We start from the raw sequence: 111431 nt of genomic DNA on the forward strand, positions 1-111431 counted from the left end.
CAGCGTACCGAACTTCGTGCTCGAGAGGCCCATGAACGCCTGGCGGCCGAACTCGCGGCTGTTCTGCCCCAACTGACCCGTGCCGACGTTAAAGCCGTTCTCGAGCTGGAAGATCGCGGCCAGGCCGTCGCCCAGATCTTCCTTGCCCTTCAGGCCCCAGCGGCTGCCCGACCAGGTGCCGCTCGTGAAGGTGTAGTTCGACCGGCCGACCAGCACCGCGGGCGTGCCCGCCTTGCCCGCCGTCTGCACGACGGCCTGATTGCTGGTGTAACCCAGACCGGCGTCGACGATACCGTACAGCGTCACGCTCCCCTGAGCGTGGGCTGCTGCACAAAACCCGTTAAGGGCTACCAGAGCGAAAAGTGATTTTTTCATCGTTGTTCTCGTGCTTCCAACCATTAAGAAATCGGTGCATGCCGACGCTGCTCACCCAGCGATGCACACGTGTGCAAAGGCGAGGAAAAAAAGGAGGCTTCGCGCTGCCAAGCCTCCATGTTCACCCCTGTACGCCCGGCACAGTGAGCGATTCGTTCTTTTGAATCTGCGCGCAGTATCAGGCGCTTCCGTGAATCGCCGATGACAGACACAAGGAAGTTGCAAGCCACTGCAACTGTGCCGGTGACCAATCTGGTGCACACGTGTGCGTTGCCACGCCCTTAACGGTCCTTGTCGTGCTCTTGCTGCAGCTTTTTCTGCGTGTTTGACCTGCGCGAGTCCCGCGTTTTGAGCAAGAATTGACAATTGAAAAATGAGGCGGCTATCCCGTACCGCAGCGAAAGCGAATCTGCGCTGGATGGCCCGGACGGCTGCGCGGCAGCGCCACCGGATCGGTTTTATCGCATGTTTATGCGCGCTGAGGGCATCGCTGTCACAGCACGGAAAAACAGTTCTGCGAATAATGTAGCTGCGGTACAGCGTCGCGCGCGTCCAATACCCAGGAGACCTCGTCGGACTGCCGACCGTCCAGGCCAACGAGCGAGCCGTCCGCGCGCCTCCTTTTCAACCTTCAGGCCGAAAACACCGATATGTCAAACAAGAACCCGCCCACATCCGATACCGCTTCCGATAGCAACCCCAACGCAGCCTCCCGCCCCGCCGATCCGCTCGCGGCCGTCTCGCGCCGCGGCTTCCTCAAGCTTGCCGGCGTGTCCGGACTGGCGACCGCAGCCGGTGGCCTCGCGGCCGTGAGCAAGGCGGCCACGAACAGCCCGGACGGTACACCCGAGCAGATTCACCTGACCTGGGGCAACGATCCGGCGAGCGAAGTGGTGGTGTCGTGGGCCTCGCTGGCGTCCGCCTCCAATCCGCGCGTGCAGTTCGGCAGCGCGGGCGAAGCGCAGCAGACCGTGCACGGCGTGCAACGCATCTATACGGACGGACTCAACGGCGCTACGGTGTTCACGTATCACGCGCGCCTGCGCGGCCTGACGCCCGGAAATACCTACCAGTACATCGTCACGGCCGACAACGACAGCAATGCCGCGCAGCCCTTTACCGCGAGTTTCCAGACCGCGCCGCGCGGCCGGGCGCCGTTTCGCTGGACCACCTACGGCGATCTCGCCACGCCCAATACCGAGTGGGTGCTCTCCTACCCGCAGAGCCGCTTTGCCGTGCAGGCCGTCGAGCGCTTCCAGCCGCTGTTCCATTTGCTGAACGGCGACCTCTGCTATGCGAACCTGAACCCGACGCACCAGCCGGACGTGTGGCGCGACTTCGGCAACAATAACCAGACCTCGGCGGCCAATCGTCCGTGGATGCCGTGTCCGGGCAACCACGAAATCGAGTTCAACAACGGCCCGCAAGGTCTTGCCTCGTACCTGACGCGCTACACGCTGCCGGAAAACGGCACGCATTTCTCCGGCCACTGGTACAGCTTCCGCGTGAGCTCGGTGCTGTTCATCTCGCTCGATGCCGACGATGTGGTCTATCAGGATGCCGCGGCGTTCGTGGCCGGCCCGAATCCGCTGGTGCCGGCAGCGAGCACCGGCCATGCGCCGATCGAACCCGGCACCTCGTTCTATGTGCGCGGCTATAGCCAGGGCATTCAAACCCGCTGGCTCGAGCAGACACTGCGCCGCGCCGCCGAAGATCACGAGATCGACTGGATCGTCGTGCAGATGCACCAGGATGCGCTGACCTCGTCGAAGACCGGTAACGGTTCGGACAAGGGGATTCGCGAGGCATGGCTGCCGCTGTTCGACCGCTACGGCGTCGACCTGGTGGTGTGCGGGCACGACCACGACTACGAGCGCAGCCATCCGGTGCGTGGCTGCAATCACAACGCCGGGGTGGACGCCACCACCGGCGCCGTCGTGGATACGCTGCAACCGCGTCCGGTGCCGCAGGCGGACCCGAACAGCACCACCTTCGACACCAGCCACGGCACCATCCATCTGATCCTCGGCGGCGGCGGCACCAGCGCGCCGCTCGATGTCTACGGCGAAGACACGGCGACCGGGTTGCCGCAGGCGAAGGTGTTCACCAAGCCCAACCGTCCGATTCCCGGTACGGCTGCGAACACGTTCGTGCGCAACCCGGCGGACGCACTCGAAGATGCAATCTGGTCAGCGCAGCGCGATACCGGCACGGGCTATGGCATTGCCGTGTTCGATCACGATCCGGGCGAGCATGGCGGTACGACGACGATCACGATGAACTACTATCACGCGCCGGGCGCGGATCAGACGCCTACGGCCAACTATGAGCTGTTCGAAACCATCACGCTGAGCAAGAAGCGGCGCGGCTAGGTGGTTTGCTGCGCACCGCACACTGTTGCGCGGTGCGCCTGCTTCAGACCGGTGTAATCAAAAGAAATAGGCGATTAGCAGTCCTTCTGTAATGACGCCGAGAAACGTACTGATCAGGATCGTTGCGGTCGCATTGGTCGTGTACGTATTGGTTTTGAGTGCAAACATCGCGGCTGCGGTGGCCGTCGGCACGGCGCCAGTAATCACGGCCTGATGCGCGGGCGCCCCCACTACACCGAACAGCACCGCGCCGAGCGCCATAAGCCCTGGCTGCAGGAAGTTCTTGATGCCCAGATTGACCAGCACGTTGGCGTTGATCACGAAGCGTTCGCCGTACAGCATGAGGCCGAGTGCGAACAGCGACGTGCCGCCGGCGGACTTCGCGATCAGATCGACCGAGGTGAGCACCGGCCCCGGCAGCGTGACGTGGCAAAAGCTGAGCACCATGCCGGAGACCGGCAGCCAGACAATCGGATTGAGCACGGCGCGCGCGAGACTCTGGCCGAAAATGCGCAAAATTTCCGGCCGGTTATTGCTGTTATTGCCGTTATTGCCCGCCTCGTCTGTGTCGCCGAGATGCGTGAGGATGATGGTCAGCGGCAGCATGAAGATGCTGGTTATCAGATTGCCGACCAGCACCGCCAGAAACCCTTCCGGCCCGAACACCGCAGCGAGGATCGGCGCGCCGAAATAGGCCATATCGGGAAACGCGCACACCAGCGCCTGCATGGTGGCTGTGCGCAGGTCATGCCGGAACACAAAGCGGCCGACCCCGAGCGCAATCAGATAGGTGCCCATCAAGCCCAGCGTCAGGCACAACGCAAAGCCCACGTTGTGCAGCTTTTCCGGCGAGGTTTTGACCGCGCCCTCAAACAGTGCGAACGGCAGCGCAAAGCGGATCACCAGCGTCGCCAGCACGCCGGCATCGTCATGCTTTAACAGGCCAATTCGGGCCGAGAGCCAGCCGAGCACGATAACAAACGCAATCGGCAACAAACCATTGAGAATGGTATCGAGCACAGCGAGCCTCCGTTCTTTTTTTCCGTCCGGCTTGACAGTCCGGCTTGATAGTCCGGTTTTGCGGTCAGTCTGCAGGGCCGCTCCAGAGGCCCACCATGAGCCGCTACACAGTCCGTGATACAGGCTGCGTGGGCCCCCGTTCGACTTATAGGTTGCTGCTCCCGCTACGGGTGTAAGGCACATAGTGCGGCGCCCAGACCTTGCTGCGGATCAGGCCATCGATCTGGTCTGTCTCGACCCCGTGGGTCAGTCCTTCCTTGTGTGCTTGCAGCGCCACGGCGAGCGCTACCGTGACCGATACCTCACGCAGCGAGGTGACCGGCGGCAGCAGATTCTTGCCGGGATCGCTGCGGGCCGGCGACGCTGCAGCAAGCGCCCTGGCGGCCGCCATGAACATCTGGTCGGTCACGCGCGTGGCCTTGACCGCGATAGCGCCGAGACCCACGCCGGGGAAGATATAAGAGTTGTTGGTCTGGTCCACCTTGAACTTGACGCCATTGCGTTCGAGCGGCGCAAACGGACTGCCCGTGCCGATGACCGCCCTGCCCTCGCTCCAGGTTTGCAGATCGATCGGCGTCGCTTCAGCGCGCGAAGTGGGATTGGAGAGCGGGAAGATCACGGGACGCTGATTGTGCGCGGCCATCGCCCGCACCACCGGTTCGGAGAAGGCCCCTGCCTGCCCCGACACGCCGATCAACACCGTGGGCTTCGCGTTGCGCACCACGTCGAGCAGCGCAACCCGGTCCGGATGATCGAGCGTCCAGCCGGCGAGCGCCGCTTTGTCCTGCAGAAACGGTTGCTGGAACGACGCAATGCCGTCCATCCCTTCGACCAGCAAGCCATCGCGATCGACCATGAAAAAGCGTTTGGCGGCTTCGCCATCGGGCAGGCCGGCATCGGTCATCGCCTTACGGATCAAACTCGCAATGCCGCAGCCTGCGGAACCCGCGCCCATCACGGCAATGCGCTGCTCGGTAAGCGGCACGCCGGTGACATTGATCGCCGACAGGAGCGTGCCGGTCGCCACCGCCGCGGTGCCCTGCACATCGTCATTGAAGGTGCACAGCCGGTCGCGATAACGTTCGAGCATGCGCGTCGCGTTGTTCTTGGCGAAGTCTTCCCATTGCAACAGGACGTGCGGCCAGCGCTTTGCGACCGCGCTCACGAAGGCCTCGATAAAGTCGTCGTACTCGTCGCCGCGCACGCGTTCGTGACGCCAGCCAATATAGAGCGGATCGTTCAGGCAATCGGGATTGTCCGTGCCGACATCGAGCATGATCGGCAAGGTTGTCGCAGGGTGAAGGCCGCCGCAACCTGTGTAGAGCGCAAGCTTGCCGATCGGAATGCCCATGCCGCCCGCCCCCTGATCGCCGAGACCGAGAATGCGCTCGCCATCGGTCACCACGATGGCCTCGACCTGATCGAAACGCGGGTGCGCCAAAATTGCCTCGATGCGCTTCTTGTGCGGCAGGCTCAGAAACAGGCCGCGCGGTTTGCGGAACAAGCGGCTGAATTGCTGACAACCGGCACCAACCGTCGGCGTGTAGACGATGGGCAGCAACTCCTCGAGGTTCTGCACCAGCAAAGCGAAAAACAGCGTCTCGTTGGTGTCCTGCAAATCGCGCAGAAAGGCGTAGCGCTCAAGGTCTGTCGCAAAGCTGCGCAACGCCTGAAGGCGGCGCGACACCTGCTCCTCGAGCGTGCCGATAGTCGGCGGCAGGAGTCCGTGCAGATCGAACGCGTCGCGCTCCGATTCGCTGAACGCGGTACCCTTGTTCAGCAGCGGGTCGGCCAGCAATTCATAACCGGAACGCGAAGTTTCGAGGGACGCGGAGGCCGCCTCGTTCGTCGATACCGTGGGCATGGCAAATCTCCTCAAAAGCGTTGGGGATCATCGACGACGCTCTATCGACGGGGCATGCACGGTTGCATCGTCAGATTGCTTCTAGTCACGAGGTCGCGATGGGACGCACTCGCAGTGCAAGCTGAATGACCGTAATCAGTCTAGGTGGCAAAATCGCTGGCGTCTGCCTATTTCATTCAAAAAGCACGATGCCATACGAGCGGTGCCGCGCTCGGCGTCGCACCGGTCCGCGCGCAGCCGCACAGCCGCTACTGCCTGGATCAAGACGTCCGTGAGCGCTCCAGCGGCATCGCGAAAGCGTAGCCGTTCTTGCCGCTACGTTTAACCTGATACATCGTCTCGTCCGCTGCGGCGAGCAAATGCCGGTAGTCCTCGATAGGTCGCGGAAAGCTTGCGATGCCAATGCTGGCACTGACAAAGCCAATCCCCATCTGCTCGCCTGTCCCGGTAACACAGGCGATCAGACGCTCCGCAATCGTCCCTAGTTCAGCCTCCATGGAAAAGCCGCGCACCAGCACGGCAAACTCGTCACCGCCGATTCGTGCCACGATATCAGCCGGGCGAATCGACTCGCGAAAGCGCCGCGCTGCGGCAATCAGGAATTCATCGCCGATGCGGTGACCGAGCGAGTCATTGACCTGTTTGAAGCCATCCAGATCGATATAAAGAACGGCGAGCGTGTGCGCAAGTGGATCATCCGGCGCTGCAGCCGAGGTTTGCGCAAGCATGGCAAACAATTGCCGCCGGTTCGGCAGCCCCGTCAGCGCGTCGTGCGTTGCGGCGAACTCGAAGCGCTGCGACTCGCGCGCCAGTTGGCGCGTGCGCTTCGCGTACATGCCGAGCGCAGTGACCAAGGCGCTGAAGATCAGCGCAGACAAAACCATCAGCGTTCTTGCGACGTGCGAGATCCGGGTATGAAGATCGGCGCCAACGAGGTCGCGCTGCGCGCGCCAATACGCCGCCTCCGAGCGCAGCAACGCATCCGTATCGTCGAAATTGGCGTCGGGCGACAGTGCGCGCTGCGGGATGCGAGGCGCCGCTGCGGGATCCGCGTTCACCAGCGCCGCGACGGACGCGAGCCGGGAGGCGAGAGCGATACGGGCGTGTCGATAGTCCTGCGGCTCCGCGGCGCTATCGCCGGTAAGCGGCTGCCGTGCGCCGGCCAGATCGCGGGCGCTTTCCGCACGACCGATCGCGTCGAGAACCAGCCCCGTATATTCCTGCTTCAACTGATCCGAGAAGATCGCCTTGATCTGCAACGCGAGAACAAGGAGTCCGGCTAGCAGACACAGCAGTGCAACCCCGGCCAGCGCAGCCGGCCCCCAACCGAAGCGCACCGTAAAGGCAGGCTTGCGCGCGCCATGCACTGAGCGATGCTGCTCAGGAGTGGGCGTAGATATCCCGCTGGCTTCCATTGCCACGCTGCCGGTAGCTCACGCGATGAAAAAACGATCCCATGCGTGCGAACAGGCCGCTATTCGGCTTGACGCGCGGCGCCGCACGGTGGCGCGTCTGCTTCTCGCTACAACTCACCGTAGCGGGTTGTGCGGTGCTCGATGGGGGCGCGACTGAAGCTCGCGGAGCAACACCGGTTGACTCGGGCTGGGGCGGCGAAGCCGATGGGCCCGGATCTGCATCGGCAGCCTCGGCAAGCGTGGCTGGGGGTTCCGCAGGCGGCGCGGCCAGAGCCACATGACCCGACCACGCGCTTTGTGGCGCCGGCGCGGTGGCTGGGCCGGCCGACAGCGTCGGTTGCTCCGGCACGACGGCTACGCCAGCCGAGACCGTCTGCTGCGCCACGGCCATGGCCTTCGCGTAGGTTCGCTGATCCTGATCGAACCAGACACCATACGCGACCGTCGCCGCGACCCCGAGGGTCAGCGCGCTCGTCGACGCAGCCCAAAGCGCCAGGCGTCCAAACCGCGCAGGCGGTGCGGCGGACCCGGGCTCAATTGCTGGATCGAAGTCTTGACTGAAGTCTTGCGCCGAATCCCTCTGCGGGGTGTCCGCGGGATGGTCCGCGTCGTTACCCGCGCCCGATTCCGGCGGTTCGGTATGCTTGGCCATGGCGATATACTCCGAACCCGATCGTTGGCATCGCGACAGATGGTGTTCTGACGAGCGCGCAACATTCGTACTGTAGCCCCTCAGCGGATGAAATTCATCCACTCAGCGGTGATCAGTCAGAGAGCAGTTAGCGTGCCCACGAGTGCAAGCAGCCAGATCGATGAGGGGCCAGAAAAACAAAAAGCCGTTGAATCCAGGTAGATTCAACGGCTATTCGAGCAATCTGGCGGAGCGGACGGGACTCGAACCCGCGACCCCCGGCGTGACAGGCCGGTATTCTAACCAACTGAACTACCGCTCCAGATTTTTGCACCGTTAGCTTGCGAGCGTTGGTTACTCTCACAAGTTGCATCGTCTCATACTGCTTACCGAGCGATACCGATGTCTTTGGCGTCCCCTAGGGGATTCGAACCCCTGTACTCACCGTGAAAGGGTGATGTCCTAGGCCTCTAGACGAAGGGGACAACGTACGCTTACACCTTTAATTAAAAAGCCCGTTCAAGTTCCGATGAACGGGCTTTGTCTGGCGGAGTGGACGGGACTCGAACCCGCGACCCCCGGCGTGACAGGCCGGTATTCTAACCGACTGAACTACCACTCCAGTCTTTACATCCCAGCTTGCGAGCGTCGGTTATTTCTCTGCAAGCCGCACCACTTTACTGCTTCTTTCGAACACTAAAGCGACGCTGATGTTTGGCGTCCCCTAGGGGATTCGAACCCCTGTACTCACCGTGAAAGGGTGATGTCCTAGGCCTCTAGACGAAGGGGACATAATCTTTTCAGATCTGTCTTTATCTTGCTGCTAACTGGCGTTAAGTTGCTCACTTAGTCCGTTTCGTTATCAGCGAAGACCAATATTCTAACTACTTTGTTACTGCTTGTGAAGTCTTTTTTGCTACAAGATCCAAACTTCGGAAAAGACTTCATCTACTTCGTTCTGCTCTGATGGTGGAGGTAAGCGGGATCGAACCGCTGACCTCTTGCATGCCATGCAAGCGCTCTCCCAGCTGAGCTATACCCCCCTTGCAGAACAGAAACGAGATTCTAGAGTGCAAATCGCGCCTTGTAAATACCCTTTGAGTGATTACATGCGACTTTTTTTAAGAGCCGCATGAATCCCCCTCAAGGCGCCTCTCGCGGCGCTCAGCCAAGCGCCTTTTCGAGACGGCTCACCACCACGTCACGACCGAACAACATCAACACCGCGTCGATAGACGGCGTGTGCGTCGTGCCCGCCACCAGCAGGCGCACAGGCATCGCCAGTTGCGGCATCTTCAGCTTGTGCGCGGCAAGCGTGGCCTTCAACGCGGCCGAGATGCTTTCCTTGGTCCACTCCGCGCTCTTCAGCGCAGCCGCGAGTTCGGCAATGGCCGGGCGTACCGTATCGGTCACGTGCTGCGCGAGCGACTCGGCATCCGGCGCGGGCGTGCGGTAGAACATCGCGGCATTCTCGGCGATCTCCTTGACCGTCGACGCACGATCCTTCAACAAGCCCACTACCGCGACCAGATCCGCACCCTGCTCGAGCGCTGCGGCGTCGATCTCAAGCTCGGCGAAGAACGGCCGCGCCAGTTCGGCGAGGCGTGCGTTGTCCGCTTCCTTGATGTAGTGCGCGTTCAGCCACGTGAGCTTGTCGTGGTCGTACTGAGCCGGCGACTTGCCGAGATGCTCGAGGTCGAACCATTCCACAAACTGTTCGCGCGAGAAAATTTCCGCGTCGCCATGCGACCAGCCCAGACGCGCGAGGTAGTTGAGCACCGCTTCCGGCAGAAAGCCAGCATCGCGATAGCCCATCACACTCATCGCGCCATGACGCTTGCTCATCTTTTCGCCCTGCTCGTTGAGCACGGTCGGCAAGTGCGCGTACACCGGCGGCTCGACGCCGAGCGCGCGCAGGATGTTGATCTGGCGCGGCGTGTTGTTCACGTGGTCGTCGCCGCGAATCACGTGGGTGATGCGCATGTCGATATCGTCGACGACCACGCAGAAGTTGTAGGTCGGCGTGCCGTCCGGACGCGCGATCACCAGATCGTCGAGCTCTTCGTTCGAGATCTCGATACGGCCCTTCACGGCGTCGTCCCATGCCACCACGCCGGTCAGCGGGTTGCGAAAGCGCATGACCGGTTGCACGCCGGCCGGCGGCGTCGGCAGCACCTTGCCCGGTTCCGGACGCCACGTGCCGTCATAACGCGGCTTTTCGCCAGCGAGGCGTTGACGTTCGCGCAGCGCGTCGAGTTCTTCGCTCGACATGTAGCACGGATACACGAGCCCCTGCCCTTCCATCTGCTTGAGCACTTCGCGATAACGGTCCATGCGCTGCATCTGGTAGAACGGACCTTCGTCGTAATCGAGGCCGAGCCACGCCATGCCTTCGAGGATCGCGTCGACGGACTGGGACGTGGAACGTTCGACGTCGGTATCCTCGATCCGCAGCACGAAAGTGCCCTTCATCTTGCGCGCGAAAGCCCACGGGTACAGCGCAGAACGGATGTTGCCGAGATGGATGAAGCCAGTGGGACTCGGTGCGAAACGGGTGCGAACGGAGGTGGTCATAAACGGTTACTCGGAAGACGGGCGCCGGCGCGTGGCAGTGAAACGCCAGCAAGCGCGGCAGCGGAACGCGTCCATGCGGCAACAGGCGTTGCGCATGAAAGCGAATGAAAAATGCAAGAGCCGAATTATACCTGCCGACGGCCCTTTCCCGAGCCCTGCCAGCCTTGCCGGCCTGGGCGCGTGCGGTGCGGCGCGCCCAGGCACACCTTGGGGTACTTTAAGCGCTTTAGGTGCCTTGAAGCACCTACGCGAGCCATCTGTAACGTTTCCTCACTTGCGCCGCGCGCGAACCAGGCTTTGATTTATGATGTGCGCGCGCCGTGTTTCAGGTATATCCACGGCGCATTGCGATCGCCGTCGGCGATCCTGTTCGCTTGAAACGCGGCCATCCGGTGAGCCTCACGGGAACCGGCGCCGTTGCTGGAGAAATCGTTGACACAGTCCACCCCACGCCTGTCCCGCCGCAGCTTTTCGCTTGCCGCGGCCTCCGCTGTCCTGACCGCCTGCACGACCACCGGCAGCCAGCCGGACAACGCGTCGCGGCCGGCCAATAGCGCGGCGACCACACCGCCCGTCACGTCCGCCACGCCGCCGCTCGACAAGCCGCAGCGGCCGATTCGCGTCGGCCTCGCGCTCGGCGGCGGCGCCGCGCGCGGCTTCGCGCATATCGGCGTCATCAAGGCGCTCGAGGCACGCAATATCCAGGTCGACCTGATCGCCGGCACCAGTGCCGGCTCGGTGGTCGGCGCGCTCTACGCCTCCGGCATGAACGGCTTTGCGCTCAACAAGCTCGCCCTGAACATGGACGAAGCGTCGATCAGCGACTGGGCCATGCCGTTTCGCACACGCGGCTTCCTGCAGGGTGTGGCGCTGCAGAACTACCTGAATACGACGCTGAACAATCGCCCGATCGAAAAGATGGCCAAGCCGCTCGGCGTGGTCGCCACGGATCTGAATAGCGGCCAGCCGATCCTGTTCCAGCGCGGCAACACGGGCGTCGCGGTGCGCGCCTCGTGCAGCGTGCCGTCGATCTTCGAACCGGTGAAGATTGGCGGTCACGAATATGTCGACGGCGGTCTGGTGAGCCCGGTGCCGGCGTCGTTCGCCCGCAAGATGGGCGCGGACTTCGTGATCGCCGTGGATATCTCGCAGCGCCCCGAAGCGGGCACCACCTCGAGCTCGTTCGATGTGCTGCTGCAGACCTTCACGATCATGGGTCAGACCATCAAGTCGTACGAGCTCGACAAGTACGCGGACGTCGTGATCCGGCCGAATCTGGTGGCCATGAGCGGTAGCGACTTCTCGCAGCGCAATGCGGCAATCCTCGCCGGTGAAGAAGCTGCGGCGAAGATCATGCCGGAGTTGCAACGCAAGCTGGCGGCAAGCCGCGTCGCGGTGTAACCGGGTTTCACCGGGCTACGCCCGAACTGCGCCAGGTGGCGCTGCGGGCGCCACTTCCGGCACCCCGGACGAAAAAAAGCCTGCTTCGCAAGAAGCAGGCTTTTTTGTCTACCGAGTCTTTGTGTGGCTGAGCGGACGCTTAATTGGTGGGCGCACCAATCGCAGCGTTGACACGCTGCTTCAGATCCTGCGAGCCCTGGTACGAGGTCTCGATACGGCGTGCGCCGGTGAAACGCTTTTCCCAGTAGCCATCGTCCAGATCGTCGACACGGATCGTGCTGCCGGTGGACGGCGAATGCACGAACTTGTTGTCGCCGATATAGATGCCAACGTGCGAGAACGTGCGGCGCATGGTATTGAAGAACACCAGATCGCCCGGCTTCAGGTTGCTCATGCTGACCTTCTCGCCAACCCGGCTCATTTCTTCCGCGCGGCGCGGCAGGGCCATGCCGAGGGTGTCCTGGAACACGTAGCGCACAAAGCCGCTGCAATCGAGGCCCGAGTCAGGCGTGTTGCCGCCCCAACGGTAACGCACGCCAATCATATTGAGCGCGCCGACCACGACATCGCCCGCTTTGCCAGCCATGCCGGACAAAAACGAACGCGCGCTGCCGCCATTATCGGCTGCTGCGTCAGGCGTTTGCGAAGTGGGAGCGGACAACGGAGTCGACCCGTCCTGGGTCGAAAATGAAGCATTCTGATTCAAACTGCTTACTTCGTCGGCAAACGCGCCGGGAGCTGCTGCCATCAGTACGCCAATGAACATCCCGGCGACGACGCGCGTGCAAGCCTGGGTTAAGTTTCGGTGCTGCATTGGTCGGTAGTTTTTGCCTAAAAATCAGTGGGATACGGAAAAAAGTTTGGTCGATACTAGCTAGTAAGTATTCGTGTGTCAAAACAAATAGAAAAATACAATCGAGACACGCACCCAATTGGTGAAAATCAGTCCACGAGCGAGGCTTTCAGCAGCTTTCGAGTGTAAGGATGGGCGGGTGTCGCAAAAATCTGCTCAACCTCGCCGCTTTCCACGATCGAACCGTCCTGCATGACCGCCACCCGGTGCGCCATGGCCCCGATCACTGCGAGGTCATGGCTGATAAACACGTAGCCGAGGTTGTACTTGCGTTGCAACCCGGCCAGCAACTTGAGCACTTGCTGCTGGATCGAGACGTCGAGCGCACTGGTCGGCTCGTCAAGGATCAGGACCCGCGGCTCGAGCACCAGCGCCCGCGCAATTGCAATGCGCTGCCGCTGTCCGCCGGAGAATTCGTGCGGATAACGGTACAGCACCGTGCGGTCGAGCCCGACCTCGCGCAACACCGCGATCACCTTGTCGTGCCGGGCTGCGGCATCCAGTTCCGGGCGATGCAGCGCGAGCCCCTCGCCCACGATCCGCTCGATCGTCTGACGCGGTGAAAGCGAACTGAACGGATCCTGAAAGACGACCTGCATGTTCGAGCGCAATACCGTCTGTTCATGCCCCCGATAACTCGCGAGCGCCCTGCCCTGAAATTCGATCTCGCCGTGTGCCGTGCGCTGCAGGCCGAGCAGCGCCATGGCCAGCGTCGATTTACCCGAACCCGATTCGCCGACGATGCCGAGCGTCTCACCTTGCCGCACCGAGACGCTCGCATCCGCGACCGCGCGGAAGCGTCCCGAGCGGAACCAGCCGCGCAAGCTCGGCAGTTTCGTCTTGAATTCGACCGAGACATCGCGCGCTTCGAGCAGCACCGGCGAGATCGGCAGCACTGGCACGACGGTGCGCTCAGGACGGCTTTGCAGCAGACGTTGCGTGTAGGGATGCTGCGGCGATGAGAAGATCTTCTCGACCGGCCCGCTCTCGACCAGCACGCCGCGCTCCATCACTGCGATACGTTGCGCGAAGCGACGCACGAGGTTCAGATCGTGCGTGATCAAGAGCACCGCCATGCCGCGCCTGGCCGCTTCGTCGCGTTGCAGTTCGAGCAGCAGTTCGACGATCTGCGCGCGAATGGTCACGTCGAGCGCGGTGGTCGGCTCGTCGGCCAGCAAGAGACGCGGACGGCAAGCGAGCGCCATGGCGATCATCGCGCGCTGCCGCTGGCCGCCCGAGAGTTGATGCGGATAGCTATTGACGCGTTTGCCGGGCTCCGTGATGCCGGTGCGCGCGAGCAAGGCCACTGCACGCTTCTTCGCTTCCTTGGCGGGCACGCCGTCGTGGATGACGATGGTCTCCGCGATCTGCTCGCCCACTGTGTAGAGCGGATTGAGCGCCGTCATCGGCTCCTGGAAGATCATCGCGATAGCGGAGCCGCGCAGGCCGCGCATCTCGCGCTCGCTCTTCACGAGCAGATCTTCGCCGTCGAAACGGATCGCCCCGCTCACCTCGGCGTCGCTCAACAGGCGCAGGATCGACAGCGCGGTGACGCTCTTGCCCGATCCCGATTCGCCGACCAGCGCGACCCGCTCGCCACGTTCGATCGCAAGCGTGACGTCCTTCACCGCGACGGTGTCGCCGAACGTCACATGCAGACGATCGAGTTCCAGCAACGGCCCTGCCGCCATTTGCATTGCCTGCTCGCTCACTGGTTGCCTCCGGCGCGCATTGCATCGGAGATGCGGGTGTCGAGCGCATTGCGCAGCGCATCGCCCATGAACGTCAACAGCAGCAGCATCGCCACCAGCACGCCGAAGGTGAACAACGAAATCCACCAGGCGTCGAGATTGTCCTTGCCCTGCGCGAGCAGTTCGCCAAGGCTCGGCGTAGGCGACGGCACACCGAGGCCGAGAAAGTCGAGGCTCGTCAGCGACAGGATCGCACCGCTCATGCGGAACGGCAGGAACGTGATGACCGGCGTGAGACTGTTGGGCAGCACGTGGCGCCACATGATCTGCCAGTTAGACAGGCCCATTGCTCGCGCCGCCCGCACGTAGTCCTGGGTGCGATTGCGCAGGAACTCGGCGCGCACGTAGTCGGACAAGCCGATCCAGCCGAACAGCGAGAGCAGCACGATCAGCAGGATGAAGCCGGGTTCGAAGATCGAGGCGAAGATGATCAGCAGGTAGAGCTCCGGCAACGCGCTCCAGATTTCGATCAAGCGCTGGCCGATAATGTCGGTCTTACCGCCGAAGAAGCCCTGCACCGCACCGGCAAAAATACCGAACACCGTGCCGATCAGCGTCAGCACCAGCGCGAACTCGACCGAGACACGAAAGCCGTAGACGAGCCGCGCCAGCAGATCGCGGCCGCGGTCGTCGGTACCGAGCAGATTGTCGCGCGAAGGCGGCGCCGGATTGGGCGCTTTCGAGAAGTAGTTGAGCGTGTCGTAGTAGTACGGATTCGGCGGATAGAGTGCGAAGTTGCCCGGCTTGCTGAAACGGTCGCGAACGTAGGGATCGAGGTAATCGGCCTGGGTCGGGAAATCGCCGCCGAAGGTGATCTCCGAATAGGTCTTGAACAACGGGAAATACAGATGCCCGTCGTAGCGCACGACGACCGGCTTGTCGTTCGACCACAGCGGCGCGGCGAGACTCGCCGCGAACGCGACGACGAACACGATCAGACTCCAGTAGCCGAGGCGCTGCTTGCGAAAACGCTGCCAGACGCGGCGCGCGGGCGACGGCGAGATAAACGCGCGGACGGGCTCGGTGCGCGGCGCCAGATCGGCTCGGGTACGGGCTCGACTCAAGTCAGCGCTCCAGTTGTTCGAATTGAATGCGGGGATCGACCCAGACGTAGCACAGGTCGGAGATCAGCTTGGTGGCGAGGCCGATCAGCGTGAACAGATACAGCGTGCCGAGCACCACTGGATAGTCGCGCTGCATCACCGACTGATACGACAGCAGGCCAAGCCCGTCGAGCGAGAACAGCGTCTCGATCAGCAGGCTACCGGTAAAGAAAGCGCCGATAAACGCCCCCGGAAAACCAACGATCAACGGCAGCGAGGCGTTGCGGAACACATGCTTCCACAACACGCGGCGTTCGGAGAGCCCTTTGGCGCGCGCGGTCAGTACGTACTGCTTGCGGATCTCGTCGAGGAAGGCGTTCTTGGTGAGCATGGTGATCACCGCGAAGCTGCCCACCACGGAGGCGAGAATCGGCAGGGTGATGTGCCACAGATAGTCGAGGATCTTCGCGCCAAGACTCAATTGAGCCCAGTTGTCGGAAGTGAGGCCACGCAGCGGGAACAACTGCAGGAACGAGCCGCCGCCGAACAGTACGAGCAGCAGCACGCCGAGCACGAAACCCGGAATCGCATAACCGATCAGCACGATCAGGCTGGTGACGACATCGAAATGCGAGCCGTTGCGGATCGCCTTGGCGATGCCGAGCGGCACCGAGATCAGGTAAGTGAGCAGGAAGGTCCACACGCCGATGCTGATCGACACCGGCAGCTTGGAGACCACCAGCGACCACACGCTTTGATGGCGAAAATAGCTTTGTCCAAGATCGAAGGTCGCGAAGCGCTTAAGCATCAGCCCATAGCGTTCGAGCGGCGGCTTGTCGAAGCCGTACAGCGCCTTGAGTTGCGCAATCTGCTGGGCGTCGACGCCGGTATGCGCGCGCAGTCCGAAGGGCGCGCCGTTCTCGGAGCCCTTGCGCAACTCATGCACCATCTGCTCGACCGGGCCACCGGGTACGAACTGGATCACGGCGAAGGTCAGCGTCAACACCCCGAGAATGGTCGGGATCATCAACAGCAGGCGTTTGAGGATATAGCTCCACATGGCGGCGTTTCCGGTGCTCGGACGAAAGGCGTTGAAATGGCGGCCGTGAGCCGCAGCGAAACGTCAGGGCTTGACAGCAGCCTCGGGCGTGAACCACCAGGACGACGGGATCCAGTCATTCGGTGAATAGTACAGCGGCAACGTCCTGGGCCACGCCATGCCGCGCCTGAACGCCACCCGCCATACCGAGCTGTACCACTGCGGGATCACATAATAGCCATGCATCAGCACCCGGTCGAGCGCCCGGGATGCGTCGGTGAGCTGCTCAAGCGTTTGCGCCTGCACCAGTGCGCGCAGGATCGCATCGATGGCCGGCGACTTGATACCGCCCATATTGCTGGAACCCGGCACGTCGGCCGACTTGCTGCCGAACTGTTCCAACTGGTCGGTGCCGGGTACCTGCTCGTCGGGAAACTTGATGATCGTTGCGTCGAACTCGAACGCGTCGAGACGCTTCTGATACACCGCAAAATCCGTCGTACGGTAGTTCAACGTGATCCCGAGCTTGGCCAGATTGCGTTGGTACGTCGCCATGATCGGCGGCCACAGGGCGGCGCCAGAGGAGTCGTCGAGCATTTCGAACTCGAACTTCTCGCCCTTCGCATTGCGCAGCGCGCCGTCGCGATACACCCAGCCAGCTTCGGCGAGCAGCGCCCGCGCCTGCAAAAGGTTGGCGCGCAGCGAACCGGGCGGATCGGAGTCGGGCTGCTTCGGTATCGGGCCGAACACCGCCGGATCGAGTTCCTTGCGCCAGGGGTTCAACAACGCCAGTTCGCCCGCGTCAGGCGTACCGGTTGCCTGCCACTGGGTATTCACGAAATAGCTGTCGATCCTCTGGTACTGGTTGTAGAACAGTTGCCGGTTGAGCCACTGGAAGTCCAGCGCCAGGTCGAGGGCCTTGCGCACGCGCACATCCTGGAACAGCGGCCGGCGCAGGTTCAGAACGAAGCCTTGCATGCCGTTGCCGTTGTGCTGCGGAAACTCGCGCTTGATCAATTCGCCGTTGTCGTACGGCTTGCCGACATCGCGCCGTACCCAGTTGCGCGCCACCATTTCCACCATCGCGTCGTACTCGCCCGCCTTGAACGCCTCGCGGCGCGCGGTATCGTCGGCATATAGCTTGTAGGTGATGCGGTCGAAGTTGTTGGTGCCCACCCGCACCGGCAAGGCCGCGCCCCAGTAGTTCGGATCGCGCCGGAACGTAATGGTGCGGCCGTTGCTATAGCTCTCGATCAGATACGGGCCGCTGCCGATCGGCTTTTCGAAGGTAAGCTGGTCGAACGGAATGCGCGTGCCATCGGGCTTCACGCCCCACTTGTGCGAAAAGATCGGAATGCCCGCCGCCAGCAACGGCAACTCGCGGTTGCGCTGGCGGAATTCAAAACGGATGGTCTGCGGATCGACCACAACCGCACGTGTGATGTCGGCAAAGTACGAGGCATAAGCAGGCGCGGCCCGCGGACTCTTGAGCGTGTCGAGCGAGAACTTGACGTCCGCGGCGGTCACCGGATCGCCGTTCGAAAAGCGCGCGTGCGGGTTGATGTGGAACGTGGTCGACAGTCCATCCGACGCGACACGGATGTCGTCGGCCAACAGGCCGTATACGGTGGCGACCTCGTCGGAACTACCCGTGGCAAGCGTCTCGAACAAAAAGCCCATGCCCGGGGCCGCGTTGCCGCGCAGGGTAAACGGGTTGAATTTGTCGAAGCTGGTTTGCCGGTCCGGATTAGCCAGCACCAGCGTGCCGCCCTTGGGCGCGTCCGGGTTGACGTAGTCGAAGTGCTTGAAATCCGCCGGATACTTCGGCTCGCCGTACTGCGCGATCGCATAGGACGCGCGCGCCGGCTGCGCCGTCAGCAAAGCCGCCGTGGCCCCGGACAGGATCAGTGCCAACGCCGCTATGCCACTTGTTGCACCCTGCAGACAGACGCGCGAGACTGCTTTTGTCATGGAGCGCCAGCTTGCGCCATGCTGTTGAACCCGTCGCGTGCCAGTTGTCATAAGGGCCTAATAGGTCAGTGGGCGGTTGCAATGTGAGAGAATTCTACCTAAATATCCCGCGCGATCCCGCACATCTGAGTTCGCGGCGCGTTGACTTCATTAGGAGAATTCATGGGCTTCCTCGCTGGTAAACGAATCTTGCTGACCGGTTTGCTGTCGAACCGTTCGATCGCATACGGCATTGCGCAGGCTTGCAAGCGCGAAGGCGCAGAACTGGCGTTCACGTATGTCGGCGACCGTTTCAAGGACCGCATCACCGAGTTCGCAACCGAATTCGGCAGCGATCTGGTCTTCCCGTGCGACGTGGCAGACGACGCGCAGATCGAAGCGCTCTTCACCTCGCTGAAGGAACGCTGGGACAGCCTCGACGGCCTCGTCCACTCCATCGGCTTTGCACCGCGTGAAGCGATTGCCGGCGATTTCCTCGACGGCATGACGCGCGAAAACTTCCGCATCGCGCACGATATTTCGGCCTACAGCTTCCCGGCGCTCGCCAAGGCGGCCCTGCCGATGCTGTCGCCGGACGCAGCGCTGCTGACCTTGAGCTACCTCGGCGCCGAACGCGCGATTCCGAACTACAACACCATGGGTCTCGCCAAGGCCTCGCTCGAAGCGAGCGTGCGTTACCTGGCGGTGTCGCTCGGCGCCAAGGGCGTGCGCGTCAACGGCATCTCCGCCGGACCGATCAAGACGCTGGCGGCAAGCGGCATCAAGGGTTTCGGCAAGATTCTCGATTTCGTCGAAGGCAATGCGCCGCTCAAGCGCAATGTGACGATCGAACAGGTCGGCAATTCGGCGGCGTTCCTGCTGTCGGATCTGGCGGCCGGCGTGACGGCGGAAATTCTGCACGTCGATAGCGGCTTCAACTCGGTGGTCGGCGGCATGGCTGCGGTCGCGGAGTAAGCGGGCGCGTCGGACGCAGCCCCCTCCTCTGCGGCGGGTGTTTTGCGCATGCAACAAAAAACCGCCTCGAGGGGCGGTTTTTAGCTTCTAGCGCCTGGAAACAGGCGCTATCGAGCTTTAATTCCAGTGGCCGTGGTCGTGATAGCCGCCACCATGGTAGCCATAGCCACCCGGCGGGTGATGGCGATACCATTCGTCACGCCCCCAGTAGCGACGGCCGTCCCAGTAGCGGTCACCGTGCCAGCCGATCACGATCGTCGGACCGCCGTAATACACCGGCGCCGGTGCGTAGACGACAGGCGGCGGAGGCGGAGGCGGTGCGTAGACAGGTGCCGGAGCGACGTAAACCGGCGCAGGGATACCGATATTGACGCCCACGCTCACGCCGGCCATTGCTGCACCTGACGCACCCAGCGCGAGAACCCCGATCAGAAGCGGAACAAGACGAGCGGACTTCATGGAATTCACCTTTTTAACAAGTGTGTGTTGTTGGCTGGAATATAGCGCAAGGCGATGATCCGCGTATTTCAAGTTTGTAAGAAGTGATGCGCAACGTCGCACTCTGAAGCGCTACGTTACGTCTGGTTACAAGGGACGAGGTTTCGGTGAAAAGCGGGTGTGGGGGTAACACATGCGGTGGGGATTTTGGGGGTGAGATCCCGCGTGAGTTGAGTCAAGTTCAGTACTGGTTCTGCAAACGCAAGGGACTCGCTTGGGACGCGCGGCGCATTGATTCGGCATCCAAAGCATATTCTGAATTTTCCAGAACATGGTCTCTTTGAGCAGTGACGTGCGAGCGACCCGCCTTCCCCGCTCAGCCCTTCTGCCCTGCCGATATAGCCCAGTCCACCCTGCTTGCTGCAACCGGCACGGGCCGATCTGGCCCGCTGCCAATGCCGATACGCTTGCCTTAGCGTATTACCTTGCCGGAATTCGTCGCGCGCGGGGTCGCCGGGCAGAGAAACGGCGTTAAGCAAGAAATTGGAACCAGAAAAAACAAAACCCCAAGAGACCGCGATCTCTTGGGGTTCCGCCGCCATTGCTGGCGGAGACGGAGGGATTCGAACCCTCGATCCAGGTTTTGGCCCAGATGCTCCCTTAGCAGGGGAGTGCCTTCGACCTCTCGGCCACGTCTCCCAAACTTTCTGTCGCACAGGGAGTCAGTGCGACGAAGCCAAGATGATAGCGGCCCGAACTGCGAAGGTCAATGTCTTCGGCACATTTTTTGTGCCAGATTTGTCATCAACGACGCAATTTTTTCATATTGGCCGCCATGAATGCACGAAGCAACGCGTAAAGCACGAACGGGACGCTCTTGTACGCCCCGCTTTTCAAAGCAAATTACGCTTGATCGAGTTCGAACGCCTTATGCAGCGCGCGCACGGCGAGCTCCATATACTTCTCGTCGATCAGCACCGAGATCTTGATTTCCGAAGTGGAGATCATCTGGATGTTGATGCCCTCTTCCGACAGCGTGCGGAACATCGTGCTCGCGATACCGACGTGCGAACGCATGCCGACGCCGACCACCGAGACCTTCGACACCTTCGGGTCTCCCAGCACCTGCTCGGCCTTCACATGGTCCTTCACCTGGCCGGTGAGAATGTCCATGGCGCGCTGATAGTCGCCGCGACCCACCGTGAACGTGAAGGCCGTCTTGCCCTCGACGCTCTGGTTCTGGATGATCATGTCGACGTCGATATTCGCATCCGCCACCGGTCCGAGGATCTGGTAGGCGATGCCCGGCTTGTCGGGTACACCCATCACGGCGATACGTGCTTCGTCGCGCTGAAACGCGATGCCCGAGATGACTGCTTTTTCCATGGTCTCGTCTTCTTCAAAAGTAATCAGGGTGCCCGAGGTCATTTCGGCTTCGAGCGGGATCAGCGGATCGGTCAGGCTCGACAACACGCGCGTCTTCACCTGATATTTGCCGGCGAATTCCACCGAGCGGATCTGCAACACCTTCGAACCCAGGCTTGCCATCTCCAGCATTTCTTCGAACGTCACGCAATCGAGCCGGCGTGCTTCTTCGACCACGCGCGGGTCGGTGGTATAGACCCCGTCCACGTCCGTATAGATCAGGCACTCATCCGCCTTCAGCGCGGCAGCCACGGCGACCGCCGAGGTGTCCGAACCGCCGCGGCCGAGCGTGGTGATATGGCCTTCCGGGTCGACGCCCTGGAAGCCGGTAATTACCACTACCTTGCCTGCTTCGAGATCGCGCATCACGCGCTCGCCGTCGATCTCGTTAATACGTGCTTTGGTGAACGCGCTGTCGGTTTTGATCGGCACTTGCCAACCGGCGTAACTGACCGCGTCCACGCCCGCTTCCTGCAGCGCAATGGCGAGCAGGCCCGAGCTGACCTGCTCGCCGGTGGCGGCAATCATGTCGAGTTCGCGTGGGCTCGGCTGGGCCGAAATGTCTTTTGCGAGGCCGAGCAAGCGATTCGTTTCGCCGGACATCGCCGAGGGCACCACGACCATCTTGTGACCGGCCTTGTGCCATTTCGCGACGCGCTTCGCGACGTTCTTGATGCGCTCGACCGAGCCCATCGAAGTACCGCCGTATTTATGTACGATGAGTGCCATTGTCGTTCTGAACTGGAGAAGTAACCGCGCTGCCGCGCTGGAGACGACCGCACCAAAGCACAAGAGCTCAACGTTTCAGGAACGACGGCGAAGTGTAAAGGGTGGCGGCGTAGATGCAGCGCACGTGCAGCACGCGCGGATTTGCCCGCGAGGAATCGCCAAAGGCCGCTGGCTGGCGGCTCCCCGGTGGCTTTTGGTCGCCGGGAAACACAGAAAACGGCCGGAAAACAGCAAAAGCACATCAAAATGACGGCAATAGCGGCTTCGGGCAAACAAGTTAACGTACCCGATCAGGCGCAAAAAGACAAGCCAAAATCCCGGCCAAAATCCCAACATCAGGTGTTGCAAAGGCTTGTGCGCAAAGGAGTTGCGCCCTCGTTCGAGGTGTCGCAGGCCGGCCTGCCGCGGCGGGCTGGGATTGCGCGGCGAGTGCCCGACCGGTCGGTCAGGCGATCAGGAGATCCTCGCGCCAGTCAATCCGCACATATCCCCTGCCCGCCTCTGAAGCGCCGGCGTCGCCCTGCGCAAGCCACGCCGCCCGGTTCACGCCGACGAGCGGCACGAACAGGAGCGTGTCGCCGGCGAACAGCAGCGGCACGTCGCGTTTCCACGCCGGCACGCCCTGCTCCTGGAAAAGATTCTTGAGCGTTCGGCTCGCGCCCTGTGCGCTCGTGCGCATGCGCTCGCCGCCGCTGCGCGAGCGGGCCGTGAGCGGCGCCGCCGTGAGGAGCGCGGCCGGCACGGCCGCCGGGTCGTCCGCGGACGTTTCGGCAAACACAAAGGTGCCGCGCCATTGCGGCAGACGCCAGATCGATTCGCCCTGCCAGGCAAGTTGCGCGACTGCGCGCGCCACCAGCGCAGTTTCGTCGCCAGGCTCGGCGCTGTCGCCGGCCTCCCAGTAGATTTGCCCGCGATAACTGCGCAGCGCCTGACCGGCGTGATCGGCGCGCAGGCTGTGCGCCGCGCCGACTGCGCGCAGTTGCCGCAGCGCGTCGCTCAAACGCGCCGTCGATGCCGCCGGCAAGCTAAGCGAGCGCATCCAGAAACGCAGCAGGTTCAGCGCGCGTTCGTCGTCGAGTGCGAGCAACGCGTCGTGTGCAAGCGCGCGGCCTTCATCGCGAGCGGCAGACGCCATGTCGAGGCGCGCCAGTTCATCGAGCAGGCGCTGCGCCGACGCGGCATGGCCCGCAGTGCGCGCAAGAGCATCGCGATAGCCCGGAAAATGCACGGCCAGCGCCGGCAGCACGTCATGGCGCAACGCATTGCGCGCGTAACGGGTGTCGGCATTCGATTCGTCGTCGACCCACGCGAGCGAGTGCGCCGCCGCGTATTGCTCAAGTTGCGCGCGCAACAAATGCAGAAGCGGCCGCACGCGCGTCACACTGGCGCCCGCCGGCATGGACTCGAAGGCCATCGCGGCAAGCCCCGCTACCCCTGCTCCACGCAGCAATTGCAACAGAACCGTTTCGGCCTGATCGTCGGCATGCTGCGCGAGCCACAACGTTGCCGCGCCGTGCTGCGCGCAGAGCGCGTCGAGCGCGCAGTAGCGGGCCTCACGCGCAGCCGCTTCGACGCTCACGCCGGGGTCGCGCGCCACTTCGACGCGCTCAGCCGCAAATGCCACGCCGCGCTCGTGCGCAAACGCCTCGCAATGCGCGAGCCACTGGTCTGCGTGAGGACTGAGGCCATGGTGGACATGCAGCGCCACGCACCGCGACGCTCCGGCCACACGAACCACGGCGTCGAGCAATACGCTGGAGTCGATGCCGCCGCTGAACGCCACCGCAATCCGTGCGCCGCCAGGCTGCGCGGGCAGCCCGGAAAACGCCACGCCGACCGCCTCGAGAACGAGGCGGTCGGCGGGAGAGTCAGCGGTGTGAGTCACAGTGACGAGGCGCGCTGCGCCCTGCAGTAGGTAGACGAGCCGGCTTATGCGCCCGGCGTCGTTTCCTTGAACTTGCCGTACGCCATCAGCCGTTCGAAGCGGCGTTGGCGCAGGTCCGGGATGCTCATGCCATGGAACTGACGCAGCGAATCGGCCAGCGCACGGCGCAACATGGCGGCCATGCCCTTCGGATCGCGATGTGCGCCGCCGAGCGGCTCGTTGACGATCTTGTCGATCAGGCCGAGCGCCTTCAGGCGGTGCGCGGTCAAACCCAGCGCTTCAGCCGCTTCCGGCGCCTTCGCGGCGCTCTTCCACAGAATCGAGGCGCAGCCTTCCGGCGAGATCACCGAATAGGTCGAGAATTGCAACATCAGCACGCTGTCGCCCACGGCGATAGCAAGCGCGCCGCCCGAACCGCCTTCGCCTATGATCGTCGAGATGATCGGCGTTTTCAGTTCAGCCATCACATACAGATTGCGGCCGATGGCTTCCGACTGGCCCCGCTCTTCCGCGCCAATGCCCGGGTAGGCACCCGGCGTGTCGATGAACGTGAACAGCGGCAGGCCGAATTTCTCGGCGAGGCGCATCAGGCGCTCCGCCTTGCGATAGCCCTCCGGACGCGGCATGCCGAAGTTACGCAGCGAGCGCTCCTTGGTGTCGCGCCCCTTCTGATGGCCGATCACCATGCAAGCCTGACCGTTGAAACGCGCGAAGCCGCCGACAATCGCCAGATCGTCCGCGAACGCACGGTCGCCGTGCAGTTCGTGGAAATCGGTGAACAGTTCGCTCACGTAGTCGAACGTGTACGGACGCTGCGGATGACGGGCAATTTGCGAAACCTGCCACGGAGACAGGTTGGCGTACAGATCTTTGGTGAGCTGCTGACTCTTCTTGGACAGCCGCTCGATTTCTTCCGAAATATCGACGGCCGAATCGTCCTGCACGAAGCGCAATTCTTCGATCTTCGCTTCGAGTTCCGCGATCGGCTGCTCGAAATCCAGAAAAGTGGTCTTCATTGGTTTTAATCCTTGGACTTACCAGGCAGCGCGTATTCTAACCGCGACCGCCGCTGTCAAAACCACCTCAAAACTATCGACTCGGTGAAATTGATAGCCTTGAGGCGGCATCGCATCAAATCAATAGTCGACCGGCAACGGATCAAGACTACGCCACATATACCAGGTGGCAACCGTACGCCACGGCTCCCAGTTCGCGGCAACCTCGCGCGCTTCGCTGCGCGTAACCGGTTCGCCGCTGAAATAATTAAGGCTGATCGCGCGGATCAGACCAAGATCGTCCAGCGGCAGGACATCCGGACGGGACAGATTGAAGATCAGGAACATCTCCGCGGTCCAACGGCCAATGCCGCGGATCTGCGTGAGTTCTTCGATCACCGCCTCGTCTTCCATCGAGGTCCACTTGCCCACGTGCAAGGCGCCCGAGACGAAGTGCTCGGCCAGATCCAGAATGTATTCCGCCTTGCGCTTGGACAGGCCACAGGCCATCAGCTTGTCTTGCCCCAGCTTGATGAACTGTTGCGGCACGAGCTTCGGGCACGCGCTTTCGACGCGCTGCCACGCGGCCTGCGCCGAGGCCACCGAAATCTGCTGCCCCACCACGGAACGCGCAAGCGTCACGAACGGGTCGCCCCGGCTCAGCAGGTGCACCGGGCCGAATTTCGGAATCAGCTTCTTAAGAATGCGGTCGCGCTTGACGAGGTCGGCGCACGCCTTGTCCCAGTAGTCAGGGCGCGTGACTTCCGGCGTGAGGCCGCCGACCTGCACCGGCACGGCCACTTCCGCGTCGTCCAATGCACGCGTTTTGCGCACGACTTCGCCCTCATGCAGCGTATCGCGAGCAAGTTGCTGCGCATCGCCGGCGAGTTCGGCCGGCACGGCGCCGTTGCCGCTGTGCGGTTTCGCGCGCGGCGCACGCGTGGCCTTGGCCGGCCGGGCCGGCTTGGCAAGTTTTGGCGCATGCGCCGAGCCGCCGTTGAGCGCGCGCTTCACCGGTGTCTTCTTCGCGGTACTGCCTGCCTTGCCGGCGACCTTCGTCGCTGCGGGCACCGCTTTCCCTGTTACGGGCGCCGCTTTCGCCGCGCTGCCGTTACGCGCGCGGGTCGATTTCACTGCGGCTGCCGCGCTTGTTTGAGACGCAGCCCGTTTAGCCGGCGTCTTCGTGGCCGTTGCCATCCTGCCTCCTGCCTGGCGAGTCGATCAAAGGGAAGTACGAGGTGCGCTCACACGCGCCGCCACTCGGTCAACCCGCCCGGTTTGTCTTCAAGTGCAACGCCGGCCTCGAGCAATTCGGCCCGAATCCGGTCTGCTGCCGCATAGTCCTTCGCCTGCTTGGCGGCCACGCGCGCGGCGATCTTCGCTTCGATCGCGGCGGCATCGAGCGCGCCTTCACTCGCACTGCCCGCAGCCTGCTGCAGATACACACGCGGCTCACGGCCCAGCAGTCCGATCACGCGCGCCAACGCACGCAGTTGTCGAGCCAGCGCAGGGTCGCGCGTGCGGTTCACTTCACTTGCCAACTCGAACAACACCGCGACTGCCACCGGCGTGTTGAAGTCGTCATTCATGGCCGCCTGGAAACGCTGCGCATACGCTTCGTTCCAGTCGAGCTCGGCGCCGTCCGGGCTCACGTCTTTCAACGACGTGTACAAACGCGTGAGGGCGTTGCGTGCGTCGTCGATATGCGTGTCGCTGTAGTTCAGCGGCGAGCGGTAGTGCGCCCGCGCGATGAAGAAGCGCACTACTTCAGCATCGTACTGCGCCAGCACTTCACGGATCGTAAAGAAGTTGCCAAGCGACTTCGACATCTTCTCATTGTCGATCTGAACGTAGCCGTTGTGCATCCAGTAGTTGACAAACGTTTGCCCTGTCGCAGCTTCGCTTTGCGCAATTTCGTTTTCGTGGTGCGGAAACTGCAGGTCCTGGCCGCCGCCATGAATGTCGAAATGATCGCCGAGCAGCGTGCAGCCCATGGCAGAGCATTCAATGTGCCAACCGGGACGGCCGCGCCCGTACTTCGAGTCCCAGCCCGTGTCGGCAGGCTCGTCCGGCTTGGCTTGTTTCCACAGGACAAAATCAAGCGGATCCTGCTTCGCGTCGTTGGCCGCCACGCGCTCGCCGGCCCGCAGGTCTTCGAGCGACTTGCCCGACAGCTTGCCGTAACCCGAAAACTTGCGCACCGCGTAATTGACGTCGCCGTCGCTCGCCTGATAGGCATAGCCGTTCGCTTCCAGCGTTTCGATCATGCCGAGCATCTGCGGAATGTACTCGGTCGCACGCGGTTCGAGATCGGGGCGCTCGATGCCGAGCGCGTCCGCATCTTCATGCAGCGCGGCAATGAAGCGATCGGTCAGCGACTTGATCGTCTCGCCGTTTTCAACCGCACGGCGGATGATCTTGTCGTCGATATCGGTAATGTTGCGCACATAGGTCACCTTGTACCCGAGCGTGCGCAGCCAGCGTTGCGCAATATCGAACACGACCATCACGCGTGCATGACCAATATGACAGTAGTCATACACTGTCATCCCACAGACGTACATCCGTACGACGCCTTCTTGCAGCGGCACGAAAGTTTGCTTCTCACGCGCGAGCGTGTTGTAGATGCGCAGTGATTCCATAGAGACGATGCGTGGGCCGAAAGAAATCCGCAATGTGTTTCGTGCGCGCCCCGGCCGTTCGGTACGAGCTCAGTATCTCAGCACAAAGCGTCAGTACCAGGCGTCAACACAAAACGGCTGTGGCACATACAGCAGCAAACCGGTGCACCTGGTGCGGCGGTCAGGCTGCGATCAAGGCGGAGACGACCACGAGTGGCGAAAAGACAGTCTGTGGTTCAACGGAACGCGCAGACCTTTTGTTAGAATGGGTCGGAGTATAACATCCAGACCTGAGCCTATGAAACCTTCCAGCGGCCGCGCGCGAAGCGCCGCGACCCTCGCCGCGACGGCCCTGTGCGGCCTCGCCGTCATGCTGCTGCCGGGCGCCCCCGCGTATGCGCAGAAGTCCCCTGCGATCTCACAAGGCCCCGCCGTGCGCGACGGCACACCGGAAATCGATGCGTCGATCGAGCAGAAAAACTGGAACGCCGCGCTCACGCAACTGGACGCCCGCATCGCCGCCAATCCGCGCGACGCGCAGGCGCAGTTCAAGCGCGCCACCGTGCTGGCTCATCTGAACCGCGACGACGAGGCGATCAGCGCCTTCGTCGCGCTGACCCAGACCTATCCGGAGTTGCCTGAGCCGTACAACAACCTTGCGGCGCTGTATGCAAAGCACGGCCGGTATGCGGAAGCGCGCGAGGCGCTCGAAACCGCCACCAAGGCGAACCCCAACTACGGCCTCGCCTACGAAAATCTCGGCGACCTGTACCTGCGCCTTGCCGCCTCCGCCTATCAACGGGCGCAAAATCTCGGCCACGCAAGCGGCCCGACGCAGCAGCGCCTCACCGACATCCAGAAGATCATCTCGCCGCCGGCAAGCAGCGCGAAACCGGTCAAGAAGGTTGCCACGCCGGATGAGTACACGAACCGCGCCACCTCGAACCTGACGGAGTCGCCGAGCTTCCAGTTCGGCGGCCCGAACGGCTCGCTCGCCATGCCGCCGTATATGGCGCCGTCGCAGTAAGCATCTCGCAGTACGCACTCTTACGGCACACTCACCGCCAACGTTTTTTTCCACCCTGAGGATCTTCATGAAATGGTTGATGCTGGCGCTCGGTAGCGCCGCCCTGATCGCGAACGCACCCGCTTTTGCCCAGTCCGCCACGCCGGCTGCGCACCCGTCCGTCCTGTTCAAGACCACGGATGGCGACATTCGCGTCGAGCTGTACCCCGAGAAGGCGCCGAAGACCGTCGCGAATTTCCTCGACTATGTGAAGTCCGGCCAGTACAGCGGCACGATTTTCCATCGTGTGATTCCCGGCTTCATGATCCAGGGTGGCGGCTTCACGCAGAGCTATGCGGAAAAGCCGACGCGCGCGCCGATTCAGCTTGAAAGCCGCAACGGTCTGAAGAACGTCGTGGGCACGATCGCCATGGCGCGCACCAGCGACCCGGATTCGGCCACGGCGCAGTTCTTCATCAACACCGCGGATAACGCCGGCCTCGACTATCCGGGCCAGGACGGTAACGGCTACGCCGTGTTCGGCAAGGTCACCTCCGGCATGGATGTCGTGAAGAAGATCGAAGGCACGCCGACCACCACGCGCGGCCCGATGGCCGACGTGCCGCAAACGCCGATCGTGATCCAATCGGCTACCATCGTCAGCAAGTAAGCAGACGAACTCGCAGGCAAACCGGCAAGCAAGGCAAGCAAGCGCACCCGCCGACGAGGCAGTCGCTCGCGGCCCCTGCACCACTCACGCCCCCGGGCGCGGCCCCATCGCTCGATGCGCCGCGCCTTCCACCCACCTGTTCCGCAAAGGACTCCATCATGGTCGAACTGCACACAAATCACGGCGTCATCAAACTCGAACTGGACGCCGAAAAAGCGCCGAAGTCGGTTGAGAATTTCCTCAACTACGTGAAGGCCGGTCATTACGACAACACGGTGTTCCACCGCGTGATCGACGGTTTCATGATCCAGGGCGGCGGTTTCGAACCCGGCATGAAGCAAAAGCCGACCGAAGCGCCGATCACCAACGAAGCGAACAACGGACTGAAGAACGTCAACGGCTCGATCGCGATGGCACGCACCAACGATCCGCATTCGGCGACGGCGCAATTCTTTATCAACGTGAATGACAACGATTTCCTGAACCACTCGTCGCCGACGCCGCAAGGCTGGGGTTACGCCGTGTTCGGTAAGGTGGTCGAAGGTCTCGACATCGTCGAAAAGATCAAGAAGGTGAAGACCGGTTCGAAGGGCTTCCATCAGGACGTGCCGGTCGACGACGTGATCATCGAAAAAGCGGTCATCGTCGAGTAAGCAACTCGCTGTGCGCCGGCGGGTGCGCTCACCCGCTCGCGCACGGCGCGCTATCGAACGATAGCCTTTACTGCAACTGCACTCAGGCACTCTTCAATGCTGCAAGATACGCCGCTGCGAAGCGTCGCTGCGGGCGTGCCTGGCGAGGGCAAACGCCCGAGCGCCGCACGCCCGTTTTTTTTCATCTCGGACCTGCATCTGAGCGAGGGAATCCCGCGCACGGTCGCCGCGTTCGAGCACTTTGTCCGCGTCACGGCTGAAGAGGCCGACTCCGTTTTCATCCTCGGCGATCTGTTCGAATACTGGATCGGCGACGACATGTTGAGCGAGCCGTTCGTCGCCCGTATGGCGGCGCTGATGCACACGTTGTCCGAGCGCGGCATCGCGCTCTACATCATGCACGGCAATCGCGACTTTCTGCTCGGCAAGCGCTTCATGAAAGCGGCCGGCGCGATCTGGCTACCCGATCCGTTCGTGATTACCGCATTCGGCACGCGCATCGCGCTCGCGCATGGCGACGCGCTCTGCACGGCGGACCGCGCCTACATCCGGTTTCGCCGCTTCGCGCGCTGCCGTTTCGCCCAAATGCTGTTTCTTGCCTGGCCGTTCAGATGGCGCCAGGCGCTGGCCGAGCGGATGCGTTCGGCGAGCCAGGAAGGCCGCTCACGGCCGGTCTCGCCCAAGTACGACGTGACGCGCGAAGGCGTGGCGGCGTTGTTCAAGGAGACGGGGACAGCGACGATCCTGCACGGTCATACGCACCGGCCGGCCGTCCATCGCGAACCCGGCGGCACGCGCTGGGTGCTGCCGGACTGGGATCTCGATCACGGCGAACGCCGTGGCGGCTATTTGCGGGTCAATGCCGAAGGGATCCGGGCGTTGCCGCTGGATTGACTGAACTGAGCGGCGTTGACTGGACTGAGCCGCGCGCTCAGTTTTCAGCCGTCACGCCGTCGACCTTCCCGGCGATTGCGGCGGACAAGCGCCGCAGATCGAGCAGCGCCGCATCCGCGCCCTGCAGCGCTTCGAGACTGGTGCCCAGGCGCTCCAACGCGGCGACGATTTCGTCGATGCGTTGCGACTGCGTCGCGGCATGGTCGATCAACCCATGGATGGCGAGCGATACCGGATCGTCCGCGTTCGGCGTAATGCCATAGGCGCAGAAAGCGCCGCGCGCCGGCTCGCCGGATTGCGCATTGCCACCGCCTGCCGCCTCGACCGCGGCTACCGCTGCCGGCATGATCACCCGCGCCGGATTGCCCACCGCCGTGCCGCCTGCAGGCACAGCCTTCACCACCACCGCATTCGAACCGACCTTGGCCCCCGCGCCGATCGTGAATCCGCCCAGCACCTTGGCGCCCGCGCCGACGATCACGCCGCGTTCGAGCGTCGGATGGCGCTTCGCACCGCGCGTCAGCGACGTGCCGCCAAGCGTGACGCCCTGATAGATCGTGCAGTCGTCGCCGATTTCGGCGGTCTCGCCGACCACCACACCCATGCCGTGGTCGATAAACACGCGGCGCCCGACCGTGGCGCCGGGGTGGATCTCGATGCCGGTCAGAAAGCGCGCCAGTTGCGACACGAAGCGCGCCAGCCAGCGGCGTTTGGCCCGCCAGCAGGCATGCGCGAGCCGGTGCAGCACCAGCGCGTGCAGGCCCGGATAACAGGTCAGGACTTCCCAGGCGCTGCGGGCGGCGGGATCGCGCTCGCGGATCGTAGCGATGTCTTCGCGAAGTCTCGTGAACATGGCAGTGACGCTTTCTTGGGGGAGGAGTCGGCGCCTCGCGGCGCACGACGGCGCTGCCGGTTAGCACACCCGCAGCTTTGCTTAGAACGTTTCGAGGAATTGTAGGGCGAATGCGGCAAACCTGCCGGATGCCCCCGCTCCCGGCAAGGTCGTCTGGGACGACAGCGGCGGCGGGTGGTCGCGGCTTACGGGGATGGCGGGCAACCCGCCCACCTGTCCCTGGCCTCAGGACGCGCCGTCGCCCGGCGGTTTTACCTTCAGCAGAATATGCTTGGCGATGCCGCGCACGATGTTCACCTCTTCGCGCTCGAGCCCGGAGCGCGCAAACAGGCGGCGCAGACGCGACATCAGCTTCTTCGGATTGGCCGGATCGAGAAATTCGAGCGCCACGAGTGCGCTTTCGAGGTGCGCGTACATGCCTTCGATATCGTCGCTCGGCGCGAGCGAGCCGTGCGCCGCGCCCTGCCCTTCGGCGCCAGCGCCGCCAGCAACCGCGCCGCCCACGCTGCCGGCGCCGAGGTACGCGGTGCGCAACTCATACGCCAGCACCTGCACAGCCTGCGCCAGATTGAGCGAGCTGTAAGCCGGGTTGGCCGGAATATGCGCAAGCACGCTGCAGCGCTCGACATCCTCGTTGGACAGCCCCGTGCGCTCGTTGCCGAACACCAGCGCGATGTCGCCATGCACCGCGTGCTCGCGCGCGTGCCCTGCCGCGGCGCGCGGCACGAGCTGGGGCGGCCCGTATTCGCGCGCGCGGGCCGTGAGCGCGATCGACCAGGGCACGCCATTGAGCGCATCGGCCAAGGTCGGCACCACATGGGCGCCCGCCAGCACATCGTCCGCACCGCTCGCCATGGCGATGGCCTCGGGATCGGTCTGCACGTGGGGCACACGCGGCGCGACCAGCACGAGGCGCGAGAAACCCATGGTTTTCAGCGCGCGTGCCGCCGCGCCGACATTGCCGGGGTGACTCGGCTCGACCAGCACGAAGCGGGTGGAAGTAAAGCCGCCGCGCACCGGCGCAGCGCTGTCCGGCCCGCAGATCTCGGACGGCGGCAGGGAGGACGAAGACGGATTGTGGGGTTGGGCCACGATGAAAATGGGGAGCTAAAGAGCCCCTATGGTAGCGCCAACCGGCCGGCTAACCTACCCGCATCGCACGGCGCACTGCCCGGAGAAGCCCGGAGTCGGGTAAAATCACGCCTATTGCGCCGTCTTCGCACGAGCGCCTCGTTCTTATTCAATTCGTCTCCGTCGACGGAAGGCCTGTCAAACGGCCGTTCCGTGTTGTTTCAGCTGCGCAGTTCCAGCTGATTTACAGCTCATTTACAGCTCACTCAGCTCATTACCGGTAAGCAGCCGCGCTGCCCCGGCACAAGGATCCAGGCTCATGCATCCCATGCTCAACATCGCCGTCAAGGCCGCCCGCCGCGCCGCGCAGATCATCAACCGGGCGTCGCTCGATCTCGACCTGGTCCAGGTCAGCAAGAAACAGCACAACGATTTCGTCACGGAGGTCGACAAGGCGTCGGAAGCCGCGATCATCGATACGCTGAAGACCGCCTACCCCGATCACGCCATCCTCGCCGAAGAATCCGGCAAGTCGGACAACGAGTCCGAATACCAGTGGATCATCGACCCGCTCGACGGCACCACGAACTTCATCCACGGCTTCCAGTACTACTGCGTGTCCATCGCCCTCGCGCACAAGGGCATCGTGACCCAGGCCGTCGTCTATGACCCGAACCGCAATGACCTGTTTACCGCCTCGCGCGGCCGCGGCGCATTCCTCAACGACCGCCGCATCCGCGTCGGCCGCCGCGACCGCCTCGCCGACGGCCTGATCGGCACGGGCTTCCCGTTCCGCGAAACCGACGGTCTGGACGCTTATACGCGTCTGTTCAAGGAAATGACCGAATCCTGCGCCGGCTTGCGCCGCCCGGGCGCGGCTGCGCTCGATCTGGCGAACGTCGCCGCGGGGCGCCTCGACGGCTTCTTCGAACAGGGCCTGCACGCGTGGGACATGGCTGCCGGCAGCCTGCTGATCACCGAAGCCGGCGGTCTGGTGGGTAACTACACGGGCGATTCGGACTTCCTGCACATCGGCGAAATCGTCGCGGGCAACCCGAAGCTGTATGCGCAAATGGTGCCGATCCTCTCGCGCTACAGCCGCACGAAGCAGCAAGCAGCGTAAGGCTGTCAGACCCAACAAGCGGCTTCGGCCGCTTTTTTGTTGGCGCGGGCGGTCCGGCCAGCCACGCCGGCATCCGTTTTCCTCGTGCCGTCGTACTTTTGGCGCGCGATCCCGCGCAGCACCCAAAACTGCTTCATGAAAAAAGGCTTCTTTACGATCATTGCGGCGCAGTTCGTGTCGTCGCTCGCCGACAACGCGCTGCTGATCGCGGCGATCGCACTGCTCTCGGTGATCCGCTCGGCGGCGTGGGTAACGCCGCTGCTGCAGATCTTCTTCACCGTCTCGTACGTGCTGCTGGCGCCGTTTGTCGGCGCGTTTGCCGATGCGCTGCAAAAACGCCACGTGATGTTCGTCTCGAACGCGCTAAAGGCGAGCGGCTGCATGATGATGATTGCCGGCGTCCATCCGATGATCGCTTATGGCGTGGTCGGTTTCGGCGCGGCGGCCTATTCGCCTGCCAAGTACGGCATCCTCACTGAATTGCTGCCCGCCGAGCGCCTCGTCGCGGCGAACGCGTGGCTGGAGTCGGCCACCGTGCTGTCGACTATCGTCGGGACCATGCTCGGCGGCGCATTGATCAGCACCTATGCAACCAACCTCGTGACGCATGCGCGGCTGCCGCTGATTCACTCCGCGGCGGATCTGGCGATGTTCGCGGTAATGGTGACCTACGCAATCGCAGCGGCGATCAACGTGGGAATCCCCGACACCGGGGCGCGTTATCCGAATCGCCTCAAGGAGCCGAAGAAGCTGGTCGGCGATTTCACGCATTGCTTTAACGTGCTGTGGGCCGACAAGCTCGCACAGATCGCGCTGTGGGTGACGACGCTGATGTGGGGCGGCGCGGTCACGCTGCAGTTGCTGGTGTTGAAGTGGGCGGACGTGAACCTGGGACTGTCGCTGTCGAAGGCAGCCGTGATGCAGGGGATCACGGGGCTCGGTATCGCCGTCGGTGCGGCAGCGGCCGCGACGCTGGTGCCGCTGCGCAGTTCGCTGAAGGTGCTGCCGGTCGGCATCATTACGGGTGCGGTGGCGATCGCCATGGCGTTCTACAGCAAGGGGCTGTTCCCCCCGGGGATGGGGATTCGCGTCGGTCATTTCGTCGCGCCGATTTATATTGTGCTTGCCTATCCGCTGATGATCCTGCTCGGCGCACTGTCGGGGTTCTTTATCGTGCCGATGAATGCGTTGCTGCAGCATCGTGGCGCCACCCTCCTCTCTGCCGGTCATTCGATCGCGGTGCAGAATTTCAACCAGAACCTGGCCGTGCTGCTGATGCTCGGTTTGTACGCGCTGCTGCTGACGGCCAAGCTGCCGGTGCCCTGGATCATTGTGGTGTTCGGCACCTTCATCACCTTCATGATGTGGCTGGCGAAGCGCAAGAGCACGGCCAATGCGCGCAAGGTCGATATGCGGGCGCTGGTCGAAGAATAGTTTCGTACAAGAGCCGAAACATTCAGCGCTCGCAAGGGGACGCGCCAAGCGTCGCAGCGCGCGCCTGGCCGTACGGACACGGTACACGGAACACGTCGTCGTAATTTAGCCAGCTATCCAAATGTAGTGTGCTCGATGCGCCTCGCCATCGCTCCCAGCTCTGTGCCCAGCAGCATCCACCATCCTGACGCGGCCTCAAGCCGCTGAGTCGTCGAACTCGCCGCCACCACGAGATCGACGACTCGACGGCACACATCCTGTCTATTGCCCGTCGCTCATATCGATTCTCTTATACCGGGAATCACAAAAGGCCTGCCTCATCGGACAGGCTTTGGCATGTGCCGTGCTTATAGTCCCCCCGGGTTCCTCTGGTGCACTGCAAAAACCAGGCGTTTGCCTAATCGACTGGCAAACCAACGGCATCTGTGCACGATTATTGGGCACTCAAGCACGAAGCTGGGCCACCCAGCCGAATAACTATCAATCAAAGCACCTCATGTATAAAAAGAAACTGCTTCAGATTCTTGTTTGCGGGGGCCTCGCATGGGGCATTCAAACGGGCGCCTCTGCTCTCCAGCCCACTTCTGCACCGCGGCCCGTCAAGGTACTCATCATTTCGATGTTCGGGCCGGAGGGGAAAACCTGGCTCGATCATCTCGGGCACACTCAGGCAATCAACGTAGCCGGCTTATCGCCGGATTACCCCGCGGTCCACTGCAACCGCGATGAGGTATGCGTCCTCACCACGGGCATGGGCCATGCGAACGCCGCCGCCTCGATGGCCGCGCTGATTTACTCAAGGAAGTTCGACCTGCGCAAGACCTACTTCCTGGTATCGGGCATCGCCGGCATCGATCCGGCCCAAGGCACGCTCGGTTCAGCGGTATGGGCGCGCTATCTGGTGGATTTTGGCATCCAGTGGGAACTCGACGCGCGTGAAGTCCCCGCTAGCTGGAAATCCGGCTATCTCGGGATCAACACCCACGGCGAAACCGAAAAGCCGCCACTGGACTACCACACGGAAGTCTTCCAGCTCAACGAAGCGCTACTGCAAAAAGCCTACTTGCTCTCACGCAACGTGGCGCTCACCGATAGCCCGGCCGCCCAGGCCTACCGGGCCAAATACTCGTACGCGCCGGCCAATCAGCCGCCTACGGTCATCCAGTGCGACACGCTGGCGGGCGATACGTGGTTCTCCGGCGAGACCTTGGGACAACGCGCGCGCGACTGGACCAGGCTGCTGACCGACGGCAAGGGCACGTACTGCACCACCCAACAGGAAGACAACGCGACCTTCGAGGTCATCAAACGAGCCGCCGCCGCGGGTCTGGCCGACACCAACCGGGTCGCGGTCCTACGCGCGGGATCGGACTTCGATCGCCCACCGCAAGGCGTATCGAACGTCGACAATCTTCTGGACTACCAGCAACAGGGCGGCTTCGTCCCTGCGATAGACAACCTGTATCTAGCTGGTTCGCCGCTGGTCAACGCCATCGTCAAGAACTGGGCGCAATGGAAAGACGGGGTTCCCGGTAACTAGATCTTGCGCTGGCGACGCTCTGCGAGCGTCGCGTGTCACCATCTTAGGTACCACGCAATCAATTAGTAATCCTATTTTATGTTGATGTAATCGAATTGCATGTGATTCGTTGTTGTTTCCGTTGTGCCGAAGTACCAGGGCGGGGGAATTGACAGATTCCGCACCGCCTGATGTCGAAAAAAACGCCCGGGCGCAAGCCGTTGAGTCGCGCGATGGGTTTGGCTTACTGACAAGAGTGAAGGGAAACCATGAAACAAAGGACTTTGGCGTCAGCCATCAGAAAGATACTTTGGGCTGAAATAGCGCTGTCGGCAGCATTTGGCACAACGCTCGGCACGTCCGCGTTCGCGCAGAGCCAACCGGCTACGCTCGACAATTCGACGCCTTCGGCAACGGCAGCCCCGGCATCGGCTGCCCCAGCAAGCCCGGCGACAGATGCTGCACCCCCTGCCGCCGCAACGGCACCGAATGGCGCCGCGCCCTCTTCCTCAGCGACGACAACGAATAACGGCGTCACGCAGATGAAGCGCTTCGAGGTGACCGGCTCGCTGATCCGCAGTGCCGACAAGGTCGGCTTCAACCAGGTCCAGACAGTCACAGCGAAGGATATCCAGAATAGCGGCGCCAACAGCGTGTCCGACTTCCTGCGCAGCACCTCCGCCAATTCGGCCGATAGCTGGAGCGAGGCCGAGTCCAACAACTTCGCGGCCGGCGCCTCGGGTATGGCGTTGCGCGGCCTGAGCGAAAAGTACACGCTGGTATTGATCGACGGCCAGCGGGTTGCGCCGTTCGCCTTCTTTTCGAATGGCGTCGATACGTTCTTCGACCTGAACACCCTGCCGCTCAATGCCATCGATCGCATCGAGATCGTGAAGACCGGCGCCGTGTCGCAATACGGCTCGGACGCGATCTCGGGTGTGGTCAACATCATCACGAAGCACGATTTCCAGGGCCTGCAGCTCGACAGCAGCTACGGCGGCTCGACCGACGGCCGTGGCGGCAACGGCACGGCGAAGTTCAGCGCGCTCGGCGGCTTCGGCAATCTCACTTCCGACGGCTACAACGTCACCGCATCCGCGAGCTTCTTCAGGGACAACGGCTCCACGCTGGCCGATCGCGATTCGACCGCGGCCCAGGACTTCACCAATCAGCCAGGCGGCATGTCGATGCTCGCGCCTTCGTACTGGACCAATCCCTTGACGGGAAATGCTCAGGCGCTGAGTTCGTGCCCGTATGGCAGCACAGTCAAACCGGCGAGCACGAATTTCACCTCCGTCTTCTACGGCCAGACGGCCGGTACGGTCTGTGGACTGAACACCGCGAACAGCTTCTCCATTGAACCGTGGAGCGAACGTCTGAGCGCGAAGGTCGATGCGCAGTTCAAGATCAACGACACGACGAGAGCCTTTGTCGATCTCTGGGAGAGCAACAATACGAGCGTCCAGGGCGGCGGCGTCTGGAACAACACCGTCGGCGGCACCAATTCGTCGCTGGTCTACAACCCGACAACCAAGCAGTTTTCCCTGTTCAACAACACCGTGCCGGCGGGCAGCCCGTACAACCCGTACGGCGTCGCGACGCCGCTCATCTATACCTTCCCCAACGCCGTGGCGGAAACGACGGACGCCAACTACTGGCGGGCGGCCACCGGCGTCAAGGGCTCGTTCACGCTGCCGAACGGCGATTGGGACTGGGCGACCACTTACACCCACTCGCAAAGCGACGTTTCCAATACGTACTCGAACCAGTTGAATGTCAGCGTTCTCAACAACATCTACCAGAACGGCACCTTCAACTTCGCGAATCCGTCCGTTACACCGAATGCGCTGAACGGCCTCTATATGGACGCGAACAACCTGGGCGTCTCGAAGCTCGACACGCTCGATGCGACGATCTCCACCCCAACGCTGTTCCATTTGCCGACGGGCGACGTGGGCTTCGGTTTGGGCGCCGAGTTCTTCCACCAGAGCGAGTCCCTGACTCAAGGCGCAGCGTATGCGGAAGGCCTGGTCCTCACCCCGGATGAGGAAGAGGTGCAAGGCCAGCGCAACGTCGCCGCGGTCTACTACCAGTTCGACATTCCAATCGTCAAGACGCTGACGTTCAGCCAGTCGGGCCGCTACGATCATTACAGCGATGTGGGCGGCGCCTTCTCGCCGCGTTTTGCATTGCGCTGGCAGCCGGTCCAGGCGTTGACGGCGTACGCCTCCTACGATCGCGGCTTCCGTGCGCCGACCTTCGTCGAGGACAGCACCTCGCAGAACATGGCGCTCGTGATCAATCAGTCCGGCGCCGTCACGGCGCTGACCTCAGGCAACCCGGACCTGCAACCGGAACGGACCAAGAACTACAACATTGGCTTTGAACTGTCGCCGACCCGCACGACTGACGTCGGTCTCGACTGGTACCGGATCCACGTCGGCAATGTGATCGGCATCAACCAGCCATCGTCGACGGTCTACTATCCGAACTCGACCACTCCCGAATACGAGACCTTCGAGTACCAGAACCTCGGCGACCTCAATACGAGCGGTTTCGAAACCACCTTCCGCCAGGCATTGCCGACGCCAGTCGGCACGTTCACCCTGTCGGGCGACTGGGCCTACGTCAACACCTTCAAGTTCGAACTGGGTGGTCAAACGGTGAACGCGGCCGGCAACAACCTCGCGCTCAATGAACCGTTCGGCGGCAGCTTCCCGCGCTGGAAGGGCAATACCACCCTGGCCTGGGCGTATCACCAGTGGAATGCGGCGCTCACGTGGCAGTACACCGGGCCGTATACGCAAACCTTCACCTATATCCCGACGCCGACTCCGCAAGGCAGCAGTGTGGGGTCGTACAGCCAGTTCAACCTGATGGTGACCTACACCGGCTTCAAGCACTGGACGATCTACGGCGGTATCGACAATATCTTCAACCGCGTGCCGCCGTTCGATGCGGTCTGGGCAGACGGACCGCTGTGGCAACAGGGCTACGACACCTCGATCTACACGTATGTCGGACGTTTCGCCCAGATTGGCGCGACGTACAAGTTCTGATGCGTGAAGCAGTAAGTGGTTCGTTGTCACCGGGTTGAGCAAGGCGGTCTGTCGCTCCTGCCTTTATGCATTAAAGGCAGGAGCGCCCCTTGGCAATACGCTCCCGAAACGGACGGCCGCCGGCAGGCAAGCCAATTACCTCACGAAATCAGAATATATTGATTCTTTCCTTGCCGCTTGGCCTCGTAAAGGCCTTGATCCGCGGTTCTGAAAATTTCCGCAACGCTCATTGCTTCGCTTAATCTGGAAATGCCAATGCTGATGGTAATCGCATGGGTCGAAATACGCAGTTTGGCAACGCTCTCGCACAGTTGCTTCGCCAGGGCGCATGCGGCGCTCTCCTCCCCGGCAAACACGACACCGAATTCCTCGCCTCCGAGACGGCCACGCGCATGAGTCTGCGTGTAACGGTCAATGATCTCCGCCACCGCCACCAGCACTTCGTCTCCCACGTCATGGCCCGAGGTATCGTTGACGCGCTTGAAGTCGTCGATGTCGATGAGTAGAAAATAAAAATCGTTGCTTGCCGCGCGAGCATGATAGTTCTGCATGGCCTCCATCAAGCTGCGCCGGTTATCGATTCCAGTCAGCGTATCTTTAAAGGCTAGCTTGATCAACTCGCGCTGAACGAGGAATATTTTTTGCCTTTCGCGAACAAATAGCCAGTTGAGCAACACGCCCAGCAGAACTCCGGAGACAATAAATAGAACGATCCAGCTGGCCTCAGGCGATTTTATTATCGAATCGATATGGCCGTATGAAATAATAAACCAGACAGCAAGCGCACTCGCAAGATAGCTATAGTAATCAGAAAATACCGGGGCCATGCCTACGGTGATTAAAATCCCCATTGGCATGATCCACAATTCAGGGTTCAAGGTTCCGCTAGCATTGCTGTAAAAGCCGAATGCGACGGCCGCGGCACACAGGAAGCATCCAATCGCATTGATCAGCACACTGCGAGCAAGGTAGGTCGTCACGGTTCCGATCAGCATGCCAATCAAGGCGGCAACCGTTTCAGTTCGATCAAACCTCGCCCCGGGGTTCGCAAACACTCTGGATAGCATCCAGCCGACGATTCCAAACACCTGCACGCACACGGCAAGATGACGCAAGCCGATAGCGGAACTGTGCCAAAAGAGCTTCTTTTCGGACGGGTCCCGAAAGACCATTTCCCGTTGGAGAGATCTGATTTTCTGCACAAACCGCATGGTCTTATCCTTGTATCCGTGCGGAGCCTGCGAGGTCCGGAATGCTATAGCCAACGAACAGGTGATCATGGCGCTCGTCTCGCTACAGCCATGTCCGCCGGTCGGTCGGGGCTCTGCATCGAATGCCGGATATGTTCCGTGCATATGATCGAAAAGCGACGCCGCTCCGATACACGATATCCTTATATCGGCCATTCGCCAAAGAGTCTGAAGCGACACACCGCAGTCCGGGTCGCGCCGGTGGTCGCGCGGACGTGGGAGGACTCAGCTGACGGAATGGATGCCCGATTGCTGATAATTCTGGATGCCAACCTTGTCGATCAATTCCAGGTTCGTCTCAAGCCAGTCGATATGCTCTTCTGTATCGTCGAGAATATGGGTGAGGATCTCACGTGAGACAAAGTCCCGCACCGTCTCGCAGTAAGCAATGGCTTCCTTACAGGTTGCCTGCGAAACCTGCTCAAGCTTGAGATCGCACTCAAGTACCTCTTTCGTGTCCTCGCCAATCAGCAACTTACCCAGGTCCTGCAGGTTGGGTAGGCTGTCCAGCACGAGGATGCGCTCGATCAACAGGTCTGCGTGCTTCATCTCGCCAATCGATTCGTCATACTCATGCTTCTCAAGGCTTTTTAGGCCCCAGTTGCCATACATTCGCGAGTGCAGAAAGTACTGATTGATTGCGGTGAGTTCGTTCTTCAACTGCGCGTTCAGATATTCGACAACCTTGGGGTCCCCTTGCATATAGCCTCCGTGACGGGTTGCACCCCGGGCTAACAGCGAGGGGCGTTGCGCAAGCATCCTGAATTGTCTTTAGCATATGCCACTATTTGTTGCATCGCCATTCGACGGAGTGCTGCGCGAGTTGCTGGGCAAGCGCAAGCCGTTCTGTTTCTACCGGTCCATAAGCTGGCCCCAAAGCCACGGCACTCCACGCACGATTAGCGCTTGAAGATGACCTTCGTCGTTTCGAAGTCGATCGGCGCCGAGGTGTGCTCGTGAACGACCTTCCACCCGTCGCCCTTCCTGGCGAGCGTAACCGTCAGCCGATTGTCCAGTGAGCGCAACTCCACGCCGTCGGCGCTTACCGCTTTGTACGTCACAAACGCGTGAAGCACGGCGAGGTCCTGCGTGACGATCGTTTGCACGTTGCTGAAATCCACCACGACGCGCCCGGTACCCAGCGAGCCGAACCAACGCGCCGCCATCTCCCGCCAGGACGCAATGCCGTTATACGACCACACACCCCACATGTCGAAGATCTGCACTTCCTGGTCGTATAGCGCGACGAACGCGTCCACGTCTTTTGCGAACACTGCGGCTTTGTAGTCCTCCAGAACCTGCAGGATCGGATTGTCGAGTTTGCTCACTTTGTGTTTTCTCCTGATCTGGATGGCGATGGCGGCTGGAGCGCGGGGGGACGGCTAATCCAATGCGCCTGGCCGGGTGATTTCAAAGCTACGACGATCGACAGGTTGCAAGATCGACGTCTGATAATGAAAGTTTGCGAGATCGCGATTGGCGCATTGTCAAATCTCGCTGCGCTCTCAGGCAACTCACCCACCGCAGATTGGCCATCCGGCCAGGGTTCAATCCGCCCGGCGGCGGGTTAAACTCACGCCCTGAACAGCTAACGCAAGAAGACACTCAGGATGGGCATTCAAACCGCAGCGGCCAACGACGTCGCACAACACACGCCGATGATGCAGCATTATCAGGGTGTAGAACGAACACCTCTTTGTTTATAAGGCTTCCAGCCTGTATGCCCAGGTCAGGTCTACAGGCCTGATACGCCGGGCATACTTCTCGATGCGGGCTATTGATGGCAAAACGCCCGGCCTGGTTTGCGGTCACCGCCCTCGTTTCCCCCTCCTTTCGAACCGGTATGCACCGCACCGTTGGGCATACTTCAGTACCCTCGGAACCTCGGCCGCGTGCACTGGCGGGTTGCTGATCAGCGCGCGGTGGCGCTCTACCGCCGAATGCTCGGGTACTATCAGCGGCTCCCTGAACCAACGATGCCGCCATGCCCATCGACAACTGCACCCACACGTTCGCCGAACTGTCCGCCACCGTCCTGCCCGGTCACCTGGAACGGCTGAAGACCGCCCTGCAATCGCCCCTGCCCGCCACCACGTTCGTGAACTTCAAGAGCGCCTCGCGTGAGGCCCTGAAGAAGGTCGAACGCACCACCGACTTCCCAGGCTGCTACGTGTTTCTGGACAAGGATCGCCCGGTCTACGTCGGGATCTCCCGCAGCGTGGTCAAACGGCTGGTGCAGCACCTGAACTACGAATCGCACTTCACCGCCAGCCTGGTTTACAAGATGGCCAGCGAGGACTTCCCGCATGAAATGAAGCGGGACCAGGCGATGAAAGACGAGCAGTTCCGCGAGGTGTTCCTGACCGCCCAGGGGCGCCTGCGCGAAATGTCCGTGGCCTTCGTCCAGATCGACAACGATCTGGAGCTGTACCTGTTCGAAGTGATGGCGTCGATGCACCTTGACACCGACGTGTGGAACACCTTCCGCACGCATTGACCTCCGTGGGTGCGACGCACACACGCTGATGACACATCGGTATGTGCGCATCAAGGCATTCCCCTGGGCGCCACGCCCTCCGCGGCGGCCTGCAGCCTGGCTATACTGTCTAACCATAAGAACAGACCGCCCGGGGGCAGGATGAGAGACCCATCAAAACGCCAGCGCGTATGCCTGGCTGTATGCCTGCCGGTGATCGCCGGCACCGCCCTGCTTCTCGCGGGGTGCGGGGATCGCTCCGTGTCGGGCACGTACGTGTCGCACACCGCGAACGACGCCACGCTGCTGCAGATCACGGAAACGCCCGACCATCGGTTCACCGGGACCACCCGGAACGTGTCGTTGAACAACGATGGGACGCTCGCATCGAGCGCGGCCAACGTCGTCGGCTCGGTGGACGGGACAAGCCTCACCCTGACCGTGCAGGCCACGCCGTTTCCAGTTGGGCAGAACTTTGGCGGGACGGTGACCAGCACCGGCATCGATCTGACGATCGCCCGGGGTGCCCAAACCGGGGTCGAGCATTTCGTCAAAGGCGAGACCGCCGATTTCGACGCCGTGGTGTACCAGCTCAACCAAGCCGGGATCCCCGTGATCGCAGCCCGACAACGTGGCCAGCAGGTGGATCAGCTCAACCGTCAGGTCAACGCCCTCACGCAGGACCTGAACGCGTTCGTCGTCCGTGCGCACGACAAGATCGACAAGTGGCCCCGGGCCACGGTGTACTACACCCACGCCGTCGAGGTCGAGCAGGCCAAGCTCGAGCGCGCGCAGCACCTGGCCGCGACGGGCAACAACGTCGCCCAAGGGCAAGCCGGCGTGATGGTGAGCCAGATGGGCGTGGACAAGGCGCAGATCTCGATCACCGACGACAACATCGCCCAGGCGGAGAAGGACGAAGCGTCCCGCGAGGTCGCGCTCAACGCCGCCATCGCACGATGGAACGCCACCTGCCTGGACGGGCACGACGTCAAACCGGGCGATCTGATCCCCGATCAGGGACCGTGCAAGGGGCTGGTGAGCGCGGTGGCTGCGTACCACGCGGTGCTGCCTCCGCTGCACAACGCCCTCGTGACCCTGGCCCAGGCCAAAACCCACGGCAACGAGCAGCTCGCGACCATCTGGCGTGCTGCGGACAACGTGCACTGAACACCGTTCCCCCTCCGGAGGTCGATGTGGAAGGTTACGTGTACGTCATGTCGAACCAGGCCATGCCCGGCCTGGTGAAGGTCGGCTTCACCACCGGGACGCCCGACGAGCGCGCCGCGCAGCTCAAGAGCACCGGCGTCCCCCACCGTCCCACGGTGGAGTTTTACGTGCAGGTGCCGGACGCCCGTGCCGTTGAACGGGAGGCGCACCTGCGCCTGCGCCAGCACAAGGAAGCCAAGGAGTGGTTCCGCTGCTCCCGGGAGGTCGCGATCGCCGCGGTCAAGCGCTCCGCCGGGGTGGTCCAGAAAAACGAGTTCTCCAGGCCCGCCCAGGAAAAGCTCCGCGAGGCCGAGCTGTCGGCGTACCGCGACAAGGCCGAAGCCCAGCGCCAGGCGAAGGTTGAAGAGGAACGCAAGGCCGCGCTGCGCGTGGAGGTGGAAAACAAGCACTACCGGACCATCCAGCAGCTTGGCGACGCCCCCGGTTACCTGGCCTTTTGGGCCGGCACGTCGGCGGTGGCCTGCGTCGGCCTGGCCATCGGCACCCACCTGTCCGATGCGGGCATCGTGCTGGGTGGCATCGTTCTCGCCGCCCTTCCCGCGGTGATCCTCAAGGAGTGGGCCGACGGCCGCAAGCGAAAGGCGAAGCCCTACCTCGATGCTGTCGCACGACGGCAGGCCGATCTCGATGCGATCGACCGTACGCCACCACCCCGGTCGACTCCGAAACCGTCGGCCTCCGCCCCATCATCGCCCGGCGGGGTCAGCGCTGCCGTGGCCCCGAAGGCCGGGGCGTCGGTCCGTGCCACGGCACCGGCTGCGCCCCCTGCCCGGTTGATCCACGGCGATTACACCGTGGATCAACCCACCATGCCGATCGCCCAGGACAAGTCCCCCGAGCAACGCGCACGGGAACGCGCGGCACGCAAGGCCAACGATCCTTCCGGCTGAGGTCAGGCCGTGCGGTGGCACGGGTTGTGGGCCACGCTTCTGCCGTTCCGGACCACCCACCTGGCCGCGTCCGCGCCCGGCCGACCCGCCTTCGGCCTTTGCGCCGTCGGCACCACCGCTGGTCTTGACCCGCGAGCGCGCAGCGGGGTTTCAACCGGGGCCACAGGCCCAGGGGTTGCGACGCATCCGAGCCGATCCACCCATGAAAAAGGCCCACCGTTTCCGATGGGCCTGGTCTCTTCCGCAGCACTTCCGTGATCGTGATGGTCAGCGCCCCATCGCTACGTTCTGCTCCGCAGCGCCTTGTTGCGCTGTCGAGTTCAGCGGCCGTGGCCGGAACGTCGCGATCGTCCGTATGCCGTTGAGCGCCCCGAGATCGAACCAGCCAAAAAGGATCAACCCGACCCATCCCAGGCTCGCTCCGTTGAGGATTCCTCCGATGGAGATGGCCACGGCGATCGTGGACACGAGGGCGGCGAGGATGAACCCGAACAGGCTGTTCGTGTGGACCCTGCCGTCGTCTGCAGCGACAGCGACCAGAATCTTCATGAACGCGAACGAGCATATCCCCAGGGCCACTTCATCCCCCACCGCCAGGTAACTGCCAATCCGTGGGTGAATCCTCAGGTTGAAGACCTGCTGCTTCCCCACCTCCACCACGCTTCGTTTGACGTAACGTCCGGCCAGGTAACCGTCCCCGATAAGCTCTAACCTTCCTTCAACACGCATTTCAACCCCCTTCTTCTTGTTCAATAGGCCCGATGAAAACGGCCGGGCAGCGCCGCGGTACGGGTTACAGCGAGTATTTTTCGCGGAAACCCGGCCTAAAATACAGGTTGGATCATGGAACGCAGTTTGCGTCATCTACAAAAATAAAGCTAGACGCCACACTTCACGTCATGGAATGACGTGCATTAGGAGTGGTCGTGGTGAAAGCGGTGGACGAGCAGAACGCCAGGGAAATGGTCCGGGGGATCGGACCTCGCCTGGCCGGCGTTCGAAAGGAGCGCGGCTGGACCCAGGCGGTCCTCGCCGGCATGTTGGGGCTGGAAAAGGAGAGCGTCAGCCGGCTGGAAACGGGCCAGGTCGCGATGAGCATCGAACGGCTCGTTTTGTTTTGCGAGGCGTTGGACGTCAGCGTCGAGGAAATCCTGACCTCCGCCTCGGTTCATCCCACCGACTCCGCCCGCTCCCTGATCGCGTCGTTGAAAGGGCTCCCTCCAGCCCAGCGGGCGATCGTTTTGAAGACGGCCCAGCATTTGGCCGCGCTGCTCAAAAAAGAGCAGCACGACGAGTAGCCTGCCCGGCTCGCCACCAACCGCGGTACCCTGAACGCTGGACGACGTTTTCCGGGAGGCGCGCATGTGTGGACGGTACAGCCGCGGTCAGAAGGACCTCTTCTACGTCGAGCCGCTCATGAGCGATTCGAACGACCCCCGGTTCAAAGGGCACCCGGATCTGTTCCACCCGAGCTGGAACGTGTCGCCCGGGAGCAAGCAACCGATCATCACCCCGGACGGTCCGCGCCTGGAAACGTGGGGCTACCGGCCAGCCTGGGCCGTTGAGCGCAAGCAGAAAATGCTGATCAACGCGCGCCTGGACAAGTCCTCGTCCAGCGCCTGGAAATGGATGTGGAAATCGCACCGGGTCCTGGTGCCCTGCGATGGGTATTACGAGTGGACCGGGGAGCCCGGGCACAAGCAGCCATGGTTCATCCAGACCGCCGACGGTCCGCCCACGTATTTCGCAGGGCTGTCGAGCGTACGACCTGGCGCCACGCCCTCGGACGTGCCCGGCGTGGTGGACGGCTTCGTGATCGTCACGGACGCCGCCACGGGTCTTCTGGGCGACGTGCACGACCGGCGCCCCCTCGTCCTCACGCTTGAGGAAGCGAAGGTCTGGCTCGATCCTGCGACGACGTACGACGAGGCGGTGCATCTGGCGAACAACGCCACCAAACCTTCCGAAGCCTTCAAGTGGCACAAGGTCACGCCGGGCGTGAATCGCAGCGGTGGTGGCAACGACAGCCCCACGTTCAACGAACCGATCGAGTGACGATCAACCCATCCTGAATGGAAAAAGGCCGGCGCCCAGGCCGGCCTTCCTCACGCTGCAGCGACCCTCACGGGCCTGTTCGCGCTGCTCACAAGACCATCGCATGCGCCGCGCCACCCTGTCAACGTTGGCAGGGTGGTCCGTCGCGTACCCATCGTGCTACATTCCTACGACAACAGTTGCAAGGAATATGCCAGATGGGTTTTGCGTTCATCCGGGAGGGGGACACGACCTCCCACGGGGGCCGCGTTCTCGCGTGCACGCCCACCAACACGGTCGATGGCAAAGCGCTCGCGCTGCTCAACGACATGGTGTCCTGCCCGAAATGCGGCGGCGTCTACCCGATCGTCTCGGTCAAGCCCCTGGGCATGACCTTCGGTGGCCGTCCCGTCGCGTCCGAGGGTGACAAGACCGCGTGTGGGGCCACCCTGATCCCCTCCCAAGGCACGGCCACCGCCGAGCCGACCAGCGGTCCGGGTGGTGCGGGTGGTGCGGTGGGCGGCGGCAAGAGCGTTCTGCCCAGCTCGAGCCCCGACACGCCGCAACGAGGACGCTTTCAGGTGCTGGACGACACCACCCGCCAGCCGGTGCCCGGGCACCCCTACACGGTCACGTCCTCCGACGGGCAGACCGTTCAAGGCAAGACCGATTCCAACGGCTTCACGGACTGGCTCCAAGGGCACGAGGCCTCCTCGCTGACCTTCACCCATCCCGGGAGCGAGGGCGCAGCATGAGCGGTTACACCGGTAGCTCGGCCACGGGTGGCACGGCCGGTGGGGACGGGCAAACGACGCAAGTCGGGCTGAACAGGCGGCTCTCGCCGCAGGACCAACAGGTGCTCTGCGATGCGATGTGCAAGTGCAACCGGATGGGCGTGGCGACGGCCGACGGCAAGATCCGCAAGCAATCCTGCGTCGCCCAGCGGCTGAATGCCGCCAACGCGGTCTCGACCGCGACCACGGGGAGCCCGACGAAGTACCGGCCCGAGGTCGCGTACGACATGCGTCCTGCTCCCCCGGATCCTCCTGTGCCGATCATGAGTTCGACGAGCCCGCTCGAGCCGCATTCCTTCATCGGCGCATGGATCCAGAAATACTGGCCCGGGGGCAACGACGCCTACCAGGACGTCAAGGGCCAAGGCTACATCCGCCGGCCGGACGTGGTGATCGTGAACGATCCCTCGCAGCCGCCGGTGCAGTCGAACATCGCCACCGTGGTCGAAATGAAGTACCCGCCCGACACGCTCAGCCGTGGCCAGCAGGCGGACTACATCCGCATCGCCGGCGGGTCGAAAAAGTTTGTGACGATGACCCCGGCCGATTGCGGGTGCGGCGACGACGAGACGTCGGAGCAACCGTCCACGGCCACGCAGTCCCAGTCCGCGAAGGACATTTTTGGGGATAATCTGTCCAGCGGATCCGGCAACGGGCTCCCCCCGATGTTGCCGCCGGTGCCCCCGGTTCCTGCCTTCCCCTGAGCACCACCATGACGAACGACGAACTCAAAGCCTGGGCCAACGATCCCCGCCGGGCCGATACCCTGCCCTACGGGCTGCTTGAACCTCGCTACCAGAAAGGCATCGTGGGCGCGGCCCTGGTCGTGCGTGGCGTGCTGTACGTCCGGAATGGGCACACGCCCGCGGTACGCCAGGCGCTGTCGAACTGCTTCACGCAGTACCGGGCCGCGATCGAGGCGTATCAGGTGCTGGCCGACCAGGTGGACGGTCGGGTGGCGTCGAAGACCGGACCGTTACGCTGGCTGTATGAGGAAGGCCAGCAACCGGTGGCGTTCGACAAAGCCCCAGGCTTCGAACGCCTGGCCCGAAGCGTCCCGGACGACACGGTGTTTTCGGTGTCGATCACCAGCGCGGAGCACAAGCTGTCCGCTGGCTTCTTCGAGTTCTCGGTGTTCTGCACCTCCGCGTGGCAGGCCAAAGCCGGCGGATGGGGGCTCGATGCCCTGGTGTTCACCGTGCCCCGCCGCTTCCTGGAGCTGTGCCCGGGCACGTTCCCGACGCTGTTCGCCGATGCCGCGAACGCGCTGCCCACGGTCCATGGGCACGCCGGCTTTGCCGTCAACGTCCCGCCGATGGGTCGCGAACCGAACGAGGCGAGCGAGGTTTTCCTGGCCCAGCGGTACGGCCCCGGCCTGGACGTGGGCGACCCCTTGCGGACCGACGTGCGGGACATGACCGACCGGATCAAAACCGTCGATTGGCTCACCGCGCTCGACGCTGAGCTGCTGCGCAAGCTCGGCGGGGCCACGTCGCTGTCGCTCCCGCCGGACTGGTTCGGGCGTCGATCGTTCGGCGATGGCGGCCTGATCATCCAGGCCGGTGTCGCCCCGCAAACCGGCGTGTCCGCCGGTCCGGGCAAGCCTCCTGTGGCGCCGCCCGCGTACGTCCTTCTGAACGATGCCCTGCGGCCCATCGTGGCCACGACGGCCGACGCCCTGCAGGACGGCACGTTGAGCAGCAACGAGCCCCTGCTGAGCACGACCCTGGCGAGCGAAGCCTGGTTGCGTCGCCTGAACGTGGCCCCGGAGCAGATCCCCGCGCAGTGGGTCGCGCTGCACGCGACGCCCAAGCTGGGCGGATCGGACTGACCTGAAGCGAGGAAGGGCCAGCGCAAAGCTGGCCCTTCCGTCAGCAGGAGCGGGAGGCGGGAGGAGTGACCGGTCGCCCCTGCTGAACACCTAGGCTCCCACGCCCGGTGGTGGTCGTCAAGCTCCAACGTTGCGATTCTTCCAAGCCCCACGCGCCGGAGCGTGTCCGTGCCAGGGCACCGGTGCGCCCGACCCTCATAGGCCAGGCGCTTCGCGCTCAAAACCTGCTGCGCCGGATCCTGTCGATGGCCTGGGCCGGGCTTTCGATCAGGAAGTCTTTCGACAGGCCCCGGAACACGCAACGTGGTTCCGTGTCGGAAGCGCCCACGCCGTTCAGGCTGTCGGCGACCTGCTCCCATTGCGCGATCGCAAACTTGTGCGCGTCCAGGATCGAGGCCGGGTGGGTGCCGGCCATCATTTCCCAGGCCTGCGTGAGGATGGTGCTGGCCGCCTGGTTCAGGGTGCGTGCTGCGTCGTCGCGGCCGGGGATGCTGTACAGCTCCCACTGGTCGGCGGTGAGGTCCACGGTGATGCGGGGGAGGAACGTGATGGTCATGGTCTGCTCCTGGTGGTTCGATGGGGAACGGCGGCGCTGGGCCACCGTCCAGGGTGTTAGTGGGTCTTGCGCTTGCTGATGAAAACGTAAAACGCCAGGCGGTTCGGGGCGTCGCTGTCGAATCCGAACAGGGCGTTGAAGCCGTACCCGATGTCCCGGGTCTCGCCCGTGGTGACGCTCTCGTAGGAGCCGTTGAACCATTCGAGCCCGTCCGTGAAGTGCGCGTCCTGCAGGGCCTCGGTCGTCACGAACACCGGGCCGCAGAAGCCGTACTTGGTGCAAGTGAGCTGGTCGAGCTTTTGAACGGATGCTCTTTGGTGAAGTCCCGTGGGGAGCGCGAGGGGAACGTTCGCGACGTTGCCGTTCGGGGTGGTTGCGGTGGTGGGTTGGTTGCTGGCGTTCATAGCTTTCCTCGTCTGCTGGTTGATCTGTGCTCTCTGGAGCCTGCCCGTGACGCAGATTTAGGTCGGGCCATCGCTGGGGCCAGGGCCTGACGGGAAGCCGCAGCCTGAACGACCAACGGGAGCGATGGACCGGGTGAGCGCAGGACGACGTGGACCCTTGCCCCAACGGGCGATGGACGGGCCTATGCGTCGGTCAAACGGGCAGCTCAGGAGCGCGAGGCTTTCAACGCGAGAGGAGGAACGCCAGCCACCGGGGGGAACCCACCACCGTCGATCCGTGCCCATGCATGGAGCGATGCCGTGCTGCGCCCGCGGGCGTCAGGTTGGGCCGGCTGGGTGGGCTGGGTGGGCCGTGCGTCGGTGCTTCAGAGCGCGGAACCGGACCCGGAGGAACACCTTCCCGGGGCCGGTGGCCCGGGCCGATCGCTATCGCGCCTTGGGCCCCAGGCTGAACGTCCTGCCCGCGGTGGAGGCCGAAGGCCGGTGCCCGGATCATCCGGGCGGGTGTTGAGTTGGGGGCTGGTCGCACAACGGTCCAGCCCTTCCCCGCTTCCAGGGACCACCCGCATCGGGACCTGGAAGCGGCCGGCCACCGGCCGGCGCCTGCCTCAGGCGAGGTTGAGCAGTTCGATGGCGGCGTTCATGCGTTCGATGCCGGCGTCCTGAACGGCCAGAGGGTCGGCTCGCCCCAGTTCCTGGGGTGTGAACAGCACGACGACGTAGCCGCGATCGCGCAGCGCTCGCAGCAAACGGGTCTCCTCGGGGGTCATGCCTTTGATGCCTTCTCGGGTGGTGCCCATGGTTCGTCGATCTCCTGTCTGTAGCGGTTGGTCCCCGTCAAACCGTAGCGTGCGGGGATGGGGCCGTGCCCACGCACGGGCCCCGGGGTTCTGCCGATCAGGCCGGCCAGTCGGCGTCCACGTACAAGCTCGGATCGAGCAAGGGGCCGCCGGCCATTTGCTGGTGCCGCGCCAGCACCGCCAGTTGCGCAGCGGCCGGCTCGTTCTGGTCGAACACCGTGAACGTGCCGGTGAGCCCGGCCTTGTGGGCGCTCTCCACCGCCGCCAGGTGGTGCTTCTCGTCGAGCAGGTCCGCCTCAGGAACGCCCCGCAGGCAGGTCAGGTGGAACTGCATCTTGCCATCCGCGTTGGTCGCGAGCACGTACACTTGAATCGCGTACGTCCCGTCGGGCAGGCGCTGGGCGCTGTTGGTGGTCATCGGGTCACTCCTGGAGCATGGGGATGATGGTCCCCGTCAAACCGTAGCGTGCGGGGACCGGAAGCCGTGCCAACGCACGGCCGGGGGTTGAGGGGTCTAGCTGTTGAGCCACTCGTCGTAGGTCTTGACGGTCCAGCCCAACGATTCAGCGTTGGCGCGGTAGATCTCGTATTCCGCGTCGTTGGTGCCGCGCTGCTGGGTCTGCCAGTCGGCACGCGGGAGGAGTTTCGGGTCGTCGGTCATGGTCTTGAGCTTCTTGTCGTGGTTCAGGTGGATCAGCGCGTCGAACATGTCGCCTTCCTCGGCGACCAGCTCCGCGATGGCGTCCTGCTCGGTGCATCCGGCGCGTTGCATCACGAACGCGATGCTGGATGCGGGTGCGTATCGCTTTTCAATGGGGGTCATGGTCATGGTGATCAGCCGTGCAAGGGGTAGAGGCGGCAGGGGTGCGGCGCGGTCGTGCCCGGATGGTAGGGCTGGCAAAACCCGCCCAGCCGCGCGCGCAGCGGGTCGTTGATGTAGGTGAACATCAGGCGGTCCATCACCTGCGCCGCGTCGTCGGGAAGCCAGCGAAGCGCGTACCGCCCGTTGGCCCGAAGTAAGCGTCGTGCGACGCGGTAGCCCTGCTTGGTCATCGTGGTCCCCTGGATCGAAACATGGGTGGATCCAGCGGGGGACGCTGCCCCCGCCGGGTTCGGGCTTAGGCCCGGCTCATCGCATCGGCCTGACGGCCTGCCAGCACGTCGAGCTGTCGGGCGGCGGCGCTGTTCTGGTCGAAGCTCTTCATGGGCCACCTGTATCCTTCAACGCTCGCCTTGCGCTGGGCCTTTTCCAGGTGCTTCTTCTCCGCGATTTCCTCGGCGGTGGCGCCGACGATGGCGGTGAAGAACTCCGGGTTACCGGCTGCGGTCATCGCCAGCACGAACACGCGCAGGTAGGTGACCTTGGCCTTGTCGGCCGTGTCGGTCGGCTTGCCCTGGGGGGATGCTGCTGCCGTGGTGGTTTCGCCGACGTCGGCGAAGGTGGCATCGCCCGCGGTGGGTGCGGCTGCGGGGGTGGTGAGGGCTTGGACTTTCTTGCTCATGACGTTCTCCGTGGAGTCGGTGGGTGCTACGGTGGGTGCTACGTCCCCGGTGGTCGGGGCTTGGGGTACTGCCAGTTGCTCTTTGGAAGCCTTGGGGCGCGAGGAACGGCGCGGCTTGGCTTGTGCGTTGTTCGGGGAGGTTTGGGTGCCGTTGTTCATGGTTCGTCCTTTCAGTGGGTTGTGTTTCGTTGCTCTTCGGAGCCGCCTTGGCGCATAACCAGGCTGGGATGGGCACGGGGCAAGCACCTGCTCGGAGGCCGCACGCCCGTAGGGATCGGGTGAGAACAGGACGGCGTGAATGCTTGCCCCAACGGTGGACAGACTTGCCTATGCGTCGGTCAAAGGCGGACCGCAGGGCACGAAACGCCCACAACCCGGAAACGGGAACCCAGGCACCCACGGTTCAAACCTTCCCGGCGAACCGTGCCAAGGCACGGGGCGAGCCTCTACGCCCGGAGGTTCGGGCGAGCCGTTGTCCTGGCCTTGGGGGTGCCCGCTGGGTGGCGATGGGATCCCTGGATCGGCAGGACGGTGACGGTCACGCCTGACCCGCCCGGACGCCTGTGCCCACCCTGCCCGCCGCTCGAACGGCCCACCTCGCCGGCTGGTCGAGCGGCCCCGCCGGGAAGCGGTCTGGCGGTTGCAGGTGCAGGTCATGCCGTGCGGGTTGTGCCGTTGCACGGATGCCTATTCATCCGTGGCGGGCCCGGCGGTGAGAAACCGTAGCGTCGAGCCGTGGCCGATGAAGGCCCGCGCCGTGGCTGTACAGGAAAAGCCCACCTCGCACCAACGTGGCGAGGCGGGCGGCAAGCGATCAGGCGGTGCGTTGCATCGCCTCCAGCTCGGCCTTCGCCCGGTCCCGGGCTTCGTTGTTGATCGCGTCCATCCGCTGCGCGACCATCACGATGTCGATCGTCCGGTAGAAGCGGGTGCGGTCCGCCTCCGGCCATTGGTGGGCCATGCACAGCACGCCTTTCAGCATCTGGAACTCGTGCGGTGCGCCCCGAAAGTCGTCGATCATGGTCTGCGTGCGCTTCGCGCGGGCTCGCATGGATGGGGTGGTGGTCATGGGATGGTGCCTCCGGTGGTTGAACGGGTTGATCAGTGGGTGGTGACGTCGCGCGCGGCCCAGTGCTGCGATTCCAGCGTCTCGGCGTGCGCCTCGCGGGCGGCCTCCTCCATCAGCTCGAAGGCCACGGTTTCCAGGTAGGCGTCGCTGTCGCTGTCGATGCCCCAAAGTGCGTGGGTGTAGTCGATCGGCGTGCGGTCGTCGTCCTCCTCGTCGTCGCCCAACGGGGTGACGATCACGCCCACCCAGCGCCACTGGTCTGCAGCCCAGCGCCGGAGGTACTCGAAGTCGCGGCGAACCGCCTCGGCACGGACCTCGCCGTCCGTGAGCGGCTTGGCGGGGTCGCGGCCCGGGATGGTCACGGTCTCCACCGCCCGACGGTGCTCCTGCATCAGCCCGCCGAACCGATGCGCCACGGTCGCCTTGCCCACCGGGCGACGCACGGTGCGGGGCCGTGCCAGACGTTCGAGCAGGACCTGCTTGTGCTCTTCGGTCAAGCCCCAGCCGTCACGCTTGGCGATCGCGTTGGCCTCGGCCGCGTCGTAGAAACGCTTGCTGCCGTGGTCGGAGGAAAGCTGCCACTCCCCGGGGTGCTTGTCCCGGGTGGTCCAGTCGCTGACCGGACCGTGGCCGTCGTGCTCCTCCCACGGGGCGCCCATGTCCACGTCGTCGTGGACGTTCAGGCGGAACCGGTAGGTCGTGCCGTCGATGGTCACCTCGCGGACGTCGCCGTCGTGAACCCAGCCCCGTGCGGGGGAGATGGTCGAGATGGTGGGGGTCGTTGTGCTCATGGTCGTGTCCTCTCAGTGGGCGATGCAGTAGTCGTTGATGGTCCAGTCGTAGCGGCCGGCGAGCAGCTCGGCGTAGGCCACGGCCAGCTCGTGCGATTCAAGGTCGGCGACGCACGCCACCCCGCCTTCGCGGTGGTGCAGGTAGACCGAAAAGAACGCCGGGTTCTGGTTGTCCAGCTCGCAGCAGCTCCGGTCCGGGTCGATCGGGTCGATGAACTCCCGCACGCCCTGGATCTCGATGCCGTCGAACTGCTCGGGCATGCCGTCGATCACGGCGCTGGCGTAGCGCGCGTTGTGGAAGGGCTCCGGGGTTGCACATGTGCCGGTCGGGTGAGCCTGGGAGGTGCGGAAGGAACCGTCCGCGGTGGTGCTGGTCGTGATGGGCTGTGGGTTCGATGCGTGCATTGCTGTTCCCCTCGTTGAGGTTTGGATGTGCCGTTCTGGAGCCGCCTGGCGCCTGAAGAGCAAAGCGCTGCTCGGGGCAAGGGGACGTCCGGAGGCCGCACGCCTGAACCGCAGGGGAAGGACCGGGTGAGGCAACGGAAGCGCCAGCGATCCCTTGACCATAACGAGCAGAGCCTTTGCTAGGCGTCGAGGTAAGGCGGCCCCCACGGCACGGCCAGCAACGCAGGGGTGGCACGCTCACCCACGCGGGAGCCCATCACGTCGATCCGTGCCACCGCACGGAGCCAGGTCTTTGAGCGCCCTGGGGCGCCGGCTGGTGGGGGTTGATGTGGGGTTGGCCCTGGCCTTGCCGGGGTTCGTGCCGGTGGAGAGGTGCCACGGCACGGCGGAAACGCTTGCTCCCAAGCGCAAATCTTGAGATGCTGTGGTTTTGCTCCGCATTGAGGTTCTACGAATGGCAACGACGACAGCAGCAACGACCCCGGACGATCTGGCGGCGGTGAAGCGTCCCCGGGCTCCTCGGGGTCACGCGATCCTGGTGAAGCGCGTCCACGGCTACCTGTGGAAAAAGGACAAGGATTTGTTCGCGCACCTGGTGGAGCGGCACAAGTTGCGCATGACCGAGACCTTCACGTTCGAGGTCGAGCGGTGGCTGTCCGGTGCGTTCGAGCTGACGGTGAACGAGCTGCCGGACTTCAAGACGCCCCGCGACGATTGGCCGGGCCGTCAGCCTAAACCGAACAACGCGAAGGTGGGCGTGCGCTTCGTAGCGGACCTGCCCGACAAGCTGTACAAGCGATTCAAGTTGCAATGCGTGAAGCTCGATTGCTCGATGATCGAGGTCACGTCCGCCCTGATCCAGCGCTGGAACGCCGAGCACGGTGGGCGCTGAAGGTGCAGCGCCCGAATCGCCGGACGTAAAAAAAGCGGGCCGTGGCCCGCTTTGGTTCGTCCTCCTCCCCCTGCGCTGTCATGCGACCATCGCATCGCGCACGGTTGGGAGCTGTTCCTCCGGTTTCGCCAGGGCGTGCACCAGCAGCCAGCCCTCGTCGAGCAGCCGCGGGGCCACGTCCGTGCGGTACGACGCGTCTTCCTCCCGGAACGCCGCGATCAGATCCTCCGCGGCCTCACGGGCGTCCGGCGCCACCGGGTGCCGGTCGAAGTACGTGTCCCGATCGCTGATGAGCCGCTCGGCCATCCCCGGCTTGAACGCGAACCAGCCCTGGTCCACGCCGGCCTGATCGACGTTGAACACGATCCGCAGGATCTGTTGCAGGACGAAGGGCGAGCCGATCTCCGCTGCGCGATCGCCGAACGCCCAGGCCGGACCGTCCAGCCGCGACGGCAGGAGGTTCATGAAGAACGATGCGCAGCCGTCGTCCCAGCCGGCGAAACCGTAGCGGTCCCAGTGGTCCAGGGTCCAACCGTTACGATCCACCAGGTCCGCTTTCGGCGGGAGTTCAAACAGCCTTGAAACGTTGAAACGTGACATGAGGGCACCTCTTTGGAGTGGTTGAAGCGTGATCTCTACTCACCGGAAGGGACCTCGCGTTACTCCAGGATTGCAAAGAATCTGGGTTTTGTAAACGTAACGATGACGTTCGTTCTGTTGCGTCGTGAAAAAACCTCGGCACCACCCCCACTCCCCTGCCTTCGGCCATCATCGCAAGCGCCCAGGCCTTCCCGCGTACGCACGGGGCGACGGGCTGATTTTCCCCGGAGGCCTTCCCCTTAAGCCTTCCAACTATTTTCAACCCGTGCCACAGCACATGTTGACGTCATATCCGTACCCGTGGTTACATGCTAACCATCCGTGCCAACGCACGGTCCCATTTCGGTGAATCCGTGCCACGGCACCCCCTACCAAGGAACCAACATGAAGCCCACGACCATCGTTGCGTGCAGCACCAAAGGCGGTACGAGCAAGACCACGACCTGCGTCAACCTGCCGGACGCCCTCGCCCAGGAGTTGGGCGTGGAGCTTGGCGCCGGGTACGACGCGCAGCTTTACGACCTGGACCCGCAGATGTCCGCCAGCGAATGGCACGAGGCCGCCGGCGACGGTGCCCGTCCGTTCCCGGTGCTGGCCTGCCCCCGCCCGACCCTGGAGCAGTTCCTGGCGTCGGTGCGCGAGCCGCGCGACCTGCGGGTGTTCGATTGCCCGGGGATCGAAGCGTCCAACCCGGCGACCATCGCCGCGGTGCGGGCGGCGGACTTCGTGCTGCTGCCGATCCAGCCGTCGGCCTTCGACATGTGGGCCAACGCCAAGCTGGTGGACATGGTGCGCACCCGCATGGACATCACCGACGGGCGCACGAAAGCGGCGTTCCTGATCACCCAGGCCTCGCCCCGCTCGCGCCTCGCCCGTCTGACCCGCGAGGCGTTGATCGAGACCGGCATCCCGGTGCTGGACACGGTGATGCACGCCCGTAAGAGCTACGTCGAGGCGGCGGCCAACGGTTTAACGGTGTTCCAGCACAGCGACGTGCAGGCCCAGGCGGAAATGCGGGGCGTGGCGCGTGAGATCCTGGCGATGCTGGGGATCGAGCGTGCGGTGGAACGACGGGACGACCGTGCGACCCTGGCCAGCGTGCCGAACCTGAGCGCGGCCGTCCGCGCTGCGGCGTAAGGGGGTCGCCTTGAAAACCACGCTCTCGTTTCAACGCCCCAGCGCCCGCAAGGTTCAGGACACCGCCCCCGTGGTGGTGGTTCCGCCGCCGGCGCTGCGCCTGGTGCCCACCCCGGATGCGCAACGCAAAGGGAACAACGCAGCGGGCAGCACCCGGTTCCACGTGCGCCTGCCGATCGCGCACAAGCGGTTCGTGGAATCCCGGGCGGAGGCGTCGGGCTCGACCCTCACCACGCTGCTGCGCGGTCTGCTTGAGGACTGGCTGAGCGGTGCGGTGTCCGCCGTCGTCGCCCCCGTGGCCCCGGCCGCGGAGCGCGAACGGCTGAGCCTGGACCTGCCGACGGCGCTGTACCGCCAGGTCAAAGCCAAGGCGAGCGCTGACGGTCACCGCATCACCGACGTGACCGTGGTGCTGATCGAACGCTTGATGGCCAGCGCGCGCCGCCGCTGACCGGTCGGACCCATGCTGTACTGTACGAGAAAGGCCCGGATCGCTCCGGGCCTTTTGCATGGGGAAGCGGCTTACCGGGACCGCCCCACCGATCGCTGGTTCTCCCGTTCCCACGCGAGCTGGGCCTGGCGTTGCGCTTCGAGCTTGCGCTCCTGCACGGTTTTCTGAGCAGCGGCCTGCTCCGCTGCACGACGTGCTGCAACCTGAGCCTCCGCTTTCTGCCGTGCCTCGTAGGCCGTCCGTGCCGCTGCACGGCGGGCCGCCAGGGCCGCGAGGTCGGGCGCCGCCTGCACGAACCCGCTCTGCCGCTGGGTCGCTTGGGCGTCGCGCTCGTTCGCCGCCTCACGGGTGCGCAGCTCCTCGTTCACGTGCGCGGTGCCCGCCGCCAGGCGCTTGCGCGCGGCGTCCTCGGCCTGCGCCGCCTGGGCGATGCCCTTGGCCTTGGCGTCGGCGCGCTGCTCCTCGCGGGTGACCGGTTCCGTGGAGATCGGGATGCCCCGCGGCCGGGTGCTGCGTTGGCCACGTTGTTGCGGCACCACCTGCTCGGCCTTCTCGCGGGTGATCTGCTGCACGTCCATGGTGGTGACGTTCAACGCCTGCTCGACGAGCTGGTTCATGATCCCGCCGTGGCGGGCTCCATCTTCCTGGATGTTCCCCAGGAGGTCGTCCGTGCGTCCGTACATGCCGTACTCCCGTTTCTCACGCGTGAAGGCGACCAGCGCGGACTGGTTGTTGACCATGTGCAACCCGGCCTCGCCAACGAAATGGAGCGTCTTGTTGATCGATTGGCCCTGGGATTTGTGAACGCTTCCACTGTATGCAAGCGTCATGTCGGGCATGTCCTTGGTGTCGAAGGAGACGTACCGACCGTTCTGCTCGGGAATCTCCGACACCAGGCGAATGGTCATCAGGTGGCTCTTGCCGTCCGACGACGGCTTCAGGGCGGTGATGATGCCGCCCTCCCCGTTCACCACCCCCAGCCAGTCGTGCTTTTCGCTGAACATCACCTTGTCACCGGTGGCCATCTTCACCTGACGCCATTCCCTGTTCACGATCAGGCGCACCCGATGGTCCTGGTCGCCCAGGATCCCGCGCTCCTTGAAGCCCGCCCGGATCTCGTCGTTCATCTCCTGGACTTCCTTGTTGGTCCCGCAGATCACCAGGGTCTGAGCGTAGTCCCGGTTGAAGTCCTGGAAGGTGGCGGTGTCGATGGTGACCGTGTGCTTCGTCTTCGTGAGGTCGCTGGGAACGACCTCCACCTCCATCAGCAGGCCCTTGCCGTCCTCGCGCCACGTCATCGCCTTAACCTCGGCCGTGTCGTTCGCAGCGATGCCCAGGGTCTTGTTCCCGGCGGAGAACACCAACTGGTCGTTCGGAGCGACCTCGACCTCCCGCATCTGACCGTTCACGCGCAGCATGACGGTCTCGGGCTCCACCACGCCTTCGGTCTTGAAGTAGTCCCGCACCAGCATCGCCCGTGCTTCCTGCTCCGTCTCGGCGGTGCGGATGTGGCCGTTTTTCAGGTAGCGCTCGAAAATCTTGGCCCCGTTCTTCTCGTCGTACAGCATGTTCGCGGTCAGGCGATCGTCCGACGACCGCTGACGACGAATGTCCGTCAGGGCGTGGTCCGAGATCGTCCTCTGCATGATCCGGAAACCCGACCCGGCGCCCACCGGCTGCAACTGCAGGTGATCGCCCATCAGCACCAGTTTGGCCCCCGCTGCGTCGCACAGGTCTTGCAGCTTCGCGATGCTCTGGGAGGTCTGCATTCCTGCCTCGTCCACGCACAGCATCGTTCTGCTGTCGAGGATCAGCTTGCCGGTCTTGATGCGGTGCAAGGTCGTCTGGGTGGAGTAACTTTCCACGCCGCTCTCGCTTTGCAGTTTTTTCGCAGCCTTCCAGCCATCCGACACACCAATGATCGTGCCGCCAGCCGCTTCCCAGGTGATCTTGGTGGCGATGAAGGACGTGGTTTTGCCCGTTCCAGCCCTGCCCGAGATAATGGCGCACCCACCTGTATTACTACAGATATACCGCACGCTGCCTTCCTGCTCTTCGCTGAGGATCAGGTGCGGCTTGGCCTTCTTGAACTTGGCCAGGCCCTCGTCCACCTGGTCCTTCGACAACCGGATGTTCGCCTCGTCTGCGCGCGCCGCGGCCTTCTTGAGAATGTTCGCCTCGAGGTCCACCATCGCCTTGGACGCGTAGCGCGCCAGGCCAGTCTTCGGGTCATGCTCGAACGCCAGGACTTGCTTGAGGTCGTTCAGGATTTCGTCGGTTTTTGCGATCACGCCCCGCATGTCGAGGCGACCGACGTACTCGAACGCGACCTGCTTCATCAGCTCGTAACGGTTGAACAGGGACGACGGCTCGTGGATCTTGGCGAGGACCTCGGCGTCGCTTTTCGGGTTCATGTCCTGCATGGCCTTCACGCCCTTCACGGGCGTCAGGTCCTTGTGGGACAGGTTCGACGTCACGACCTCGCCTTTCAGCTCGGCGACGGACTGGTACACGTTCGGGAAGTTGGCCCGGCGCTCCTGGAACTCCTTGGCCCACAGCTTGCGCAGCTCCTGGATGGTGGGCTCGTCCTTGTCCTTGCGCGTGGCCGCTGCCGCCACGTCCTCGGTGGCATCGGGGTGCGCTTCCATGTACGCCAGGATCGCCATGCGGCGCTTGCTGTGCGCGTTGCGGCTGAAGTCGTCGATGCCGGCGACGCGGTAGAACACGTCCCCGGTTTCGCGGCCCTTGGCGTCGAGCTGGATGTGCTTGTTGACCTTGTAGCCCATGCCTTGCATCTCACGGGCCATCTCGTTGCGGTGGACCGCCCCGGCCGCGTGCTTGATCGCCATGAGGGTGCTGTTCTCGAACGTGGTGACGTGCAGCTTCCCTTCGGCGTCGCGCCAGGTCACCATGTTCATCAGCATGAAGTGGGTGTGAAGATTTGGGTCCAGATCACGGTTCGAGAAGTGGGTCACCGCGGCAGCGATCATGCCGACGTCGCTCACGATCTGGCAACCGGCCTTGCCGATTCGGGCGTACAGCTCCTGCTCCACGAACGCCATCATCTTGGCCGCTGCTCGCTGGTGCGCGGCGATGATCGCCTCGCGCTCTTCCGGGGTGGCGGTCGGATCGGCCATCAGCATCGAGACCGACTTGTCTTCGGTCACGCACAGGTCGAACGCCGCGCGCCGACCGGCCTTTCCGACGTTCTGCACGCCCTTGGTGCCGTCGGGAAGTTTGCCGTTCAGGAGGTTCAGGAGGGTCCGCTCGTCCACGTGCCCGGACAGGCCCAAGGCCTCCGTGCCCTTGCCGAACCACCTGGTCTGGTTCTCGACCAGGCCCGTGATTTCGTTGACGTAATAACGGGCTTCCTTCGCGAGAAAATAGTTGATGATGTTGTTGCCGTTCTTATCGTGGCCGCGTGGGCTGAGCGGTACGGACGTTAGCATGGGGATCTCCTCCTGTACATTAGAGCTGTGCCTGGGCACGGGCACCAACGCCCGGAGAACCCGGACGGAACCAACCTACACCCGCCAGCGGGGACGTCAAGCGTCCCCGCGTCGAACGGGCGTGGTGGGGCCTACTCGCCCTTCGGCTTCGGGGCCCGGCGGGCTTCGATGCGGGCGAGGTTCGCGCGGAACCGTTCGCCCAGGGACTGCCCCAGCAGGCCGTTCATCGGCACAAGCCAGGCGACGAGCGCGATGATGGCCAGGAACAGGACGACGATCAGAAACGTGTGCAGCATGTGATGTTCTCCCTTGGAATGCTGGAATGGCCCCGGGATGGGGTGGGTCTCGTTGCAGGCGGTCAATCCTTTCCTTGCGCGATGTTGGCGATGGCCATCCCGTAGGGAAGCAGCATCTGGATGGTTGCGCTCGCCGGGTAGGCGAACAGCAGGCCGATTAAAAAGCCGTGCCAGCCGATGACGTGGAACAGTACCAACCCGATCTCCACCACAAGCCATGCCAAGAAGAATGGCACTTGCACCCTGTCCAGGTCCTTCGTGTTGGATTCCACCTCGGCATGCCATGCTTCGGAGGCTTGCACCGGCTCGATGACGTAGCCGAACTTGATCATGCTGTTGCTCACGAGCACCGCCAGAAGCAGGACGAAGTAGGTCAACGCCGTCATGCACGTAAGGCCCATGGTAAATCCGGCCCAGGACACCATGGCCACCACACCGGGCAAAGTCACCCACGCGGTGTCGGGGTCGGGGACCTTCGCGTAGGCGAAAACGCCTGCAGCGAAGGGAACGATCAGCGTCAAGATCACCAGGAGCGCGAGCCAGCCGCCCAGTTCGATCGTGTTCAACATGATGGAGCCCTCCTCAGTTCAGTTCGTGGGTGTTGGCCGCCGCGATCAGCGGGTCGGCGAACGCGGCATCGACGACACGCCAAGCTTTGTCGTTTTCGATCCGATGTCGTGCAACCTCGATGTCCCAGCGCGCGGATTCTGCGTCGAACGCCGCGCGCTTGTCGGCCTCGGCCTGTGCCTGGGCAGCGCGTTGAACGGCGATGTCCTGGCGGGCGCGCAGGCGGGTCGTGATGAACTTGAGCATGGGTCTCCTCCCTGTTGTGGTTCGCCGGGCAACCGGCACAAGATCAATCTAGCGAGCCCTGGGCTGCAGTCAACACCTTGGGTCAGGTTTCGTCGCCCAACATGAACAGCTCTTCGAGCACGCACTCGCCGCCGGCGATGCCCAGCCCGAAAAGGCTGAAGGCCGCGCCGATCCGGCCGTACATAACAGCGCACACGGCCACCACGGCGATGACGATCAGCGTCATGGGGAACCGACGCACGAGTTGTCGGGTGCGTTGCCCAAGGGACCGCAGGACTGGGGTTGTGGTGCGCATGGGATCCTCCATCAACGACGGCGGGCTGGGCGACGGTTTCGCCCGCCCTGCGAACGCGGGTAGGTCCGTGCCTGGGCACGTGCCTGCTTCGGATGTTTGAGGCGGTGCTCCACCCAACCGACGATCCCCGAACCCAGCAGCACGAGCACCCACCACCAGCCCATGTCCAGGGCGTAGAGCGCAGCGGCCAGGGCCAGGCCCGTGAACGCGAACGGGGCCCGCTGGAACACGTCGAGCGCGAAAAACATGGGGTGCTTCCACCACGGTTGCCCCAAGCGGGGCAGTACCCGGATCGCCTGGGCGTGGCTTTCGGGCTTCGCGAACGCGATGAGCGCGTCCCGGTGTTTGAGCAGCGCTGCGTTGCGCCAGGCTTTGCGATGGGCCGCGCACCACTCGACCTGCTCGAGCAGCAGGGTCATCACGTCGTTGGTGAGCGTGTCGAGCGCTGCGGCCCGTTCGACGAACGTGGCCCAGGCCTCGTTGCCCGCCTTGTACTGCTTGTTGGTCCAGAACAGCTTCGCGGCCCATCCGGCCGCCGGCACCCGGGACGAGTCCGACGAGTGTGCCATGGCGGTCTGGTAATGCCGTTGCGCTTTTTGCAACAGGGCCGGGCGGAGCTTGGGCGCTGCGTTGCGCAGCAGGTCCTGCGACGCACGACCGGCGTAGTACGCCCCACGTGGGGACCCGAGCGATGCCGCCTGTTCCAGGTAATGGCTGGCTTGCGGGACGTCGCGCATCGTGCCGTCCAGGCCGAACAGCAGCTTCACGCCCTGGTCCACGAGGTCCTTGGCTGCGTCACGAGCGCCGCGTGACGGACCGGTTGTGCCGAGCGCCTCCACGGTGTCGCCACGTTCCAGCGCGGCCAGACGCTTCAGTACCCCAACGGCTTGCACCACGGTAGCGCGGAAAAACTCCCGCACGTCGTTCGCGCGCTGTCCCAGCCGTTGCAGGTCGTTGTGTACGGCTTTCTCCGCGAGGTGGCAGTCCTCGAAGAACTGGGAATACTCCAGCCGGAACGGAGTGGGCACGCCGGTCGCTTTCGACAGCTCCACCCGACGCGTTTCCGGATCGCGCTCCGTCCGGCCGATCTTCACCAGCCCCGGCATGCTCGGGTTGCTCAGGACGTAGACGTAGCCTGGGCGCGAGGCTTTCTCGCTGGACGACGCGCGTGGGAACACCTGAGCGCCGGGCGATGCGGTCGTGAATGGCATGCGGTCGATCTCCCGGCGTTAGACGTTGGCGGCGTTGAGGCGGCTCATGGTCGCGATGTTGACCGTGCCCACGGTGCCGTCACCGTCATCGTCCGTGTCGAACGTGAAGTTGATCGGGTCGAAGCTCTTCCGACGGGCCAACTCCGGATCGGTGCCCCGGGCCCGCAACTGCTTCAACTCCACCCGCGCGATGGCGCAACGCACGACCTCGGTGAACAGCTCATCGGACACGCCCAGCTTCTCCGCTTCACCCCGCAGGAAAATCGGGGCGAAGGCGATGTGGGCCGGCTTGTCGCTGGTCATCAGCGTCAACGCGGTCAGCGTCACGCCGGTGCCCGGCACCAGCTCGTCGATGGTCATGGTCGCCGGAACCGTCGCAACCGCCCGGCTCGTCGAGGCCTTCCCCAGCAATCGGCTGAACAGGGGCGCTGCGATCCGCGCAGCCACAGGGGCCGCCACGGTCTTGCTCCGGGTGAGCGCGGGGATCGTCACGCGGAACCCGCGGGACACCAGGCCAGACCAGTGCAGTTTGGCGCGGTTGACGTCGGCGGTGTTGAACGCAACGGTGGTGATCAGGGCGGTGCTCATGGTCATGCTCCTCGGGGGGTGACAACGTTGGGGAAGGGTTGGGTTGATGATCCAGGTTCTTCAACCGGTGCCAGGGCACGGATGCGGCTTTGAACGTTGAGCTGGGCTGCGTGGGTCATGGTGCTCGTCGTGCCGTTGTGTTTCAGAACCTTCTACTACCACCATGGCAGGTCTGACCGGCCTGTCAACCCCGTGGAGGGCCGCCCAGCGCGTATTTCTGCAGGATCCACCCCGGCCTCACATCGGCCGCTCCTGCTCGTTCTCCGGCCGTCGCACGGGCACCTGCCGCTGGGTGGTGACCAGCTTCTTCGGGGCTTCGACCGTCACGGTCCTGATCTCCCCCGTCTGGCTGTCGATGACGTTCTCCACGTTCTTCGCCGGGGCCTGTGCGCCTTCCGCAAGTTTCAGCATTTCCATCAGGGCATGCCCTCCAGGGATGAGCGCTTCCAGTACAGGACCGGCCGCGGCTTCGGCGAGCAGCGACGTCGACTCGTCGATCTCCCCCGGGTCGTGCCAGTCGCCCCGGCGTTCCTGCTCCCGTTGCAGATTCGCCGCGTCCAGCGTCGCATGGTGGTACTCCACGCTGTCGCGCTCCACGTCCACCTCCACGGTTTCCTGGATCGTGACCATGGGCCGCCGCAGCGCCGCGACACGCTCACGGGCCGTGATCGGACGGTCGGGTTCCACCGCCACCGGGAGCGGAGTCTCGCGGGAATGCTCATGCTCACCGTCCGGCGTCTCCACGCCCGCGGGATCGCTGTCGTCCAGCAGGTTCATCAGCCCTTCCGGATCGCCGGCCGGGACCGGCACGTCCGCCGGCACGTCGGGCGCCGCTTGCGTTTCGGTGATCTCGGGCCAGCCCGCCTTGGGCGTGTAGTCGCTCAACGGGGGCACCTTCCCACCGGTGAGCCATGACGCCACCTTCATGTCCAGGTCCTTCGGCGCACGCGGCACCAGCTCAGCCGGCGCATACGGCCACGTCAGGTGGAACAGGTCATCGCCCAACCGGATGATCGCGCGCACGCCTTTGCGCCCCTGCGGGCCCATCTTGCGCGAGGACGAGAGGACGTCCCCGGTCAGCACCACGGCCTCGCCTTCGTCGTAGCGGTCCTCCACCGCGGGCTGGCCTTTCTTCGCCGCCGTGCCCCGGATCAACCGCTGTACCCGACGCTTCGGAAAGCTGTTGGCGATCGCCGCCGCCTGCACCGGGTCGGACGCGAGCCCGTAGATTTTCAGCGAGGTGTTGCCCTGGATGCGCTTCAGGCCGTGCTCACCGTACAGCTCGATCAGCGCGCTCTCGGTCTGCGCGGCGATGATGTGCTTCAATCCGTAGGACCGGCCCATCTCCAACGCCTTGTAAATGCTCTCGACCTTGCCCAGCGCCGGGAACTCGTCCAGAAAGACGATCATGTTGCGAGCGGCCTGACCCGCCTGGCCGCTGCCCAGGGACAGCACCGCGTCGGTGACGAACGCGTGCATCGCCCGGATGTAGCCCTGGGCCATGTCGCTGTACCGCTGGTGGTTGCGCAGGACGATGGTGCGAACGCCGTTGTAGTCCGGCTGGTCCATCCCCTTCACGTAGCGCAGCAGGGAGACCCGGCGGCGCTTGGGCTTGCCCGGCAGCTCGTCGCCCCACGCCTGGCCCTGCGCCACGATCGGCTGCGCGAAGTTGCGCATCGTGATCTCGAACGACTTGATCGTGGCCGAGCGCGCGTGGTCCTCGATGATCGCCGCCACCATGGGGTCGTACTTCAGAGCCCAGGCGTAGATCTGCGTCATCGGCGCCTGCACCCGCTGGGCCAGGTGCCCCCAGTGCCACGCCGCCGGACGGGGCAAACCCCGGGCGCGTGCTTCACGCCGGGCCTGACGGTATTCGTGGATCAGGGAGAGCACGACGACGCGCAGCACGCCGCGCGCGCCGTTCGACCACATCGGGTCCTTGGACTCCGGGATCTGCGCGACGGCGAACGCCACCGCGTCCTGGTCCGACATGAGATCGTTCCCGATGTCCCAGGCCGCGTCCTCGTCGTTGAACATGCCGATGACCGCGATCTCGCGGCTGCGCCGGCCGAGCATCTTGTTCATCTTCTGGAACACCCAGGACAGGTCGCCCTTGATGTCCACCACCAGCAGAAAGTGCCGCCCCTCCATCGCCGAGCGGAACATCCAGTTCAACATGGCGGTCTTCCCTGCCCCGGCGGAGCCTGTCACCATCACCGACTTGGAGATCACCTGCTCCGACGCTCCGGGCAGGTCCGGGTGGACCGTGAGCTGGCCTTCCACGCCCTCGCCGTTCATCGCCTCGACCGCGAGCTTCGCTTTTTCCAGGGCGTCCTTCCCCGCGTGGTATTGCATGCCCGACAGGTGGCGGGTGTCGCAATGCAGGATCGCCATTTTCTTGAACATCGCCGCAGCGGCGGCCACGCCGGGGAGCAACGCCAGGAGCATCTTCCCTTTGATGAGCATGTAGTTCATCTGGTCCAGCGCTGCCTGGTACGCGGCCACGTCGCTGGCGAACGGGTGCCGGTGCATGAGGCGGTGCGCCAGCGTTTCGAGCATGTAGCGCGCGTGGCCACCCAGGCCCATGTGCGACACACCGCCCAGCAGACCAGTGTGGCTGGCGATCAGCCATTCGGCCGCGAGCGTCCCCGCCCACACCGCGCTCCCGGTGAGTCCGCCCATCACCAGCGCAGGACCCAGCAAGCGGTACGGCTGGTCCGACGGCAGGGACCGGGGCACGTGGTTCATCGCGTAATGGACGGGCATCGACATGAGGCCTCCTGCTGAATCTGGATCACCCAGGGTAGCGAGACCGTCGCGTTACGCAAGTGACGCCCCGAGGCTGCGAACCCCAACCGGAAAACCCCCAGGCGATCCCGCTTGCGCGCCATGGCCGCTGGCAGGACGGATCGCCCGGCAGGGTTGGATCAGGTCGTGCCCTGGCACGCTCATCCGGCCGGCGTTGCACCGGCTGGATGGGTCACACGAACATCGCGACGATGGCCCCGAGCATGAACCCTCCGATCACTGCGAAGGGGACGCCGTAGCACCGCATCAACAGGTGCGGCCAACTCTCCCCCGGCTCCGCCTGGTCCTCGGGCTCCGCGAGCACCACCGGTCGGTCGTGCTCTCCCACCAGGTCGGCAGGCAGGTTCAGGTAGCGTCGCCGCGCCAACGCCAGGCGTCGGTGATCGGTCCGCCCCAGCGTGTGCTGCCGCCCCAGCGCCACGGCGACGCGCAACCGGGTGATGGTCGAGCCGGTGCGCATCGCGGCGAGCAGCAGGGTCAGGTGCCTTGGGTGTTGCGCCGCCGGCATCCGGTCGAGCTGTGCTTCGATCCGGTTCTGCAGATCGATCACGGAGGGGGTCTCGCCTTCCGTGGGGTTTTCCGACGGGCGATCCCAGGTTTCACGTTTCCAGAAGGTCATGGCGGGTCCTCAGGCGTGAGTCGTGCCGTGGCGATCGTGGCGCTTCGCCAGCTTGCCATGCCCGGCGATGGCGGTTGGGGTGTCGTGGTGCATGACGGTCTCCTCTATAGGTACGCTCCCGGTTGAAAACCAGCAGGACGCCGGGAGCGGTCGTCCTGCTGGTGGATGGATCAGTCGTTCGCGCCCGTCGTGTCGTCCAGCTCGTCCACGATCCGCAGGATGTCCGCTTCGTCCCGGGATCCGGCACCGCCGCCCCACCGCGGCTTCGCCGGTTTCACCGGTGCCAGGGCACGGGGCTGGTCCAACGGATGGGCTTCGCTCGTCGCCTTGATCCGCGACCCAGCCGATTGCTCACCGGGCTCGTCGAACGGATCGGCCATGGCGTCCGCACGGGCGATGGTCAGCGCCACGCGCGGCAGCGGGTCCCAGGGCGGATCGATGGGTTCCGCCACGTCGTCGGCCACCCCTGCCTGGTCGTCCGGCTTCACCATGGGCTTGGGCTGGGCTTCCGGGATGTCGTTGTTCACCGTGTCGCTCAGGTCCTGGGTGCGCACCCGGTCGATGACCTGGGTCGTGGCCACGGCGGCGGAACTGAAGTTGTCGAGCAAATGCGCTACCACTTCACCAGCGTGATAGGGCACGTCGCACACGTGGTCGCACGAGCGGTGGATCGCCCAGTGGTTGTCGGCGCTGTGCCCCACACCGACGACCACGAACACACCGCGCTGCCGCAGGGCTTCCAGGGCCGCGACGCTTTCCGGGGCGTTGTAGGTGTCGAACTGCCCGTTCTTCGTATCGCCCCCGCCCCGCACGATCGCCACGATGTCGCCTTTGTTCGGGTAGAGAACGGACAGGTGGTCCAGCGCTTCCGGCAGGTGGCCCCGGGTGTCGGTACCCTCTTTCGCCGGTTTCATGCGGATCGTGTCGGTGATGGAATAGCCACCCCGGCTCAGGCGCTTCCGGAAGTCCAGGAAGCCGTCCGAGGTGATCGCCGCCGTCGTCACGCAGAACACCCGCCCGGTGATCTCGTCCGTCGATTGGGGGACCCGCGTTTCCTCGACCGTCGGCCCCGGCTCCGCGCCAGGTGCCGTGATAACGACCGGCTTGGCCAGGATTTCGTCCATCAGGGTGTGGCGCATGTGCGGGAAGCGCGACGCGCCCATCCGCACCAGCCCTGCGGAGGTGTCACCCCCGTTGAGCGACGCGCTCGCGAAGTAGACGAACGCCTCGCGGCCCCGGCGGATCACCAGGTGATCCTTCACCGTGACAGCGTTCCCGCCCGCCAGGGTGTCCACGTAGTCCAGGGTGCGCGGGTCGATGGTCGGCAGGCAGACCACGTTGCAGCAGTTCTGGATCAGGGTATCGACCGCGAACGCGTTCTTGCCCCTGGCGTAGAGCGAGGTGATGCTTTGGGTCAGGAAGACGTTGATGTGGCCGTAGCCCCGGGAGATGTCGATCCAGCTCGAATCGTCCATGCTGGAGCCGTCGGCGGTGAGGATCTTCTGCGCTTCGTCGTGCAGCTCGCCGGTGAAGCGATGGACGCCGTAGACCACGCGCTGGCCGTTCTCCACCAGGGTGTCGCGGAGGTGCTGCGCCCCACGGATGATGTCGTGGTATTGCATGCGCAGGATCTCTGTGATGAACAGCGCAGCTTCCCCGTAGGCGTGGGTCGGCATGTCCAGGACGATGAAGCGCTGCTGTACGTACACCAGGTCATGCCAGTCGAGGCCGAATGCGGTGTCCGCGCAGAACGACCGACGCAGTTTCGGGTTTTCGTAGAACGGTCGGGTGATGGTGAGCAGGCTGGCCACGTGCCAGGCGTATTGCTCGAAAATCTTGGTGTCGTCGGTGGTGGTCAGCGTCACCATGGTCGGAGGTCCGTTGGCCACCCGGGTCAGAATGTCCGTCGTCTTCCCCTTTTTCGCGGACGGGTCTTTCGCGAAATGCAGGACGGAGAACACGTAAGCCCCCTTCTCCCGGGCGCGCAACGCTTCCATGGTCTCGTCCGCGGCGTCGTGCTCCTCGGGCGTCGTGTAGAGCGCGCGGAACCGGTGGGCCTGCTTGTAGCGCGCGTAGAACTTGAGCGGCTCGTTCAGGTAGAGGAACAGGTCCGCAAAGGTCGGCTCCCGACGTTCCACGTCCCGGATGAACCGTGCGATCAGCACCGCATCGGTCACGCCCTCGCTGCCCCAGTAGGCCTCACCGCCCTTGATCTTGGCGCTGTACAACGTGAGGAAGTCGCGCAGCTTCTGGAAGGACCAGCCCGCCAGGAGGTTGCAGGGCGTGGAGTCGTCCGCCGGTCCGAGGATCACGGACCCGGCCAGACGCCGACAGACGTTCGCGTAGTCGCCCTTGGCGACGTCGGTCACCAGCATGGCCACGCGTGCGTCGTGCAGGCGCTTCAGGATGGTGATGCCGGTGCTGGTGGTCTTGCCCGTCCCGGTGCCGCCCAGGATCATCAACGACGTGCAGGCGTCGCGGAACGTCAGCGACCGTTCCACCGCCAGGGTCCGACCGTCCGGGGATGCGGGCGTGGTGTACGACGCCAGGACCTGACCGGCCAGCGGCATGGTCGGGTCGAGGTCCGTGGGAACCTGAACAGGTGCCAGGGCACGTTCGACCGCCAAAGGTTCGACCACGGGGGCGGGTGCTGCTTCGGGGGTCGGGGTGGAACTGCGACGGAACAGGCTGAGTACAGCGGCGGCGATCTTCTTCATGGTCCTCTCCTCGGGGTGCAGCGGTTCAGGCGGCTTTGGCGGTCTTGATGTCCTGAACGATTCTGAGCACCTCGTCCAGGGTGCCCACCACGACCTCGAACTTCTTGTCGGACTCGATCATCATGGTCGAGCGAACCTGCCGTTCGACCTGCGCGGCCCGCTTTTCCAGAGCGGCCATGGCGTCGGTCACGGCCTGCTTGATGACGGCGGCCTGCGATTGGATCGTTTCCGCCTGGAACTGCTCCTGCATCTGCAGCATGGCCTGCTGCTCTTCGTGAACGCGACGGAACCCCTGGATCCGGTCCATCGTCGCTTCATGGATGTATTCGCTGACGGTCATGCCCGCCATTTCGGCAGCGGCTTCGAGGTCTTTGGCCTCGGTTGCGGTGAAGCGACTGTGCTTGGGAATGTTGCGCGGGGCGCGTGCCATGGTCTTCTCCTGGTTGCTTGTGGTTGGGCTGCTCCAGACCAACCTACCAGGGCTTTCAGGCTTGTCCAGCGTTTGGCCTGAAATCCAGGGCTCGAGCCGACGAACGGTCAACCCGTAGACGGCGTAGACGCCCTGGAATGCTTGTCGGGCTTGGATCGTGGGTTTTTGGGGATTGCTTTTCGTCTACGGCACGTAGACGGCGAAGGGTCAGGCGGAGCATGGCTCGGAGCAGGTTTTCACGCCTTGGACGTCTACCCACCGAAGGTGCGATGGGTGTGTATTCGATCTGGGGGTAGCATCCGATCCCAAAAGCGTCAGTTTCAGTTTTTCAACGCGCAGGGAAAGGATGACTACTCACAGCAATCGACACATGCTTCAGCATGAGCTTCACCGCTTTTCGCTTCCGCTTCCGCCTCTCCGCGCTTCTCCCCCACGCGACTCCGCTGTACCGTCGCGTCGCCCTTCCCCCGCTGTTCCCCGTCGCCTCACCAGGGGATCAGCCCTCGCCGTCCAGGTTAGGTCCCTCGTTTTTAGTTTCTCGGTGGACCAGCCCCGATCTCGCAGAGCGGGAGCCAGACCACCGTGACGTTCCGGGTTCGCCGTACCAGGGGAGCGACCCATGCTGCCCTGGGGGTTGGTCTGCGTGTTGGTACGACCGCTTCCTCCGCAGGAGGTCGGACCAACCCAGCAGGAGGTGGTGGGGGTCGCCGTTGGGGTTGCCTCGCCGTTCCGTCGAACGTGCAGCGTTCACAGCGAGCCCGACCGTTCAGGGAGCAGCGACGCGGAGGGACGGTGAGGCGGACGTTCGCATTTGACGTTGGGGTGGGCGTCGCCCGGTGGTCCGCCCCAGCGGATGCGCGCAGCGCCCGGGCGTCGCTTCGGTGTACACCGGTGAGCAGCACCGGGTGCCGTGGGGTCCGTGAGACGTGCGATGCGCCCGCGAGGGCGATCCATCGCCGTCGATGAAGCGACCGGACGTGGCGGTAAAGGGACCCAACGGGGACCTGGACCGTCCGGACGGCGCGCGACGGGGATGGTCGAACGAACGGCGCAGCCGTCGAGGACCGCCACCGTCGTTGCTGGTGGGACCGGTATGACGCTGGCATGTGTCGTTCAGCGTCGGTCCCTGTCGTCGCCGCGCAGCGGTCCCGGTCAAACCCGTTTGAGCGGTATGACGCTGGCATCTTGCGTCATGCCGGGTCTGCCGCCGTGCCGTTGCGCTTGCGCCTGCCGCCCTTCCCCTCCCGATCCGCCCACCCCGCTGAACCCATCCCACGTCACGCTCCCCGACTGAGAACGGACCAACACCACGCGTCGAAACGCGAACGGCAACGCTCCATGGTCCAGCAGGTCCCGCCCATCTCCCGCATGCACGGCAGAACCGTCCTCCGTACCTGTACAGAGAAACGCCTGAACCGGTGCGCGGGACACCGCGCAACAGGACCTGCAGCCCGCGCGGCGAGCGCGGAAGGTCCGTTCGTCCTGGCCCGGCCGGCGAGGCCGAAGGGGTTCCTGGTGGTGCCGTCCGGCGAATCCCACGGACGGTGCCAGGGCACGGCTTGAAAGGCTTGCAGAGCTTGATCGACCTGCTAGGTTGGGGTCATGCCGTCGCTCCGGCGACGCACGCTTTTCAACAAAACCCAGGAGACCGACCATGCCGACCAAACCCACGACCGCTGCCCCGCTCGCCTTCCAGGATGGCAACAGCAAAACGACCATCCGCCTGACCCTTGAGGCCAAACTGGCGGTGAGCCGCAAGGCCAAAGCCCTGGGGTGCCCGGAGGCGGAGGTCATTCGTCGCGCGATCGACAGCTACTGCCAGGTGGGGTCCCGCTCCACCGTGCTGTCCGACGAGGAGGCGTAACCCATGGTCAAGCCGTTCCAACGCATGCCCGGTTCCACCCAGGTGGACGACCTGGACGATTTCGACCTGGCCGAAGCGGCGTACGACATGCCCGAGGCCTGGCCGGAGGACGTTGCGCCCCTGCCTGCGGACGACGGCGATCTGCCGCCGCTGCGGGAATACCTCATGTCGTTGCTCGCCGCGAAAAGCCAGAAGCCCCGCCAGGTGGTGAACAGCGTGGACTGGCTGAAGGACGTGTTGTCGAGCGCCCAGGGCGGAACTTGCGCCTACTGCGGGTTCAAGGTCGTCCGTGCCAAAGCGGGGACCGCCGACGCACGACGCGCGGCGCAAGACCTGCTGATCCCCCTGGAGTCGGGCGGGACCTTCGCCCAGGCGAACCGGGTGGTCGCCTGCGAAGTCTGCGTGAAACGCAAGCGGACCCAGGACTGGCTCTCCTTCAGGCTGGCCGTGAACCGTTCGACGCTCATCGCCGCACGGCGGGAGGCCCTCCTCACCTCCGGGAACCACGTACTGCCGCTGTCGGTGAAGGGTGAAGCTGCTGGGCGAGCAACGCTGGCCCAGCGCTGGCGCTACCCGCGATTCCCCGTCATGGCCCAAGTGTTCGACACCGCCGGTTACCTGGGGTGGGACACCCGCGACCTCTCGAGCGAGCGCGGGGGCGAGGTTCGAGCCCGTCTGCGTTTCGAGTTCCAGGGTCGTGACCTCTCCCGGGGCCGCTTTGCCCTGTTCGAAATCCCACGGGACCGCTGGCACGAGGCGGCCTGGGCGTTGATCGAGGAGAACGCGCTGCTGCTCCGGCCGGACATGAGCGAGCGTGCCCAGGTGGCCCACCCGCCCTTCACGCCCGAGCCGATGACGAACGAGCACCTGGAGCGCTGGTGGGTGGTGCTCACGGGGGAACGCTGGTTGCAGGAGTCCATCCGGGTCGCCCGCTGGTCGGCCCAAGCCAAGCCGGGTCAGAAGGTCTTCGCGGCCCAGCGCCGGGAAGCGCTGCGCATGAAGCCGTACGACGACGCACGTGAGCGCGTGGCCCGGCTGCACGAGAGCGTGCGCAACGGGACGTTGCCACCGGTCGAGCCGCGCCCGTCGAGCGTTGCTCCGGTTCTGCCGTCCAACGACACCACGCGCCTGCTGTCCCCCGCGATGCGGACGATGCTGGACCAGGCCGCCGAACGCCAGAAGGATTTCCTGGCGGCGGTGCGGGACGGTCGTCCGCTCCCCCGGCTGATCGATCCCCTCCTCGTTGCCGTAGCACCAGAGCCCACGCCGGAACGCAAGGCCCTGTCCCCGGCGTTGAAGTCCAGCCTGGACGCGTCGAAAGCCCGTATGCAAGCCCTCATCAACGCAAGCTCCACCGGAGACCAACCGTGAGCCAGCCCAAACGCACCATCCACCGCGTGACGACGAGCCAGGACCCGCACGCCTACATCTACGCCTGGCTGGTCGATCTGGCCGGCCGTCGCCTCTCCCAGCGTGACGTGTTCGTGCCGGACTGGGTAGACCCCAACTGGTTCGACATGGAGCGGGTGGGGTTCTACTTCACCGTGCCCAGCGAGCATTGGTCCGCGGTGCTGGTGCGGGGCTCCGACGAGACCGTGGCGATGGTGGAGTCGATGGAAGCGGACATCGCCGAACACGAGCAGGACCCGGAGTACGACCGGCGACAGCTTGCCCGGGAGCGCCTGAAGGTGCGAGGCTTACGCAAGCATGAAAAGTTGCCGTCCCTCGAAACGGCCCTGGCCGACCATGAGCAGGACCCGACGTACGACCGTCGCCGCCTGGCCCGGGAACGTCAGCAGGTCCACGCCCTGCGCAAACGTGGTGGGCTGGTGTCGCACGCGGAGCTGCACGCGCAGGCGACTTGCCTTCTCGATGGGACGTTCGCGCAGCGGTCGCAGATCGGCAAGTACCGCGTGTTCCGCTCGGTCGCCGTCGAGGTGGAGGCCTTCGCCGACATGCTGGCCGATCAGGCGGACTGGCTCATCATCCCGGTCATTCCCGCGTTCTCGTGGAAGGAAGTGCCACCCGAGTTCCCGGTGGACGATCCCCGGTACGGGTCGCCCATGGTCCACGCGGAGACGCGGACGCCCTGCCCGTGGCAACCGCTGGTCCAGGAACGCGGGGTGTTCGTCTGACGGTGTGCGGAGGAGCGATGCGTTGGGGCGGGCCACCAATGGAAAGCGGCGCCCTAGGGCGCCGCTTTGCTGTCTCCTCCTCGTTGTTCGTGTTCGGCTCCCCGGCCTTACGCGGCCAGGGCCAGGTTGTGCTTGATCGGCATCGCGTTCCGGAGCATGTTCAGGAACGAGTCGCTCACCACGCCCACGGCCTTGTCCAGCACCGTGTCACCGTTCTTGTCGGTGACGCTGAGCATGCTGGACTTGCTACCGCCCAGCATCAGGATCGCAGCGGCGGCGGCCTTCTTGTTGCGAGCCACGGCCACGTCGAGCCAGGTATCGCCGTCGATGTTGCGCCCGGCCAGGTCAACGCCGGCGTCACGCATAGCCTTGATGGCCTTCGCATCGTCGCGGATGATCGCGGCCATCATGCGGGTGTTCAGGTTCAGGGAAGTGGTGGTCATGGTGTGCTCCTCGGGTTGTGCCGGCAGGTCGTTTCAACGTTCTGCCCATACGTACATGGTTGCTCTAGTTTGGGGGTCAGTCAAATACGGCTGTCATACCGGCCATTGTATGTTTTGATGGGTTGAGCAGAGCTATAGCCATGGGTGCCCTGGCACGGGTCGGGCTTGTACATCATGGGGTCGGGCACGTTTGGCATGGGTCGGGGTGGATGGTATGGGACAGTGGTCCTGGTGGTGGATCGTCCCCCCTGTGTGACCACACCACAACGAAACGTCAACACCGTTATGGATCGCTGGCGCTTCCGGGGTGAAAGGCGACCTTCGGCCCGAGCACCTGCCGGTCCGTTGTTTTCCATCGAGCACCCCACCGCTCCCCACGGTTCCAGGCGTCAGCGGTTTTCCAGCCTGGCCAGAGGCCCAGGTGGTTTGGGGGGTTGCCTCCGGTTCCGGTCTTCCTCCCACCCGGGTCCTGGCACGGCTTCACCGGTTCACCGTTCTTCCCCAGTTTCACCGTTCACCGTCCGATTCACCAACCGACCGCATGAGGGGGTGCCGGGCGCCAGCCCGGCGAGGTGGGCGATACGTGAACCGCAAGCCCGGGCCGGCGAGGCCCGGGGTGTCGCGATGATGGACGGTTGGGGGTGGTGTACGGCGCCCGGTGGTGCTCCGGCCGCTCAGTAACTCGTTGGGTCCGACAAGCTCTTCCGACTTCGGCGCACCACGCCCTGCTCCCCGCCCTCGGTCGCGCCTTCCGCCCGAACGCTCTCCACCGCATCGGTCAGCGTCTTGCGCACCGCGGCCTGCTGGGCCGTGAGGAGCAGCCCCAACACCTTGTCCGAGTGTTCCCATTCCAACGCGATCTGGTACGGAGTTCGTCCCTTCTCGTCCCGCGCATTCGCGTCTGCCCCGGCGTCGAGTAAAAGCTTGATCCCCGCCATCGCAGCGTCTGGACCATGGTCCGTATCCGTGATCGCGTGCAGAGGTGTGTACGCGTTGCCAGGCGGGTTCACATCAGCCCCGGCGTCGATGAGCAACCGCATGCACCCGTCGCAACCTTTGATGGCAGACTCGAGGAGCGGGGTGATACGTGCGCCCAGGGGTCGCAGCTCCCAGGCCGCATTAGGGTTCGCACCTGCGTCGAGCAACATACGCATTCGGTGGGGCGAGATCGCTGCATCGAACAAGGGCGTCCGACCGGGCGTCCAACTGTCCGAAGAGGTCCCCGCGTTGAGGTCTGCCCCATGGTCCAGAAGGAGCCGTGTGATGACCGTGGCGTCCTCATCCTTGCCGGCCCGCCTGTCGAACGTGCTATGGCCCACAGCGTGCAGCACGGAGTCCTCGGCGAAGGCGATGCCATCGGCGCTCACACAAATGTCCCGGATGGCCACGTCCGCCCCAGCTTCGAGCAGCATCCGCACTGCTCCGACGTCCCTGTTACGCACAGCGACCATCAAGGGAGTTTCCCGGCGATGGGTAGGGTTGCTGAGAACGTTGACCTGTGCGCCGGCGTCGAGCAGAACCCGCAGGACCGCGAGCATGTTGGTTTTGGACCTCACGTCCAGGTTTCCCGTGGTGCACGCGACGTGCAACGGGACATGCCCATCAAACTGCCCCTGCCGCCCGTCGAACGCATTCACGTTCGCGCCTTGCTCGAGGAGCGATCGGACCGCGTTCACGTTTTGGTCCCAAACGGCATTGACCAGGAGTGGCGTCAGCGCCGCGATGGCTTCCGACGTCGCGCTGGTGGTGCCGGTGGCCTTGGATGCTTTACCCTTCCCCGCCTGTTTTGGTGCTGCCTTCTTCGGTGCTGCCTTGGTCGCCATGTCCGACGTGTTCCTTTGTGTTTATGGCCCGCACCACCACCGGGCCATGGCCCATGCGGCGTCAGCGTTTTTTACAGCCTGGCCGCAGGCCCAGGTGGGGTTGGTTGCTGCCTCCGGGTCCGGTTCAGCTCTGGTCTTTCCCTGACGCCCCCGTAGCGATCTTCCTCCCGCGTTCTGCCCGGTTCTTGCGCATACGCGCCAACGTGCGCGATTGCCCGGGTTGCCAATACCCGTACAACGAGTCCTCCGGCGTGCCCCACGTTGCGCGCTCGTCCTGCCTCTCCTTCGCCCACGTTCCCACCTTTGTGAAAGGTACGTTCTCCGTGCCAGCGGCGGCCGATTGCGCGCGGTGGGTGCCTTCAGCCGGGAGGTCTTCCTCCACCGGCTGCCCGTTCAACTGCGCGCCGATTTTGGCGGCGAGCGCATCGGCGGCACGCCCATGGACCCTTTTGCGGCTGTACGTGTTGAGGACGCGGACGTCGGATGTGCCGTTGGGCCCCTGCACAGCGATGGCGTCGAAGTGTTCGCCATGCTGCACGCCCTGCTCGTCGCATGCGCGCTCGAGGACCGCGACCGCTTCCGGATTTTCGAGCACGCGAGCCAGGTCGAGCGCGGTGTACGGGCCTTCGGGCCGGTGGTTCGCGATGGCCTCCAGGTTCGCCCCGTGCGCGACCAGGTGTTCGACGATCGCACCCACCCCACCGACGGCGGCCAGGTGCAGGGCGTCGCGTCCGTCTTGCAGTTCGATCTGGAGAACGTCGGCGCCCTTCTCGGTCACCAGGGCCTGTACGGTCGCCAGGTCACCGTCCCGGCACGCCTCCATCAACCGCATGGCCCGCGCGTCCAGGTCCTCGGTCCACACAACGGTCGGCTTGGCCGGTGATGCGGGCGTAGCGGCTGCAGGTTCCGGGGCGGGCGGTGCCGACGGTGTGGGGGCCCGCGTTGCTGGGGCGACGCGCAGCGCGCTTTCCAGCAGTTCGACCGCATCGCGATGGCCCATGCGCTTCGCCACGTCGAGCGCCGTCACCCCTTCAACGGTTTGGGCCCGGGGGTCCAGGCCGGCGGACAGCAACGTTTCGATGACGTCCGGGTTGCCGGTGCTCGAAGCGACGTGCAGCAGCGTCTTGCCGCTCTCATGCGTGACGTCGTTCAGGTCCATTTCCACCTTCACCAGGCGTTGCAGGGTGACGACATCGCCCTGCTCCACCGCTTCAACGATTCGCCGCGTCACCTCCGCGATGTCCGTGGAGGTGGCCGTGGAGGTGGCCTGCGTGGCTTGGCCAGCGACGGTCGCACGCGTGGCGGTGGTGCGTGGCGAACCCGGTTGGACCTTCCCGGCCTGGGCCTTGAGGACAAGCGCCGCCAGCAACGGATCGTCCGTCTTCGTCTGCGCCAGGTCCATCGGACTGATCCCTTCCAGCCCGACCTTCCAGGGATCAGCGCCCGCGTCGAGCAGCAGCTCGGTCACGTTGCTGCTTCCTCCGTTGAGCGCGAACAGCAACGGGGTCCGGTTGGCGCCGGTGTAAGTTTCATGCTGGTTGACGTCCGCCCCGGCTTTCACCAGGGCTTCGACGAACGGGACGGACGCCCCTTCGAGCACGTTCATCGCCAGGGTCAGAGGGGTCCAGCCCTCCGCCGCGATGTTGGGGTTCGCACCGTGGTTCAGCAGAGCCTGGAACGCCGCGAGGTCTTGGTGCGAAATGGCGGCGACCAGGGGGGCCGACCCGTCGGGAAAACGTTCGTTCACGTCGGCGCCGGCCTTCGCCAGCAGGTCGATGACCGCGGCCCGAGAATCCGTCGGTGCGTCGAAGCTCAACGAGAAGAGAAGCGGCGAAAGACCCAGGGTGATGGGCACCGTGAGGTCCGCTTTACCGTTGAGCAACGCCTTGAGTATGGCGAGGTTGTTCGAATGCAGGCCCGCGAGGAGACCGAGCAGGATGGGGTGAACATCGCCCTTGACCGTGGGTATGGGGCGATCAGGATTCGCGCCCGCGCGCAGGGCCTTGGCGACCCCCGCGCCGTCGAGGTTGTTGAGCGCGTTGCAAAAGTCTTCATCCGCCGGGGTGAGTTTCGTCGGTGGCGTCGCCGACTCCGTCTCTTGCCGGGCGCGAGGTCCAACCTTATCGAGCGCGGCCACCGCGTCCATGTGACGACAGTCCCAGGCCACGTCGATCGGCGCCAGGCCCTGGTTGTCGCGCACCGCCGGATCCGCGCCGTGGTCGAGCAACGCCCGGACGATGTTGGCGTTGCCGTGGTAAGCGGCCAGGTGCAGCAACGTAACGCCCTCCTGGGAGCGTGAGCCCTTGACGTTGAGGCCCATGCCGAGGAAACGATGGACCGCCTCCTCGTTGCCGGCCTGGATGGCCTGGGTCAAAAGTTGCAGCGCTTGTTGCGGTGTCGGCATGATCATCGTGGTCATGGGTTTTCCCTCGGTCTTCGTTGTTGGTCGTTGGTCGTCGTGCTTCGTCATGCCTTGAACCGGTGGCTGGGGCCCTCACCCACAACCGTACACGGCTCACCCCGTGCATAACGGCACCAGTGTACCAACGCTGAATCCCTCCCTTATTCCTAGCCTGCCGCACGATCCATTGAGCATGATCCGGACGTGAAAACGCCCACCGGGTGGTGGACGTTGCACGATGATCTGAGGTCCAGCTCTGATCAGTCGGCGGCGAAGGTCCCAAAGCCTCCTGCGCTCGGCGCGTCCACCCCGAACGAACGCGCCGGGGTGGCGGAACCGAAGTCCCAGTCGCGACGCCAGACCGCGGTCACGCTGTCCCAGGTGTACGCCACCCGGTCCCCGTTGGGGTGCGTGCCGATGACCCGGGTCTTGCGCGACGTGACGTTGGTCAGGCACGTGATTTTCGGGTCATCGTGGTTCGGTTCGGTGTACGGCAACGGCTTGGTCATGGTCCCCTCCTGTTGTGCAGGCCTCGGTGCGGGCCTGACCAAGCCAAAACTAATGGGTCCATCGGGTTCGTCAACCCCAGGTGGGCAGAACGTGCGGATCGGGCGATGGATCCTCTTCTGGTTGAATGCTGCATGAATGCTTCGCGCCCCCTGGGGGTGATGGCCGGTGATGATCATCCTCGCTGCGCTGACACCCCAACCCTTGGGCCGCTGCGCGCCCGGTCCCAAACCCCCCGCTGTCGACTCCGCCGCACCACCGGGTCCTGCCCTGGCCACGGTCGCACGGGTTTCCCCCGGAGCCTCCGGCTCCAAGGCTTTTGACGTTGGGGTTGCACCGGCTCCGGTTGTGCCCTTCATGCCCGCCAAGCCCCACGCGCCCCAACGTTCCACCCCCCCTTCAGGCCCTGCCCGCCTAAAGTTCTTCCCCGCTCTGCCGTAGAAGCAAGACACACGAAACTCCGCGAGGGCACCACCACCATGAGCGACACCGAACGAACGATCCGGGTTGGCGACCACCTGTGGGTGCAGCGCATCGGGTACGAACACCACGGCCTGGCCACCGGGCGAGGCACGGTGGTCCAGTATTCAGGAAAAGACGGGTTGTTCGACGACGGTGTGATCGAGGAGGTGCCCCTTTCCCGATTCGCCAAGGGCCGCAAGGTCCGCTTCGTCGATCACCCCACCCGGTTGCACTCCCGGGCGGAAAGCGTCATGCGCGCCCGCCAACGGATCGATGAACGGGAGTACAACCTGGTGTTCAACAACTGCGAGCATTTCGTCTGGTGGTGCATCGAGGACAAACACACGAGCGCGCAGGTGAACCGCACGGTGGCCCGCACGGGCAACGTCGCCGCCACGGCCACCATGTTCCGCTGGTATCAGACGAGCCGCCTGGCCGGTGACGTGGTGATCACCGGTCGCACGGTCCAAACCGCGTCGCAGGTCTACCGTGCCGGTCGCATGGTTCAAGCCGCCTCGAGCGCGATGAAAGCCGGGCAGACCGTGCAGACGGCGTCGTCCATGCTGAACGCAGGGCGTACCGCAGCGCTGGCGGCGGAGCTGCTCCCCACGGTGAGCACCGCCCTGGGAACGTCTGCAGCCCCAGCGGCCAGCGCAGCGCTCGGACCCGTCGTCAGCGGGTTGACCAGCGCAGGGCTCACCAGCACGTTGCTCGGTGGAGCGGGCGCCACCGCCGTTGGCCTGACCGCCCCGGTCAGTGTCCCGGTCCTCGCGGTTGCCGCCGCCGTGGGCCTGGCGGTGGGTGCGCTCTGGAGCATTTTCGACTGAGCAGAGCTGGGTGGTGGGGTTGCAGGACAGCACTGGCCTGGGCCATCTGGGTCATGCTGGTCGCCCGCACCGCTCCACCCCGTGCCAGGGCACTGCCCCACCCGATCGCCGACTCGGTCCTACTCCCCTCGCCGTGTCCTCCGGGGCCCCGTGGGCAACGCTGCTAGACGTGCAGCCTGGTGCACGTGGTTCTCGTACCCACGATGGTCCCCTGGTGTCACCGGGACGGCCATGCGCCGCCCGTTGGGGGCCGTGAGCTTACCGTGTGTTTTCCCCTTCCTGAAGGGTCCAGCCCTGCTGGACCAACCCCGCTATGTGACGGTTCAGGTCCTTGTTCTGGGTGAAACGATGGTCGCTCATGGTCTCGTGTCCGCGAAACGGAGCGGGAGGCTCCGGTACGGACAAGCCCACCGTTTTTGCGATGGGCCCAGGCTGCAACGGTGCTGCTGCGGGCTACGCCAGTTCGAGTTCGTCCTCGCAGATGAGGTTGCCTTCGTCGTCGTAAGGGCACGGGCCTTCCGGCGTGTTCGGGAACGCGTGGACGGTCGCCATCAGCTTGTTCCAGACGCTCTCGTCCCCGTTGTACTTCGGGGGCTCGCGTTGCACGTCCACCCATTCGCCCGTTTGGGATTCGCGCACCTGACGGACGTACGAAAACGTGCCATGGTCGGCGACGTTGCTGTAATCGACCGCGAACAGCACACCCAGGAGGCTTTCGGCCCGGGACAGAACGACGTCCCGCCGTGTGTCCTGGATGACTGTTCCGTCCAGCGTGACGAAACGAACGAGGTTACGGATGTTCGACGGAGCCTTCCCATTCGCACGAAGGACTGGGGTGGCAACGGGTTGGGCTTGGATGGCGGCTTGCATGGTCTGACTCCTCGAGGGTTGGGCTTGCACGTCGCGTTGCCCTATGAACCATCATCGCTCTAGCGCGGGGTCGTGTAAAACGCACTTGTAATATTTATGATGACCGCATGCGATTTACGGATTGTATTTTTTGATCGCACCGCTGTTCGCTATAGCTTGCAGGAGTGCCCTGGCACGGGTCGATGGGAGGAGCCGTGGGTGTGGATTTTGGTACCGAAAAGCCCACCGTTTTCGCGATGGGCCCCTAGTGCAGCGTGGAGGGGGGTGCCAATGCACCCATCAACACTTGGCCGCCTCAGGCCTTCACGCCCCCTTCGGCTCCTGGCCTGGGCCAGCCTCCCCCGCTTGCGGTCCACGCCCCGCTCCTGCCCCCGGCGCCGTTCGGGTTTGGACCAGGCCCTCCGGGCCCAGGTGTTTGCGCCGGTGCCGGTTTTTCCCCGCGTCCCGGCTTTCCTCCTCCACCACCGCACGCACCACACCCCCCACACACCATCACGTCATGCCAGGCAAAAGCCCACCTCTCGGTGGGCCCCTGTCTGCATCGGCTTCCGTCCAGCCTTCCCGCTCAGTACCCCAGCAGGTTCGCCACGTTGGGAACGCCCAGGCCCGTCGCCTCGTCGTAGCCAGGGCCTGCGGAGCAAACGTTGCACGTGCCGTCGGATCCAGCGGTCACGGGGTAGAACCCACTCGCGGAGCTTTGGAACAACGCAACCTGGTAGAGCAAACCGTTCAGCCCGCTGTTCTGGATCAACGTGCTCTGCAGGTTGCCACCGCTTGCCCCCTGGGCCTGCGCAAGCCCCGCGGTGATCGCGGCCCAGGCCGGCGCGCCTTCGCTGCTGCCGCCAGCGCCGTACCAGCCGCCTTTCATGACGATGCCGATGGGGCTGTTGTCCACGTCGGCGTTGAACGCCACGTCCGGGATCCCCCGCTGCGTGCTGTTCAAGCTGAGCACCGGGTCGTTCGTCGTCTGCATGAACGTGGTCTGGAACAACGGCATCGCTTCGTCCAGGCTCGTGCCGCCACCACCGCTCGACCACACCGTGTCCAGGGATCCGCTTGATGGGTTGGCCAAGCTGTTCATCGTCGTACCGCCCACGCCGGTTACATACGGCGAGGCTGCAGGGTAGCCCTGGTTCGTGCCGGTGTTGCCATCGTCCCCCGCCGCTGCGAAGAACGCGATCTGCGGGTGCGCCTGGAAGAACCCATCGAACGCGGGGCAGACCTCCGTCTGGAACTCGGGCGCGGACCAGCTCATGCTCACCGCCGTCACGCCCGGCACGTTGACCGCCTGGGCCAGGGCCGCCCAAAGGTCGGAGAGCGCTGCGCTGCCCGTTTGAATCAGGACGATCTTGGCCTGGGGGGCGATCGCGTGGACCCACTCCACGTCCATGCTGACCTCCAGCACCCAGTCGTCGTTCGCCGGGGGCGTGACCCCGGTGCCCAGGTTCGTCAACGTGAGGCACCCGTTCGACGTCGTGCAGCTCGGCAGGTTGTAGAACGTGTCGAACGTGGCCAGGTCGCTGCTGATGTCCCCGGAGCTGGGCCCGTCCACGATGACGATCGTCTGGCCTGCCCCGTTGAGCCCTGCGGGCACGTTGTAGTGCGTCAGCACGTCCGTGGGCGAAAGCGTGCCACCGATGCCGGTTCCGGTCACGCCCTGGCCCTTGGCCACCACGGCGTTCTGGACCACCTGCGGCTGGAATCCGGTGCCCTGCCGCATGAAGCGGTTCGCCTTCACGCTGCGCAACATGCTGGGCGTGGGCGCATTGCCCAAGGCTTTCCAGCGGATGGCCGGGGTGGCCACCAGAGCGCTGGGCACGCCGATCCCGCTGGGGTTCGTCTGCGTGGTGGTCACACCGTTGCAGAAGCTGGGCGGTGCGTAGCCCGGTGCGGTGTATGGGGTGATGCTCGGGGACGGTGCCGGGTTGGACGACGTGGGGCCGCTCGGCGCGCTGGGGTCGGACGGTGCCGACGGCGAGGACGGACCGCTGGGCGCCGTGGGCGGGGTGGGATCCGTGATGGGGTCCGCCGGCGGCGTCGGGGTAGGAGTCGGCGTGGGCGTCGGAGCGGGGGTCGGGGTCGGCGTGGGATCAGCGACCGGCGAGGACGCGGGAACCGGCACGTCCACCGGCGTGCTGGTGGGGTTGTTGTTCGACGGGGCCGGCTTCGAACCACCACCGCCGCCACCGCATGCGGTGAGGGAGACCACCACCAGGCCGGCGGCCAGGTTTGCTGCAAGTTTGCTGAACATGAACGTTGCTCCTCTGACGTGAAAGGCGCGGGGCCCTGTACGTCAGAACCCATCGTTTTGCGATGGGCCCTGGGTCAACGTTGGTGGGGGTGGTGCTTACACGGTTTCCGGCAACACCACGTCGGAGAACAACCCGGCGATGGTGTCGTCGATCTTGTACACGGGTACCTCTGACACCTTCCGGAGTGCTTCAAGGCCCACCCCGGTCTTGGCCTTGATGCGCTTGTAAGCCGTAGCCCACTCCTCCAGCAGGAAGCTCAGGCCGTGGTCGCCTCGGCCAGCCTTGCCTGACGCATTGGCATGCGCCACCATGCCGGCGACAACACCAAGCGTGCCTTGCGTAGCAAGCACATGGTCATGCCGTTCCAGCAGCGTCCGAACCAGCAGCTCGGTTGTCATGCCGATCAGATCCGCATGCCCCGAAGCTTCCGCCGTATGAACCGCTTTGATCAGGCGAGCTACTTTGGCGGCCTGTTCTTTATTGCCATCCTCGAAAGCCCGTTCGGCGACACGGAAGATCTCGCGTTCGATGTTGTGCCGCTTGGTGTCCGTGCCCAGGGCTTTGTCGAGTGCCGCGTTCAGTGTTGCGAACCCGCTCTTCTCGTCCTCCTCCACCGCCCCACCCACGGTGCCGGCCACACGGTTGACCTTCACCATGTGTTCCACGTTCTCGACCGTCACGCTCACGATCGCGGTGGCATCAAACGCCATGTTCATGGTGTCGCTGCGCGATTTGCGGTAATCCACCGCCACGACGAACATGCTGATGAAGGTTTCAACGTTTTTCAGGGGGGTGGTGGTGGCGATCATGGGAGGCTCCGGGGGTTGGGTTTGGGGAAGTGCGTTGCGCATTCCCTATAAGACCAGGATACAAAAACCACGCACATAAACAACAGCGGTAAGCAGGTTTTATGTGGTAAAAACAATGGTATTTTTCTATGGGTCGCGTCTTTCTATAGTCGTGCTATGGCACGGTTTAACATCCGCTTTGAGGCGAGGTCTACCTCCGGATCGTGGCCCCGCTTCGTCCGCTTCGCGGCACCCGGGGCGAGTGGGCCTCGTGCCCAGAAAGGGGTTGGGGTTTGCACGGGTTCCGGTGGTCCCCGCACCCCGGTTCAGCCCTTGGCCTGGATCGTGTCGCGTTCCCGCTTCAACGCCTGGACGGTCTTCGCGCTGTAGCGCCAGTAGCGCCCGATTCGAACCCGGTCCAAGCGGCCATGCTCGGCGAGCCAAGGGACGCTGCTCCGTGTCGCCAAGCCCAGGGCGTCCGCCACCTCCTGGGTGCTGAGCGTGCCCGGCAGGCGGTGATCATGCTTCGCCCGCGAGGCCAGGAAACGGTCCAGCTCGGTCACGTGAAACCGGCGCCGGCCGCTCGCATCCACGAACGCCTGCAGCTCGCCACGGGTCACCGCCTCGTTCAGGGTGTTGACGTGCCCGAGCGCGCAATACCGCACGGCCTGGGTCGCGGTGAGGGCCGCCCGCTGCTCCGCCAGGGTGGCCGCGTGGGCCTCCACCGCCTTGCGCGCAAACGCCCAGCGGCCCCGTCCGTCCTTCGTCCCGTGCAAGGTCCCGCGCTCCGCCCAGTCCAGCACCGTACTGGCCGACACGTCGAGCAGCACCGCTGCCTCGCGCACGCCGACGCTCGAAGTGCCAGCGGCCTGGGCCAGGTAACGGTCCAGCTCCGCCACCGGGACAAACCAAGTGCCCCGGGCGTCCTGCACACCGTGCACCTCGCCCGCCTGGATTTTCCGCCACACCCCGGCCCTGCTGGTTCGGGCCAGGCCCAGGTAGACGGCGGCGTCGGGCAGACCCAGGCTGGGCCTTCCTTCGATGATGATGGGGGTCGCGCGAGCGCGTGCGGTCATGGTGTAAATCCCTCGAACGATGCGTGAAGAGTCGGGCCTGGGCCCGGTTACGACAAAACCCGCGTTGCCGCGGGCCTTGGAGGAGGTATCGGTCACTCGCTGGTCACGCCTTCCTCGATCGTGATGCCCGCCGGCGACGTGTCCCAGAAATCGCTGAGCGCTTCCCGGGTGAACCAGAAGCGATCGCCGCTCGCGTCACGGACCACCAGGCAGGCCAGATCACCCCGGTCCATGCCTTGGCGGAGAAACTCCGTCGAAACGCACAGGTGGTGCCCCGCCTCCACCAGCGTCAGCACCTCCTGCAGGGGCCGGGGCTGCGCTGCACTCTGCTCGAACGCGAGGATGCCTTGCGCCGCGGCGTGGACCATGCGGTCGAGCAATGATCGCTTGAACTCGGCCACCATGGCCATCGGGTCCTTGCGGTCGCCATGGTCCAGCGCGTCCATCGCCTCCACGTAGTCCTGCACCAGTTGCAACTCCAACTGGCCCACCGCTTCGTCGAGATTGAACCGATCGTCCACGCTGAAGGTCGCCCCTTGGTCCAGCGGGTACACCACCACGTTGCCCACCTCGTCCCGATGGAACCAAACCACGTGCTCGTGATGGCCCGCGGTGACACCCACCACGGCAATGGGCTGTTCGACCGTCTCGCCGTTCTCGTCCAGGGACGACAAGAGCTTGAACGTCACGCTGCGGAGAACCCGCGCGCCGGTGATCCCATGCGCACGGAAGTCCTCGTTGGATCCGTAGAACCTGGTGAAGCCGTATCGCGTGGGACCATCGGACGACGAGAGGGCCCCGATGTGGTCCGCACCAACCCGGGCCGTGGTGGTGCGGAAGGAGCGCTTCTCGCGCTGGAAAGGTTGATCGAACATCGCGGTCATGGCGGTAGGTCCTCCTGGCATTGGGTCGCGGTATGCGGTCCCTCGTACGCGGAAACCCGCGTTGCCGCGGGCCCAGTGAAACGGTGGTGTCGGGGTTCGCTTACAGACGTGCGCGGCTCCGGGTTTCGAGCGCCACGCCTCCGCTGGCTGATGCCGCCGCGGCGCGCAGTTCAGAGGTCTCGATGTAGCGCTTCAGCGCCTTGCCTTCCTTGGTGTCGGCGTAGGCCTCGCTGGTCAGCCGCTTGATGGGGCTGGCTTTGCCACGAAGCGTCGCGTGAATCTTGTTCGAGGAGAACTCGTCCACCTCCACCTCGTCGCTGATCAGCATCACGCCGTTCGCGTTCTTTTCGACCAGGGCCAGGTAGTAGGTCTTTTCAACGTCGGTGAAGTGCGTGGACTTGCGCTTGTAAGCCACACGGTATTGGTAGAGCACCACGCTGGCGTCACCGACGTCCAGGACGTCGTAGAGCGCAACGTTGCGGGCCTCGAATCCGCCGCGACGGTTCAGGCTTTCGATGCCGGTGTTGCAATCGAGGAGGATGGCGCCGTAGAGGTTGCCCAGGTGGGCGTTGCCGTGGGTGGTGATGGCACTGTAGCCGTCCCGGGTGTTGGCGAACAGGTCCGGGAACATCTGATCTTTCAAAGTTGCCATGGTCTTGCTCCTGAGGTTGATGGCATTGCGATGCGCGCTGCCTACAAGACCAGGATACAAAAACCATGCAAACAATCAACAGCGGTAAACGGGATTTATGCGGTAAAAACGCAGGTATTTTGCAGTATCCGACGAACGGTCTACCTGTGCCCATGCACACCTTAAACCATGTGCCGTTTTCATTCCCCTGGCGGCGGTTGACCTCCTGTTCACGGTCTTGCTCCACCGCTTGCGGCCTGGGCCCCGCCTCTCCCGCTTCGCGGCTTCGGGGCGGTTGCCCGGGTTCAAAAGAAAGGGACCGCAAGGTCCCCAGGTTCTGATGCGCTTGTTCTGTCTTTCGCTTACAGCCTGCGCCGTCCCAACGCCACCGGTTCGGCCTGGCCCCGGGCCTGCTGCTCGAGCGCCACCTGCTGGGCCACCTGCTGCAACGCCCGGCGCTCCACCAGGACTCGCACCTGGTCCTCGTCCAGGATTTTGACCTTCGCCGCGGTCGCGCTCGGCTGGGTCGGCATGTACGAGCGCTCCTCCAGCACCTGCTTCACGCGTGCCCGGTCCGCTTGGGTAACGCCCGTGCCGGACTGGTAAAGCGTGAAACCCTGCGGGCGCTCCCCGTTCTGGTACATGGCATAACTCTGCGGAAAGTGCTGGTCGTAGTCTTGCGACATCGCCTCGTCCGTCGCCTCGTCGCTGTAATGCCGCATGAACAGGAGCTGCGGAATCTGCTCGCCGGCGCTGCGCACGTCGTCGATGAACCGGACGTGGTGGCCCCCCTCCTGGTCTTTCGACCAACCCGGCCCGCTGAAGCGCCCGATGATTCGTTCAAGCTGCACCGCCGATGGCCCGTCGATCCAGCCGACGACGAGGTTGGGCGGTGCAAAGTTCTGGTGCAACGTGTCCTGCTCCCGGTCCCTGAACGTGAACTCGAGGCCGGGGAATGCTTCGCTCATCGCGTCCCGGACCATGCCCAACACTTCGGCACGCGTCGGAGTCCGTTTCGGAAGTTCGTTTATGCCTGCCTCAAGATCGTCGTCCATGCCATGCCCTCCAGGTGTGTTGTCCAACCGTCGAACCCGGCGGTGCCCCTCACCTGCAGGTTGGGTTCGCCGCGATCATGGACCACCGTAACGCCCCGTCCGGAAAAGTCAAACGCACCCGGTCCAGGCCCGCCCCATCTCCTGGCCAGGGTCGTTCCAGGCTCCCATGGAGCACCCTGGACAGCCCTTGGCCCCAGCGGGCAAAGCCTTTCTCCTTTCTTTGTCCAGGGTGTCCAGGCTAAACCCACGAAATCAGGTAAACCATGCAAAGCCCATCCCATCCTGGGATCCGCCCTTCACCCTCTGCTGTACGCACGCCGGCACCAGCCGGAAAACAGTTGGACACCTGGACAGCCCGGACACGGGATCCGACTGGCCCACGGGGCAAGCCTCCGGCGGATGCCGGCGTGGCCAGGCTAGAGACGAATGGGGTTGGACGTGAGAACGGGAGAGCCCGGACAGGGGGGCGCGCGATCAGCGCGACGCGCGCTTCTGTTTGAGCGCTTCCAGGTCCGCGCGACGCACCAGGCGGCGGCCTCCGATCTGCACCGTGGGCAGGCTCCCGCGGTTAACGCCAATGTGTACCGCCTGACGCGTCACGCCCAGCTCACGCGCGACGTCCGAGGGGGTCAACATGTCCTGGCTCAACGCCTCGCGCAGTGCGTTCTGGCGCTGGTGTTCGGCTTGCCGATTCTGACGCCGGCGCTCCTTCTCGAACGGGTCGTCCTCGGTAGCTGCACGCTGCACGCGCAACGCTTCGACGGATTCCGCGGTGACGTAGTGCTTCGGCGAGCCCGGGTTCGTGGCCCTTTCAACGGCGGCGCTTCGGGTCAGCCGTGAAGCACGCAGAAGCTGAAGGACGCGCCCTTCACCCAGCCCCAGGAGCTGGGCCGCCTGCTTGACGGTCAACGGGATGGACGTGGCGGTGGTCATGGGCGGATCCGGTTCGGAGGAAGTTGGTGTACCCAAATGCCAGCCCGTGAGGACTGGCCTTGGAATGAACGTTCGAACCCGTCGATCAGGCGGTGGCGGTGATGCTCTCCGTCAGCGCCGCCTTGAGGTGCGCGACCAACGCCTGGTGCAGGGCCTCGATGTCGTCGGGCATGGCCCACTCATTGTCCTCGTGATCTTCCTCGGTGTACTCGATGCCCAGGTGCTTCTGGACCAGCGCCTGCAGGAGCGCGAAGTATTCCGAATCGGCGGTCACTTTGTTCGAACCCATCTCACCGACGAACTCGTTCGAGGGGACCAACAGGGTGCCGTCCGGTTCTTCTTGCGTGCGCACGATGAAGGTGCGACCGAAAGCTTCAACGGCCAGCTCGTAAAACGTGAAGTAGCCGTCGATGTCCTCGATCCGGTCGCCGTGCTTGTCGAACTCGTTGCTCACATAGTTCTCGACCGAACCGGCGTGGTGCACGTCGATTTTCAGGTCGTCGGCGATGTTGAAAGTTGCGTTCATGGTGGGCTCCTGGGGGTGGTTTTGGCGTTGCGCTCATCGCATTGCCTACACATTTAAGTATCCCGTACTGACTACTGAAGTCAAACTTCATGGGGTTGTATTTTTCGCTTTAGAGCATTGTGCCTAGAGATATTTAGCACGTGCCAAGGCACGGTCAAACCAAGTGCCCGGCCGTGTTCGCGCAGCGATGCCCGGGTGGGGGTTTGGCCGTTGACGTTGAAGGGAACCGGGCCGCTAGGCCCCCGGGTTGGTTCAGACGCTGGTGGGGTGGATGGGTTTTGCGCGCTTCCGACGTGGGGGCTTGAGCCAACGGTCCAGCACCGCCTGCACCACTTTTGCGTCGTCACGCTTGTTGTGCTTGTAGCGCCAGGCCTCGTGCAGCACGTCGCGCAACGGGACACCGTCCACCACCCGGTCCCGGCACCCAAGGGCAAGCAGCAGGTGGGCGGTGTCGAGAACGTGCGAGACATCGAACCGGTCGTCCGTGGGGTCCAGCACACCCAGGGCGTCGATCAGTTCGATCAGCAGACCGTCCAGCTCCGGACGCACGACGTCAGCTTTTGGTGTCACCTCGCGCCAGGCCTGCACGTCCTCGGGTACGCCCCCCGTGTCCGCGAGGTTCACGGCCGCCGGCTGGTAGCCCAGGTCGAATCGCTTCGAAGGGGACACCCCAACCCGGTTCATCCCGTCGTCCTCGGGGCCGCCTTCGAGCAGCCGGAGGACCCGGGCCGCGTTGAAGGTGCGCACCGCGTCGATGACGCGTGCGCGATGGTGCAGCTCGCGCTGGAACTGCTCGTCGAGCTGCTGGAGCGTGGCGCGGGCCGCATCGGCTTTGCGCTGGGTGCGGGCCAAGGCCACGGCCGTTGGGAAAATCAAGGTTCCGGCGGTGCTCACGGAACGCTCCGGGTGCTCCGAGTGTTGCCCGGGAGCCTGAACCGTGTGGGATGCCATAGGCCGCGGCGCGACAGGGGCCACGTGGGCCTGGGCGCTCGTGCCCGGCGGGAGCCAGGACGGCGTCCTGCCCTTCCGGGATTTGGGTTGTTGCATGAACGCGCTGAGATCGTCCCGATGCACGTAGAGCTTGCCGTCGATTTTTTGAGCCTTGAGACGATTCCCGTAGATAAGACGATGAATCGACTGGTTGTGTTTCAAGCCGAGAGCGGTCCTCACCTCATCCACGCCGAGCAGTTCAGCACCGGTCGGAAGCACGCCGCCCGACGGGTACCGGCTGGCCCGGAACGCCTCCAGCGTCGAACGACGAACGTAGTCGCGCTGGCCCTGCTTTACCGTGGCCAGGCTCCCCCGGTTGATGAAGTACGCGATCGACTGCGTTCCGAAACCCAGCTCCTCGGCGACTTGTGCCCGGGTGAGCAACTCGTCCGACGAGCCAGCCTCCTGGGAACCGGTCTGAACGCGTGCCTTGACCTTCGAGAAGCGCTTCCTGGAGGGCGACACCGTTTCGGTGCTGGTGACCACGGGTGCCGGGCCTGGACGGGCCGGCACGGCGGAAAAGTCCGGCTCGCCCGTGCTGCCGAGCCTGAAGCTGACCTCGTTTTGCGGGACGCCCATCGCTGCGGCGATGCCGCGGACGTCGAGTTGAGTGGAAAGCATGGGGTGGTCTCCTCGGGGGGTGGTTTGGCGTTACGCACGATGTTGTGCTGCCTATGCATCGATCTTCGCTCCAGATGGGAATCGTGTAAAACACGGTTGTCATATTTATGATGGACGCATGGCATTTCCGGATTTTATTTTCCGATCGCTTTTCGGTTGCTATAGCAAGCCGTGCCAGGGCACGATTGAAACCCTGAGCACCTGGTGGCCCCTTCCCTTCGGCCACAGGCCCAGGGTCTTGCCCCACCACGACGTGGCCCATGCCCCGCTGCATCCGCTCCGCGGCGCCCGGGGTGGGTGCCCTCGCCTCCGGGTTGTGGTTTGCGCGCTTGTGCCGGTTGTTCCAGACGACGAAAAGGGGCCGCCAGGCCCCCGTGATCTTCTCGCCGGTTCCGGGGTTTCGCCCAGCGTCCCGGCCCTGCTCCTCCCGCTTACGCGCGTTCGACCTTCACGCCACCACGGGGGCCGCGTTCCAGCACAAAGTCCGGGTACTCCACCACCTCGTCCCAGGTGTCCGCGATGTGCAGCGACGCGGTGATGGACTGCCCAAAACGGTCCAGCTCGTCGGCCACGGTGCGGAAGGCGTCGATCGCATCCGCTTTGGTGGTGTGCTTTTCGGCGTCCTCGAGGTCGTCGTCGCCCAGGCGAAGAAAGTAAGCCATCGTGTTCTCCTTGTTCGGTTATCGGTGCAGGCCCTGGGGCCCAGGGCGTTGCGGTTCGTGTGTCGGGTCAGGCGTGGGTCACGCGGACGTTCCACCACTGCCCGTCGGTCGCCGAAAAACGCATGACGATCCGGCATCCGTTCAACACCACCTCTTTGGTGTCGCCGTCCACTGCTGTTCGCTGGTGGGGTGCCTCGGGGGTGCGGGGGAACGCCGCGGTCCGGTCGTTGGTGGTGCTGCTGGTGCGGGTGGTGGTCGTGCGCATGTCTTTCCCCTTCTGTGTCGTTCGGTGCTGTTCGCTGGAGCCTGGCCTCGACGCTGGGGTAGCGATGCCCAGGGCGACGTGCAGGGGCAGGACCTGAGGCCGCAGCCTGACCAACGGGAAGGACCGGGGGATGGGCCTGGCGAAGCGGACCCTTGCGCGGTGAACGGGGTGGAGCTAGGCGTCGAACAAGAGGCCGGCCCGGGGGACATCACCGGGTTGAACGGCAGAACGGGGCGCGCACGGCCACGTTGGTTCCCGCAGCAGTGGCATCACGGCACGGGGCAGCGGGCCCGTGCTCGGTCGGCGCAGGGGCGACCCTGGATGGGGTTGGGGGGAAAGGCTTGAGGGTGCTGGGGTCGGACGTGGGATGGTGCCAGGGCACGGGGAACAACGGAAGGATGGGCCCAGGCGCGCAAAGCCCGCCATGGTGGCGGGCCAGTTACGCCCTGCAGCGCCGTCTCACGTGCTGCTCATGCTGCACGGTCTTCCCCCCGCGCTGCCTTCAGGTGCGCCGCTTCGCGTGCTGCCTGCGCTGCACGTTCTTGCCTTACGTCCTTCATTATCGCCAGGTACACCTTCCGCTTCCGCAAATAGATGATGTCGAGCTTCAGGGTGTCGTAGTCGAGGGCGATGAAGAGCAGGAGGAAAACGGTCACCAACAGTTGTACCCAGACCGGCATCTTCCAGAGCCAGGAGCCCACCACGAGTACCCCCAACGTCAAAACGGCGTTGATGATCTTCGACAGGTCCGATTTGTGTTCCTGCGCCGGGTCCAGCTTCACCGCCAACGACGCGCCACTGATGACGACGAAGACGACCAGCAGGGCCACGTTGATAAGGTGCAAGGTTTGCATGATTCCTCCTTTTGAAATGGCCCGCGCAACGGGGTGGGCGACCGTGGTCCAGATCTAGCAGCATCCTGGAGCGTGTCAAGCCGTGCGTTGGCACGGCCCTGACCACGCTTCAACGTTTCGGTGTGGGGCCCCGTCGCACCGGGCCGGACCTGCTCGCGAGCAACGCCTCGACGTCGGCACGGGCCACCCGCTTGGCCGCCTTGCGGTAAGGCCGGGCCACCAGTACGCCGCGCTCCACCAGGTGGGTGACGGACGACGCGTTGGCGTAGCCCAGCAGGACCGCCGCCTCGTGGAGCGTCATGAGGTCACGGTCGTCCTGCTGCCGCTGGGCGTCGTAGGCGCTCACGTCCTCCGAACGGAATACACGGCCCTGCCCGTCCAGGGTCGAAGGGATCCGCCCGCTCACCGCCAGGGCGCGGACGTGCGTGCGGGACCAGTTCAGCAGGGCCGCGACATCGCGGGTTCGCAGCAGGGTCTGGGCGATGGGGTGGGCGGTGGTCATGAGGTTCGGCTCAATACACCGATTCGTTCACCTCGGCGATGAGGCACGCGATGGCTTCACGGCCCACCGCCTTGATCTTCTGAAGCACGTCACGCATGAGGTGGTCCTCGTTGTGCAAGGTGTGCTCCACCAGCCGTTCCAGCAACCGGTATGCGTCGTTCGTAACGCCCTCATGGTCACCAAAGCCCTGATGGTCCCCAAACGTTTCGTCGAAGCTGGTGTGTTCCTTGCCCGCGTGCGAGTGGTACTGGACGGAATACTGGGACCCGTCGGCCAGCGTCACGTCGATGGGGACCCGGATGACCATGTGGTCATGGCTCATACGAAGAGGGGAGCCCGGCTTGGTGGTGACGATGGCGGACGCGCTGGAGAGGGTGCGGGTGCGGGTCATGATGGTGAATCTCCAAGGGGTTGGGATGGCGTCGCCTTGCGACGCTGCCTACCCCTTCAGTACTAGCGGGTCCCTAGGTGATTGCAATATCTAAAACACCCCTTCGCGTAAATAAATCTGGGCCACCACCGCCTTGCGTCCCTACAGCCGTCGCCGTGCCACACCACGGGGACAAGCCTGGCCCTCCCCTCGGGTTCGGCCTGGGCCACCGCTTCGCGGAACACCTGCGCTTCGCGTCGCTGGTCTCTCACGCGGACACGCTCCTGGACCGCCTCGTGCGAGGCCTGGCGCTGCGTGTGGACCACGGGTCCGAGGCATACGGGGCATTGGGATTTGAAGGTCACAGGCGCCTCCGTGCACGGGGTTGAACCGGGGGCGCGTCCGCCATGGCGGCGTCGGCGACCTCGCGAAGCCGGGCCTGCACCAGGCGAAGCTGGTACGCGTGGCAGTACGCGCGGATTTTCCCAGCCTGATCGTTCATGACGGCCCCGGGCATCGCGAACTTGTCAACGATGGGTTCCGGATCCAGGCCCGCCTGGACGATCAACTCGAACAGCTCGAAATGGCTGCACAAGAGCGCGGTGTGCCCAGCGGTCCACCGGAGGTGATCCTTGTGCCGTACGTCGATGCCGGCGTCGATCAGGACTTGGGCGGTCACAATGTAGCCGGCGTTCGCGGCCTCATGCAGAGCGGTTTCTTGCGTCCCGGTGAGCGCGTTGATCGGGGCCCCGTGCGCCACCAGGTAAGTCACGATGCGGGCGGTCTCCTCGTCGCTGTGCCGTTTGCTTGCGATGATGCTGCAGAGGATCGGACCGCTGTCCAGGAGCCCGTTCTGAACGTCCACGCCAACGTCGGTCCCGGCTTCGACCACACGTTCGAGATGGCGGCGTGACCTCCAGACGTCATGGAGCATGCCGCTCAAACGTTGGCGTGCACGCCAACGTCGGTTCGGACGGCGGCGCCCGTAGGCCAGGACGTCGTTGATGCGGGTGTTGAATCGGTGCTCGATGTAACGCGTAAGAAGGGCCCGGTGCGCGATCGCGCGCCCCTGGTTGAAATCTCCCGCCTCTTCGTTCGCAGGGTCGGACAGTGCGGCAAGACTGTTGACGGTGAAACAGTGCGGGGCATGGTAGTCCAGGATGTCCAGAACCCGCCACGCATGGTCGATGTCGAGCAGGCCCTTCACTGGAGGCAGGTCGTCCCTGCTGTATTGTCCTGTCGGCCGGAAACGTTCCCGCGGGTCGCCCCCGGGAAGGTTTCGAAAGATACTCCACCACACTGGGTTTTCGCAGGAATCGTGCAGATCGACGTCGCGCGACACCGCCGCGCTGAGCATCGCATCGAGGAAGGCCTCCTGGCCCGGCACGACCAGCGAGGTCGTCCAGCGAAGGAAGTGGGCGAACAAACCGTCGCCGTCCCAACCGCTGTCGAGCAATGCCACCAGGGTCGTCAGCGTCGCACGTTCGTCCGGACTCACCACCACCGCGTGCTGGCCATGCTTCACCATCGGTGCCGGCGGGACGAACCGGTCCAGGCGATCGCACCAGCCCGCCCACTGCTGCTCCGCCTGCTGCGCTTCGGCGATTCTGTCCCGCTTGCTTTCAAGGTCTCGGAACGCCTCGTACATCGTGATGCGTTCATTTTCCGTGAACGTTTTCGTGCCGCAAAACGGGAGATCGCGGGCCCCGGCCAGGACCGCCTCACCATAGGCCGTCTCGCAAGGCGTGCAGGTCCAGGTGTCCTGGCGTTCGTCGAACGACACGGGGCCTTCGCACGACGGGCACCAAGGCCTGAAGCCTGGTGGTTCGATGGCGATCCACGACCAGTCCTCCGCCTCGGAAAGCTCGATCCGACGCTGCTTCCGGGCCTCACGCAACCATTCCAGCCGCCCATCGCTTCCAGGCGGGTGCCTCAGGTAACCCGGACTCGTACGCAGGTTGGCGAGGTAAGTCTGGTAAGCCTGGTTCATGGGATTTCCTTGGATGTCGTTGTCGATCCCAAGGTACTAGCGGATCCCGCGGCGAGGTCAAGGTTTGGCGATGCGATTTTGGGGGCGCGGCGCTCTGCCGTTGGAGTTGTGCCCTGGCACCTGTTGGGATGGAGATCGCTGGACGGGTGGAAACCTCGAACCGGCCCGGACCTGGTCCCTGCCTACGGCCCGCCGTGGGGCATGAGGGGTGGCGTGGCCATGGCGATGTCCGATTAGAGGCGCTTGCGCGAACCGGTTGAAGGGGTGGAAGCCGTCCGGTCCGCCACCGCGTTCAGGGTGGCCCGTTCGATGGCCTCCAGCGCATCCTGCGCGCGGTCCCCGCCGATCAGCGGTGCCAGCTCGCGGCCCAGACCGCCCTTCCCGTGCGTCTGCGCGTAGCGCTCCTGGGCGACGTCGAGGACGGTCCTGCCCAGTTCGTCCACGGCCAGCACGTCCAGCCCGGTGCGAAGCAAGGCGATGAACGGCTCGGGCCCCAGGTGGAGCGTTTCGGACGCGAGGCGATGGAGGGCGTTGGTCATGCGAGGATCTCCGCGACACTGGATGTCCGGCGACGGTAGATCGCCAACGCGCTGAACCCCGGGGTTTCGAAGTCGGTGAACCGGTCGTCCATGACGTCCGCGCCCGCCGCGTGCATTTTCGGGAGAATCACGTCGATGAAGCGCTGCTGCGGAATCTGCCTGTGCAAGTCGATGGCGACTTCCCATCGGGTCATTTCCCGGCCGTTGATCGTGGCTATCGCGTTGAGGTCGTCCTCGCTCAGTCGCGCCAGAACTGCCCCCAGGCAACCGTCGTCCAGCATAACGATCGGCTCTTTGAGCAACCGCACCGGTTTTTCTACGTGCGGAATGGTCAGCGCCATCACATCGGGCCGTTGCGTTTCCTGCGCAAGCCGCAAGACATCGTCCGCGTTCGTCGCGTTGACGAGCGATGAAACCTTACCGGTACCTCGGAGCCGGATCGCCTCGTGAACGACCTGCCAAAGGGCGCCTTCCGCGATCGCCCGCTCCCAGTCCAGTAGAAACAGCCGTTGGGCCAGCCGCTGACGGATGACATCCCGGTCGGTGGTGTCGTCCGGTTGGGCACGAAACGTGGGATTCACGACGAGATCCAGCGCGTCCATCCATGCTCCAGGTGGTGGGATGACCGGAAGCACGAGGTCTTCGTCGGTCCAGTCGTCCGGTGCTGTGCGCCCTCGCAGCTTGCCAATGATCTTGAGAATGCGTGCGAATGCCATGGGGGTCTCCTTCAAAGGCTATGCGTACCACCCTAGAGGATTTGCCCAGGCCGTCAATGGGTTGGGGAAATCATTTTGAGGGATTTTCGAGGGGTGCATGGGCACGGGTGGAGGACGTGCGATTCTGCGCTGAACCACCTGGTCGCCATCCGGCTCCTGGCCCGCCTTCGGCCCTGGACCTGGGTGGTGGGGCCCTGCTCAGAACGTGACGACGGTGAGCAGGGCCCGCTCGTCCCCCTTGCGCTGCTCCCGCTGTTCCACCACCGGTGGAGCGCTGCCCTGGCACGTGGGGGCCTGCGGTTGGTCCGTGTTGACCGTGCACGCGCTGAGCACCGTGGCGGACACGCTCAGGGCGGCCCGAGCCTGCTTCGCGTCGGCGACACCGGGCCCTGCGATCAGCATCGCGAGAAGGATGACCACCAGGCCCTGGCCAGCGGTGTGGGGTTTCGGACCCAGCCCTCCGGGCGTGGTGGTCGCCGGCGTCTCCGTTTTACGCTTGCGCACGGGGCGACCCGTCCTTCCCCCGGAAGCACAGGGCCATGCACACGAGGAACACCAGCAGGCCCAGCGGGATCCCCACGGTGTAGATCGGCGCGGTGTTGTCGGGCCAGCCCAGGGTTCCGTCCTGCAGGAACGCACTGGCCAAGCGCCCGAAGCCCACCGCCAGGCTCATGCCCACGGTGGCGCCGATGGCGTAAGCGAGGACCGCGAAGGCCAGGATCACCAGCCAGACCGGGGACAGGAAAGCGACCAGAGCGATGCAGCAGCCCGCGGCGAGGATCAGGGATTGTGCTTCGTGCGACATGGGTCTCCTCCCGTTCGCGTTGCGTTGTGCGTGGCCCGTCAGGGCGAGCCGTCGTCCACCACGACGGCGAACGACGGGTAGCGATCCGGGGGCGTCACGACGATGACGTGGCCCGGCAGCACGTGGTGCCACTCGGCCACACCGTTCTTGTCCTGGACGTCCGGCTGGCCCACGGCGGTGGTCATGCTGTCGCGCACGGCGATGTCGTAGACCTCGTTCGTGAAGCCCAGCTCCACCCCGTCGATCACACCGTTCCAGCTTGTGACCGTGGTCCGGTTGAACACCAGGCGCCCCGCTCCGTCGAGTACCGGGGGCAGGCCGTACACCTCGTTGACGGCCCACGGGTCGTTCCCCTGGTCGAAGACCACGCAGACCGACGTCGCCGCCTTGGGATCGCCCTGGCAGGCCGGGGCGAAGGACGCCACCGGGATGCCGATGGGCACCCCGTTGACCACCACGTGGTGCTGGGCGTCCGTGGACAGGAGTTGGAGCCCGGCCGCGTGCGCAGAGCCTGCGGTGAAGCTGGCCAGGCCCAGCAGGGCGAGAATGGGTTTGCGCATGGCGGTGGGCTCCTGTGGCGTGGTGGGGCGTTGCTCGATTACTGCACGTCGCCTGGGGCCGGCTTATACAGGAACAGCTCGTTGTCGAACATCATGACGACTCGATCGTCCGACGGGCGCCAAATCACCCCGGGGACCATGGAGCCGGCTACCCGAGGGCTGCCGAACGTCTGGACCATCGGGACGATCGCGGTGAAGGGGAGCTTGCCGCCCTTCACGATTTCGCTGAGGTCAACGTACACCGCCTCGATGACATGGCTCTGGTTGTCCATCGTGGCCCACACCTCTGCCTTGAACGGCGCGCCCTGGAACGCCATCAGGCTTTGTGCACCGTAAATGCGAGTTTGCACGGTGTCCGCATCACCCATCGACCACCCGCCATGGCCGACCGGACCGTGGCACGGGGCGTGGGCCGTTTCCGGTGCCGTGGTGCAGGCCGGAATCGCGGCTTCGAGGGCAACACCCACGGGAACGCCAGCGAGGGTCAGGCGGTGCTGCGCGTCGTACCGGTACGGCGTGCTCTGCGGGTTGCCGGTCGTATCGGCGTGCGCCTGCACGGTGCCCAGGGCGAGGCCTGCGAGGGCCAGGAGGGTGGTGAGGAACTTGCGGGATTTGAACATGGAGGATCTCCTTGGATGTACGGGTTTAATGGTGTCGCCTCGGGAGGGGCGAGCCTGAAATCGGCACGCCCCTCATGTCAGGCGATCAGCGGTCGGCTCAGAACTGCTTACCTTTCGACACCCACAGGACCGTGGGCCACATCGATTCGTTGTGCTGCAGCCTCAGGGTGTAACCATCCGCCGCGCCAGCCCACACTTCTTCGCCGGTTTCGGCGTTGACCACAGGCTGGCCGAACTGCTCGATCAGTGCGGTGCGAAACGCCCAGGCGCCATCGACATAGACGGTTGCGCCGACCCCCACGACCACGCCATTTTGCGTCTCGATCATCGGGTCGTTATAAATCCGATGTCCGCGGTGGTCGATGACCTTCGGAACTCCGAAAAGATCGACATCGACCTTCCCCGCATGATCGTCGTCCGCCTCTACGCGGCAAGGCGCCGTCGCCTCCCACGGCGTCTTGGAACACTTGGGTGCGGTTACCAGTTCGGCGCTGAGGGGAACGCCCATGGGAATGCCGAATGCCACCAGGTGGCCGGCCTGGTCATGCTGAAAAACATTGGCTTTGTAGATGGCCTTATGGTCCGTGAAGTCGGTGGCCTGGCTGGGGCTGGCCATGGTGAACAGGGCGAGGCTGGCGGTGGTGATGGCCAGCACGTTGAGCATGGATTTGCGCATGAGAAGAACCTCCGAGGTAGAGCGCCGGGTGGCGCGGGATAGGACCACCGTAGCAGGGCTTTGGATGGGGTCAATGGGGTCAGAGAAGAATCTTTGAAATATTTTAGTTTGTGCTATGGCACGGCTTCCAAGCCGAACCCTCATCGTCGGTCCAACGGTTACAGCCGCGCCCTCGGTCGCCGCTGCTGCTCCTCCCGCACCAGGGCGGCCAGCACCTCGCGCTCGGCGCGGATCTCCTCCGCCCGGTGGGCGTCGTACGCGCCTAGGATGTTCGCGAAGCTTTGCTTCACGTCGGCGTTGGCGAGAATCTCGGCGGCGGTGGTCACGGCGTGCTCACAAGCGTTTGCGAGAACGGGGGGCCGCGGGTTCCGTGGTGGCGGCCTCGGCCATCGCCGCCTGGGCGGTGTCGCGCAGCTTAGCGGATTCCAACTCTTGCAGGCGTTTCCGCGCCCACGCTTGTATCTGCTGGCGCTGCAGGCGCAAGCCCTGTATGAACGCAGCGGCGCCGTTGCTGTCACTGACGGTCATGGGTGCTCCTGAGATGAACGGGCCCGGCTCCCGCGAGGCCCTGGTGGGAAGGCTTACGCTGCCTCGAGGACCGGCTGAACGAACGCCTCGGCTGCGCGTTCGGCCACGACGTCCAGGCGGGCCAGGATCTGCGCGGCGAACTTGCCGACGTTCGTGGTGCGGCCGGAGCCGTCGATGAAGAACGCTTCGATCTGCTCTTCCTGGTGGGCGTTGCCTTCGAAGGCGAAGTGCTCGCCGAACATCAGGGTGAGCTGAAACAGGACCCAAGCCAGACCGCTTTCGTCGGCCGGGCTGCGGTACACGCGTCCGTGGTTCTGCTGGTAGGTCACGCCGTAGGTCTTGCCGGCGATGGTCACGCTGGTTTCGATCGTCACACGGCTGGGGTTGAGGGCGAAAACGCCGTCGTCGTCGCTGCCGAAATCCTGCTCGTCGGCGGGGGCGCTGAACGTGCGGGCCCAGGCCAGGGTGGTGCTGCTCAGAATCGATTGGAGGGTCTGCGGGGTGGGTTGCATGATGGGGTCTCCTCGGGAGGGGCTCGCTCGTTGCGTTGCCCTATACACCATCATTGCTCTAGCGCGGGGTCGTGTAAAACGCACCTGTAATATTTAGGATGGCGTCATGCACTATCGTCATTTTATTTCTTGATGGACAGCTTGAACGCTATAGCTTTTTCCGTGCTATGGCACGGGCTGAAGTGGAACTGCTGCGCGATGCGAAACCCCAAACCTTTGGAGCCGCGGGCGGCTCTGGGCGCAAACCCCGCCTACGGCCCTGGTCGGCATGCCGTGGTTCTGCCGGCAGCAACAGCGCGAAGCCTGCCTTTCACCTGGGGCCTACGGCCCAGGAGGGTTCTGGCTGGTTCCGGTGTTGACGTTGCACCGGGGTCACCGCCCTTCTCCCTCCCCTGGCCCCCGGGTTGGTGACGCCCAACAAAAAGGGAGCCTCGTGGGCTCCCCTGCTGCGGGTCGTGCTTCGTGGGTCAATCCGTCGACTCGCCGTCCACGGTACGACGGATCAGGTCTTCCAGGAAGGCCTCCCGGCTTTCGAAGCTCTGCAACGCGTGCGCTTCGAGCTGAGCCAGCTCCTCGGGGGTGATGTCGATCACGTCCAGCTCGCTGTCGTCGCCGTGATCGACAAGTCGCCCAATGGGCTCCCCGTCTTTCAGCAGGCGGGCAGATCCGCCGGCGAGTTCCAGCTCGGTGCCCGCGGTGATGGTGTCGATCGTGTAGGTGGTCATCGTGGTGCTCCTGGGTGGTGGTGATGGTGACGCGTTAGCCGTGGATGTGGCAGGGGTCGCCGCGGTCGTTGCTGCAGCCTGAGCAGTTGTCCATGTCCAGCATGTCCTGGTGGTTCCGCACGCCCTGCTGCCAGGATTGGGCCAGGTTGGGCTCGTCCGCGAAGTACAGCGGGACGGGCAGATCGCCCTCGGGATCGTCCGCGCTGTCGCGGTAGCCCAGTTGTTCGGCCTCGGCCATGGCCACGCAAAAGCTGTCGTCGTCCGGGTCGGTGATCGTGGCGATCTTGGCCTGGGCAAAGGCGCAACGGACGTTGAGGTAAGGGTTGGTCGTCATAGTGGTGGTCCTCGGTGGGGCGGGTCAGGCTTTCAGGGGCTTGCGCACGAACAGGCCGGCGGCCGTCGCGCTGCGCGGGTAGCCCTGGACGTCCGTGTGCTCGTGCAGGGCCGTTTCGACGTCCGAGTGCAGCGAGTTGCCCGCCCAGTGCACCCCGTAGAGCACCACCGCCATCAACGCGCCTTTGCGGAACGCCTCGGCCGTCAGACCGGCGCGTTGCTCGGGGGTCAGGCGGGTCGCGTGGCGATGGGCCAGGCGCTGCAGGACGTTGCCCACCAGGGTGTCGGAAAACTTGCGGGTGACGGTGATGCGCGCTGCGCCCAGGCGCACGCGTTGCGGGCCGTTGTCGGTCAGCCGGAAGTGCTCGACCGGGGTTGACCCACCGAACGTGCCCGGGTGTGCCGCTTGCAGGGGCAGCAGGAGCTTGCTCACCTGCTGTTCCCGGGGGCCGTCCGTCCACTCGACGTGAAGCCGTGCGCCGTTCGCATCGCGGTGGGCCTCGACCAGGAAAACGATCGACGGAAACGCCTCCCGCAACACCGTTTGAACGAGCTGGGCCGTCTGCACCAGGGTCAAGACGGTTTTCAGCGCCTGCGGGGTGGTCTTGCCGTGAACCCTTGCTGTCTGGGGAGCCTGGGGTGCGGGGAACGCGCGGTTTGCGTTGTTCGTGCGGGTCTGTTGCGTCGTGGCCATGCCTGATCTCCTTCGCTGGTTGTCTTGCCATCCGTTTCGCCTGGCGCCGAAAGAGCCCGGGCGGGACCCGGACCATGGGTGAGACCAAAGCCGCAGCCCGACCAACGGGAGGGACCGGGAGCCGGTCGAAAGCGAAGCGCGCCCATGGGCCAGAGGGGGACCGGTTGGGCTAGGCGTCCGGGTAAGGCGAAACGGAAGGCAGACCTGCGAGGGGGTGGGCCACGACGCAACGGGGGAGACCCGCACGGCGCCGCCGAGCGGCCTGCCGGGAGGTGGTGGTTGAATCGCGTACGTGGTGCGTGCGCGATCGGTGGGCGCGTCCGCGCCTGGGCATGGCCTGGGTGTTTGATGGGCGCTTGCGCCCTCTCCGCTTTCCCGCGGTGTCGCGTTGTCCACGCCGCCCCCAGCCGATCGGCGAGCGCGTGCGACGCGCGTGGTCCGGTCGTGCGACCTGGGCAAGCCCTACGGGTCTTGCGAAGGGGTCGCTGCGCTGTGGGCGGGGGTGGGCAACGCGTGCGGCTGGAGGGGCCGGGCCGTGCGTTGGCACGGGTTGACTTTCGGCCAGGACCTGCTTGGTTGGGGGCAACGGCCCCAGCCCGGGGTCACTCACGGGAGGAGACCCACCATGGACTGGACTTTTCGCATGTACCTCGACGCCGGCCTGCTGCTGGTCGGCTGGGCGCTGTTCATCAACCTGCTGTTCCTGCGCTTTGCCCACCCGGTGGCCAAGGTCGCCGGGCCGATCGCGCGCGTGGTCGCCCTGGTGAGCACGGGCTTTGCGCTGTTTTCGCCACCCGTGCCGGGGTCGTGGAGCGCGGTGATGATCACGGTGGTGGCCGTGTGGTGGGGCCTCTACGCGGGCGGTGTGGCGTACCGCTTCTTCACGTTCCACAACATCGTCATGGGCCAGCCGCCCAAGGCGCTGGAAGCGATGCAGGCGCGGCTCGCCATCGAGCAGGAAATGATCGAGCTGGGCCGGTCCGACCTGATCGACGAGGACGGGCTGAGCATCGGGAAGCTGACCCCGGACGAGATGAAGCGCTGCAAGCGGGCCGCGATCGCATCCATCCGCGCGATGCGTGCGGAATGGGCGGAGCGTTTCAAGGAAAAGGCCCGGGCGCGCACGTAAGGCCCATGGCCAGGCAGAACGAACGAGCGGGGCAGGTGCCCCGCTTTTTCATGGTCGTTCGGTTCAGCGGTCTTGCCGGGTGTCCCACACGCGAAGGATCGCGATGCTGGTGGGGGTTGGCTCGTAGGCCGGTATGATTTCGTAATGAAGCTCATACGAACCACCCAAACAAACATCTTTGTGCACTTCCCTCGCTGGAGGCCCCTCCCACCCTTCAAGCTCTTCCCCGATCCTGTGCCGCAGGTGGACGCCCAGCGACTTGCCTTCGGCGTTCAGCGCCTTGATGATCTCGCGGGCTTTCGTCGCCCCGTTGATCAGCTTCTCGAACTCGTGAATGGCCAGCAGGTCCGACGCAGCTTTGCTGGTGAAAATGACCGGGATGGCCATCAGTCACCCACCTTCGGCAGCGGCAGTTCGTTCTCGGTGCCCAGGCTGTCGGCCCAACGTTCCATCGCGTCCATCGAAATCAAACGGCCCGCGTCCACGTCGTCCAGCCCTTCCTGAATCATCTGGCGTTCGCGCTCGGCGCGGGCCATGTAGGCGACCACGGCTTTACGCACCAGCCATTGTTTCGAACGGTCCAGACGTGTCGCCATCTCGTCCATGCGGTCCACCAGGGCCACCGGCAGTTGAGCCGTCACGGTTTTCAACGCTTCCGCCATCGCACACCTCGCACTATTGCTGTTTTGGTGTTCCTATTATAACGCAATAGCCTTGCTTCAGGTGGGTTTTTTTGATCCAACGAACGGCGAAAACCCTTATGGCGCATGGGTTTAAGCGGATTATCGCACGGTGAAAACCTCCCCCTGCAAAACCTGGGGTGAGCTTTTCCGGGGGTGATGGTGAGCCTTTGCGGGAACCTGGATCAGCGGCCCTCAGGTCCTAGTTGTGCTGCCCATCGCCTTTTTAAGGAGCGTGTCCGCCATCATCCCCTTCAACGGTCGTACCGCGCGCGGACGATGTTGTCGCGGTGCTTCGCTGTTCCACCAGGTCCTCGCGCCTCGCCGCCTCGTGCTGCGCCTTCAGTTCAGCGAGCTTGTCCATCGAGATGCCCGCCGACGCCGCTTTGCGTTGAAACAACTCTTTGATCCGGTCGTTGACACGACCGTCCTCCGTCATGAAGGGTCGGTCGTCGCCCATGGCGAGCGCCAGAAGTCTTCGGGTGTGCCTCGGGCCGATGCCCGTGTCCGATACCACGTCGATCGCACGCTGCCCCTGATGGTTGCGAAGGAAGGGGTCCGCGCCTTTGCTCAGCAGGATGGTTACGATGTCGATGTTGCCCCGGATCGCCGCCATGTGAAGGATGGTGTTGCCGCCCCGATCGACCAGGATCTGCTGGCCGTCCGGGTAGCCGTCGATCACCCGCTTCAACTGTTCCCTGTCGTTGGACTCGACCGCCGCCTCGATCGCGCCGATGGCGTCCAGGTCCCCGTCGCTTTCCCGAGCACCGGCCCGCCCCTCGACCCCATTCCTGTGGCGCTCAGCCATCGTGCGATGCACCCGCTCGCCCGTGTAGGTGTTGTAGACCCCCACGAACAGCCCGCCGTCCGGGTAACGCATCATTTTCACGGTGTGCGTCTCGCCGTCGCACCCAGCCTTGTCGCACGCTTCTTCCAGAAACGCGATCGCGTTGGTCTTTCCCATGATGCGCGCCAGGTCCAGCGGAGTTTTTGGACCCTCCGGCACGTCCTCGACCAGGGATGTCCTGGTGGTCTCCTGCAGGTCCGCACCGCGCTCGATCAGCACCTTCAGTACGTCCTTGTCGCCGCCGATGACCGCGAAGTGCAGCAACGTCGGCCGGCCGATTTCTCGCCCCGCGAAGCGCCAGGCTCCCCAATCTTTGAGTTCGTTCTGGACGGTGGCGATGTCCTTGCGCACGCACGCGAGCGCGACCCGTTTAAAACGCGCCTCCTCTGAGGCATCCTCCGCCTGCTCCGCGATCTCCGTCGTGAACCAGTCCTGCTCCGGGCTGACCGGACCGGTCGTGCCGCCCGGTTGCAATGGCGCCTCCGGGGCGGGGGACGCCTTGGGCCCGGTCTTTCCCGCCCGCCCGGCGGCCGGAGCGGGTTTTGCGTTGTGCTTGTTGGATGCTGCGCTCATTCCTGGTCTTCCTTTTTTTGGTTCCGGACAACGTGCCGACCGCGCGAGGTCTCCGTGTTTTACGGCAGGTTGACGTCAAAACTGAACAGTCCCACCGCATGGTCGTGCACACGGCGCGGGAAGAGTTTAACGCCGCGCGGTGAGGAGCAGGTCCAGGAGGGCGCCGAGCATGGCGGTGACCCTTCGGGGCAAGACCCTGGGTCGCCTTCGCTCCCTGGGCGACCGCCTTCGGCCCTTGTCGGCCAGCCGTCGTTCTGCCCGCAGCCAGGGCGCGGAGCGGGTCGCCCTCGCCTCCGGCGGCTTTTGCCCGCAGGGCCCCGGTGGTGCCCACGTGCCCAGGCCGGCCCTCACTGCCTCGCCGGTCCGTGCCAGGGCACGCCCTTCCCTGCAGGTGCCCCGAACGGCCTTCGGATCAGAGGGACGCTGCCTCCTTGGCACGCTGGTACGCCCGGTGACGGCCACGACCACGGTCGAACGCCGGCATCAAACCGGGCACCGCCCGCAGGTTCGTGAGCGGCGCCTTGGGCTTTTTCTCGTCGCCCAGGCGGCAGCGGTGGTGCGCCATCACGCCCGCTTCCCCGAGGCGCTCCACCAGGCGTTGCGCCAGCACCAGCTCATCGGGGTCCAGCACGCCCTGCTCGTAGCGCTCGCGCGTGGCGTGCGCCAGCCAGGCCAAGGCCACCGGACGCCAGTCCGCCCGGATGGTCTCCGGGTGCTCCCCGGCGGCGATCAGCGCCCGCGCGATGTCGGTCCTGGTGGGTTGCGCGGTGCGCGACGCAAGCCGCGGATCGACGGCGTGACGGCGGTCGTGCTTCGGGTTGCGGTAGGCCATCGGTCTCCTCCGGTGGGTTGGCGTTGAACCAACTTAACGGGGCGAAACCCTTTGGCAAGCGGAGGGGGCGACCTGCGTGGTCAGGTGCCCTTCGGGTGCCTACGGCCCTGAGCGATCATGGGAGTTGGCCCGGCGTCGTCACCGAAGGTGTCGCCCCGGGGAGTGCCTGGGAGCGAAGCGACCCAGAAGGGGTTGGGTTTCCCGAAGGGCAATCGGTCGTGCCCTTCTCCTCAGGATGGAGCAAGACCCATGATGTTTGCCTCGTTGGGTTCGGGTGAACCGCCCCAAAGGCGGGTTCACCCATGAACCCCCCACGGATTTTCTCTAGAGTTTTGCCCATGTACGCACAGGTGGGGTGCGCGCCCCCTGTCGGGGCGCACCCACCTGTAGCTTTAGTACTGTACGGGGTGGAAAATCGCCCGCAAAACCTTGTGGTGTATGGCTTTCACTTCCTCGGTGCGTGTACAGAACTTCGCGGTCCGGCGGGAGAGCGTGTACAGAACTTCGCGGTTTCGTCCGCCCATCCAACGCCAACAGGATGTTGGAAATGCTGTTGTATATGACGCTGTTGTTTGACATCGCCCGCAAACCTGGTTTCCTGGGTAGAGACCTACCAGGAGACCGCCATGCCCTACAGCACCGCCGCCCCGTCCTTCGTGCAGCCGAAGATCCCCAACGCATTGATTCAGACGTTGGACGTGATGGCGGATTCGTTCCGTCTTCCGCGCAACCGTGTTGCCCGGGTCATCGTGGGAACGACCCTGGCCGATGCCAGCGCCCGGGACGCGATCGTTGCCGAGATCGGGAAGCAGCGCGAGAACCGTCTGAACGGTAACACCTCTACCGTCATCGTCTGGATGGACCACACGACGTCGATGGTCTTCGCCGACTTGATGGCGTTCACCGGCGCCCGGGCGAGCGAGGTCGCTCGCGCGATCGTTACGTTGGGGTGCGCCCGCGGTCTTGCCCGCTTCTCCAACGCCCTGATCGCCGAATCGTTACGCAGCCAATCGGTCTCCGATCGCCAGATCGAGAAGATTCGCGTCCAGGCCGCCCGCCGCGGTTTTGACTTGATGGAGCGCGCATGAGAAACGCCCCTCCCAAATCGATGTTTCCGCGTCCCCACGACAACGGCACGAAGCGTCGAAGCAAGCTCGGGACGAAAGCCCCGACGCGTGACAACATCACGCCCGTGGAGGACCTGCGCCTTCGTCCAATGGCGCTCCAGGCCCGGGCGACGCTGCACCCGGAACAAAGCGCCGACTGGCCCAGGGGAAACCTGGACATGGAACCCAACGCCTTTTCACGAAGCTCGATGTTTGGCTGTTCGCGCCGAAAGATCATGGTGGGCATGGGGTATCCGGAACGGATCCTTGCTGCACAAGGCGCATACGTCATCAAATACACCGGCCCGGACCTGGACCAGAACGATAGCGAAGTCTGGCAACTCGCGCTCGCCTGGTGTCGCGCGTCGGGAAAGCCAGCGGGATCCACGATCGAGTTCAACTTCAACGACTGGTGCCGCGTGCTGGAACGGTCGGAGAGCAGTGGTCCGGTCAATGACGGGATCATGCAATCGCTCAAACGCCTGGCGAGTGTCACCTTGACCTGGGATTCGCCGAACGTGGAAGGGATCTGCCACCTCATCAACGATGCCGGCCGCGACAAAACGACCGGTAAAGGATTCGTCACGCTCAGCCGCCATGTCGCGGGGATGTTGAAGGATGACGGCACCGAGCTTCACTTACGCCGCAAGGTGCGCCTCAAATCGAGCCTCGCGAAGTGGATGCACGACTACTATTCCACCAGCAGCACGCCCCACGCGCACAACCTTTCCACCCTGCGCGACTTGAGCGGAACCAGCCCTGATGTCGAACTGCGCATGTTCCGCGTCCGTGTCCTGAAAGCGGTCGAGGACTTGAAGCAATGTGACCCGCCCCTCTTCGCACCGGAGACCCGCGTCGAAAGGAAGCAAAACGGGGAATACGCCCTCTTCGTGGTCAAGGCGACGAACTCCCGGATCCTGCCGTTGAAGCGTACCGAGCCCGTCGTGGCGTCCCTACCGGCGCCGGCCGCAGTTGCCCCTCAGGCCGCCCACGCGGTGGTGGCCATGCCCATCGCGCCCCCGAAGCAACCCGTGCGCTCCCGTAAGGCGCCTACGTTGACCCCGGACGATTACGTGCCGGTTTGGGACCGCGATCGCGATCCGTCGGACACCCGCACGTCCGAGGAACGCAAGCGTGCTTACCTCCGGGAGCGGGACCTGGCGGACGCTGCCATCTACGCCGTCGCGGGCGCCTAGCGTCCTCGCGGGTCGGTGTCCGATGTCGTGAACCCGCCCGTTGCTAGGATCACTTGTCCAGCGCCACCGCTCCCACGTGCATCGCGGGTCGTACGACGTGCCCGGGGGCACGTTCCGCCATCGCTGCGCTCGCGACCAGACCGGCGATGGCCAGCACGCTGACGGCCAGGCCGCCGAACAGGAACGCGTGGAAGAATCGGGCGGGATGCGCGCGCATGGGTGGTCTCCTCAGGTTGGTGTGGGACCACCATAGCAGCTCAAACGGGCTTGTCAAAACGCCGACGGGGAGGATTACAGTCTGTGCCGTGGCACGGGTGACGGTGGTGCTGTGGTGCCGCCAAGATGGGAGCCGACGGCTCCCTTGGGTGACAACCCCGTGCCTCCGGCCCCTTTGGCGTCAGCACGGGTTGGGACCTGGCGCTTCGCGGCCAGGTGGTTTTCTCGCGCCTCCAGCCCTTCCCCTCACGCAGTGCGTGGAGCCCGCATCTCCAGGAGCCACTGCACCACCTTGGTGTGGCCGTTCTGCTCCGCGAGCTGTACCGCCGTCTGGCCGCGCCCGTCCGTGGCGTGGAGGTCAGCGCCGTATTCCAGTGCGAAACGGATGCCCAGAGAGTTGCCGGCCGCCGCAAAACTCAGCAGGTCCAGGATGAGGT

General features: G+C 64.4%; 114 protein-coding genes and 6 tRNA genes (1 of these 120 running past the window's edge). 29 read left to right on the plus strand and 91 right to left on the minus strand.

All coding sequences use genetic code 11. The features are described 5' to 3' along the window. A partial coding sequence (locus tag BLQ92_RS14870) for a porin (RefSeq protein ID WP_143016580.1) occupies positions 1 to 375 on the minus strand: 375 nt, incomplete at its 3' end. A gap of 650 nt (positions 376 to 1025) precedes the next feature. Here BLQ92_RS14870 and BLQ92_RS14875 point away from each other — a divergent pair. Further along, positions 1026 to 2747, plus strand: a complete 1722-nt coding sequence (locus BLQ92_RS14875) for a purple acid phosphatase family protein (protein ID WP_090685296.1) — start codon at positions 1026 to 1028, stop codon at positions 2745 to 2747. Between the two features lie 57 nt (positions 2748 to 2804). On the opposite strand, the gene BLQ92_RS14880 is transcribed toward BLQ92_RS14875, so the two are convergent. The 10 genes from BLQ92_RS14880 to gltX form a co-directional block, all read right to left on the minus strand. Further along, the gene (locus BLQ92_RS14880; protein WP_090685297.1) at positions 2805 to 3767 is read right to left on the minus strand and encodes an AEC family transporter; all 963 of its coding nucleotides are present in this window, start codon (positions 3765 to 3767) and stop codon (positions 2805 to 2807) included. 145 nt (positions 3768 to 3912) lie between these two features. Further along, positions 3913 to 5631, minus strand: a complete 1719-nt coding sequence (locus BLQ92_RS14885; RefSeq protein WP_090685299.1) for an NAD-dependent malic enzyme — start codon at positions 5629 to 5631, stop codon at positions 3913 to 3915. Positions 5632 to 5891: 260 nt separating this feature from the next. Beyond that, positions 5892 to 7052: a diguanylate cyclase domain-containing protein gene (locus BLQ92_RS14890; RefSeq protein ID WP_244896646.1), complete on the minus strand. Its 1161-nt coding sequence runs from the start codon at positions 7050 to 7052 to the stop codon at positions 5892 to 5894. Then, a complete protein-coding gene (locus BLQ92_RS14895; RefSeq protein WP_090685301.1) occupies positions 7012 to 7698 on the minus strand; it encodes a hypothetical protein in 687 nt (228 codons plus the stop codon). Before BLQ92_RS14895 ends, BLQ92_RS14890 begins: the two co-directional genes overlap by 41 nt. A gap of 224 nt (positions 7699 to 7922) precedes the next feature. Further along, a tRNA-Asp gene (locus BLQ92_RS14900) sits at positions 7923 to 7999 on the minus strand. 87 nt (positions 8000 to 8086) lie between these two features. Continuing rightward, positions 8087 to 8162, minus strand: a tRNA-Glu gene (locus BLQ92_RS14905). A 60-nt stretch (positions 8163 to 8222) separates the two neighbouring features. Continuing rightward, positions 8223 to 8299, minus strand: a tRNA-Asp gene (locus tag BLQ92_RS14910). A 93-nt stretch (positions 8300 to 8392) separates the two neighbouring features. Continuing rightward, positions 8393 to 8468, minus strand: a tRNA-Glu gene (locus tag BLQ92_RS14915). A 176-nt stretch (positions 8469 to 8644) separates the two neighbouring features. Continuing rightward, positions 8645 to 8720, minus strand: a tRNA-Ala gene (locus tag BLQ92_RS14920). Positions 8721 to 8841: 121 nt separating this feature from the next. Next, positions 8842 to 10251 carry a glutamate--tRNA ligase gene (gene gltX / locus BLQ92_RS14925; protein ID WP_090685302.1) on the minus strand — a complete coding sequence of 470 codons (1410 nt, stop codon included), beginning with the start codon at positions 10249 to 10251 and terminating at the stop codon, positions 8842 to 8844. A gap of 432 nt (positions 10252 to 10683) precedes the next feature. Here gltX and BLQ92_RS14930 point away from each other — a divergent pair, with 432 nt between their 5' ends. Continuing rightward, the gene (locus BLQ92_RS14930) at positions 10684 to 11652 is read left to right on the plus strand and encodes a patatin-like phospholipase family protein (RefSeq protein WP_090685304.1); all 969 of its coding nucleotides are present in this window, start codon (positions 10684 to 10686) and stop codon (positions 11650 to 11652) included. Between the two features lie 139 nt (positions 11653 to 11791). Here BLQ92_RS14930 and BLQ92_RS14935 read toward each other — a convergent pair whose 3' ends face one another. From BLQ92_RS14935 to BLQ92_RS14955, 5 genes are all read right to left on the minus strand, one after another. Continuing rightward, the gene (locus BLQ92_RS14935) at positions 11792 to 12466 is read right to left on the minus strand and encodes a C40 family peptidase (protein WP_090685305.1); all 675 of its coding nucleotides are present in this window, start codon (positions 12464 to 12466) and stop codon (positions 11792 to 11794) included. Positions 12467 to 12594: 128 nt separating this feature from the next. Beyond that, positions 12595 to 14202: an ABC transporter ATP-binding protein gene (locus BLQ92_RS14940; protein WP_090685658.1), complete on the minus strand. Its 1608-nt coding sequence runs from the start codon at positions 14200 to 14202 to the stop codon at positions 12595 to 12597. Positions 14203 to 14213: 11 nt separating this feature from the next. Then, positions 14214 to 15320: an ABC transporter permease gene (locus BLQ92_RS14945; protein ID WP_090685307.1), complete on the minus strand. Its 1107-nt coding sequence runs from the start codon at positions 15318 to 15320 to the stop codon at positions 14214 to 14216. Between the two features lies 1 nt (position 15321). Beyond that, positions 15322 to 16359, minus strand: a complete 1038-nt coding sequence (locus tag BLQ92_RS14950; protein ID WP_090685309.1) for a microcin C ABC transporter permease YejB — start codon at positions 16357 to 16359, stop codon at positions 15322 to 15324. Between the two features lie 63 nt (positions 16360 to 16422). Then, complete coding sequence (locus BLQ92_RS14955; RefSeq protein ID WP_244106295.1) at positions 16423 to 18309, minus strand: extracellular solute-binding protein; 1887 nt, start codon at positions 18307 to 18309, stop codon at positions 16423 to 16425. A gap of 162 nt (positions 18310 to 18471) precedes the next feature. Between BLQ92_RS14955 and fabI the strand changes: the two genes are divergently transcribed. Continuing rightward, a complete protein-coding gene (gene fabI / locus BLQ92_RS14960; RefSeq protein WP_090685312.1) occupies positions 18472 to 19263 on the plus strand; it encodes an enoyl-ACP reductase FabI in 792 nt (263 codons plus the stop codon). A gap of 117 nt (positions 19264 to 19380) precedes the next feature. Here fabI and BLQ92_RS14965 read toward each other — a convergent pair whose 3' ends face one another. From BLQ92_RS14965 to cysS, 7 genes are all read right to left on the minus strand, one after another. Continuing rightward, complete coding sequence (locus BLQ92_RS14965; RefSeq protein WP_090685314.1) at positions 19381 to 19722, minus strand: hypothetical protein; 342 nt, start codon at positions 19720 to 19722, stop codon at positions 19381 to 19383. Between the two features lie 584 nt (positions 19723 to 20306). Continuing rightward, positions 20307 to 20400, minus strand: a tRNA-Ser gene (locus BLQ92_RS14975). A 204-nt stretch (positions 20401 to 20604) separates the two neighbouring features. Beyond that, entirely contained in the window at positions 20605 to 21855 is a 1251-nt protein-coding gene (locus BLQ92_RS14980; RefSeq protein WP_090685316.1) for an aspartate kinase, read from the minus strand. Between the two features lie 445 nt (positions 21856 to 22300). Continuing rightward, positions 22301 to 23740 (minus strand): tRNA lysidine(34) synthetase TilS, encoded by a 1440-nt coding sequence (gene tilS, locus BLQ92_RS14985; RefSeq protein ID WP_090685317.1) that lies wholly within the window; start codon positions 23738 to 23740, stop codon positions 22301 to 22303. Between the two features lie 44 nt (positions 23741 to 23784). Further along, a complete protein-coding gene (locus BLQ92_RS14990) occupies positions 23785 to 24756 on the minus strand; it encodes an acetyl-CoA carboxylase carboxyltransferase subunit alpha (RefSeq protein WP_090685318.1) in 972 nt (323 codons plus the stop codon). A 120-nt stretch (positions 24757 to 24876) separates the two neighbouring features. Next, on the minus strand, positions 24877 to 25932 hold the full coding sequence (locus BLQ92_RS14995; RefSeq protein WP_090685319.1) for an endonuclease III domain-containing protein: 1056 nt from the start codon (positions 25930 to 25932) through the stop codon (positions 24877 to 24879). 47 nt (positions 25933 to 25979) lie between these two features. Then, positions 25980 to 27377, minus strand: a complete 1398-nt coding sequence (gene cysS / locus BLQ92_RS15000; RefSeq protein ID WP_090685320.1) for a cysteine--tRNA ligase — start codon at positions 27375 to 27377, stop codon at positions 25980 to 25982. A 277-nt stretch (positions 27378 to 27654) separates the two neighbouring features. Here cysS and BLQ92_RS15005 point away from each other — a divergent pair, with 277 nt between their 5' ends. The 4 genes from BLQ92_RS15005 (at position 27655) to BLQ92_RS15020 (ending at position 30579) form a co-directional block, all read left to right on the plus strand. Continuing rightward, positions 27655 to 28383 (plus strand): tetratricopeptide repeat protein, encoded by a 729-nt coding sequence (locus BLQ92_RS15005; RefSeq protein ID WP_090685321.1) that lies wholly within the window; start codon positions 27655 to 27657, stop codon positions 28381 to 28383. A 67-nt stretch (positions 28384 to 28450) separates the two neighbouring features. Beyond that, on the plus strand, positions 28451 to 29032 hold the full coding sequence (locus BLQ92_RS15010) for a peptidylprolyl isomerase (protein WP_090685322.1): 582 nt from the start codon (positions 28451 to 28453) through the stop codon (positions 29030 to 29032). 158 nt (positions 29033 to 29190) lie between these two features. After that, positions 29191 to 29685: a peptidylprolyl isomerase gene (locus tag BLQ92_RS15015; RefSeq protein WP_090685323.1), complete on the plus strand. Its 495-nt coding sequence runs from the start codon at positions 29191 to 29193 to the stop codon at positions 29683 to 29685. A 96-nt stretch (positions 29686 to 29781) separates the two neighbouring features. Continuing rightward, positions 29782 to 30579, plus strand: coding sequence for a UDP-2,3-diacylglucosamine diphosphatase (locus BLQ92_RS15020; RefSeq protein WP_090685324.1), 798 nt, complete (start codon positions 29782 to 29784; stop codon positions 30577 to 30579). A 37-nt stretch (positions 30580 to 30616) separates the two neighbouring features. Here BLQ92_RS15020 and cysE read toward each other — a convergent pair whose 3' ends face one another. After that, positions 30617 to 31432 (minus strand): serine O-acetyltransferase, encoded by an 816-nt coding sequence (gene cysE, locus BLQ92_RS15025; protein ID WP_090685325.1) that lies wholly within the window; start codon positions 31430 to 31432, stop codon positions 30617 to 30619. Positions 31433 to 31657: 225 nt separating this feature from the next. Then, a complete protein-coding gene (locus tag BLQ92_RS15030) occupies positions 31658 to 32524 on the minus strand; it encodes an RNA methyltransferase (RefSeq protein WP_090685326.1) in 867 nt (288 codons plus the stop codon). A gap of 298 nt (positions 32525 to 32822) precedes the next feature. On the opposite strand from BLQ92_RS15030, the gene BLQ92_RS15035 reads away from it, so the two are divergent. Next, positions 32823 to 33626 carry an inositol monophosphatase family protein gene (locus BLQ92_RS15035; RefSeq protein ID WP_090685327.1) on the plus strand — a complete coding sequence of 268 codons (804 nt, stop codon included), beginning with the start codon at positions 32823 to 32825 and terminating at the stop codon, positions 33624 to 33626. Positions 33627 to 33631: 5 nt separating this feature from the next. Here BLQ92_RS15035 and BLQ92_RS41080 read toward each other — a convergent pair whose 3' ends face one another. Next, entirely contained in the window at positions 33632 to 33763 is a 132-nt protein-coding gene (locus BLQ92_RS41080; RefSeq protein ID WP_279607932.1) for a hypothetical protein, read from the minus strand. Between BLQ92_RS41080 and lplT the strand changes: the two genes are divergently transcribed. The 3 genes from lplT (at position 33762) to BLQ92_RS15050 (ending at position 39638) form a co-directional block, all read left to right on the plus strand. Then, complete coding sequence (gene lplT, locus BLQ92_RS15040; RefSeq protein WP_090685328.1) at positions 33762 to 35060, plus strand: lysophospholipid transporter LplT; 1299 nt, start codon at positions 33762 to 33764, stop codon at positions 35058 to 35060. The genes BLQ92_RS41080 and lplT overlap by 2 nt on opposite strands. A 496-nt stretch (positions 35061 to 35556) precedes the next feature. Then, positions 35557 to 36600, plus strand: a complete 1044-nt coding sequence (locus tag BLQ92_RS15045) for a purine-nucleoside phosphorylase (protein WP_090685329.1) — start codon at positions 35557 to 35559, stop codon at positions 36598 to 36600. A 248-nt stretch (positions 36601 to 36848) separates the two neighbouring features. Next, the gene (locus BLQ92_RS15050) at positions 36849 to 39638 is read left to right on the plus strand and encodes a TonB-dependent receptor (protein ID WP_090685330.1); all 2790 of its coding nucleotides are present in this window, start codon (positions 36849 to 36851) and stop codon (positions 39636 to 39638) included. Between the two features lie 140 nt (positions 39639 to 39778). Here BLQ92_RS15050 and BLQ92_RS15055 read toward each other — a convergent pair whose 3' ends face one another. From BLQ92_RS15055 to BLQ92_RS15065, 3 genes are all read right to left on the minus strand, one after another. Continuing rightward, entirely contained in the window at positions 39779 to 40849 is a 1071-nt protein-coding gene (locus tag BLQ92_RS15055; protein ID WP_175772586.1) for a GGDEF domain-containing protein, read from the minus strand. Between the two features lie 264 nt (positions 40850 to 41113). Beyond that, complete coding sequence (gene bfr / locus BLQ92_RS15060) at positions 41114 to 41590, minus strand: bacterioferritin (protein ID WP_090685332.1); 477 nt, start codon at positions 41588 to 41590, stop codon at positions 41114 to 41116. A 197-nt stretch (positions 41591 to 41787) separates the two neighbouring features. Further along, positions 41788 to 42216 carry a YybH family protein gene (locus BLQ92_RS15065; protein WP_090685333.1) on the minus strand — a complete coding sequence of 143 codons (429 nt, stop codon included), beginning with the start codon at positions 42214 to 42216 and terminating at the stop codon, positions 41788 to 41790. Positions 42217 to 42872: 656 nt separating this feature from the next. On the opposite strand from BLQ92_RS15065, the gene BLQ92_RS15070 reads away from it, so the two are divergent. The 3 genes from BLQ92_RS15070 (at position 42873) to BLQ92_RS15080 (ending at position 45484) form a co-directional block, all read left to right on the plus strand. Continuing rightward, a complete protein-coding gene (locus BLQ92_RS15070; RefSeq protein ID WP_218133035.1) occupies positions 42873 to 43385 on the plus strand; it encodes a GIY-YIG nuclease family protein in 513 nt (170 codons plus the stop codon). A gap of 240 nt (positions 43386 to 43625) precedes the next feature. After that, a complete protein-coding gene (locus tag BLQ92_RS15075) occupies positions 43626 to 44534 on the plus strand; it encodes a hypothetical protein (RefSeq protein ID WP_218133036.1) in 909 nt (302 codons plus the stop codon). Between the two features lie 26 nt (positions 44535 to 44560). Further along, a complete protein-coding gene (locus BLQ92_RS15080; protein ID WP_176860743.1) occupies positions 44561 to 45484 on the plus strand; it encodes a GIY-YIG nuclease family protein in 924 nt (307 codons plus the stop codon). Between the two features lie 267 nt (positions 45485 to 45751). On the opposite strand, the gene BLQ92_RS15085 is transcribed toward BLQ92_RS15080, so the two are convergent. After that, positions 45752 to 46237, minus strand: a complete 486-nt coding sequence (locus BLQ92_RS15085; RefSeq protein ID WP_143016583.1) for a hypothetical protein — start codon at positions 46235 to 46237, stop codon at positions 45752 to 45754. Between the two features lie 173 nt (positions 46238 to 46410). Between BLQ92_RS15085 and BLQ92_RS15090 the strand changes: the two genes are divergently transcribed. The 5 genes from BLQ92_RS15090 to BLQ92_RS15110 all read left to right on the plus strand — a co-directional run bounded on the left by BLQ92_RS15090 (position 46411) and on the right by BLQ92_RS15110 (position 50143). After that, entirely contained in the window at positions 46411 to 46782 is a 372-nt protein-coding gene (locus BLQ92_RS15090) for a helix-turn-helix domain-containing protein (protein WP_090685661.1), read from the plus strand. Between the two features lie 64 nt (positions 46783 to 46846). Next, positions 46847 to 47539 (plus strand): SOS response-associated peptidase, encoded by a 693-nt coding sequence (locus tag BLQ92_RS15095; protein ID WP_090685336.1) that lies wholly within the window; start codon positions 46847 to 46849, stop codon positions 47537 to 47539. Positions 47540 to 47736: 197 nt separating this feature from the next. Continuing rightward, entirely contained in the window at positions 47737 to 48273 is a 537-nt protein-coding gene (locus BLQ92_RS15100) for a PAAR domain-containing protein (RefSeq protein WP_090685337.1), read from the plus strand. After that, the gene (locus BLQ92_RS15105) at positions 48270 to 49016 is read left to right on the plus strand and encodes a VRR-NUC domain-containing protein (RefSeq protein ID WP_090685338.1); all 747 of its coding nucleotides are present in this window, start codon (positions 48270 to 48272) and stop codon (positions 49014 to 49016) included. The genes BLQ92_RS15100 and BLQ92_RS15105 overlap by 4 nt, the downstream gene beginning before the upstream one ends. 8 nt (positions 49017 to 49024) lie before the next feature. Next, positions 49025 to 50143 carry a DUF3396 domain-containing protein gene (locus BLQ92_RS15110; protein ID WP_090685339.1) on the plus strand — a complete coding sequence of 373 codons (1119 nt, stop codon included), beginning with the start codon at positions 49025 to 49027 and terminating at the stop codon, positions 50141 to 50143. A gap of 217 nt (positions 50144 to 50360) precedes the next feature. Here BLQ92_RS15110 and BLQ92_RS15115 read toward each other — a convergent pair whose 3' ends face one another. The 10 genes from BLQ92_RS15115 to BLQ92_RS15160 form a co-directional block, all read right to left on the minus strand. After that, positions 50361 to 50699, minus strand: coding sequence for a hypothetical protein (locus BLQ92_RS15115; RefSeq protein WP_090685340.1), 339 nt, complete (start codon positions 50697 to 50699; stop codon positions 50361 to 50363). A gap of 56 nt (positions 50700 to 50755) precedes the next feature. Next, on the minus strand, positions 50756 to 51103 hold the full coding sequence (locus BLQ92_RS15120) for a hypothetical protein (RefSeq protein WP_090685341.1): 348 nt from the start codon (positions 51101 to 51103) through the stop codon (positions 50756 to 50758). Between the two features lie 608 nt (positions 51104 to 51711). Beyond that, positions 51712 to 51903: a hypothetical protein gene (locus BLQ92_RS15125; protein ID WP_090685342.1), complete on the minus strand. Its 192-nt coding sequence runs from the start codon at positions 51901 to 51903 to the stop codon at positions 51712 to 51714. Positions 51904 to 52000: 97 nt separating this feature from the next. Then, positions 52001 to 52321, minus strand: a complete 321-nt coding sequence (locus BLQ92_RS15130) for a hypothetical protein (protein ID WP_090685343.1) — start codon at positions 52319 to 52321, stop codon at positions 52001 to 52003. Between the two features lie 96 nt (positions 52322 to 52417). Then, entirely contained in the window at positions 52418 to 52732 is a 315-nt protein-coding gene (locus tag BLQ92_RS15135) for a UBA domain-containing protein (RefSeq protein WP_090685344.1), read from the minus strand. A gap of 5 nt (positions 52733 to 52737) precedes the next feature. Continuing rightward, the gene (locus BLQ92_RS15140) at positions 52738 to 52956 is read right to left on the minus strand and encodes a hypothetical protein (protein ID WP_090685345.1); all 219 of its coding nucleotides are present in this window, start codon (positions 52954 to 52956) and stop codon (positions 52738 to 52740) included. 65 nt (positions 52957 to 53021) lie between these two features. After that, entirely contained in the window at positions 53022 to 53405 is a 384-nt protein-coding gene (locus BLQ92_RS15145; RefSeq protein WP_090685346.1) for a hypothetical protein, read from the minus strand. Positions 53406 to 54219: 814 nt separating this feature from the next. After that, positions 54220 to 54474: a hypothetical protein gene (locus BLQ92_RS15150; RefSeq protein ID WP_143016584.1), complete on the minus strand. Its 255-nt coding sequence runs from the start codon at positions 54472 to 54474 to the stop codon at positions 54220 to 54222. Positions 54475 to 54506: 32 nt separating this feature from the next. Continuing rightward, positions 54507 to 55265, minus strand: coding sequence for a hypothetical protein (locus tag BLQ92_RS15155; protein WP_090685348.1), 759 nt, complete (start codon positions 55263 to 55265; stop codon positions 54507 to 54509). Positions 55266 to 55277: 12 nt separating this feature from the next. Continuing rightward, a complete protein-coding gene (locus BLQ92_RS15160) occupies positions 55278 to 55670 on the minus strand; it encodes a hypothetical protein (RefSeq protein ID WP_090685349.1) in 393 nt (130 codons plus the stop codon). Between the two features lie 454 nt (positions 55671 to 56124). Here BLQ92_RS15160 and BLQ92_RS15165 point away from each other — a divergent pair, with 454 nt between their 5' ends. Next, the gene (locus BLQ92_RS15165; protein ID WP_090685350.1) at positions 56125 to 56562 is read left to right on the plus strand and encodes a hypothetical protein; all 438 of its coding nucleotides are present in this window, start codon (positions 56125 to 56127) and stop codon (positions 56560 to 56562) included. Positions 56563 to 56640: 78 nt separating this feature from the next. Here BLQ92_RS15165 and BLQ92_RS15170 read toward each other — a convergent pair whose 3' ends face one another. Continuing rightward, positions 56641 to 57162, minus strand: coding sequence for a hypothetical protein (locus tag BLQ92_RS15170; protein ID WP_090685351.1), 522 nt, complete (start codon positions 57160 to 57162; stop codon positions 56641 to 56643). Between the two features lie 384 nt (positions 57163 to 57546). Between BLQ92_RS15170 and parA the strand changes: the two genes are divergently transcribed. Then, positions 57547 to 58299: a ParA family partition ATPase gene (parA, locus tag BLQ92_RS15175; RefSeq protein WP_244896647.1), complete on the plus strand. Its 753-nt coding sequence runs from the start codon at positions 57547 to 57549 to the stop codon at positions 58297 to 58299. A gap of 10 nt (positions 58300 to 58309) precedes the next feature. Then, a complete protein-coding gene (locus tag BLQ92_RS15180; protein WP_090685352.1) occupies positions 58310 to 58750 on the plus strand; it encodes a hypothetical protein in 441 nt (146 codons plus the stop codon). 71 nt (positions 58751 to 58821) lie between these two features. On the opposite strand, the gene mobF is transcribed toward BLQ92_RS15180, so the two are convergent. The 11 genes from mobF to BLQ92_RS15225 form a co-directional block, all read right to left on the minus strand. Beyond that, entirely contained in the window at positions 58822 to 62199 is a 3378-nt protein-coding gene (gene mobF / locus BLQ92_RS15185) for a MobF family relaxase (RefSeq protein WP_090685353.1), read from the minus strand. Positions 62200 to 62330: 131 nt separating this feature from the next. Beyond that, positions 62331 to 62495 carry a hypothetical protein gene (locus BLQ92_RS39980; protein WP_176860744.1) on the minus strand — a complete coding sequence of 55 codons (165 nt, stop codon included), beginning with the start codon at positions 62493 to 62495 and terminating at the stop codon, positions 62331 to 62333. A 62-nt stretch (positions 62496 to 62557) separates the two neighbouring features. Further along, positions 62558 to 63064: a hypothetical protein gene (locus tag BLQ92_RS15190; protein WP_090685354.1), complete on the minus strand. Its 507-nt coding sequence runs from the start codon at positions 63062 to 63064 to the stop codon at positions 62558 to 62560. Between the two features lie 13 nt (positions 63065 to 63077). Next, a complete protein-coding gene (locus BLQ92_RS15195) occupies positions 63078 to 63308 on the minus strand; it encodes a hypothetical protein (protein ID WP_090685355.1) in 231 nt (76 codons plus the stop codon). Between the two features lie 82 nt (positions 63309 to 63390). Further along, complete coding sequence (locus BLQ92_RS39380) at positions 63391 to 63534, minus strand: hypothetical protein (protein WP_218133037.1); 144 nt, start codon at positions 63532 to 63534, stop codon at positions 63391 to 63393. A gap of 80 nt (positions 63535 to 63614) precedes the next feature. Further along, positions 63615 to 64814, minus strand: coding sequence for a GIY-YIG nuclease family protein (locus BLQ92_RS15200; RefSeq protein ID WP_090685356.1), 1200 nt, complete (start codon positions 64812 to 64814; stop codon positions 63615 to 63617). Positions 64815 to 64832: 18 nt separating this feature from the next. Next, entirely contained in the window at positions 64833 to 65402 is a 570-nt protein-coding gene (locus tag BLQ92_RS15205; protein ID WP_090685357.1) for a hypothetical protein, read from the minus strand. Positions 65403 to 65639: 237 nt separating this feature from the next. Beyond that, positions 65640 to 68174: a type IV secretory system conjugative DNA transfer family protein gene (locus BLQ92_RS15210; RefSeq protein WP_090685358.1), complete on the minus strand. Its 2535-nt coding sequence runs from the start codon at positions 68172 to 68174 to the stop codon at positions 65640 to 65642. 208 nt (positions 68175 to 68382) lie between these two features. Beyond that, positions 68383 to 68829, minus strand: coding sequence for a hypothetical protein (locus tag BLQ92_RS15215; protein WP_090685359.1), 447 nt, complete (start codon positions 68827 to 68829; stop codon positions 68383 to 68385). Positions 68830 to 68999: 170 nt separating this feature from the next. Further along, positions 69000 to 71546: a type IV secretory system conjugative DNA transfer family protein gene (locus tag BLQ92_RS15220; RefSeq protein WP_090685360.1), complete on the minus strand. Its 2547-nt coding sequence runs from the start codon at positions 71544 to 71546 to the stop codon at positions 69000 to 69002. A 25-nt stretch (positions 71547 to 71571) separates the two neighbouring features. Next, positions 71572 to 71976, minus strand: coding sequence for a plasmid mobilization protein (locus BLQ92_RS15225; protein ID WP_090685361.1), 405 nt, complete (start codon positions 71974 to 71976; stop codon positions 71572 to 71574). 1654 nt (positions 71977 to 73630) lie between these two features. On the opposite strand from BLQ92_RS15225, the gene BLQ92_RS15230 reads away from it, so the two are divergent. From BLQ92_RS15230 to BLQ92_RS15240, 3 genes are read left to right on the plus strand one after another with little or no spacing between them, the layout of a single operon-like run. Beyond that, on the plus strand, positions 73631 to 73840 hold the full coding sequence (locus tag BLQ92_RS15230; protein WP_090685362.1) for a hypothetical protein: 210 nt from the start codon (positions 73631 to 73633) through the stop codon (positions 73838 to 73840). A gap of 3 nt (positions 73841 to 73843) precedes the next feature. Next, positions 73844 to 75211 carry an HNH endonuclease gene (locus BLQ92_RS15235; RefSeq protein ID WP_090685363.1) on the plus strand — a complete coding sequence of 456 codons (1368 nt, stop codon included), beginning with the start codon at positions 73844 to 73846 and terminating at the stop codon, positions 75209 to 75211. Beyond that, the gene (locus BLQ92_RS15240; RefSeq protein WP_090685364.1) at positions 75208 to 75975 is read left to right on the plus strand and encodes a hypothetical protein; all 768 of its coding nucleotides are present in this window, start codon (positions 75208 to 75210) and stop codon (positions 75973 to 75975) included. The genes BLQ92_RS15235 and BLQ92_RS15240 overlap by 4 nt, the downstream gene beginning before the upstream one ends. A 107-nt stretch (positions 75976 to 76082) precedes the next feature. Here the strand turns inward: BLQ92_RS15240 and BLQ92_RS15245 are convergent, their stop codons facing one another. The 4 genes from BLQ92_RS15245 to BLQ92_RS15260 form a co-directional block, all read right to left on the minus strand. Beyond that, entirely contained in the window at positions 76083 to 76418 is a 336-nt protein-coding gene (locus tag BLQ92_RS15245) for a hypothetical protein (protein WP_090685365.1), read from the minus strand. 674 nt (positions 76419 to 77092) lie between these two features. After that, entirely contained in the window at positions 77093 to 78241 is a 1149-nt protein-coding gene (locus BLQ92_RS15250) for an ankyrin repeat domain-containing protein (protein ID WP_090685366.1), read from the minus strand. Between the two features lie 124 nt (positions 78242 to 78365). Further along, a complete protein-coding gene (locus BLQ92_RS15255; protein WP_176860745.1) occupies positions 78366 to 80660 on the minus strand; it encodes an ankyrin repeat domain-containing protein in 2295 nt (764 codons plus the stop codon). A 242-nt stretch (positions 80661 to 80902) separates the two neighbouring features. Next, on the minus strand, positions 80903 to 81151 hold the full coding sequence (locus tag BLQ92_RS15260) for a hypothetical protein (RefSeq protein WP_090685368.1): 249 nt from the start codon (positions 81149 to 81151) through the stop codon (positions 80903 to 80905). 477 nt (positions 81152 to 81628) lie between these two features. Here BLQ92_RS15260 and BLQ92_RS15265 point away from each other — a divergent pair, with 477 nt between their 5' ends. Further along, complete coding sequence (locus BLQ92_RS15265; protein ID WP_090685369.1) at positions 81629 to 82438, plus strand: lecithin retinol acyltransferase family protein; 810 nt, start codon at positions 81629 to 81631, stop codon at positions 82436 to 82438. Positions 82439 to 82891: 453 nt separating this feature from the next. On the opposite strand, the gene BLQ92_RS15270 is transcribed toward BLQ92_RS15265, so the two are convergent. The 29 genes from BLQ92_RS15270 to BLQ92_RS15415 all read right to left on the minus strand — a co-directional run bounded on the left by BLQ92_RS15270 (position 82892) and on the right by BLQ92_RS15415 (position 104415). Next, the gene (locus tag BLQ92_RS15270) at positions 82892 to 83308 is read right to left on the minus strand and encodes a hypothetical protein (protein WP_090685370.1); all 417 of its coding nucleotides are present in this window, start codon (positions 83306 to 83308) and stop codon (positions 82892 to 82894) included. Between the two features lie 565 nt (positions 83309 to 83873). Further along, the gene (locus BLQ92_RS15275) at positions 83874 to 85559 is read right to left on the minus strand and encodes a S53 family peptidase (protein ID WP_176860746.1); all 1686 of its coding nucleotides are present in this window, start codon (positions 85557 to 85559) and stop codon (positions 83874 to 83876) included. 96 nt (positions 85560 to 85655) lie between these two features. After that, positions 85656 to 86369, minus strand: coding sequence for a hypothetical protein (locus tag BLQ92_RS15285; RefSeq protein WP_090685372.1), 714 nt, complete (start codon positions 86367 to 86369; stop codon positions 85656 to 85658). Between the two features lie 305 nt (positions 86370 to 86674). Then, entirely contained in the window at positions 86675 to 87424 is a 750-nt protein-coding gene (locus BLQ92_RS15290) for a helix-turn-helix domain-containing protein (protein WP_143016588.1), read from the minus strand. 92 nt (positions 87425 to 87516) lie between these two features. Further along, a complete protein-coding gene (locus tag BLQ92_RS15295) occupies positions 87517 to 88308 on the minus strand; it encodes a hypothetical protein (protein WP_090685374.1) in 792 nt (263 codons plus the stop codon). 100 nt (positions 88309 to 88408) lie between these two features. Continuing rightward, on the minus strand, positions 88409 to 88960 hold the full coding sequence (locus BLQ92_RS15300) for a hypothetical protein (protein WP_090685375.1): 552 nt from the start codon (positions 88958 to 88960) through the stop codon (positions 88409 to 88411). 341 nt (positions 88961 to 89301) lie between these two features. Further along, on the minus strand, positions 89302 to 89994 hold the full coding sequence (locus BLQ92_RS15305) for a hypothetical protein (RefSeq protein ID WP_090685376.1): 693 nt from the start codon (positions 89992 to 89994) through the stop codon (positions 89302 to 89304). 474 nt (positions 89995 to 90468) lie between these two features. Continuing rightward, the gene (locus tag BLQ92_RS15310; RefSeq protein WP_090685377.1) at positions 90469 to 90927 is read right to left on the minus strand and encodes a helix-turn-helix domain-containing protein; all 459 of its coding nucleotides are present in this window, start codon (positions 90925 to 90927) and stop codon (positions 90469 to 90471) included. An 85-nt stretch (positions 90928 to 91012) separates the two neighbouring features. Then, on the minus strand, positions 91013 to 91453 hold the full coding sequence (locus tag BLQ92_RS15315; protein ID WP_090685378.1) for a hypothetical protein: 441 nt from the start codon (positions 91451 to 91453) through the stop codon (positions 91013 to 91015). A 252-nt stretch (positions 91454 to 91705) separates the two neighbouring features. After that, positions 91706 to 93064 (minus strand): helix-turn-helix domain-containing protein, encoded by a 1359-nt coding sequence (locus BLQ92_RS15320; RefSeq protein ID WP_090685379.1) that lies wholly within the window; start codon positions 93062 to 93064, stop codon positions 91706 to 91708. A 431-nt stretch (positions 93065 to 93495) separates the two neighbouring features. Next, positions 93496 to 93726, minus strand: coding sequence for a hypothetical protein (locus BLQ92_RS15325; RefSeq protein WP_090685380.1), 231 nt, complete (start codon positions 93724 to 93726; stop codon positions 93496 to 93498). 67 nt (positions 93727 to 93793) lie between these two features. Then, a complete protein-coding gene (locus tag BLQ92_RS15330; protein WP_090685381.1) occupies positions 93794 to 93991 on the minus strand; it encodes a hypothetical protein in 198 nt (65 codons plus the stop codon). 470 nt (positions 93992 to 94461) lie between these two features. After that, the gene (locus BLQ92_RS15335; protein WP_090685382.1) at positions 94462 to 94845 is read right to left on the minus strand and encodes a hypothetical protein; all 384 of its coding nucleotides are present in this window, start codon (positions 94843 to 94845) and stop codon (positions 94462 to 94464) included. Positions 94846 to 94954: 109 nt separating this feature from the next. Continuing rightward, on the minus strand, positions 94955 to 95347 hold the full coding sequence (locus BLQ92_RS15340) for a helix-turn-helix domain-containing protein (protein WP_090685383.1): 393 nt from the start codon (positions 95345 to 95347) through the stop codon (positions 94955 to 94957). 10 nt (positions 95348 to 95357) lie between these two features. Continuing rightward, on the minus strand, positions 95358 to 95738 hold the full coding sequence (locus tag BLQ92_RS15345) for a hypothetical protein (RefSeq protein ID WP_090685384.1): 381 nt from the start codon (positions 95736 to 95738) through the stop codon (positions 95358 to 95360). 340 nt (positions 95739 to 96078) lie between these two features. Next, positions 96079 to 97707 (minus strand): ankyrin repeat domain-containing protein, encoded by a 1629-nt coding sequence (locus BLQ92_RS15355; protein ID WP_090685386.1) that lies wholly within the window; start codon positions 97705 to 97707, stop codon positions 96079 to 96081. A 233-nt stretch (positions 97708 to 97940) separates the two neighbouring features. Next, positions 97941 to 98246 (minus strand): hypothetical protein, encoded by a 306-nt coding sequence (locus BLQ92_RS15360; protein WP_090685387.1) that lies wholly within the window; start codon positions 98244 to 98246, stop codon positions 97941 to 97943. Then, positions 98243 to 98962 (minus strand): hypothetical protein, encoded by a 720-nt coding sequence (locus BLQ92_RS15365; protein ID WP_090685388.1) that lies wholly within the window; start codon positions 98960 to 98962, stop codon positions 98243 to 98245. The genes BLQ92_RS15360 and BLQ92_RS15365 overlap by 4 nt, the downstream gene beginning before the upstream one ends. A 198-nt stretch (positions 98963 to 99160) precedes the next feature. After that, a complete protein-coding gene (locus BLQ92_RS15370; RefSeq protein WP_090685389.1) occupies positions 99161 to 99466 on the minus strand; it encodes a hypothetical protein in 306 nt (101 codons plus the stop codon). After that, positions 99453 to 99767, minus strand: coding sequence for a hypothetical protein (locus tag BLQ92_RS15375; RefSeq protein ID WP_090685390.1), 315 nt, complete (start codon positions 99765 to 99767; stop codon positions 99453 to 99455). The genes BLQ92_RS15370 and BLQ92_RS15375 overlap by 14 nt, the downstream gene beginning before the upstream one ends. A gap of 38 nt (positions 99768 to 99805) precedes the next feature. Beyond that, positions 99806 to 100327: a hypothetical protein gene (locus tag BLQ92_RS15380; RefSeq protein WP_090685391.1), complete on the minus strand. Its 522-nt coding sequence runs from the start codon at positions 100325 to 100327 to the stop codon at positions 99806 to 99808. 38 nt (positions 100328 to 100365) lie between these two features. After that, positions 100366 to 100947, minus strand: coding sequence for a hypothetical protein (locus BLQ92_RS15385; RefSeq protein WP_090685392.1), 582 nt, complete (start codon positions 100945 to 100947; stop codon positions 100366 to 100368). Between the two features lie 97 nt (positions 100948 to 101044). Next, a complete protein-coding gene (locus BLQ92_RS15390) occupies positions 101045 to 101623 on the minus strand; it encodes a hypothetical protein (protein WP_090685393.1) in 579 nt (192 codons plus the stop codon). 158 nt (positions 101624 to 101781) lie between these two features. Continuing rightward, positions 101782 to 101949 carry a hypothetical protein gene (locus tag BLQ92_RS39985; protein ID WP_176860747.1) on the minus strand — a complete coding sequence of 56 codons (168 nt, stop codon included), beginning with the start codon at positions 101947 to 101949 and terminating at the stop codon, positions 101782 to 101784. Positions 101950 to 101956: 7 nt separating this feature from the next. After that, the gene (locus tag BLQ92_RS15395) at positions 101957 to 102151 is read right to left on the minus strand and encodes a hypothetical protein (RefSeq protein WP_090685394.1); all 195 of its coding nucleotides are present in this window, start codon (positions 102149 to 102151) and stop codon (positions 101957 to 101959) included. A 53-nt stretch (positions 102152 to 102204) separates the two neighbouring features. Continuing rightward, complete coding sequence (locus tag BLQ92_RS15400) at positions 102205 to 102663, minus strand: hypothetical protein (protein ID WP_090685395.1); 459 nt, start codon at positions 102661 to 102663, stop codon at positions 102205 to 102207. A 467-nt stretch (positions 102664 to 103130) separates the two neighbouring features. Further along, the gene (locus tag BLQ92_RS15405) at positions 103131 to 103388 is read right to left on the minus strand and encodes a hypothetical protein (RefSeq protein WP_090685396.1); all 258 of its coding nucleotides are present in this window, start codon (positions 103386 to 103388) and stop codon (positions 103131 to 103133) included. 34 nt (positions 103389 to 103422) lie between these two features. Then, on the minus strand, positions 103423 to 103722 hold the full coding sequence (locus tag BLQ92_RS15410; protein ID WP_090685397.1) for a hypothetical protein: 300 nt from the start codon (positions 103720 to 103722) through the stop codon (positions 103423 to 103425). 24 nt (positions 103723 to 103746) lie between these two features. Then, entirely contained in the window at positions 103747 to 104415 is a 669-nt protein-coding gene (locus BLQ92_RS15415) for an LPD29 domain-containing protein (RefSeq protein ID WP_176860748.1), read from the minus strand. Positions 104416 to 105040: 625 nt separating this feature from the next. Between BLQ92_RS15415 and BLQ92_RS15420 the strand changes: the two genes are divergently transcribed. Beyond that, positions 105041 to 105544 (plus strand): hypothetical protein, encoded by a 504-nt coding sequence (locus BLQ92_RS15420; protein WP_090685398.1) that lies wholly within the window; start codon positions 105041 to 105043, stop codon positions 105542 to 105544. A 63-nt stretch (positions 105545 to 105607) separates the two neighbouring features. Here the strand turns inward: BLQ92_RS15420 and BLQ92_RS15425 are convergent, their stop codons facing one another. The 4 genes from BLQ92_RS15425 to BLQ92_RS15440 form a co-directional block, all read right to left on the minus strand. After that, positions 105608 to 105931 (minus strand): type II toxin-antitoxin system RelE/ParE family toxin, encoded by a 324-nt coding sequence (locus BLQ92_RS15425; protein ID WP_090685399.1) that lies wholly within the window; start codon positions 105929 to 105931, stop codon positions 105608 to 105610. After that, positions 105931 to 106206 (minus strand): CopG family ribbon-helix-helix protein, encoded by a 276-nt coding sequence (locus BLQ92_RS15430; protein ID WP_090685400.1) that lies wholly within the window; start codon positions 106204 to 106206, stop codon positions 105931 to 105933. The genes BLQ92_RS15425 and BLQ92_RS15430 overlap by 1 nt, the downstream gene beginning before the upstream one ends. Before the next feature lie 244 nt (positions 106207 to 106450). Then, entirely contained in the window at positions 106451 to 107644 is a 1194-nt protein-coding gene (locus BLQ92_RS15435) for an ankyrin repeat domain-containing protein (protein WP_090685401.1), read from the minus strand. Positions 107645 to 108056: 412 nt separating this feature from the next. Next, complete coding sequence (locus tag BLQ92_RS15440; RefSeq protein WP_090685402.1) at positions 108057 to 108476, minus strand: hypothetical protein; 420 nt, start codon at positions 108474 to 108476, stop codon at positions 108057 to 108059. A 626-nt stretch (positions 108477 to 109102) separates the two neighbouring features. Here BLQ92_RS15440 and BLQ92_RS15445 point away from each other — a divergent pair. Further along, entirely contained in the window at positions 109103 to 109564 is a 462-nt protein-coding gene (locus BLQ92_RS15445) for a hypothetical protein (protein WP_090685403.1), read from the plus strand. Continuing rightward, entirely contained in the window at positions 109561 to 110778 is a 1218-nt protein-coding gene (trfA, locus tag BLQ92_RS15450; RefSeq protein WP_090685404.1) for a plasmid replication initiator TrfA, read from the plus strand. The genes BLQ92_RS15445 and trfA overlap by 4 nt, the downstream gene beginning before the upstream one ends. A 49-nt stretch (positions 110779 to 110827) precedes the next feature. On the opposite strand, the gene BLQ92_RS39990 is transcribed toward trfA, so the two are convergent. After that, the gene (locus tag BLQ92_RS39990; protein ID WP_176860749.1) at positions 110828 to 110995 is read right to left on the minus strand and encodes a hypothetical protein; all 168 of its coding nucleotides are present in this window, start codon (positions 110993 to 110995) and stop codon (positions 110828 to 110830) included. 245 nt (positions 110996 to 111240) lie between these two features. Beyond that, positions 111241 to 111431 carry the 3' portion of an ankyrin repeat domain-containing protein gene (locus BLQ92_RS15455; RefSeq protein WP_090685405.1) on the minus strand. It continues 22 nt past the right edge of the window, so the window shows 191 of its 213 coding nt (coding positions 23-213); its start codon lies beyond the right edge, outside the window — the gene reads right to left on this strand; it ends in the stop codon at positions 111241 to 111243.

It is taken from the genome of Paraburkholderia phenazinium (assembly GCF_900100735.1).
In the GTDB taxonomy this organism is placed as follows: Bacteria; Pseudomonadota; Gammaproteobacteria; order Burkholderiales; family Burkholderiaceae; genus Paraburkholderia; species Paraburkholderia phenazinia.

What these genes read in the sequence shown, in the direction of transcription:
- BLQ92_RS15070 (WP_218133035.1), top strand. Translation starts at nt 42,873, where the DNA reads ATGCCCATCGACAACTGCACCCACACGTTCGCCGAACTGTCCGCCACC.
- BLQ92_RS15200 (WP_090685356.1), bottom strand. Translation starts at nt 64,814, where the DNA reads ATGCCATTCACGACCGCATCGCCCGGCGCTCAGGTGTTCCCACGCGCG.
- BLQ92_RS15010 (WP_090685322.1), top strand. Translation starts at nt 28,451, where the DNA reads ATGAAATGGTTGATGCTGGCGCTCGGTAGCGCCGCCCTGATCGCGAAC.
- mobF (WP_090685353.1), bottom strand. Translation starts at nt 62,199, where the DNA reads ATGCTAACGTCCGTACCGCTCAGCCCACGCGGCCACGATAAGAACGGC.
- BLQ92_RS15160 (WP_090685349.1), bottom strand. Translation starts at nt 55,670, where the DNA reads ATGCACGCATCGAACCCACAGCCCATCACGACCAGCACCACCGCGGAC.
- BLQ92_RS15365 (WP_090685388.1), bottom strand. Translation starts at nt 98,962, where the DNA reads ATGGCATTCGCACGCATTCTCAAGATCATTGGCAAGCTGCGAGGGCGC.
- BLQ92_RS15340 (WP_090685383.1), bottom strand. Translation starts at nt 95,347, where the DNA reads ATGACCACCGCCCACCCCATCGCCCAGACCCTGCTGCGAACCCGCGAT.
- BLQ92_RS15335 (WP_090685382.1), bottom strand. Translation starts at nt 94,845, where the DNA reads ATGCAAACCTTGCACCTTATCAACGTGGCCCTGCTGGTCGTCTTCGTC.
- BLQ92_RS15285 (WP_090685372.1), bottom strand. Translation starts at nt 86,369, where the DNA reads ATGATCGCCACCACCACCCCCCTGAAAAACGTTGAAACCTTCATCAGC.
- BLQ92_RS15055 (WP_175772586.1), bottom strand. Translation starts at nt 40,849, where the DNA reads ATGCGGTTTGTGCAGAAAATCAGATCTCTCCAACGGGAAATGGTCTTT.
- BLQ92_RS15330 (WP_090685381.1), bottom strand. Translation starts at nt 93,991, where the DNA reads ATGCGCACGACCACCACCCGCACCAGCAGCACCACCAACGACCGGACC.
- BLQ92_RS14980 (WP_090685316.1), bottom strand. Translation starts at nt 21,855, where the DNA reads ATGGCACTCATCGTACATAAATACGGCGGTACTTCGATGGGCTCGGTC.
- BLQ92_RS15130 (WP_090685343.1), bottom strand. Translation starts at nt 52,321, where the DNA reads ATGACCACCAACAGCGCCCAGCGCCTGCCCGACGGGACGTACGCGATT.
- BLQ92_RS14990 (WP_090685318.1), bottom strand. Translation starts at nt 24,756, where the DNA reads ATGAAGACCACTTTTCTGGATTTCGAGCAGCCGATCGCGGAACTCGAA.
- BLQ92_RS15270 (WP_090685370.1), bottom strand. Translation starts at nt 83,308, where the DNA reads ATGCAAGCCGCCATCCAAGCCCAACCCGTTGCCACCCCAGTCCTTCGT.
- BLQ92_RS15050 (WP_090685330.1), top strand. Translation starts at nt 36,849, where the DNA reads ATGAAACAAAGGACTTTGGCGTCAGCCATCAGAAAGATACTTTGGGCT.
- BLQ92_RS15425 (WP_090685399.1), bottom strand. Translation starts at nt 105,931, where the DNA reads ATGGCCATCCCGGTCATTTTCACCAGCAAAGCTGCGTCGGACCTGCTG.
- BLQ92_RS15165 (WP_090685350.1), top strand. Translation starts at nt 56,125, where the DNA reads ATGGCAACGACGACAGCAGCAACGACCCCGGACGATCTGGCGGCGGTG.
- BLQ92_RS15420 (WP_090685398.1), top strand. Translation starts at nt 105,041, where the DNA reads ATGGACTGGACTTTTCGCATGTACCTCGACGCCGGCCTGCTGCTGGTC.
- BLQ92_RS15020 (WP_090685324.1), top strand. Translation starts at nt 29,782, where the DNA reads ATGCTGCAAGATACGCCGCTGCGAAGCGTCGCTGCGGGCGTGCCTGGC.
- BLQ92_RS15110 (WP_090685339.1), top strand. Translation starts at nt 49,025, where the DNA reads ATGACGAACGACGAACTCAAAGCCTGGGCCAACGATCCCCGCCGGGCC.
- BLQ92_RS15355 (WP_090685386.1), bottom strand. Translation starts at nt 97,707, where the DNA reads ATGAACCAGGCTTACCAGACTTACCTCGCCAACCTGCGTACGAGTCCG.
- BLQ92_RS14965 (WP_090685314.1), bottom strand. Translation starts at nt 19,722, where the DNA reads ATGAAGTCCGCTCGTCTTGTTCCGCTTCTGATCGGGGTTCTCGCGCTG.
- BLQ92_RS14955 (WP_244106295.1), bottom strand. Translation starts at nt 18,309, where the DNA reads ATGACAAAAGCAGTCTCGCGCGTCTGTCTGCAGGGTGCAACAAGTGGC.
- BLQ92_RS15415 (WP_176860748.1), bottom strand. Translation starts at nt 104,415, where the DNA reads ATGGCCACGACGCAACAGACCCGCACGAACAACGCAAACCGCGCGTTC.
- BLQ92_RS15435 (WP_090685401.1), bottom strand. Translation starts at nt 107,644, where the DNA reads ATGAGCGCAGCATCCAACAAGCACAACGCAAAACCCGCTCCGGCCGCC.
- BLQ92_RS15395 (WP_090685394.1), bottom strand. Translation starts at nt 102,151, where the DNA reads ATGACCGTCAGTGACAGCAACGGCGCCGCTGCGTTCATACAGGGCTTG.
- BLQ92_RS15315 (WP_090685378.1), bottom strand. Translation starts at nt 91,453, where the DNA reads ATGAACGCAACTTTCAACATCGCCGACGACCTGAAAATCGACGTGCAC.
- BLQ92_RS15345 (WP_090685384.1), bottom strand. Translation starts at nt 95,738, where the DNA reads ATGACCCGCACCCGCACCCTCTCCAGCGCGTCCGCCATCGTCACCACC.
- BLQ92_RS15015 (WP_090685323.1), top strand. Translation starts at nt 29,191, where the DNA reads ATGGTCGAACTGCACACAAATCACGGCGTCATCAAACTCGAACTGGAC.
- BLQ92_RS15005 (WP_090685321.1), top strand. Translation starts at nt 27,655, where the DNA reads ATGAAACCTTCCAGCGGCCGCGCGCGAAGCGCCGCGACCCTCGCCGCG.
- BLQ92_RS15265 (WP_090685369.1), top strand. Translation starts at nt 81,629, where the DNA reads ATGAGCGACACCGAACGAACGATCCGGGTTGGCGACCACCTGTGGGTG.
- parA (WP_244896647.1), top strand. Translation starts at nt 57,547, where the DNA reads ATGAAGCCCACGACCATCGTTGCGTGCAGCACCAAAGGCGGTACGAGC.
- BLQ92_RS14875 (WP_090685296.1), top strand. Translation starts at nt 1,026, where the DNA reads ATGTCAAACAAGAACCCGCCCACATCCGATACCGCTTCCGATAGCAAC.
- BLQ92_RS14995 (WP_090685319.1), bottom strand. Translation starts at nt 25,932, where the DNA reads ATGGCAACGGCCACGAAGACGCCGGCTAAACGGGCTGCGTCTCAAACA.
- BLQ92_RS15290 (WP_143016588.1), bottom strand. Translation starts at nt 87,424, where the DNA reads ATGACCGCACGCGCTCGCGCGACCCCCATCATCATCGAAGGAAGGCCC.
- BLQ92_RS15095 (WP_090685336.1), top strand. Translation starts at nt 46,847, where the DNA reads ATGTGTGGACGGTACAGCCGCGGTCAGAAGGACCTCTTCTACGTCGAG.
- BLQ92_RS15385 (WP_090685392.1), bottom strand. Translation starts at nt 100,947, where the DNA reads ATGTTCAAATCCCGCAAGTTCCTCACCACCCTCCTGGCCCTCGCAGGC.
- BLQ92_RS15125 (WP_090685342.1), bottom strand. Translation starts at nt 51,903, where the DNA reads ATGGGCACCACCCGAGAAGGCATCAAAGGCATGACCCCCGAGGAGACC.
- BLQ92_RS15300 (WP_090685375.1), bottom strand. Translation starts at nt 88,960, where the DNA reads ATGGCAACTTTGAAAGATCAGATGTTCCCGGACCTGTTCGCCAACACC.
- BLQ92_RS15145 (WP_090685346.1), bottom strand. Translation starts at nt 53,405, where the DNA reads ATGAGCAAGAAAGTCCAAGCCCTCACCACCCCCGCAGCCGCACCCACC.
- cysE (WP_090685325.1), bottom strand. Translation starts at nt 31,432, where the DNA reads ATGTTCACGAGACTTCGCGAAGACATCGCTACGATCCGCGAGCGCGAT.
- BLQ92_RS14950 (WP_090685309.1), bottom strand. Translation starts at nt 16,359, where the DNA reads ATGTGGAGCTATATCCTCAAACGCCTGCTGTTGATGATCCCGACCATT.
- BLQ92_RS15360 (WP_090685387.1), bottom strand. Translation starts at nt 98,246, where the DNA reads ATGACCAACGCCCTCCATCGCCTCGCGTCCGAAACGCTCCACCTGGGG.
- BLQ92_RS15195 (WP_090685355.1), bottom strand. Translation starts at nt 63,308, where the DNA reads ATGCTCAAGTTCATCACGACCCGCCTGCGCGCCCGCCAGGACATCGCC.
- BLQ92_RS15190 (WP_090685354.1), bottom strand. Translation starts at nt 63,064, where the DNA reads ATGTTGAACACGATCGAACTGGGCGGCTGGCTCGCGCTCCTGGTGATC.
- BLQ92_RS15045 (WP_090685329.1), top strand. Translation starts at nt 35,557, where the DNA reads ATGTATAAAAAGAAACTGCTTCAGATTCTTGTTTGCGGGGGCCTCGCA.
- BLQ92_RS39990 (WP_176860749.1), bottom strand. Translation starts at nt 110,995, where the DNA reads ATGCGCGCGCATCCCGCCCGATTCTTCCACGCGTTCCTGTTCGGCGGC.
- BLQ92_RS15230 (WP_090685362.1), top strand. Translation starts at nt 73,631, where the DNA reads ATGCCGACCAAACCCACGACCGCTGCCCCGCTCGCCTTCCAGGATGGC.
- BLQ92_RS15105 (WP_090685338.1), top strand. Translation starts at nt 48,270, where the DNA reads ATGAGCGGTTACACCGGTAGCTCGGCCACGGGTGGCACGGCCGGTGGG.
- fabI (WP_090685312.1), top strand. Translation starts at nt 18,472, where the DNA reads ATGGGCTTCCTCGCTGGTAAACGAATCTTGCTGACCGGTTTGCTGTCG.
- BLQ92_RS15440 (WP_090685402.1), bottom strand. Translation starts at nt 108,476, where the DNA reads ATGGCCTACCGCAACCCGAAGCACGACCGCCGTCACGCCGTCGATCCG.
- BLQ92_RS15245 (WP_090685365.1), bottom strand. Translation starts at nt 76,418, where the DNA reads ATGACCACCACTTCCCTGAACCTGAACACCCGCATGATGGCCGCGATC.
- BLQ92_RS15250 (WP_090685366.1), bottom strand. Translation starts at nt 78,241, where the DNA reads ATGGCGACCAAGGCAGCACCGAAGAAGGCAGCACCAAAACAGGCGGGG.
- BLQ92_RS15155 (WP_090685348.1), bottom strand. Translation starts at nt 55,265, where the DNA reads ATGAGCACAACGACCCCCACCATCTCGACCATCTCCCCCGCACGGGGC.
- BLQ92_RS15225 (WP_090685361.1), bottom strand. Translation starts at nt 71,976, where the DNA reads ATGGCACGCGCCCCGCGCAACATTCCCAAGCACAGTCGCTTCACCGCA.
- BLQ92_RS15140 (WP_090685345.1), bottom strand. Translation starts at nt 52,956, where the DNA reads ATGACCAAGCAGGGCTACCGCGTCGCACGACGCTTACTTCGGGCCAAC.
- BLQ92_RS14940 (WP_090685658.1), bottom strand. Translation starts at nt 14,202, where the DNA reads ATGCAAATGGCGGCAGGGCCGTTGCTGGAACTCGATCGTCTGCATGTG.
- BLQ92_RS15310 (WP_090685377.1), bottom strand. Translation starts at nt 90,927, where the DNA reads ATGACCACCGCCACGTCCATCCCGTTGACCGTCAAGCAGGCGGCCCAG.
- BLQ92_RS15390 (WP_090685393.1), bottom strand. Translation starts at nt 101,623, where the DNA reads ATGCGCAAATCCATGCTCAACGTGCTGGCCATCACCACCGCCAGCCTC.
- BLQ92_RS39980 (WP_176860744.1), bottom strand. Translation starts at nt 62,495, where the DNA reads ATGCTGCACACGTTTCTGATCGTCGTCCTGTTCCTGGCCATCATCGCG.
- BLQ92_RS15400 (WP_090685395.1), bottom strand. Translation starts at nt 102,663, where the DNA reads ATGCAACCCACCCCGCAGACCCTCCAATCGATTCTGAGCAGCACCACC.
- BLQ92_RS15115 (WP_090685340.1), bottom strand. Translation starts at nt 50,699, where the DNA reads ATGACCATCACGTTCCTCCCCCGCATCACCGTGGACCTCACCGCCGAC.
- BLQ92_RS15170 (WP_090685351.1), bottom strand. Translation starts at nt 57,162, where the DNA reads ATGTCACGTTTCAACGTTTCAAGGCTGTTTGAACTCCCGCCGAAAGCG.
- trfA (WP_090685404.1), top strand. Translation starts at nt 109,561, where the DNA reads ATGAGAAACGCCCCTCCCAAATCGATGTTTCCGCGTCCCCACGACAAC.
- lplT (WP_090685328.1), top strand. Translation starts at nt 33,762, where the DNA reads ATGAAAAAAGGCTTCTTTACGATCATTGCGGCGCAGTTCGTGTCGTCG.
- BLQ92_RS15325 (WP_090685380.1), bottom strand. Translation starts at nt 93,726, where the DNA reads ATGGCTTACTTTCTTCGCCTGGGCGACGACGACCTCGAGGACGCCGAA.
- BLQ92_RS14895 (WP_090685301.1), bottom strand. Translation starts at nt 7,698, where the DNA reads ATGGCCAAGCATACCGAACCGCCGGAATCGGGCGCGGGTAACGACGCG.
- BLQ92_RS15405 (WP_090685396.1), bottom strand. Translation starts at nt 103,388, where the DNA reads ATGACCACCTACACGATCGACACCATCACCGCGGGCACCGAGCTGGAA.
- BLQ92_RS15305 (WP_090685376.1), bottom strand. Translation starts at nt 89,994, where the DNA reads ATGGACGACGATCTTGAGGCAGGCATAAACGAACTTCCGAAACGGACT.
- BLQ92_RS14935 (WP_090685305.1), bottom strand. Translation starts at nt 12,466, where the DNA reads ATGCAGCACCGAAACTTAACCCAGGCTTGCACGCGCGTCGTCGCCGGG.
- gltX (WP_090685302.1), bottom strand. Translation starts at nt 10,251, where the DNA reads ATGACCACCTCCGTTCGCACCCGTTTCGCACCGAGTCCCACTGGCTTC.
- BLQ92_RS39380 (WP_218133037.1), bottom strand. Translation starts at nt 63,534, where the DNA reads ATGACGCTGATCGTCATCGCCGTGGTGGCCGTGTGCGCTGTTATGTAC.
- BLQ92_RS15380 (WP_090685391.1), bottom strand. Translation starts at nt 100,327, where the DNA reads ATGCGCAAACCCATTCTCGCCCTGCTGGGCCTGGCCAGCTTCACCGCA.
- BLQ92_RS15035 (WP_090685327.1), top strand. Translation starts at nt 32,823, where the DNA reads ATGCATCCCATGCTCAACATCGCCGTCAAGGCCGCCCGCCGCGCCGCG.
- BLQ92_RS15445 (WP_090685403.1), top strand. Translation starts at nt 109,103, where the DNA reads ATGCCCTACAGCACCGCCGCCCCGTCCTTCGTGCAGCCGAAGATCCCC.
- BLQ92_RS15320 (WP_090685379.1), bottom strand. Translation starts at nt 93,064, where the DNA reads ATGCTTTCCACTCAACTCGACGTCCGCGGCATCGCCGCAGCGATGGGC.
- BLQ92_RS41080 (WP_279607932.1), bottom strand. Translation starts at nt 33,763, where the DNA reads ATGAAGCAGTTTTGGGTGCTGCGCGGGATCGCGCGCCAAAAGTACGAC.
- bfr (WP_090685332.1), bottom strand. Translation starts at nt 41,590, where the DNA reads ATGCAAGGGGACCCCAAGGTTGTCGAATATCTGAACGCGCAGTTGAAG.
- BLQ92_RS15150 (WP_143016584.1), bottom strand. Translation starts at nt 54,474, where the DNA reads ATGACCACCACCCCATCCATGCGAGCCCGCGCGAAGCGCACGCAGACC.
- BLQ92_RS15235 (WP_090685363.1), top strand. Translation starts at nt 73,844, where the DNA reads ATGGTCAAGCCGTTCCAACGCATGCCCGGTTCCACCCAGGTGGACGAC.
- BLQ92_RS15375 (WP_090685390.1), bottom strand. Translation starts at nt 99,767, where the DNA reads ATGTCGCACGAAGCACAATCCCTGATCCTCGCCGCGGGCTGCTGCATC.
- BLQ92_RS15215 (WP_090685359.1), bottom strand. Translation starts at nt 68,829, where the DNA reads ATGACCTTCTGGAAACGTGAAACCTGGGATCGCCCGTCGGAAAACCCC.
- BLQ92_RS15135 (WP_090685344.1), bottom strand. Translation starts at nt 52,732, where the DNA reads ATGACCATGACCCCCATTGAAAAGCGATACGCACCCGCATCCAGCATC.
- cysS (WP_090685320.1), bottom strand. Translation starts at nt 27,377, where the DNA reads ATGGAATCACTGCGCATCTACAACACGCTCGCGCGTGAGAAGCAAACT.
- BLQ92_RS15100 (WP_090685337.1), top strand. Translation starts at nt 47,737, where the DNA reads ATGGGTTTTGCGTTCATCCGGGAGGGGGACACGACCTCCCACGGGGGC.
- BLQ92_RS15205 (WP_090685357.1), bottom strand. Translation starts at nt 65,402, where the DNA reads ATGAGCACCGCCCTGATCACCACCGTTGCGTTCAACACCGCCGACGTC.
- BLQ92_RS15255 (WP_176860745.1), bottom strand. Translation starts at nt 80,660, where the DNA reads ATGACCACGATGATCATGCCGACACCGCAACAAGCGCTGCAACTTTTG.
- BLQ92_RS15260 (WP_090685368.1), bottom strand. Translation starts at nt 81,151, where the DNA reads ATGACCAAGCCGTTGCCGTACACCGAACCGAACCACGATGACCCGAAA.
- BLQ92_RS15275 (WP_176860746.1), bottom strand. Translation starts at nt 85,559, where the DNA reads ATGTTCAGCAAACTTGCAGCAAACCTGGCCGCCGGCCTGGTGGTGGTC.
- BLQ92_RS15410 (WP_090685397.1), bottom strand. Translation starts at nt 103,722, where the DNA reads ATGACGACCAACCCTTACCTCAACGTCCGTTGCGCCTTTGCCCAGGCC.
- BLQ92_RS14885 (WP_090685299.1), bottom strand. Translation starts at nt 5,631, where the DNA reads ATGCCCACGGTATCGACGAACGAGGCGGCCTCCGCGTCCCTCGAAACT.
- BLQ92_RS15220 (WP_090685360.1), bottom strand. Translation starts at nt 71,546, where the DNA reads ATGAAGAAGATCGCCGCCGCTGTACTCAGCCTGTTCCGTCGCAGTTCC.
- BLQ92_RS15295 (WP_090685374.1), bottom strand. Translation starts at nt 88,308, where the DNA reads ATGACCGCGATGTTCGATCAACCTTTCCAGCGCGAGAAGCGCTCCTTC.
- BLQ92_RS15210 (WP_090685358.1), bottom strand. Translation starts at nt 68,174, where the DNA reads ATGTCGATGCCCGTCCATTACGCGATGAACCACGTGCCCCGGTCCCTG.
- BLQ92_RS15430 (WP_090685400.1), bottom strand. Translation starts at nt 106,206, where the DNA reads ATGGCGGAAGCGTTGAAAACCGTGACGGCTCAACTGCCGGTGGCCCTG.
- BLQ92_RS15120 (WP_090685341.1), bottom strand. Translation starts at nt 51,103, where the DNA reads ATGAACGCCAGCAACCAACCCACCACCGCAACCACCCCGAACGGCAAC.